Genomic DNA, 113,736 nt, shown 5'->3' with positions numbered 1-113,736 from the left:
GGGCCGCCCGGCAGCGGCAGCGTCCAGTGCTCGCCCTCGTAGGAGAGCCGTTCCCGGCTCATCGCGCGGCGCACGATGTCGACGTACTCGCGGGTGCGGGCGAGCGGCTTGTCGAACTTCACGCCGTACCAGCCCTCGGAGACCTGCGGGCCGGAGACGCCGAGGCCGAGGCGGAAGCGGCCGCCGGACAGGGAGTCGAGGGTCGCGGCCGTCATCGCCGTCATCGCGGGCTGGCGGGCCGGGATCTGCATGATCGCGGAGCCGATGTCGATGCGCTCGGTCTGCGCGGCGACGTAGGCGAGCACGGTCGGCGCGTCGGAGCCGTAGGCCTCGGCGGCCCAGCAGACGGCGTAGCCGAGCTTGTCCGCCTCCTTGGCCACGGCCAGATTGTCCGCGTCCATTCCGGCGCCCCAGTAACCGAGGTTGATGCCGAGCTGCATGGCCGATCCCCTTACCCATCGGTAACGTCTTTGTCGGGGCACCCTAGCGCGCCCCTGGCGCGGCCGATTCCGGGCCGGTGGAGGCCGGTTGTCCACAGGCCCCCGACGAACCGGCGTCCGGCCAGTAATCTCAGCGCCCATGGAGCAGAGGCATCTCGGCCGCACCGGCCTGCGAGTGTCCCGGATCGGGCTCGGCACCCTCACCTGGGGCCGCGACACCGACGAGCACGACGCCGCGGACCTGCTGAAGACGTTCTGGGAAGCGGGCGGCACGCTCGTCGACACGGCCGACGTCTACGGGGGCGGGGAGGCCGAGTACGTCCTCGGGCAGCTCATCGAGGGCCTCGTACCGCGCCGCGACCTGGTCATCGCGACGAAGGCGGGGAGCGTGCCCGACCCGGACCGCCGCTTCGACGGCTCGCGCGGCCACCTTCTCTCCTCGCTCGACGCGTCCCTCGCCCGCCTCGGCACCGACTACGTCGACCTCTGGCAGATCCACGCCTTCGACCCGGCCACCCCGCTCGACGAGACGCTCCAGGCCCTCGACATCGCGGTGAGCAGCGGCCGCGCCCGGTACGCGGGCGTCGCCGGCTTCTGCGGCTGGCAGCTCGCCAAGGCCGCGACGTGGCAGCTGGCGGCACCCGGTATACGGACCCGGCTCGCAGGTACGCAGATGGAGTACTCGCTGCTCCAGCGCGGAGTCGAACGGGAGGTGCTGCCCGCGGCGCTCGACCTGGGCATCGGCCTGCTCCCCTCGTCCCCCCTGGGACGCGGAGTCCTCACCGGCAAGTACCGGCACGCGACCCCGTCCGACTCCCGGGGCGCGTCCGACCACATGGCGCCCTTCGTGGCGCCGTACCTCGACGACGCCGCGACCCGCATCGTCGACGCGGTCACCACGGCGGCGGACGGTCTCGCGGTGACCCCGCTCCAGATCGCCCTCGCATGGGTCCGCGACCGGCCCGGGGTGGCCGCCCCCGTCATCGGCGCGCGCAACGCGCAGCAGCTCACGGCGGCGTTGTCAGTGGAGGCGCTTAGTCTTCCTGACGAGATCTGCCAGGCGCTCGACGACGTGTCGGCGCCCGTGCACCGCTATCCCGATCAGGACTGGAGCACGCTGTGAGTACGGAGCCCGCCGCCACGGAGGGCCTCGCGGCCCCGGACGCGACCCCCACGGCCGCGACCGGCACCGAGCATGAGCCCGACACCACGGACACCGCCGCGGAAGCCGTTCCGGAGGGCGCCGGTGCCCGCGCCGAGGCCGGCGCGACCGACACCGGCGACGGGTCCGGGGCTGCCGAGGACGGGGGCGGCGCCGCCGTGGCCGGGAGCGGCAGCGGCGCCCCGGCACAGAGCGGCGACGTCGCCGGTGGCGGAGGCGCATCCGAGACCGCCGCCGGACGTGAGGCCGAGGATGACGTCGACGCGCCCGGCGGAGCCGAAGGCGAGGCCGCAGTCGCGGGCGTGACAGAAACCGCTACTGGCGACGAAGCCACCGCCGAACGGGAGGCCGACGGTGACGTCGACGCCCCCAGCGGAGCCGAAGGCGAGGCCGGGGGCGAGGCCGAGGGCGTGACCGAAGGCGGGGGCGAGGCCGCCGCCGTCACCGCCGGCGAGATCGACTCGGAAGCCACCGCCGACGGCGCGAGCTCATCCGAAGCCGCCGCCGACGGCACGTCCAGGGCCGCCGATGGCGAGGCCGACGCCGCAGCCCAGGCCTCCGACGCCCGACACGAAGGCCAAAGCGATGCCCAGGGCGAAGGCGCCGCCGAAGGCGAAGGGAAGGCCGAAGCCGACGGCGCCGGAGGCGAAGCGCCCTCCGAGGCCGCCGCTGAGATTGCCGCGCAGCGGGCGTTGCAGGAGCGGATCGCTCAGCGGAAGGCGGCCAAGGAAGGGCCCATCGCGGCCGGTGGGAAACTGAGCGGGACCGCCGCTGATCTGCTCGCCGCCGTTCGGGCCGTCGAGAGTGGTGCGCGGCCCGTCGCCGCGTTCAGTGAGCCGGCGCCCGCGCCCCGCAAGGTCGCGACCGAGCCCGTCCGCCGCGCGCCAGCCACCGCCCCCGCGGGTCCGGCCGAGCCGGGCGTGGAGGCCGTCGAGGCCGTGCACGCCGTCCTGTCCGAGGGAGGCGCCCCCGCCGCGCTCGCCGCGCCGGCCGCGGCGGCGCTCGGCGAGGGGGCCGACGGCGCGCTCCGCGAGGACCCGTGGCAGCTGCTCCGGGTCGCGGGCGTGCGCCCCGAGCAGGCCGACGGTTTCGCCCGTGCACTGCTCGGCGCCGAGTGCCGCCCCGAGGACGAACGCAGGGGCCGCGCCGTCACCGTATGGCTGCTGGAGCAGGCAGCCGTCGCGGGGCACACGGCCCTGGACGCGCCGCTGCTCGCGGACGCGCTCGGCAAGCGTGCCGTGCCCGATCCGGACGAAGCGGTGCAGAGCGCCATCGCGGAGGGCGACGCGCTGGTCTTCCAGGACGCGCTGGAGGAGCCGGGTGCCCCCGCCCCGGAACAGGAGGACGGTGAGGAGGCCGAGCGGCCGGTCCGGGTGCTCGTCGGCCTCGAGCGGTACGCGCTCGCCGAGGAGAGCCTGGCCGACGGCCTCGCCCGGCTGGTCAACTCCCTGTCCAAGGAGGACGGTTCGCAGGCCCGCGCGGACTGGGAGCCCGCCGCCGCGGCGGCCGGCGGTTCGACCGCCGAACTGATCAGGACGGTCGCCGGACACGGCCTCGTCCTGCACACCGGCGCCGAGGCGGCCCTCGCGGAGCCCGCCGCCCTCGTCCAGGCCGCTGCCCGTCTGGGCCTGCGCGTGTGCGCGGCGGCACACAGCGTCGACGGGCGCCGCCGCCTCGCCGAGCACTTCGGCCCCGGCGCGCCGGAGGGCACCGCGGTCACCGTGGCGGGCCTGCTGTCCGGCGCCGAGGGCCCGGGCCGGGACCGGGACGGGGCCCTCGCCGTGGATCTGCTGGTGGTCCTGGACGCGCCGCAGCTGGACGTGGAGACGGCGGCGATGCTCGCCGAGTCGCTGCCCGACGGCGCCCGGCTCGTCCTCAGCGGCGACCCGGCGGTCCTGTGGTCCGCGGGCCCCGGCCGGGTCTTCGCGGACCTCCTGGCCGCCCGCGTCTGCCCGCAGATCGCCTCCCGCACCCCTGACCCCGGCCCGGTCGGCGAGCTGGTCTCCGGGATCGGCGTGGGCGAGCTGACCCAGGTCGAGGCACCCGGCAAGGAGGTCGTGATCGTGCCGGTGCGGGACGCCGCCGAGGCGATCCACCGGGCCGTACAGCTGGTCGCCGACTCGGTGCCCCGGGCGATCGGCATTCCTGCGGAGCAGACCCAGGTGATCACTCCGGGGCACGGCGGCGCGGCGGGCACACGCGCGCTGAACGCGGCCCTCAAGGAGCGCCTCAACCCGGGCCCGGGCCGCTTCGGCGGCTTCGACCCCGGCGACCGGATCGCGTACGTGCCGGCCCCTGGCCGCACCGTGCCAGGCCGGGTGGTGCGGGCCGACGCGGAGGGCCTGCACCTGGACTGCGCGGGCGAGCCGGTCGTCGTACCGCAGGACGCCGTGGAGAGGACCGTGCGGCACGGGTGGGCGCTGACCGCGCACCAGGCGGTGGGGCTGCGCTGGCCCGCCGCGGTGGTCGTGCTGCCGGGCGACGCGACGCAGGCGCTGAGCCGCCCGTGGGTGTACACGGCGTTCGGGCGCGCGGAGCGGCATCTGTCCGTGGTGCACGGCGCGGACGCGGCGCTGCCGCGCGCCGTGGCCGAGGTGGCGGCCAAGCCGCGCACGACGCGCCTGGGCACCCTGCTGCGCGCGCAGGTCCCGCCGGTGCAGTAGACGGCGAGCGGCAGGGGCGGCGGGCCGATCACGGTCGGCCCGCCGCCCCTGCCCCTCACACTCTGCCCCTCACACCTTGCCGCTCACATCACTGCCGGCCGCCTCAGCGGTCCGCGTCGAGCCGCTCCCGACCGTCGTCCGCCGCGTCCTCCGTCCCCGTGGGCCCCTCGTCCTCGAGGTCGCCGTCGAGCTCGTCGTCGAAGACCGCGCTCACGTCGAAGCGGCACACGACCCGTTCCGGATCGGCCTGGTCGAAGGGGGCGTCCAGCCACTCCCCCGGCTCCGCAGGTTCGTCCGAGGCCGTCACCCACAGCGTGGAGTCGCCCTCCTCCAGGCCGAACTCCTTGTGCCGGGAGGCGATTTCGTCGGGTTCGAACTCTCCGAAGAGAACACCGAGGGCGGCGTGCACGCTGCTCCCGACGGCGTCGGCGGCCGCCTCGGCCCCGTCGCCGAGGTCCGTGTCGCCCTCCACGTCGGCGACGCGCTGGGCCTGCGCCAGGAGCCGCTTCGGCTCCACCACGGCGTAGTCGCGGCGGATCAGCACGCTCAGGGCGTTCGGTTCCTCGGGACCGGTGTACGGCGGAAGCGAGTCCTCCGTGCCGGGGATCTCGAAGGGGGTTACCTCGTCGTAGCGGTCGTAGAGGAGTTCGTCGTACTCCTCGGCCGCCGCGGCCAGTTCGTTGAACGCTTCGTAGACGGCCGGATCGTCCTCACCCGACCTGCGCTCGACAGCCGCCAGGTGGCGGTCGAGCGCAGCCTTGACCGCCTCGGCGGCGGCGCGTACCTCGGCAGTGGTGGGCTGCGCAGCATCAGACATAGTGCAGACGCTATCCGTACACGGCCCCTGGCCGCACAATAGATGCGATGCCGGAATACGAATTTGTCGACGTGTACGTCCCTCGCGGGGTCTCCCGCAAGGACGCCACCCGTCTGCTCACCGACCATGCCGAGTACGGACACTGGGAGTTGGACCGACTGAGCCTGCTGCGTGACGGCAGCCGCAGGGTGCGGTTGCGCCGGCGGATCATCCGTCAGCTGCGCGCCACGTGGTGAGTGAACGGAGCGGGCCCCGTCGTCGTGGGACCCGCTCCGTTCCGCACCTGTTCAGTCACGCCGCGTCACGCGGCGCTCACACGCGTGCCCGCGCCCGCCGGTAGAGCACCGCGCCGGCGAGCAGTGCGCCCGCTCCGGCCGGCAGGACGGTTCCGAGGGGCAGCGAACTGCCCGTCTCGGCCAGCTGGTCCGAACCCCTGGGCTGGGTGACGGTCTGCGTCCCCGGGTGGTTCGGGGTGCCGGGGTGCTGCGGCGTCGTCGGCGTACCCGGGTGGTGGGGCGTGCCGGGGGTGTGCGTCGGCGGCGTCACCGGCGGCTTGGCCGGCGGCTTCGGCTTGCCGCCCGACTCGTTGGCGCAGTCGTTGTCCGACGCCCCGTTGAGAAGCCCGATGACGGAGACGCTGTTGCCGCAGACGTTGACCGGTACGTCGATCGGGGCCTGCACATGGTTGCCGGAGCCGATACCGGGCGAACCGCTCGTGCCCCCCTCGGCGGTGGCGCCGCCACCGTGGTGGCCGCCGGTGTGACTCCCACCATGGTGACTGCCGCCGTGCTTCGACGTGTTGGCACAGTCGTTGCCCGCCGCGGGATTGAGGAGCCCGACGACGTTCACGGTGTTGCCGCACGCGTTGACCGGGACGTCCACGGGAAGCTGGACGGTGTTGCCGGAGAGAATTCCGGGCGATCCCGACGAGCTCCCGGCTGCTCCGGAGTCTGCGTGCGCGTAGCCCCCGGACACGGCGAGTACGCCGGTCGCGGCCGCCACGGTGATCAGGCCTTTACGCGTGACCTGTCGCATAGCTTTAACCTGCCTTATGCCTTGCGGAATGCGCACGGGCATCCATACGCGTGCGCGGAATGCCCAATCGGCCCCGGAGCGCATGGCGCGCACTCCGGGGCCGACGGACTCAGACCCTCAAGGGGTGATGCACAGCAGCGTCACTTGTTGACGCAGGAGTTGCCGAAGGTGGGGTTCAGCAGCCCGATCACGGACACCGTGTTGCCACAGGCGTTCACCGGGATGTGGACCGGAACCTGGATGACGTTGCCCGAGATCACACCGGGGGAGTTCACGGCGGCACCCTGGGCACCGGCGTCGGCAGCGGCGATGCCCGCGGCAGCGAGCACGAGACCACCAGTGGCAGCCGCAGCAGCGACGACCTTCTTGATCATTGTTCCTCCTTGTTGGCAATGCAGTCCCAGCCGCGGACTGCACCCCCTGTAACGAGGAGGGACTGATGAGGCTACGAGCCCATGTTTCCTTTCACTCTTTCCAGTTCCGTACGCACACACTGCCGAATGTCACGCACCGCCGCGTATCGGGATCCCGGTCAGGACGCGTCGATGAACCGGTCGAGTACGCGCACGCCGAACTTGAGCCCGTCGACCGGGACCCGCTCGTCGACGCCGTGGAACATGCCCGCGAAGTCCAGCTCCGGCGGCAGCTTCAGCGGCGCGAAGCCGAAGCCGCGGATGCCGAGGTCGTCGAAGGACTTGGCGTCGGTGCCGGCGGAGAGCATGTACGGCACCGCGCGCGCGATCGGGTCCTCGGCCTGGAGCGCCGTCTGCATGGCGTCGACGAGCGCGCCGTCGAACGTCGTCTCCAGCGCCTTGTCCGCGTGCACGTCCTCGCGCTTCACGTTCGGGCCGAGGATCCGGTCCAGGTCGGCGAGGAACTCCTCCTCGTAGCCGGGCAGATACCGGCCGTCGACGTGCGCGGTGGCCTGGCCGGGGATCACGTTCACCTTGTAGCCGGCGCCGAGCTGCGTCGGGTTGGCGGTGTTCTGCAGCGAGGCGCCGATCAGCTTGGCGATGCCGCCGAGCTTGGCGAGCGTCTCGTCCATGTTCTCCGGGTCGAGCTCGGTGCCGAGGGCGTCGCCGAGCTCGTCGAGGAAGTGCCGCAGCGTCTTGGTGACCCGCACCGGGAACTTGTGCCGGCCCAGGCGTCCGACGGCCTCCGACAACTCGGTGATCGCATTGTCCTTGTGGATCATCGAACCGTGGCCTGCGGTGCCGTCCACGGTCAGCTTCATCCAGTGCATGCCCTTCTGGGCCGTCTCGACGAGGTAGAGCCGCAGCTTCTCGTTCACGGTGAACGAGAAGCCGCCGACCTCGCTGATCGCCTCCGTGCACCCCTCGAAGAGGTCCGGGTGCTTGTCGACGAGGTGCCGCGCGCCGTACGTGCCGCCCGCCTCCTCGTCGGCGAGGAAGGCCAGGACGATGTCGCGCGGGGGCTTGCGGCCGCTGCGCAGCCGGTCGCGGACGACCGCGAGGGTCATCGCGTCCATGTCCTTCATGTCGACCGCGCCGCGGCCCCACACGCATCCGTCGGCGATCTCGCCGGAGAACGGGTGGTGGGTCCAGTCCGCCGCGTTGGCCGGGACGACGTCGGTGTGTCCGTGGATCAGGAGCGCGGGCCGCGAGGGGTCCTCCCCCTGGATCCTGGCGACCGTGGAGGCCCGGCCCGGGTGCGACTCGAAGATCTTCGGTTCGAGCCCCACCTCGGCGAGCTTCTCCGCCACGTACTCGGCGGCCTTGCGCTCACCGGGGCCCGAGTGGTCGCCGTAGTTGCTGGTGTCGATCTGGATCAGCTCACGACAGAGGTCGACTACCTCGTCCTCGCCCGAGACCGCCTTGCCCGTGCTCGACTCGCTCACGCCTGTTCCTCCCGCTGTCGCTGCTGGTGGTCCCCCTCATCCTCTCTCTCCCGGGGCCGCGGCCCAAGGGCGGGCGGGTGTCGTCATCAGCCGTTCACAGCACAGGGGTGGCGGGATCTGGCACCCCTCGGGGCCTGGTAATGTTCTCTCTGTCGCCGCGAGGGAAACCCCGCGAAGACAGACACCTTGTCCGGGTGGCGGAATGGCAGACGCGCTAGCTTGAGGTGCTAGTGCCCTTTATCGGGCGTGGGGGTTCAAGTCCCCCCTCGGACACCAGCAGGAACCCCAGTCGATCTGGGGTTCTTCTGTTTTTACGGCTCACGCACCACGAAGCCCCACGGTCCTTGCGGGCCGTGGGGCTTTCGCGCGGTCGCGCGGGTCAGTCGTGCGCCGGGCGCACGTTCCACTCCGCGATCACGGGCCGGCCGTGCTCCGTGGAGAGCCGGCTCACCGTCCCGGTCGCGAGCTGGAACAGGCGGCCGTCCGCCGGGGCGAGGCCCAGGCGGCGGGCCGTGAGGACGCGCAGGATGTGGGCGTGGGCCACGAGGACCACGTCGCCTTCCGTGAGCGCCGGGGCCACGCGGGCCAGGACGCGGTCGGCGCGCTCACCGACGGCGCGCGGGGACTCGCCGGGGCCGCCCTCGGGGCCCTGCGGGACGCCCTGGGTCCACAGGTCCCAGTCGGGGCGGGTGCGGTGGATCTCGCGGGTGGTGACGCCCTCGTAGGCGCCGTAGTGCCACTCGTGGAGATCCGGTTCGGTCCTGGTCCCGGACAGGCCCGCCAGGTCGGCGGTACGGACCGCGCGGCCGAGGGGGCTGGTGAGGACCAGGGCGTACGGGTGTCCGGCGAGGAGCGGGGCGAGGGACTTGGCCTGTTCCTCGCCGTGCTGGGTGAGGGGCTTGTCCGTCCAGCTGGTGTGCTGTCCGGACAGGCTCCACTCCGTCTCGCCGTGGCGGACCAGAAGGAGGTCGCCCATGGCGCTACTTCTTCTCGACCGCGTGGCCGCCGAACTGGTTGCGCAGGGCGGCGATCATCTTCATCTGCGGCGAGTCCTCCTGGCGCGAAGCGAAGCGCGCGAAGAGCGAGGCGGTGATCGCGGGCAGCGGCACGGAGTTGTCGATGGCCGCCTCGACGGTCCAGCGGCCCTCTCCGGAGTCGGCGGCGAAGCCGCGCAGCTTGTCCAGGTGCTCGTCGTCCTCCAGGGCGTTGACCGCGAGGTCGAGGAGCCAGGAGCGGATGACGGTGCCTTCCTGCCAGGAGCGGAAGACCTCGCGCACGTCGGTGACGGAGTCGACCTTCTCCAGGAGCTCCCAGCCCTCGGCGTAGGCCTGCATCATGGCGTACTCGATGCCGTTGTGGACCATCTTGGAGAAGTGGCCGGCGCCGACCTTGCCGGCGTGGACGTAGCCGTAGTCGCCTTCGGGCTTGAGGGCGTCGAAGACCGGCTGGACGCGGGCGATGTGCTCCTTGTCGCCGCCGACCATGAGGGCGTAGCCGTTCTCCAGGCCCCAGACGCCGCCGGAGACGCCGGCGTCGACGAAGCCGATGCCCTTGGCGGCGAGCTCGGCGGCGTGCTTCTCGTCGTCGGTCCAGCGGGAGTTGCCGCCGTCCACCACGATGTCGCCGGGCGAGAGCAGGTCGCCAAGCTCGTCGATGGTGGACTGGGTGGCGGCGCCCGCGGGGACCATCACCCAGACCACGCGCGGGCCTTCGAGCTTGTCGACCAGTTCGGCGAGGCTGCCGACGTCGGCGAGGTCGGGGTTGCGGTCGTAGCCGATGACGGTGTGGCCCGCGCGGCGGATGCGCTCGCGCATGTTGCCGCCCATCTTGCCGAGGCCGATCAGTCCGAGCTGTATCGCGGTCATGTCTTTCTTCACTTCTTCCGGAGCGTGCGGTAGGTGGCGACGAGCGCCTGGGTGGAGGCGTCGAGGCCGGGGACGTCGGCGCCTTCGGTGAGGGCGGGTTCGACGCGCTTGGCGAGGACCTTGCCGAGCTCGACGCCCCATTGGTCGAAGGAGTCGATGTGCCAGATCGCGCCCTGGACGAACACCTTGTGCTCGTAGAGGGCGATGAGCTGGCCGAGGACGGACGGGGTGAGCTCGCTCGCCAGGATGGTGGTCGTGGGGTGGTTGCCCTGGAAGGTGCGGTGGGGCACCTGCGCCTCGGGGACGCCCTCGGCGCGGACCTCGTCGGCGGTCTTGCCGAAGGCGAGGGCCTGGCCCTGCGCGAACAGGTTGGCCATCAACAGGTCGTGCTGGTCTGCGAGTTCGGCGGAGAGCTCCCCGACCGGGCTCGCGAAGCCGATCAGGTCGGCGGGGATCAGCTTCGTGCCCTGGTGGATGAGCTGGTAGTAGGCGTGCTGGCCGTTGGTGCCGGGGGTGCCCCAGACCACCGGGCCGGTCTGCCAGTCGACGGGGCGGCCCTCGCGGTCCACGGACTTGCCGTTGGACTCCATGTCGAGCTGCTGGAGGTACGCGGTGAACTTCGACAGGTAGTGCGAGTACGGGAGGACCGCGTGCGACTGGGCGCCGTGGAAGTTGCCGTACCAGACGCCCAACAGGCCGAGCAGCAACGGGACGTTGGACTCGGCGGGGGCGGTGCGGAAGTGCTCGTCGACGAGGTGGAAGCCGTCGAGCATCTCGCGGAAGGCGTCCGGGCCGATCGCGATCATCAGCGAGAGGCCGATGGCGGAGTCGTACGAGTAGCGGCCGCCGACCCAGTCCCAGAACTCGAACATGTTGGCCGTGTCGATGCCGAACTCGGCGACCTTCTCCGCGTTCGTCGACAGGGCGACGAAGTGCTTGGCCACGGCGGACTCGTCGCCGAGCGACTTGAGCAGCCAGCTCCGCGCGGAGGTCGCGTTGGTGATCGTCTCGATCGTCGTGAACGTCTTCGAGGCGATGACGAACAGCGTCTCGGCGGGGTCGAGATCGCGTACCGCCTCGTGGAGGTCGGCGCCGTCCACGTTCGACACGAAACGGACCGTCAGGGAGCGGTCGGTGAAGGGCCGCAGGACTTCGTACGCCATCGCCGGGCCGAGGTCCGAACCGCCGATGCCGACGTTCACGACGTTCTTGATGCGCTTGCCGGTGTGGCCGGTCCACGCACCCGAGCGGACCTTGTCCGCGAACACTGCCATCTTGTCCAGGACGGCGTGCACCTGCGGGACGACGTCGACGCCGTCGACCTCGATCACGGCGCCACGCGGGGCCCGCAGCGCCGTGTGCAGCACCGCCCGGTCCTCGGTCGTGTTGATCTTCTCGCCGCGGAACATCGCGTCGCGCTGCCCGAACACGTCAGTGGCGGTGGCGAGTTCCTGGAGCAGGGCGAGGGTCTCGTCCGTGATCAGGTGCTTGGAGTAGTCGATGTGCAGGTCGCCGACCCGGGCGGTGTAGCGCCGGGCGCGGCCCGGGTCGGTGGCGAACAGGTCCCGCAGGTGGACCTGACGCTGCGCGGCCCGGTGGTCCTCAAGGGCCGTCCACTGGGGGCGGTTCGTGAGGCGCGGGGTGGTGTCAGGCATGGTGAACGCGCTCCTTGGTGCCGTCGCCGCCCAGGGCGACGGCGTACATCTCGTCCGCGTCGAGGCGGCGGAGTTCTTCGGCGATCAGCTCGGAGGTGCTGCGGACCTTCAGGGCGAGGGTGCGCTGCGGCTGGCCGGGCAGGGTGAGCTGGGCGAGGGGGCCCTCGGGGCGGTCGATGCGGATCTCGCCGTTGGCGGTGCCGAGGCGGACCGCGGTGACGACCGGCCCCGGGGTGGTGACGCGCTCGACGGGCACGCCGAGGCGTACGCCCAGCCAGCGCGCGAGGAGTTCGGCGCTGGGGTTCTCGGCCTCGCTCTCGACGGCCGCGGAGACGACCTCCTCGCGGGCCTGGTCGAGGGCGGCGGCGAGCATGGAACGCCACGGGGTGAGGCGCGTCCAGGCGAGGTCGGTGTCGCCGGGGGCGTACGAGGCGGCGCGGGCGGCGAGCGCGGCCAGCGGGTCCTCGACGGCGTACGTGTCGGTGATGCGGCGCTGGGCGAGCGCTCCCAGGGGGTCCTTGACGGGGATCTCGGGGGCGTCGACGGGCCACCAGACGACGACGGGCGCGTCCGGGAGGAGCAGCGGCAGGACGACCGAGTCGGCGTGCGCGCTGACCTCGCCGTACATACGCAGGATCACGGTCTCGCCGGTGCCGGCGTCCGCGCCGACCCTGACCTCGGCGTCGAGGCGGTTGCCCTGACGGTCGCGGGGCGAGCGGGCCTGCCGCTTGATCACGACGAGGGTGCGCGAGGGGTGCTCGCGGGATGCCTCCTCGGCGGCCTTGACGGAGTCGTAGGCGTTCTCCTCGTCGGTCACGATGACCATCGTGAGGACCATGCCCACGGCCGGGGTGCCGATCTCCCTGCGGCCCTGCACCAATGCCTTGTTGACCTTGCTTGCCGTCGTGTCGGTCAGGTCGATCTTCATGGCCTGCGCCAGCTCCGTCCGTCTCGTGCGAGCATCTCGTCCGCTTCCTTCGGGCCCCAGCTTCCCGAGGCGTACCGCGCCGGCCGGCCGTGGGTGTCCCAGTGCTCCTCGATGGGATCGAGGATCTTCCAGGACTCCTCCACCTCCTCCGTGCGGGGGAAGAGGTTGGCGTCGCCGAGCAGGACGTCCAGGATGAGCCGTTCGTACGCCTCCGGGCTGGACTCGGTGAAGGACTCGCCGTAGGCGAAGTCCATCGACACGTCCCGGATCTCCATCGACGTACCCGGGACCTTCGAGCCGAAGCGTACGGTCATGCCCTCGTCGGGCTGGACGCGGATGACGATCGCGTTCTGGCCGAGCTCCTCCGTGGCCGTGGAGTCGAACGGGGAGTGGGGGGCGCGCTGGAAGACGACGGCGATCTCGGTGACGCGGCGGCCGAGGCGCTTGCCGGTGCGCAGGTAGAACGGCACGCCGGCCCAGCGGCGGTTGTCGACCTCCAGCTTGACGGCGGCGTAGGTGTCGGTCTTCGACGACCGGTCGATGCCGTCTTCCTGGAGGTAGCCGGGGACCTTCTCGCCGCCCTGCCAGCCGGCCGCGTACTGGCCGCGGACCGTGTGCGCGCCGAGGTCGCCGGGCAGCCGCACGGACTTGAGGACCTTGAGCTTCTCGGTGAGGAGCGACTCGGCGTCGAACGCGGCCGGTTCCTCCATGGCGGTCAGGGCCATGAGCTGGAGGAGGTGGTTCTGGATGACGTCGCGGGCGGCGCCGATGCCGTCGTAGTAGCCGGCGCGGCCGCCGATGCCGATGTCCTCGGCCATGGTGATCTGCACGTGGTCGACGTAACTCCGGTTCCAGATGGGTTCGTACATCTGGTTGGCGAAGCGGAGGGCCAGGATGTTCTGGACGGTCTCCTTGCCGAGGTAGTGGTCGATGCGGAAGACCTGGTCGGGGGCGAAGACGTCGTGCACGATCGCGTTGAGTTCGCGGGCGCTGGCGAGGTCGTGGCCGAACGGCTTCTCGATGACCGCGCGGCGCCACGACCCCTCGGGCGCGTCCGCGAGACCGTGCTTCTTGAGCTGCTGCACGACCCGGGGGAAGAACTTGGGCGGCACGGACAGGTAGAAGGCGTAGTTGCCGCTGGTGCCGCGCTTCTCGTCGAGCTCGTCGACGGCCTCGCGCAGCTGCTTGAACGCGGTGTCGTCGTCGAAGTCGCCGGGGATGAAGCGCATCCCCTCGGCGAGCTGCTGCCAGACCTCCTCTCGGAACTCGGTGCGGGAGTGCTCGCGCACCGAGTCGTGGACGACCTGGGCGAAGTCCTGGTTCTCCCACTCGCGGCGGGCGAAGCCGACGAGCGAGAAGCCCGGCGGGAGCAGTCCGCGGTTGGCGAGGTCGTAGACCGCCGGCATGAGCTTCTTGCGGGAGAGGTCGCCGGTGACGCCGAAGATGACGAGCCCGGAGGGGCCCGCGACACGCGGGAGGCGGCGGTCGCGGGGGTCCCTCAGGGGGTTCTGCCAAGCGGTGGTGCTCACTTGGCCTGCGCCTCCTTTACGGCGAGGCGGTTCGCGACGGCGCCGAGCAGGTCGTTCCAGGCCACCTCGAACTTGTCGACGGCCTCGTCCTCGAGCTGCTGGACGACCTCGTCGTAGGAGATGCCGAGCTTCTCGACGGCGGCGATCTCGGCGCGCGAGGCGTCGTAGGTGCCGGAGACGGCGTCGCCGTGGATGTCGCCGTGGTCGGCGGTGGCGAGGAGGGTGCCTTCCGGCATGGTGTTCACGGTGCCGGGGGCGACGAGCTCGTCGACGTACAGGGTGTCCTTGTACGAGGGGTCCTTGACGCCGGTGGAAGCCCACAGCGGGCGCTGCTTGTTGGCTCCCGCGGCCTCCAGGCGCGTGGCGCGCTCGGTGGCGAAGACCTGCTCGTACGCCTCGTAGGCGAGGCGGGCGTTGGCGAGGGCGGCCTTGCCCTTGAGCGACGTGGCCTCGTCGGTGCCCACCTTGGACAGGCGCTTGTCGATCTCGGCGTCGACGCGCGAGACGAAGAACGACGCGACGGAGTGGATGACCGACAGGTCGAGGCCCGCGGCCTTCGCCTTCTCCAGGCCGGCGAGGTAGGCGTCCATGACCTCGCGGTAGCGCTCCAGGGAGAAGATCAGGGTGACGTTGACGCTGATGCCGAGGCCGATGACCTCGGTGATGGCGGGGAGGCCCGCCTTCGTCGCCGGGATCTTGATCATGACGTTGGGGCGGTCGACCAGCCAGGCCAGCTGCTTGGCCTCGGCGATCGTGGCCGCGGTGTCGTGGGCCAGGCGCGGGTCGACCTCGATGGAGACGCGGCCGTCACGGCCGTCCGTCGTGTCGTACACGGGGCGCAGGATGTCGGCGGCGGCGCGGACGTCGGCGGTCGTCATCATGCGGACGGCCTCGTCGACGGTGACCTTGCGGGTGGCGAGGTCGGCGAGCTGCTCCTCGTAGCCCTCGCCGGAGCCGATGGCCGCCTGGAAGATCGAGGGGTTCGTGGTGACGCCCACGACGTGGCTCTTCTCGATGAGTTCGGCGAGGTTGCCGGACTCGATGCGCTTGCGGGACAGGTCGTCCAGCCAGATGGAGACGCCTTCGGCGGAGAGGGACTTGAGGATCGGCGAGGCGGGGGTGGCGTTGCTCATGTTCTTCTTCATCTTCTTTCGAAATGCTTGACGCGTACGGATCAACGGCGGGCGGCGGCGAGCGATTCCCGGGCCTTCGCGGCGATGTTGTCGGCGGTGAAGCCGAACTCGGCGAAGAGCGTGGCCGCGTCGGCGGAGGCGCCGAAGTGCTCAAGGGAGACGATGCGGCCGGCGTCGCCGACGTAGCGGTACCAGGTCAGGCCGATGCCGGCCTCGACGGCGACGCGCGCCTTCACGGACGGCGGCAGGACGCTGTCCTTGTAGTCCTGCGGCTGCTCCTCGAACCACTCGACGGACGGCATCGACACGACGCGCGTGCCGATCCCCTCGGCCTCCAGCTGCTCGCGGGCCTCGACGGCGAGGTGCACCTCGGAGCCGGTCGCGATCAGGACGACCTCGGGCTTCCCGGTGGAGGCCTCGCGCAGGACGTAACCGCCCTTCACCGTCTCCTCGTTGGCCTCGTACGTGGGCACGCCCTGGCGGGTCAGCGCGAGGCCGTGCGGGGCGGGCTTGTCGGAGCCGCGGCGCAGGATCTCGCGCCAGGCGATGGCGGTCTCGTTGGCGTCGGCCGGGCGGACGATGTTCAGGCCCGGGATGGCGCGCAGGGAGGCCAGGTGCTCGACGGGCTGGTGCGTGGGGCCATCCTCGCCCAGGCCGATGGAGTCGTGGGTCCACACGTATGTGACGGGGAGCTGCATGAGCGCGGAGAGGCGGACGGCGTTGCGCATGTAGTCCGAGAAGACGAGGAACGTGCCGCCGTAGACACGGGTGTTGCCGTGCAGCGCGATGCCGTTCATCTCGGCGGCCATGGCGTGCTCGCGGATGCCGAAGTGGATGGTGCGGCCGTACGGGTCGGCCTCCGGCAGCGGGTTGCCCTTCGGCAGGAACGAACTGGTCTTGTCGATGGTCGTGTTGTTCGAGCCCGCGAGGTCGGCGGAGCCGCCCCACAGCTCGGGGATGACCGGGCCGAGCGCCTGGAGGACCTTGCCGGAGGCGGCGCGGGTGGCGACGCTCTTGCCGGTCTCGAAGGCGGGCAGGTGCGACTCCCAGCCCTCGGGGAGGCGGCCGGCGACGATGCGGTCGAGGAGGGCGGAGCGCTCGGGCTCGGCGGTGCGCCACTCGCCGAGGCGCTTGTCCCACTCGGCGTGCGCGTCGGCGCCGCGGTCGAGGGCGCCGCGAGTGTGGGCGATGACGTCGTCGGCGACCTCGAAGGTCTTCTCCGGGTCGAAGCCGAGGACGCGCTTGGTGGCGGCGATCTCGTCGGCGCCGAGCGCGGAGCCGTGGGAGGCCTCGGTGTTCTGCGCGTTGGGGGCGGGCCAGGCGATGATCGTGCGCATCGCGATGATGGACGGGCGGCCGGTCTCGGCCTTCGCGGCGGCCAGGGCCTCGTACAGGGCGTGCACGTCGGTGTCGCCGTCGGCCTTGGGCTCGATGCGCTGGACGTGCCAGCCGTAGGCCTCGTAGCGCTTCAGGACGTCCTCGGAGAAGGCGGTGGCGGTGTCGCCCTCGATGGAGATGTGGTTGTCGTCGTAGACGAAGACGAGGTTGCCGAGCTTCTGGTGGCCGGCGAGGGAGGACGCCTCGGCGGAGATGCCCTCCTCCAGGTCGCCGTCGGAGACGATCGCCCAGACGGTGTGGTCGAAGGGGCTCTCGCCCTCGGGGGCCTCGGGGTCGAACAGGCCGCGCTCGTAGCGGGCGGCCATGGCCATGCCGACGGCGTTGGCGACGCCCTGGCCGAGGGGCCCGGTCGTGGTCTCGACGCCGGCGGTGTGGCCGTACTCGGGGTGGCCGGGGGTCTTCGAGCCGTGGGTGCGGAACGCCTTCAGGTCGTCGAGCTCCAGCTCGTAGCCGGAGAGGAAGAGCTGGGTGTACAGGGTCAGGCTGGTGTGGCCCGGGGACAGGACGAAACGGTCGCGGCCGGTCCACTCCGGGTCGGCGGGGTCGTGCCGCATCACCTTCTGGAAGAGGGTGTACGCGGCGGGGGCCAGGCTCATCGCGGTGCCCGGGTGGCCGTTCCCGACCTGCTGCACGGCGTCGGCCGCGAGCAGACGCGCCGTGTCGACGGCGCGCCGGTCGAGGTCGGTCCACTCGAAGGTTCCGTGGGGATGCGTGCTCATGTCGATCAGCCCTTCGCGTTCCTTGTGTCCCTGTAGGCGTTCGGCCGCCACCCTTCGACGGTCGTAAGTCCTGAAGACTTCCGGCCCAGAACGAGCAGCCGAACGTTCACTAAATTAAAGGTCATACTTAATGGCGGCCAGGTGCGCCTGTGCCAGCATTCGGTGAAAGTGGGACACGCACGCGCAGGACGGAGGGACATGGCGGACGACCAGGGCACGACGGGGGCGATCCGGACGTACCCGTTCGATCCGGGCGCGAGCGTCTGTGGTGTCGGCATGCAGGTCGGCCCGATGGGCGCTGAGGGGCCCTGGCACGGCATCGGCACGACCCGGCGCGTCCACCGCATCGAGTTCCACGTGCTGCTGTTCTTCCGCGAGGGCCCGGTCCGGCACATGGTCGACTTCACCGAGTACGAGATGCAGGCCGGCGAGATCCTCTGGATCAGGCCCGGCCAGGTGCACCGGTTCTCCCGTACCGACCCCTACGTGGGCACGGCCCTGTCCATGCAGCCCGGGTTCCTGCCCCGGGCCACGGTGGAGGCGACCGGCCTCTACCGCTACGACCGGCCGCCCCGGCTGCGGCCCGACGCCGCGCAGCTGGCCGCGCTCGAGGACTCCCTGGCCCAGCTCCAGCGCGAGTACCTGGACACGACGACGCTGCCGCTGAGCCTGCACACGACCGTGCTGCGGCACTCGCTCACCGCGCTCCTCCTGCGTGTCGCGCACCTCGCGGCGACGTCGCCGGAGAGCGGGGACACGGCGCCGCAGCAGGGGACGACGTTCACCCGGTTCCGGGACGCGGTCGAGCGGGGCTTCCCCACGAACCACAGCGTGAGCGCGTACGCGGACGACCTCGGTTACTCGCGGCGCACCCTGGTCCGGGCCGTGCGGGCGGCCACCGGCCAGACCCCGAAGGGGTTCATCGACCGGCGCGTGATCCTGGAGGCCAAGCGCCTGCTCGCGCACACCGAGCTGCCCGTCGGCCGGATCGGCGTGGCGGTGGGCTTCCCCGACGCGGCGAACTTCTCGAAGTTCTTCACCCAGCACACGGGGACGACACCGGCGGCGTTCCGGGCGGACCAGAACTGAGGCCCGCGCCGCGGTACTGGTTGAATCGTCGGCATGTCACGCCCCGCCCCCACCTGCCCCTGCGGGCTCCCCGCCCCGTACGACGCCTGCTGCGGCCGCTACCACTCCGGGTCGGCGAACGCGCCCACCGCCGAGGCCCTGATGCGCTCCCGCTACTGCGCCTTCGCCGTCAAGGACGCGGCGTACCTGCTGCGGACCTGGCACCCGGCGACCCGCCCGCCGTCGATCACCTTCGAGCCGGGGATGAAGTGGACCGGCCTGGAGATCCTGGGGACGACCGAGGGGTCCGCGTTCCACACCACGGGCACCGTGACCTTCCGGGCCCGCTACACGGAGGGCGGGCGGCCCGGATCGCTGCACGAGCGCAGCCGGTTCAGCCGCGTCGACGGTGCGTGGGTCTACCTGGACGGCGACTTCATCGAGTAAGTCCCTTGCCGGATCCCCCACTTCAGGGCGCGCGGATGTCCGGTACCTCAGGGCGCGAGGATGTCCAGCTCCTGGAGCGCGCCCACCGCGATCTCGCGTGTGAGCGCCTCCGCGCGGACCGCGTCCCCCTCACGGACGGCCTCGGCGACATGCACGTGCAGGGACACGGCCGCCGGGTCCGGGTCCTCGAACATCACCTGGTGGTGGGTGCGGCCCGCGAGGACCTCGGCGACCACGTCGCCGAGCCGGGCGAACATCTCGTTGCCCGAGGCGTTCAGGACGACCCGGTGGAACTCGATGTCGTGGACGAGGTACGCCTCCAGCTGGTGGCCGCGTGACGTGGCGACCATGCCGAGCGCGCACTCGGTGAGCGCCGCGCACTGTTCGGCCGTGGCGTGGGACGCGGCGAGTCCGGCCGCGACTGGCTCGACGGCGGAGCGCAGCACGGTGAGGGAGCGCAGCTGGCGGGGCCGGTCGGCACCGGCCAGGCGCCAGCGGATGACCTGCGGGTCGTAGACGTTCCACTCCTCGGTGGGGCGTACGGTCACTCCGACCCGGCGGCGGGACTCCACGAGGTGCATCGATTCCAGGACCCGGACGGCCTCGCGCATCACGGAGCGCGACACCTCGTAGCGCTGGGCCAGCTCGTCCGTGCGCAGCACGCTGCCCGGTGGGTACTCCCCCGCGGTGATGGCGGGGCCGAGGTTCTCCAGTACGTGGGCGTGCAGCCCCCGGCCCTGTGTGGTCATGCCGTCAGAGTACGAGGCGGACCAGCGGAATAAAAAGTCGGACTTTTATGTCACAGACTCTTGAATTTGTCAGACCATTTGGGTTTCAGTGGCGTGTCACAGCGATGTCGAAGAAGACAGCGAGGCAGGTAGCGATGCAGGAACGGCGAACCCCCCACGTCGTCGTAGTCATGGGCGTGGCAGGGACCGGCAAGACCACGATCGGCCCCCTGCTCGCGGACCGGCTCGGCGTCCCGTACGCCGAGGGCGACGACTTCCACCCACCGGCGAACATCGCCAAGATGTCGGCCGGCACCCCCCTGACCGACGACGACCGTTGGCCGTGGCTGGACGCCATCGGCGAATGGGCGCACGGGCGGGCGGGACTCGGCGGCGTCGTCAGCAGCTCCGCCCTCAAGCGGAGCTATCGCGACCGGCTGAGGTCCGAGGCCCCCGGAGTCGTGTTCGTCCACCTCACGGGCGACCGCAAGCTCATCGAGGACCGGATGTCGCACCGCCAGGGGCACTTCATGCCCACGGCCCTCCTGGATTCACAGTTCGCCACGCTCCAGCCGCTCGCGGCGGACGAGGCGGGCGTCGACGTCGATGTGTCGGGCAGCCCCGAGGAGATCACGGAGCGGGCCGTCCAGGCCCTCGCCGAACTCGAAGGGCATTCCGGGTCCCCTCAGTCCCCGTCCCCCAGCGCCCCGTCGCTGAAGTAGTCCCAGTAGTCCCCACCCACCCCAAGGAAAAACCGTGACCAGTCTCAGCGTCGAGATGTTGGCAGCGGACCCCGTCGCACCGATCACCTCGGCGGGCCACGCCCAGCTGGGGATCGCCGTCCTCGCGGGCATCGCTGTCATCGTTCTGCTCATCACGAAGTTCCGGGTCCACGCCTTCCTGGCGCTGACCATCGGTTCCCTGGCCCTGGGCGCCATCGCGGGCGCCCCGCTGGACAAGGCCATCACCAGCTTCACCACGGGCCTGGGCACCACGGTGGCCGGCGTGGGTGTGCTGATCGCACTCGGCGCGATCCTGGGCAAGCTGCTCGCCGACTCCGGGGGCGCCGACCAGATCGTCGACACGATCCTCGCCAAGGCGGGCGGGCGCGCCATGCCGTGGGCGATGGTCCTGATCGCCGCGGTGATCGGTCTGCCGCTGTTCTTCGAGGTCGGCATCGTGCTGCTGATCCCGGTCGTCCTGATGGTCGCCAAGCGCGGCAATTACTCGCTGATGCGGATCGGTATCCCGGCCCTCGCCGGACTGTCGGTCATGCACGGTCTGATCCCGCCGCACCCCGGTCCGCTCGTCGCGATCGACGCCGTCGGCGCCAACCTCGGCGTCACGCTCGCCCTGGGCATCGTCATCGCCATCCCGACGGTGATCATCGCGGGTCCGCTGTTCTCCAAGGTCGCCGCCCGCTGGGTGGACGTCCAGCCTCCGGAGAAGATGATCCCGGGCCGGGCCTCCGACGACCTGGAGAAGCGTCCGAGCTTCGGCGCCTCCGTCGCCACGATCCTGCTCCCCGTCGTCCTGATGCTGGCCAAGGCGCTCGTCGACATCGTCGTGGACAAGCCCGAGCACGGCGTCCAGCGCGTCTTCGACGTCATCGGTTCGCCGCTGATCGCCCTGCTCGCCGCCGTCATCGTCGGCATGTTCACCCTGGGCCGCGCGGCCGGGTTCACCAAGGAACGGCTCTCCACCACCGTCGAGAAGTCCCTCATCCCGATCGCGGGCGTCATGCTCATCGTCGGCGCGGGCGGCGGCTTCAAGCAGACCCTCATCGACTCCGGTGTGGGCCAGATGGTCCTGGACATCTCCAAGCACTGGGCGATCCCGGCCCTGCTCCTCGCCTGGCTGATCGCGGTCGTGATCCGTCTCGCCACGGGCTCCGCGACGGTCGCGACCGTCTCGGCGGCCGGTCTGGTGGCGCCGCTCGCGGCCGACATGTCGACCGCGCACACGGCCCTGCTGGTCCTCGCGATCGGCGCCGGCTCGCTCTTCTTCAGCCACGTGAACGACGCCGGCTTCTGGCTGGTGAAGGAGTACTTCGGGCTGAACGTCGGGCAGACGATCAAGACCTGGTCCGTCATGGAGACGATCATCTCGGTGGTCGCCGGTGGCCTGGTCCTGCTGTTGTCCCTCGTGATCTAGCGCGCTTCACGACCTGACATCCAGCGCGTCACGACCTGACGGGAGTACGTCGATGACGACCCACCCCCTCTTCGACATCAGCGGCCGCAGGGCCCTGGTGACCGGTTCCAGCCGTGGGATCGGGTTCGCCCTGGCCCGCGGCCTTCTGGAGGCCGGCGCGACCGTCGTCCTCAACGGCCGCGACGAGGCCGCCCTCGATGCGGCGGCCTCGGAGCTCGGCGGCCTGGGCCCGGTCCACACCGCGGCGTTCGACGTCACGGACGGGCCCTCGGTGGCCGCCGGCATAGCCGGCGTCGAGGAGCGGGTGGGTCCGCTCGACATCCTCGTCAACAACGCGGGCATGCAACTGCGCGCCCCGCTCCTGGAGTTCACCGACACCGACTGGCACCGGGTCCTGGACACCAATCTGACGAGCGCGTTCCTGGTGGGCCGCGAGGCGGCCCGCGGCATGGTCGCCCGCGGCCACGGAAAGATCATCAACATCTGCTCGCTGCAGAGCGAGGTCGTGCGGCCCGGCATCGCGCCCTACGCCGCCACCAAGGGCGCCCTGAAGATGCTCACCAAGGGCATGTGCGCCGACTGGGGCCCCTCCGGGGTCCAGGTCAACGGGCTCGGCCCCGGCTACATCGAGACCGAGCTCACCGCGCCCCTCGTCCGGGACGAGGAGTTCAGCGCCTGGGTCCGCCGCAGGACCCCGGCCGGGCGCTGGGGCAGCACCGACGACCTCGTCGGCGGCACGCTGTTCCTCGCCTCGCCCGCCTCGGACTTCGTCAGCGGGCAGATCCTCTACGTCGACGGCGGCATGACGAGCGTTCTCTAGACGACCTCATGGTCCTCTACACGACCACGACCTCATGGTTCCTCCGCACGACCTCATGACTGAGGGAGACCTGATGCTGGGCTGTGTGATCCATGGCGCGGGAGACCTGCGCGTCGACGAACTCCCCACCCCCGAGCCCGGCCGCGGCCAGGCCCTCGTCGCCGTCCGTTACGGCGGGGTGTGCGGCTCCGACCTGCACTACTGGCGCCACGGCGGCGTCGGCGACTTCCGCCTCCAGGAGCCGATGCTGCTCGGCCACGAGGTCGTGGGCACGGTCGTCGCGTACGGGGACGGCGCCACCGGACCCGCGCCCGGGACGCCCGTCGCCGTGCACCCCGCCACCCCCTGCGGGACCTGCCCCGAGTGCGTGGACGGGCGGCGCAACGTGTGCCGTGACACCCGCTACCTCGGCAGCGCGGCCCGCACCCCCCACGTCCAGGGCGGCTTCGCGGCCCGGATCGCCGTCCCCGCCGGGCAGTTGAGGGCCCTGCCGGACGGACTTCCGCTCGACCAGGCCGCCCTCGCCGAGCCTCTCGCGGTGGCACTGCACGCGGTGCGCCGGGCCGGTGACGTCCGCGGGCGGCACGTCCTGGTGACCGGCGCGGGCCCCATCGGCTGCCTCGTCGTGGCGGCGGCCCGGGCGGCGGGCGCGGCGCACGTCACCGCGACCGACCTGCTCCCCGAAGCGCTCCGGTACGCGGAACTCGCCGGCGCCGACACCCTCGTACGGGCCGACGACCCAGAGGATAAGGGGTGGCCGGACCAGGTGGACGCGGCCGTCGAGGCGTCCGGGGTGGCCGCCGGGCTCGACAGCTGTCTGCGTCATGTGCGGCGCGGCGGTGTGGTCGTCCAGCTCGGGATGCTGCCGCCGGGTCAGAGCCCGTTCGCGGGCAATCTCGTGGTCAGCCGGGAGATCGAGCTGCGCGGGGCGTTCCGCTTCGACACGGAGTTCGACGACGCGCTGCGCCTGCTCGCCCGGGAGCCGGGGCTCGCGGATCTGATCAGCGCGGTGGTGCCGGTGGCGGACGCGGAGTCGGCGTTCGCGCTGGCGGCGGACCGCACGCGGGCCTGCAAGGTCCTCCTGGACTTCGGCGCGAGCGCGTAACACGCACAGGACAGAAACACGCGCAGAACAGACCGACGCCCCCGGTGGCTACCGGGGGCGTCGGCGTTCCGTCACTGCTCCGCGGGCGTGGCCGCCGCCTTCTCCAGCTGGAACGCCTCGTTGCCGAGTCCGATCCTGGCGTGTGCCTCGGGGTTCCGGCTGCGCAGGAACGCACCGTGGGCGACGCCGATGACGGCGGCGAGCACGATGACGCCGGGCAGCACCCAGTTCAGGGACGAGCCGGGGCCCGAGCCGACGAGGACGTCGAAGTCCTTGACCGTGTAGAACGCGATGACGAGCAGCGCGATCCCGGCGATGCCCGACGCGACCAGACGCGGGGCCTGCACACCCGCGGCGCCCCGCCGGACGAAGAAGACGATGACGGCCAGCGACGACGCCGCCATCAGCAGGATGATGCCGAGCGCGCCCACGTTGCCGCCCCAGGTGAACAGCTGGAGTACGGGCGCCGTGGGGTCGCCCGTCTTCCCGCCGTCGGTCACCGCGAACGCCACGACGACGATCAGGGACACCGCCGTCTGCAGCAGGGAGCCGGTGCCGGGCGCGCCGCTGGAGCTGTTGGTGCGGCCGAACGCGGCGGGCAGCAGACCCTCGCGGCCCATGGCGAAGGCGTACCGGGAGACCACGTTGTGGAAGCTGAGGAGCGCCGCGAACATGCCGGTGACGAACAGGACGTGGACGACGTCCGTGAACGTGGTGCCGAGCCTGCTCTCCGTGAGGAAGAACATCAGGCCCGCGCTCTGCTTCTGCGCTGTCGGGATGATCGCGGAGGGTCCCGCGGCGACCGTGAGCGCCCAGGAGCTGATCGCGAAGAAGACGGCGACGAAGCCGACCGCCAGGAACATCACGCGCGGCACGAGGATGTGCGGGCGGCTGGTCTCCTCCGCGTACACGGGGGCCTGCTCGAAGCCGGTGAAGGCGGCGATGCAGAAGCACAGGGCGGTGCCGACGCCCGCGCCGGTGAGGGTGTCCGGGTTGAAGGCGTGCAGGGACAGGCCCTCCTTCGCCGGGTCGCCGATGGCCGCGATGTCGAAGACGACGACGAGCGCGACCTCGACGAGGAGCAGGACGCCGAGCACGCGCGCGTTCACGTCGATCTTCAGCAGGGCGAGCGCGCCGACGGCGAGCACGGCCACCAGGGCCGGGACCCACCAGGCGATCTGGAGGTCGAGGTACGTGGCGCAGAGGCCCGACACCTCGAAGCCGAACATGCCGTAGATGCCGAACTGGAGGGCGCTGTAGGCGACGAGCGCGACCAGCGCGGCGCCCGCGCCGGCGGTCGGGCCGAGGCCGCGGGATATGTAGGCGTAGAAGGCGCCGGCGTTGTGGACGTGGCGGCTCATCTCGGCGTAGCCGACGCTGAAGAGGGCGAGGACGACGCCGAGGATGAGGAAGAGCAGCGGCTGCCCGACGACGCCCATCACGGCGAACGTGGTGGGCATGACGCCGGCGACCACCATGAGGGGCCCGGTCGCGGCGAGTACGGAGAGCAGCAGGCCCGCCGTGCCGAGGCGGCCGGCGCGCAGGGCGCTCTCCTGTCCCAGATACGTGCTGATCCCCGCGTCGGACGCGGGGGGTCGTGCCGTGTCGCTCGTGCTCGAACTGCCCGTCGTCATGGCGGGGTTGTCCCTTCCCTGTGGAGGAGTGCCGCTGGTGAGCGCTGCTGGTGCGGACGTGAGGTGGCGTCCTGGGCTTCCTAGGCCGTGCCGAGCGCGGATCTGCGCGCGGCACGGAACGCTTCGTGCGGATCGCGGTCCGGGTACGACCACGGGGCCGGGGTGGCGTGCGGGCCGATGCGGTGGAACAGGGCGGCGGCCTCCGCGGGCCTGCCCTCGCAGGACTTGGCGTGGGCGAGGAAGTTCAGGTCGACGCGGCCGCGCGGGTGGGCGGGCCGCTCGGGGGTGCCCCATTCGAGCCACCAGTCGAAGGCGGCCTTCATGGCGAGGCGGGCGCGGCGGCCCGTCCAGTGCCCGGACGCCACGGGGTCGGGCGGTTCGCTGCCGGCGGTGGCGAGGACGCGGTAGCGCTCCGCGTGGGCGACGACGGGCAGGACGGCGAGGGGTGATCCGGGGCCCGCCTGCTCGGCGGCCCAGGACGCGAAGTCGTACACCTCGTGCAGGGGGTCCTGGCCCGCGTCGGCCCGGCGTTCGGCGAGCCGGGCCACCATCAGGTGGTGGGCGTGGTGGTGCTCGGGGTGGCGGTGGCGGATCTCGTCGAAGAGGCGGACGACGTCCTCCTCGCGGCCCATGTCCCGTTCCAGGAGGAGGAGCCCGAGCCAGGGCGTGGGGTCGGCGGGCGCGAGTGCGGCGGCCTCCCGGCAGGCGTCGCGGGCCTTGTCGGGGCGCTTCTTGCCGATGCGGGCGCGCTGGACGGCGGCGAGGGCGAGGAGGACGGCCGCGTCGGACGACTCGGGTTCGGCCAGGCGCCAGTCGTCGACCCAGGCGGTGGTCGTGGACTCGCGGGCGAGGACGGCGATGCGGTGGCCCCGGCGGTCCCAGTCGTCGCCGGTGGCCGAGAGCAGCTCCCTGACCTCGGTCCAGCGGCCCTGCGCGAGGGCCGCACGGGCAGCCACGAGGTCTGCGTCGTCGAGCGCGGGGTCGAAGATGTGAGCGGCCCGTCTGCGGGCACGCCCGAGGGGTGGCGGAGGTGGGGGCACCGCGGGAAGTCCTCTACGACGCGGCTTGCTTGAGGTGATCACGGACAGCAAAGCGGTACCGGGTGCCCCGAGTCAAGGGCAGACCAAGAGTTGGTCTTCACCAACTCGTTTCACAATCCCCCGAGTTCGCGTTCGCCGTCCGCCAACTACCGTCTCCACCTGCACTGTTGGATTGGTGACACGAGACAGCGCATTGGCTCCTTTCGATACGGACCGGCACGCTGTCAAGTCGAGATTCAGCCGGTCGCGTCGGCCGCCGCACGGCCCGCCGTCCGGCCGGAGAAGAGGCAGCCGCCGAGGAAGGTCCCTTCGAGGGACCGGTAGCCGTGCACGCCGCCGCCGCCGAACCCGGCGGCCTCCCCCGCCGCGTACACGCCCGGCAGCGGCTCGCCGCCCGCGGTCAGGACGCGCGAGGACAGGTCGGTCTCCAGGCCGCCGAGGGACTTGCGGGTCAGGATGTTGAGGCGCACGGCGACGAGCGGGCCGGCCTTCGGGTCGAGGATGCGGTGCGGCGCGACGGTACGGATAAGCCGGTCCCCGAGGAACTTGCGGGTGCCGCGGATCGCGGTCACCTGGAGGTCCTTGGTGAAGGGGTTGGCGATCTCGCGGTCACGGGCGACGAGGGTGTGGCGCAGGGCGGCCTCGTCGATGAGCGGCTCCTTGGTGAGCGCGTTCATGCCGCGGACCAGGGCGGGCAGGTCCTTCTCGATGACGAAGTCGGCGCCGTGGTCCATGAACGCCTTGACGGGCGCGGGCACGTCGGCGCGGGCCCGGTCGATGACGCCGCGCACGGACTTCCCGGTCAGGTCGGGGTTCTGCTCGGAGCCGCTGAGGGTGAACTCCTTGCCGATGATGCGCTGGTTCAGGACGAACCAGGTGTAGCCGTACCCGGTCTTCATGATGTGGTCGAGCGTGCCGAGGGTGTCGAAGCCGGGGAAGAGCGGCACGGGCAGGCGGTCGCCGCGCGCGTCGAGCCAGAGCGAGGACGGGCCCGGCAGGATGCGGATGCCGTGCCTGGCCCAGATGGGGTTCCAGTTCTCGATGCCCTCGGTGTAGTGCCACATGCGGTCGCGGTTGATGAGGTGCGCGCCCGCGTCCTCGGTGATCCCGAGCATCAGGCCGTCGACGTGCGCGGGCACGCCGGAGAGCATCTTCTCGGGCGGGGTGCCGAGGCGCTCGGGCCAGTTGGCGCGGACGAGGTCGTGGTTGCCGCCGATGCCGCCGGAGGTGACGATCACCGCCTGGGCCTTCAGCTCGAAGGAGCCGGTGACGGTGCGGCTGCTGCCCTGGCCGCGCTCGATGGACGACGGTTCGAGGATCTCGCCGCTGACAGTGTCGACGGCGCCGGCGCTGCGGGACAGGCCGGTCACGCGGTGCCGGAAGCGCAGGTCGACGAGTCCGCGCGCGGCGCCCTCGCGGACCCGGCGCTCGAAGGGTGCGACGAGCCCCGGTCCGGTCCCCCAGGTGATGTGAAAGCGGGGCACCGAGTTCCCGTGCCCGTTCGCGTCGTAGCCGCCGCGCTCCGCCCAGCCGACGACGGGGAAGAACCGCACGCCCTGCCCGTGCAGCCAGGACCGCTTCTCGCCCGCCGCGAAGTCGACGTACGCCTCGGCCCACCGGCGCGGCCAGTGGTCCTCCTCGCGGTCGAAGCCGGCGGTGCCCATCCAGTCCTGGAGCGCGAGGGCGTGGCTGTCCTTGATCCGCAGGCGGCGCTGCTCGGGCGAGTCGACGAAGAAGAGGCCGCCGAACGACCAGTGCGCCTGGCCGCCGATCGACTGCTCGGGCTCCTGGTCGAGCAGGATCACCTTGCGGCCCGCGTCCACGAGTTCCGCCACCGCCGCGAGCCCGGCGAGGCCGGCCCCGATCACGATCACGTCCGCGTCGTACGTCGTCATGGGGGTCCGTCCCTCTCGAAAGTTACCGGTGGGTCAGATCTTGGGTACGGGGGTGTGCCGCGTCAACCTCGGCGGCCGGGGTACTCGCGGGGCAGCGCCTGTGGCGGGGCGCTATCGTCGGCTTCACACCCGTGCAACGATCCGCCCACGGCCGGTCTTGATACCTGCATTTCTCGAGGTGCGCAGCGTGTCGGTACTCGTACTCGTCCTCGCCGTCTCCGCCGCCTTCTGCCTGGGCATCGGATTCGTGCTCCAGCAGAACGCGGCGCAGCACGCCCCGCTGGGCGACTTCCTTTCGCCGCGCCTGCTCCTGGACCTCATGCGGGTGCCGCGCTGGCTGTTCGGCATCGGTTTCATGGTGTGCGGCATGGTGCTGGGCGCCATAGCGCTGAGCAACGGGGAGATCTCCCTGGTCGAGCCGCTGCTCGCGACCAACCTCCTGTTCGCGCTCGCCCTCTCGCGCCATCAGACGCGCCAGCCGCTCGGCCGGCAGGGCTGGTCGGGCCTCGCCCTCCTCGCGGGCGGGGTGACGGCCTTCATCGTGGCGGGGCAGCCACAGAGCGGCGCCGCGATCAGCGATCCGCTGCGGCGCTGGCTGATCATCGGCCTGATGGTGGGCGGCGCGCTGCTGCTCACCGCGTACGCGAAGAAGTCCCGGCTCGGCTCCGCACCGGTCCTCCTCGCGGTGGCGGCCGGGCTCCTGTACGGGGTGCAGGACTCGCTGACACGGATGAGCGGGCAGCGGTTCTCGGCGGGGGGCTGGTCGGAGCTCTTCACCGGCTGGCAGCCGTACGGGGTCGTCGTCCTCGGTGTCGCCGGCCTGATCCTCGTACAGAGCGCCTTCGAGATGGCGCCCCTGCGGATGTCGCTGCCCGCGCTGACCGCCGCGCAGCCGCTGGCGGGCATCGCGTGCGGGGTCGGGTTCATGGGGGACCAGCTGCACACGGATGCCGGGGCGCTCGCCTGGCAGGTCACGGGGCTCGCGGCGATCGTGGCGGGGATCGTGCTGCTGGGGATGCACCCCGCGATGCCGACGACGGGCCCCCGGGAAGGGGACCGGGCAGGTGCCGAGGTCTGATCTCATGGGCGCATGACCGATCCCATGGACGCCGCCGCCCCGGACCCCGCCGCGGAGGTACTCGACATCGTCGACGAGCTCGACCGGGTGGTCGGGCAGGCCCCGCGCGGTGAGGCCTACGCCCGCGGCCTGCGGCACCGCTGCGTGTTCATCCAGGCCAGGGACGCCGAGGGCAGGGTCTTCGTGCACCGCCGCACCCCGCAGAAACTGGTGTTCCCGTCGCTTTACGACATGTTCGTCGGCGGCGTCGTGGGCGCCGGCGAGTCCTACGACGACGCGGCGCTGCGCGAGGCGGAGGAGGAACTCGGCGTCTCCGGACTCCCCCGCCCGACCCCGCTGTTCAAGTTCCTGTACGACGACGGGGCGGGCCGCACCTGGTGGTCGTCCCTGTACGAGGTGCGCTGCGAGCTGCCGGTGGACCCGCAGGCGGAGGAGGTGGCCTGGCACGCCTTCCTCACCGACGAGGAGCTGGAGCGGCGGATTCCCGAGTGGTCCTGGGTGCCGGACGGGTTCGACGCGTACGAGCGGCTGCGGGCGTTCCGTGCGCAGGGCACGGACCCGGGGAGAGCGCCCGGGCAGGCCGGATAAGGTCGCCCCGTGATCGAATTTGTGCGCAGCGTCCGCCTGTGGTTCGCGCCCGAGCGGGTGCGGGACGAGGGCGAGACGCCCGATTACCGCTTCTCGCTGGCCAACGAGCGCACGTTCCTGGCCTGGCTGCGCACGGCGCTCGCGCTGATCGGCGGCGGCTTCGCCGTGGACCAGTTCCTGCCGGACCTGCGCTGGGCCTGGCGGGCCGGCCTCGCGCTCGCGCTGCTCGCGGCGGGTGCGCTGTGCGCGCTGCGGGCCGTCAGCCACTGGGTGCGCTGCGAGCGGGCGATGCGACGCGGCGAGGACCTGCCCGCCTCCCGCTTCCCGGCCCTGCTGAGCGTGATCGTGGCGCTGGTGGCCGTGGCGATGGTGGTGGTCGTACTGGCCGGATGGGCGGGGTGAACGGGCCGCCCGGGGGCGGGGGCGAGGAGTCGGGGGGCGGGGGCACGGACGCGGTCCCCGGCGAGGAACCGGCGGGCTCGGGCGCGGTCCCGGAGGAGGAGCCGGTAGGCGCGGACGCGGTCCCTGGCGAGGAGCCGGCGGGCTCGGGCGCGGTCCCGGAGGAGGAGCCGGTAGGCGCGGACGCGGTCCCTGGCGAGGAGCCGGCGGGCTCGGGCGCGGTCCCGGAGGAGGAGCCGACGGGCTCGGGCGCGGTCCCGGAGGAGGAGCCGGTAGGCACGGACGCGGTCCCTGGCGAGGAGCCGGCGGGCTCGGGCGCGGTCCCGGAGGAGGAGCCGACGGGCGCCGTCGGCGAGGAGCCGGCAGGCTCGGGCGCCGTCCCCGGTGAGGAGTCGGCGGCTGGGCGTGATCCTGGGCTTCAGCCCGAGCGGACGCGGCTCGCGTGGCGGCGGACGACCCTGTCGTGCACCGTGGCGGCGGTTCTCGCGGTCAAGACGACGCTCCACGGTGGCGTGGGCACGCTGCATCTGGTGGCCGCGGCCCTGTGTCTTCTGGTGTGGCTGGGGTTCCTGGTGGTGGCGCACTGCCGGATCCGCGATCTGGCGCTGCACGAGACGTCGCCGCCGGCGATGACCCGGCGCGCGGCCGTCGTGGCGGTGGCGTGCTCGGTGGCGCTGGCCGTGTTCGCCGTGGCGATGGTCGTGTGAACTGGTGCGAACTGGAGTGAACTCCGTGTCGCCGGCACAGTCCTTGACGGAATGATCCGGACATTTCCGACTAGCCTGGAGCCATGACCACTCTCCACCACGAACACCCGGTGCACGAGCACACCCACGGTGAGGGCTGCGGCCACCCCGCGGTCCCGCACGGCGACCACGTCGACTACGCGCACGACGGGCATCTGCACGCCGAGCACAACGGTCACTGGGACGAGTGCGAGCCCGGCGCCCACACCACGCACCAGGGCCACGAGCACCGCCACGGCCCGGACTGCGGACACGAGTCCGTCACCCACGGCGACCACGTCGACTACGTCCACGACGGCCACCGGCACGCGGCGCACGACGGCCACTGGGACGACCACTGACGGTCCCCGATGTCCATGTGTAAGGGGCGGTCGCCATGGCGACCGCCCCTTACACATGCCCGTGCCCTTGCCCGTGCCCTTGCCCGTGGCTACGGCCGCAGCGCGCGCAGCAGCAGGTCCGCCAGGTGGTCGGCGACCTCCTGCGGGGTGAGTGGCCCGCCCGGGCGGTACCAGGTGGAGAGGTGGTGCACGGATCCGAAGTGGTAGTCGACGACCAGGTCGGCGGGCGTGGCCGTGGAGAACACGCCGGTCTTCTGGCCCTCCTCGATCAGGGCCCTGAACCGCTCGTGGTAGCGCCGCCGCTCGGCCCGTACCTGCTTGTTCTTCTCCGGGCTGAGGTGATGCATGGAGCGGAAGAAGATCGACGCGTCGTCGAGGTTCTCGATGGTCGTGACCACCACGTCGGCCGCGGCGTCGCGCAGCCGCCGCTCCACGGGCGCGTCGGCGTCCGCGAACGCGTCGAGGCGTTCCTGCTGCAGGCGGAGCACCCGCCCGTAGATCTCGTGCAGCAGGTCGTCCTTGGAGCCGAAGTAGTGGTAGAGCGCGCCCTTGGTGACGCCGGCCGCCTCGACGATCTCCTGGACCGAGGTGCGGTCGTACCCGCGCTCGGCGAAGAGCCGGGTGGCGGCGGCGAGCAGCCTCTGCGGGACGGGCGTACCGTCCGAGTCCGTCGTCCTGGGCACTGCCGCCACCTGCTTTCTCCTGCGATCAGTCGGTCCGTTCACGGGAACGCAGTTCCCGTCGGAGGATCTTCCCACTTGTGGTCTTCGGCAGCTCCGGCAGGATCTCCACCTCGCGCGGGTACTTGTACGCGGCGAGCCGTTCCTTGCAGTGGGCGGCGAGCTCGTCGGGGCCCACCGAAGCGCCCGGACGCAGACTCACGTACGCCCTGACCGTCTCACCGCGGTAGGGGTCCGGGACGCCCACGACGGCGGCCTCGCGGACGGCCTCGTGGGTGTAGAGGACGTCCTCCACCTCGCGGGGCCAGACCTTGAAGCCGGAGGCGTTGATCATGTCCTTCTTGCGGTCGACGACGTAGAGCCAGCCATCGGCGTCCATGAAGCCGATGTCACCGGTGCGCAGTTCGCCGTCGGGGAAGGTCTCGGCGGTGGCGTCGGGGCGCTTCCAGTAGCCGGGCACGACCTGGGGGCCGCGCACGGCGATCTCTCCCTGCTCGCCGAACGGCACCTCCTGGCCGAGGTCGTCCACGATCCGGACGACGCTGTCGGGTCCCGGGACGCCGACGGCGAGGGTGCCGGAGGCGGGGTCGACGGGGGCTTCCTTGCCGGGCGGCACGGTGGCGCAGGGCGCGGTGCACTCGGTGAGGCCGTAGCCGTTGTGGATGTAGGGGCCGAAGGCCGTCCGGAACTTCTCCACGAGGGCGGGCGGCACCGGCGCCCCGCCCGACGAGATCGAGTCGAACGAGGCGAAGTGCGCGCGGGTCGCGGCCGGGTGGGCGGCGAGCGCCATGAAGGCGGTGGAGGGGCCCACGGTGTAGGCCGGCCGGTGCTCCGCGAAGGCGTCCAGGACGACGCCGGCCTCGAAGCGGTAGGCGAGGGCGAGGGTGCCCGCGTTCGCGAAGGAGGACACCAACTGGCAGACCATGCCGGTGATGTGGAACAGCGGCGCGAGCCCGAAGTACGTGGCGCCCTCGGGGATGCCGAGTCCGGTGCGCTGGCGTTCGGCGTTGTACGCGATGTTGCGGTGCAGGTTCGTGGCGCCCTTGGGGGTGCCGCTGGTGCCGGAGGTGTAGCTGATGAGCGCGATGTCGTCCGGTCCCGGGTCGCGGCCTTCGGGGGCCGCGTTGCCCTGCCGGGCGACGGTCAGGAGGTCGTCCGCGTCCTCGGCCTGCGGCTCCACGCGTTCGAACTTCAGGACCCGTTCGTCGCCGCGCGTCTGGAGGTCGAGCTCACAGGCGGTGAGCACGATCCGTACGGGAGAGTCCGCGGCGGTCTCGCGCAGGTACGTCTCCCAGGCCCGGTCGGAGCAGATGAGGGCGGTGACGTCGGCGTCGTGCAGGACGTGGGTGACCTCGCCCGACTTGTACATCGGGTTGACGGGGACGACGGTCGCGCCCGCCTTGTAGGCGGCGAGCAGGCCGATCACGAAGTGCGGGGAGTTCTGCAGCATGAGGGCGGCCCGGTCGCCGCGCTCCAGGCCGCGCGCGGCGAGGTGCCCGGCCACCGAGTCGCTGAGCGCGTCGAGTTCCCGGTAGCTGAGGCGGCCGTCGAAGTAGGCGACGGCGGTGCGGTCGGGGGCCGTGCGGACCGCCGCGCGGAAGGCGTGGAGGACGGAGTCCGCCGGGGTGACGGGGGCGCGCTGGGCCTCGGAGAGCTGTCCGAGCCAGGGCCTGGCCGCGTAGATCGAGGTGGTCACTGCTGCGCGGCCTCCATCTTCTGCTGGATGTGGTTCATGTTCGACAGCCAGCGGTCGGGGGCGGCGGCGCGGGCCGCGTAGTACCCGGCGACCTCGGGGTGCGGCAGGATCAGGAAGCGGTCCTCCTCGATGCCCGCGAAGAGCGCGTCGGCGACGTCCTCGGGCTCGATCGCGGTCGGCGCGAGGACGAGCTCCCCGGCCGATCCGGCGGCGGTCAGCATGTCCGTGCGCACGCCCTGCGGGCAGATCGCGTGGACCTTGATCCCGCGGTGCCGGTAGGTGAGGGACAGCCACTCGGCGAACGCGTACGCGCCGTGCTTGGTGACGCTGTAGGGCGCGGCACCGACCATCGTGAGCAGGCCCGCCGCGGAGACGGTGGAGACGAAGCGGCCGCTGCCGCGCTCCAGCCAGCCGGGCAGCAGGGCCTTCGCCGCGCGGACGTGGGCCATGACGTTGACGTCCCAGGCGTCGGCCCAGATCTGTTCGTCGGCGTCCTCGGTGCCGCCGGAGGCGAGCCCCGCGTTGGCGCAGTAGACGTCGATGCTGCCGTCGAGGGCGTCCAGGGCCTCGGCGACGATCCCGGACGCGTCTCCCGGTACCGCTCTGGCGCCGATCTCGTCCGCGACCGCCTTCGCCTTCCCGGCGTCCAGGTCGTTGACGACGACGCGCGCTCCCGACGCGGCGAAGCGGCGGGCGAGGGCGGCTCCGATGCCGCCTCCCGCTCCGGTGACGACGACCCCTGTGCCCCGCAGGCTGTCCACCATCGGTCTCCCTTGACTCGGCTTGGGTCACAGACTAAGCAGTCGGTCAGCCGAGCGGAAGGGGTGCCGGTGTGCGGCTTCGTTCCGCGGACGCGTGCCGCACGTTAGCGTGCGTGCACATGCCAGCTTGCGCGATCACGGAGGTCACCCCATGAACGTGTCCAGACGGAGCCTGCTCGCCGCCACCACCGCCTCCGCGGTGGCCGCCACCGCGGGTGCGGCGTCCCCCGCGCTCGCCGCGGAGCAGGACGGCGGCCGGCTCCGCACCGGCTTCGAGCGGCTCGCGGCCGACGGATACCGGATCCTCGCCGGCCAGAAGGTCGGCTTCGTGACCAACCCGACCGGTGTCACCCGCGACGTCCGGCACATCGTGGACGTGATGCACGCCGACGAACGCGTGCGCCTCACCGCCGTGTTCGGGCCCGAGCACGGCTTCCGCGGCACCGCGCAGGCGGGCGGCTCGGAGGGCCGCTACGACGACCCGGCGACCGGACTGCCCGTCTATGACACCTATCTGAAGAGCGGTCAGCCACTGGCGGACATCTTCACCGCGTCCGGTGTCGACACGGTCGTCTTCGACATCCAGGACGTGGGCGCCCGCTTCTACACGTACATCTGGACGCTCTACGACTGCATGGAGGCCGCGCAGCTCGCCGGGAAGCGGTTCGTGGTGCTCGACCGGCCGAATCCGGTGACGGGCCGGGGTGCCTACGGGCCCGTGCTGCACAAGGAGTTCGCCACGTTCGTCGGCCGCCGTGAGATCGCGCAGGCCCACGGGATGACGGTCACGGAGCTGGCACGCCTGTTCAACGGCGAGTACCTGGCGAAGCCGGTCGACCTGGAGACGGTCGGGATGAGCGGCTGGAAGCGGCGCGACTTCTACGACGCCTCGGGGCTGCCCTGGGTGCCGCCGAGCCCGAACATGCCGACGGCCGACACCGCGCTCGTCTACTCGGGCACCTGTCTGTTCGAGGGCACGAACCTCTCCGAGGGCCGGGGCACGACCCGCCCCTTCGAGCTGCTCGGCGCCGACGGCGTCGACGGGCGCTGGGCGGCCGCCGCCAATGAACTCGCCCTGCCCGGCGTGGACTTCCGCGAGGCGTACTTCGCGCCGACGTTCTCCAAGTTCCAGGGCAGGACGATCGGCGGGGTGCAGATCCATGTCAGGGACCGGGCCGCGTACGACCCGGTGCGCACCGGCGTCGGGCTCCTGGTGACGGCGAAGAAGGTCTGGAAGGACTTCGCCTGGCGCTCCGACAACTGGATCGACAAGCTCACCGGGTCCACGCGGGTGCGGACGATGATCGACGCGGGGGCGTCCACGGACGAGGTGGTCGGGGGCTGGCAGGACGAGCTGGCCGCGTTCCGCGAGGTGCGGGCCCGGTACCTCACGTACAAGTAGGGCGGACAGCGGCGGGCCGGGCATGTGAGGTCACACGCCCGGCCCGGTGGGTCGACTACGGCCGGTGTGACGGGAATTCGACGACCTGCTGGTACGTCGGACGGTTCTGCCACTGGATCGCGCGGTGCGTGATGCCGCCGAGTGCCCGGTGGATGATCGTGTCCGAGCACCACTGGTCGCCGGCCTTGCACGCGTCGTCGCCGGGGTAGACCTCGGTCGCGGGCTTCGCGACGGCCTGCGCGAGCGTGGCGAGCAGGACGTCACGGCAGGCGGCGAGCTTGCCGCCGCCGCAGTAGGCGGCGCCCAGCTTCCCCTTCACCGGCTGACCGAGGACCGTACGCAGATCCTTGTCGGCGTAGCCCCACCAGCCGTACTGGAAGGCCGATCCCGCGTGGGAGCCGGTCGGGCCGTGCCCGGCGGACGGGGACTCGTCGATCGCCAGCTCGCCGGTGAGCGCGCGGTACAGGCCGGCGCCGAGCCCCGGCTCGAACTCGGCCTTCACCAGGAGCGGCCACCAGGCGTCCATGACGCGTACGGCGTCGGGGTGCGCGTAGGTGTGCGAGCCGGCCGAGGTCTGGTTGCGCTGGGCGCCCGCCTTGCGCCAGGCCTCCAGCTGCTGCACGGCCTTGTTCAGGGCCGGGTCGTCGATCGGCTTGCTGCGCACGACCTTGAGGATCTCGGGGAGTACCTGCTCGCCGCGCAGATCGGTGACGGCGGCCTCCTCCATGGCCTGGGTGAGGGAGGCCCGGGTGACGCCGCCGTCGGCGACGAGCCTCTTCACGCGGCCGTCGAGCAGGTCGGCGCGGTGCACGGCGCCGAGGCTGAAGTTGGCGGCGCCGAACCCCTTGGCCTGCTTGTTGTTCCAGGAGACGTAGTAGTCCTGGTTCAGCGAGTTCGGGTGCTGGGACGGCGGGGTGTACGCGGCCGTGTTGTCGGCCGGGTCGAAGTCCCGCCACTCGTAGGCCTTCCGGGCCTTGACCGGGAAGGAGGCGTCGACGCCGTCGGCGCGCACCGGGTTGGCGCCGCTGTTGTAGTACGCGATGTCGCGCGAGTCGGCGTAGAACCAGTTGAAGGCGTAGCTGATGTGCTGCGCCGCCTTCTCGAACGTCGCGGCGTTCTTGACGTACGACGGGTCGTTCAGCATCTGGAAGCCGATGATGGAGTCGGCCTCGTGCCGGTAGGTCGAGCGCAGTGAGGTGTAGGCGACGGGCTTGCCGCCGACGGTGGCGCGGTGCGTGACGATGCCGTACTTGGTGCGGAAGACCTGCATCCGGTAGGAGCCGGCGGCCGTGGAGTCGGCGAGGGTCGGCTTCCAGGCGTTCTTGCGCTCCAGCTTCTCCATGGGCGTGCAGGTGCCGTGGAAGAGGTAGGACGTGGACTGCTTGGTGGGCTTGGCGCCGCCCGGCTCACAGAGGTCGACCGCGTACGTGTCCGTGATGTCCTGGCCTGCCGAGGTCGCCGACCAGGCGTAGTCCTGGCCGCGGCCGAGCTGGATGTACATGCCGACGCCCGCGAAGGAGACGCCGCGCGCGCTGATGCCGGGGCCCTGGAGTTCCTGCATCATCAGCAGCTGCGGGGCGAAGTACCCGGTCTGCGGGCCGAACACGGCGACGGGGTGTCCGGACGCGGTGTGCTTTCCGGAGACGAGGAGGGCGTTGGACATGCCCTTCTTGGACTCGGAGTTCCTGAACATGTCCGCGGGCAGGACGCCCTTGTCGTACATGCCCTGCAGGGGCTTGAGCCGCGCCGGTGCCTCGACGGGGGTCTTCTTCGTCGCCTGGGCCGGCTTGGCGGAGCCCTCACGGTCGAAGACGAGGGGTTCGGTCTCGACGGTGCCCTTGTCGGGCAGTGCCTCGCCGCGCGGGTTCTCCGGCTTCGCCCCGTAGGGGAAGCGGGTGCCGTCGTGGATGGTCGTCACGGCCTCGGGGTCGTCGCGGCCGCGGAAGGACTCCCAGATCTCGGTGCCGCGGCGGACGCCGTACTTCTGCTGGGACTTGAGGAGCGAGAGGGCCTGGTCGACCTCTCCCCCGCCGCCGCCCCCGAAGAGGCCGCCGACGACCGAGGCGAGCGCGATCATGTCGGTCACCTTGAACGGCTGGATCTCGCCCGCGTTCGTGATGGGGTCGATCTTGCCGGTCAGGTCGTACTCGCCGGGGAAGTAGCGCCCGTCCTTCGCCTTCACCCGGTAGGCGTTGAGGCCGTCGATATAGGCCTGCGCGTCGTCCATCGCCTGCTTGCCGCGGGCGCCCTGGCTGGTGCGGATGTACGCGACCTGCTTCTCCAGGTCCTGCTCGGTGTACGGGGCCTGCGGCCAGAACTCCTGCTCGAGTCCCTGGTTGGCGAGGGCGCCGCCCGCGAAGGAGGTGAGCTCGCCCCGGCCGATGTGCCGGAACAGGTCGATCAGCCAGAGCCGGTCCTGACCTGCGGCGTAGCCGGCGCCGAACTCCGTTCCGTAGCGCGTGGAACCTTTGACGTGGGGTACGCCGTTCTTCTTGTCACGGGTGATGGTCACATCGTCGCGGGGGCGCGTGACGGAACCGACCTGACCATCGGGGACCCCGAAGGAGGAGTCGTTGAAGAACTGGGTGAGGGTGTCGTCCGTCAGGGACGGGTACCCGGCGGCGAGCGCGTCGTAGGGGCCGAGTTGATCGTCTGCGTGGGCGGGCTGCGTGCCGAAGAGGCGATGGCCGAGGATCTCCGTCAGCGTGGCGCTGCCGTTGGCGCCGGGCGGCAGGATGTCCGCGCACTGATGACCGCAGTAATCGGTGGCCGGCTCCGCGGCGGTCGCCTGGCCGGCCGGGGACAGCAGCCCCGCCGTGAGGACGAACACCGCGGCGGCCGCCGTGCCGGTGAGTGTTCCGCGGAGACTTCGGTGCTGGGTGGTTCGTGGGCTGCGCCAGAGCATGGTGGTCCTCCCGACGATGGTGGCCCGGAGGTTACCGGCGGTAGGGGGGCGACAGAAGATGAACAAGCGTCACCTTTTCGGAATCACCACACGCGTCCCCCGGGACGCGGCGGCCCCGCAGGACACACCCTGGGGGCCGTTGATGGAATCCATCGGAAATCGGATGGACGGAGAGGGATCCGAATCGAGTGTCGATACGTCTATTCGGGGACGTCCGTACGACGACGACGCCGAAGTACATGTACGTGTGACGGAGGTGCAGGGCGATGGCCGGATTCCGGAGTCTGGCGAGACAGGCGCGCGACCCGCGCAATGATCTGGCACTGCGGCGGTACTCGCTGCGCAAGTGCCTTGAGCGGTTTGCCCCTTACGGGCACCGGGCGACCTGGGACCACCTGTGCTCGCGGGCCGGGTTCGATCCCGAGGACCGGTCCCCCGAGCCGGCGCGGCTGACAGCCGCGGTCGACGAACTCGAGGAGGCGCGGGCCGTCTGGCTCGCGTACGAGGCCCAGTTCGCCGAGCGCCGCCGCAAGGAGAAGCACGACGGGCTGCGCAGACCGGGCACGTTCGACGACTGGCACCGGCTCACCTGGGGCGGCTGCGGCGTCGCCTGGTGCGACGACCCGAGAGTGCACCCCTCGGAACCCCTCGCGGAGGTCCTGCGCCGGCTGATCGCGGCCCTGGAGCGCGAACCCGGCACGGGCTGCCCCGTGTGCGCCGGATCCGCCCTCCTGTGGACGCACGACCTGGCGCACGAGCCGTCGTCGGGACCGGTCTGCACCCACTGCGGCATCGTGGTGCCCCGCCCCGTCCTCACCCCCGCCTCCCTGGCCGACGCCCGGCGCGCCAGGGTCCTCGTCTCGGCGTGAGCGCGTCGCCGCGCCGCGACCCACCGCCCCTCAGCCGCCCGGTGTCATCACGTCCGTCTGGATGGCCAGTTTGAACTCGGCGAGGACGAGCGGCGTGCGGACCAGCGCGTCGCCCGCGCCCCGCGCCGAGATCTTCAGGCCGACCGGGGTTCCCGGGTGCACGAACATCTGCCAGGTGTACGACCGGTACTGACCGCCGCCGGTCGGCGCCGAGTCCGTGGTGGCGGTCGAGTCGTAGCCCGTCGAGCCGGACAGCGGGTCGCGCACGAAGCGCGCCCGGAACTCGCGGGGTCCCGTGTCCGGCTCCCAGAAGACCAGCGCGGACAGGGTGCCCCAGCCGTCGTGACTGGGGTGGATCAGGCCCGCGTGGGCGTCGGGGTACTTCGACCCGGCGCCCCCGCCGTTCGCCGGGTCGTGCATCTTCCAGGGGTCGTACGACTCGTCACCCGCCCCGTAGGGGAAGCGGACGAGGTGGTAGCCGTCGTGGTCGTAGGTGATCTTCTGCGGGCCCGAGCGTGCGGCCTCGTACTTCAGTGAGCAGATGGCGAGTCCCATCGGCGCCTCCCCGTCACGGTGATCCGGCCTCAGGTCATGTTCATTCCCAAGTACCGTGCGGGGCAAGACACTTCCGCGGCCGCGCATGGGCCCGGGGGATGAAGCCCGTGGGCTCATGACCTCGCGAGGCCGCGCGCCTACGATCCACGGTGTGGAAGCCATCGCCGTACCCCCGCCCCCGAAGCGCACACCAGGCACGTCCAGGACCGCCCTGGTCTGGTTCTCGGCCGCGGTGTTCCCTTTCCTTGTCGTGCTGCCGGAGGTCGGTGGCTCGCCGTACACCGAGCCCGGCCTCAGGTCGGGCGGTTCGACGCTCGCCATGGTGCTGCTCGTCCCGGCGCTGCGGCGGCGGCCGCTGGTCGCGCTCGTCATGATGCTGCTCGGCGCGGCGGTCGTGCCCCCGCTGGCCGGCAATCCCGGGGCGATCGCCCTCCTGCCGTTCCTCGCGGTGGACATCGCGGTGGGCTACCTCGTCGCCACGCGGACCCGGACCGTCTGCGCCGTCGCGGTGACCCTGGCGTTCCTCACCCAGTTGCTGATGGTCCCCGCCTTCGGCGGCATCGGGAACAACCTCGTCGCCCTCGGCACGGTCGCCCTCCTCGCCCTCGCCACCTGCTGCATGGTCGGGCTCCTGTCCCGTGAGCGCCGTACGCACCAGGCGGCGCTGCGGTCACGGGAGCTGGCCGACGCGATCACCGCCGAGCGCCTGCGGATCGCCCGCGAACTGCACGACCAGGTCGCGCACAGCATCGGCATCATCGCGATCCAGGCCGGCGTCGGCAGCCGCGTCATCGAGACCCAGCCGCTGGAGGCCCGGGAGGCCCTGCGCGCCATCGAGGCCACCAGCAGGGAGACCCTGTCGGGGCTGCGGCGCACCCTCGTCGCGCTGCGCAGGTCCGCGCCGGCCGCGACCGCGGAGGGTGTGCCGCACTCCCCCGCGCCGGGCCTCGCCGACCTGGAGCGCCTGGCGGAGCGGACCTCCGACGCGGGCGTGCGGGTCGACCTGCGGTGGAGCGGGCGGCGGCGTCAACTGCCGCCCGACATCGACCTGTCGGCGTACCGGATCGTGCAGGAGGCGCTGACCAACGTGGTCCGGCACGCGGGCGTCGACCGGTGCCGGGTGGAGATCGGTTTCGAGGAGGAAGAGCTGTCCGTGGAAATAGTCGACGAGGGGCGCGGGATGCGGGAAGCGGAGCCGGGAGCGGGATTCGGGATCACCGGCATGCGGGAGCGGGTCGCCCTGCTGTACGGGGCGTTCAGCGCGGGGCCGCGCGCGGAGGGCGGCTTCCGGGTCGCGGCGCGGCTGCCCCTGCCGGATCCGGTAGCGGTCGCCGCCGCGCCCGGCACGGACACGGACACGAATACGGAGGCCGGCGCCCGATGAGCATTCGCGTCGTCCTCGCCGACGACCAGCCCCTCGTGCGCTCCGGCCTGCGGGTCCTCATCGCCGACACCCCCGGCCTCGAGGTCGTCGGGGAGGCCGCGAACGGCGAGGAGGCGGTGCGCCTCGCGAAGGAGACCGCACCGGACGTCGTCGTGATGGACATCCGGATGCCGGGCATGAACGGCATCGAGGCCACGAGCCTGGTCACCGCCGGCCCGGGGGCGCCCCGCGTGCTCGTACTGACCACCTTCGACGAGGACGACTACGTGTACGGCGCGCTGCGCGCCGGAGCGAGCGGTTTCGCGGTCAAGGACATGGCGCTCGACGACATCCTCGCCGCGATCCGGGTCGTCGCCGCCGGGGACGCGCTGATCGCGCCGGGGGTCACGCGCCGCCTGATCGCGGACTTCGTGGGCCGCCCCGAGCAGGCGCCGGGGCGCCCCGCGCGCCCGGTCGAGGGGATCACCGAGCGGGAGCGCGAGGTGCTGACGCTTGTGGGGCTCGGCAGGTCGAACAGCGAGATCGCGGAGGAGCTCTACATCACGGTGGCCACGACCAAGTCGCACGTGGCCCGCCTGTTCACCAAACTCGGGGCCCGCGACCGGGTCCAACTGGTCATCACCGCCTACGAGTCGGGGCTCGTCTCGGCGCCCCGCTGAGCGGCCGCCCGTCAGGCGCCGTCCCGGCCCTCCTTCATCAGCCGGGAGCCGGTGCGGCGTTCGCCGAACACGTCGTCCGGGTTCGAGAGCACGCAGTTCTCCAGGGACAGGCAGCCGCAGCCGATGCAGTCGGTCAGGTGGTCCCGCAGGCGGCCGAGCTGGGTGATGCGCTGGTCCAGTTCGGCGCGCCAGGCCTCGGACAGGTGCGCCCAGTCCTCGCGGGTCGGGGTGCGCTCCTCGGGCAGCTCGGAGAGCGCGTCACGGATGGTGGCGAGCGGGATGCCGACGCGCTGGGCGGCGCGGATGAAGGCGACCCTGCGCAGGGTGTCGCGCTGGTAGCGGCGCTGGTTCCCCGTCGTGCGACGGCTGCTGATCAGGCCCTTGGCCTCGTAGAAGTGCAGGGCCGAGACGGCGGCTCCGCTGCGCGCCGACAGCTGACCGACGGTGAGTTCGTGGATCTTGACTGGAATCTGGGGCACCGGGCCGAGCCTACTGGCCGGGACCTGCCGTCGTTGACACAGGTGGCCCCGCCGCAGCATGCTGAGCAAGCGCTTAGACAACCACGCGTGACGCATACATTTGGGAGGCCGGGGACATGGCAGAGCCGAGGGTTTTCGCGACGGTGGACGAGCTGCGCGCGGCGGTGGGCGAGCAGCTGGGGTACAGCGACTGGACCGAGATCGAGCAGAAGCGGATCGACCAGTTCGCGGACGCCACGGGTGACCACCAGTGGATCCACGTCGACCCGGAGCGCGCCAAGGACGGGCCGTTCGGCACGACGATCGCGCACGGCTATCTGACCCTGTCCCTGCTGCCCCTCTTCGGACCGCAGCTGATCAAGGTCGACGGCATGAAGATGGGCGTGAACTACGGGACGAACAAGGTCCGTTTCCCCGCCCCGGTGCCGGTCGGCTCCCGCCTGCGGGCCACCGCGAAGATCACCGGGGTCGACGACGTGCCGGGTGGGGTGCAGGTCTCGGTGGCGTTCACGGTGGAGCGCGAGGGCGGCGAGAAGCCGGTGTGCGTCGCGGAGTCGGTGTCCCGCTACTACCTCTGAGTCCCCTGGGTCCTTAAGCCCCTGGGCCCCTGAGTCACACAGACGAGACCGTGAGGGTCGAACACCCTCACGGTCTCGTCGGCTTCCCCGAATTCGCCTGTGTGGCAGCCGGTTACGGCAGGGTGATGAAGGTCTCGGCAGTCGCAGGAAGCGTCCCGCCGGGGGTGGTGCACACGTGGCCCGTCGCCGGGACCGTCGTGCCGTCGAGCATCTTGGTCAGGTCCACCGCGACCATCTGGGTCGCTCCGGCATTGACCATGAGGGCGATGGCGTGTCCACCGTTCGGCGACTGGTACGCGACCAAGGTGTGCGGATCCAGTCCCATGGAGAAGGTTCCGCCGGTCGCACAGGTGACCCAGTCGCTGATGGCCGGGGTGGCTCCGGCACCGGATGTCGTCGGCAGCGCGACTGCGGTCAGGCTCTGCCCACCGAACTCTCCGGTGATGACACCTGTGTGGGTGCCCTGCGCCACTGACGCCGCGGACGCTCCTGCGCTCAGGACCGAGCCGGTCAGCGTCTGGACCTGCTCGGGTGCCGTCCATGACCCGGGCGAGCCAGGGGTGAACACGGCGTGAGGCGCGGTGCCCGGGTTGTTGATGTCCGCGATCTCGACCTGCGACGGGCTACTGAACTCCGCGGGCGCCATGATGATCCCGGTGGAGCAGTCCTCCGCGGCGGAGTCGAGTTCCCCGCCTGTTGTCACCGGGTGTTCGAAGAACTGGGGCGAGGTGCTGTTCGCCACGTTCACGATCTCGTAGTTGTTGTCCTCCGAGGGGGACAGGACGAGGTTGCGGATGGGATCGACGAGGGGGTCCTCGGAGATCTGCCCGCCCGGGTTCTGCGTGGTGAACGGGGGCTCGAACGTGTTGGTGGCGAGGTCGAGGAACTGGAACCCCGCCTTGCCCCCGATGCTCAGCCCGATCAGGGCCTTGTTGTGCACGGCGTCCATCGCGACGCCGGTGGTCGTCGCGGACCCGCCGGAGAAGCTGATCTGGCCCGTGCCCGAATCGGTCAGCGGGTTGGGCGAGACGCTGGGGTCGAGCCCGGTGCCCTTCAGGATGTAGACGTGGTTGTTGTTCGCCGTGGCCACGGACTGTCCGGTCACCGAGTTCGTCGCGATGGAGTTGATGACGTCGGTACCCGTGGGGATCTGCGTGTTGGTGATGCTGTTGCCCTCGACGTTCACCACGTCGATGCCGGTGGCCGTGCTGCTCCAGGCGCCCTTGGGGATGTACGAGGTGACGTCGGACCCGTGGACGTACGCGGAGAGTGACCCCGACGCCTCACACGATCCCGGAGGGACCACCGGCGCCGGCTGCCCGCAGACCAGATAGTGGTGGATCTTCTCCGGCTTCCCGTCCCGAGCCGACGGCGCGTGCAGACCCGTGTCCGACGGATAGTTCGGATGACCGGGCGTACCCGTGTAGGCGTAGGTGTCGTAGGCCTTGCTGCCCCCGCCGGCGCGGTGGTCCCCGTGGCGCCGCCCCTCGATGTAGACCGTGAAACTGGGCGAGTTGGTCGTGAAGCTGAGGTACTTGCCCTTTGCGTCGACCGTGGCCTTGAAGGAGGTGGAGCCCTTCGAGTAACTCTCGCTCCGGTCGCCCCACTTCAGGTGCGACGTATTGATGAACGTCGTCGTTCCCGACGGACATCTCTTGATGTCCCCTGGTCTGTACGACGGCTTGACGTGGTGCGTGGTCGTCGGCGGGCCGGCATGATCGCCCCCCGCCGTCGCTCCGGCCGGGATGGCGACGGAGCACAGCGCCGTCGCGGCGCCCAGAGCGCAGAATGCCTTGAATGGCCGCGCTCGGCCAGTTCTGCTCTTCAACTCAGCCCCTCTTGTGCTGGGGGGTCCCCGCATCGCCGGGAACCTCTGACCCCCGGCCTGCGCAGACGCCGAGCCTGCAGCTGAGTGCGTGCGGACCTGCGCCCGCCTCGATGGCCGAGGTGCACTGATTTTTGAAGAACTCTGACGCCTTGTCATCGACCGAATGCATGGAAATGACGCATTCCGACCATTTGGCGGGGCCGAGTGTGCCGTGTGCTGCGTGCCGTATGCCCTGAGCCCTACGGGACGCGGGCTCCCACCATCCGCAGGACGAGGTCGGCGTACAGGGCGCCGACCTCGTCGGGCGTCCGGCGGCCCTCCGTGTTGAACCAGCGCGCCACGTCGATGCACAGGGACAGCACGGCCAGGGCTGTGCCGGGAACGTCGGGGACGTCGAACTCCCCCGCCTTCACACCGTCGTTGATCATCTCGCGCACGGTGGCGTCGCTCCGGCGGCGCAGCGCGATGATCTCGGGCCGGTGCTCCTCGCCCAGCGAGTCCAGCTCGTACTGCACGACGCGCGCCGTCAGATGACGGGAGGCGTGCCAGCGGACGAAGGACCGTACGGCGTCGGCGAGCCGTTCGGTGGCGGTGCCCTCGCGGGCCGCCGCCTCCACGAGGATCTCCAGCGCCTTCTCATGGCCGATGCGGCTGATGCGGAGGAGCAGGTCCTCCTTGGTCCGGTAGTGGATGTAGAGCGCCGCCGGGCTCATGCCCGCGCGGCTCGCGATGTCCCGGGTGGTGGTGGCGTGGTAGCCGCGCTCGGCGAAGGCCTCGACGGCCGCGATCAGCAGCCGCCTGGCCGCGTCCGGGGTGACCTCGGCCCAGGACATGTCGTCGGTGACACGCTCGACACCCTCGTTGTCGGCTTGCCGCTCCGCGCTCATCGCTCGCTCACATCCTCCCGTGGACAGGACGCACACCATACCCCTAGAGGTGAGCGGGCGCTTAGTTCCGTGCGTCAGGCAGCCGGTTTGAAGGGGTCGTGCTCGGCGAGGATCTTGTCGATGCGGGCCTGGTCGATCCGGCTGACGACCTGATCGACCTCCTGGCGGTCCCGGATGACCTTGGCGAGCGTGAACGCGGAGGTCGTCAGATAGAGGACGGCGATGGCGAGGAAGCCGCGGACCCAGCCGCTGGCGTCGAGCCGGTAGACCCCGACGGCGGTCGCCGCGAGCGCGAGCGCGAAGGAGGCGACGGCCTGTCCGTAGAAGGCGTTGGTGGTCTGGCGCTTGACCGGTGTGTCACTCATGACCGACAGCATGGAGCGGATGGGGGCGCACCCCCATCCGCTCCGGTACTCATCGACGTACTCACCCGCAAGGCGGCGGTGCTCAGAAGGCCGAGACGCCCGTGAGCGCGCGGCCGATGATGAGCTTCTGGATCTGGCTGGTGCCCTCATAGAGGGTCATGACGCGGGCGTCGCGCAGGAGCTTGCCGACCGGGTACTCGTCGATGTAGCCGTAACCGCCGAAGACCTGGAGGGCGTTGTTCGCGCAGCGCACCGCGGACTCGGAGGCGAAGAGCTTGGCCTTCGAGGCGGCGGTCGCGAAGTCCTCGCCCCGGTCGATGAGATCGGCGACGCGCCAGGTCAGCAGGCGCGCGGCGTCCACGTCGACGGCGATGTCACTGATCAGCTCCTGCACCAGCTGGTACGAGGCGATGGACTTGCCGAACTGCTCGCGCTCGGCCGCGTATCCGACCGCCGCGTCGAGCGCCGCCTGGGCGATGCCGACGCAGCCGGCGGCGACCGACATGCGCCCCTTCGCCAGGGCCGCCATCGCGACGGAGAAGCCCTTGCCCTCACTGCCGAGCATCGCGGAGGCGGGGACGCGGACGTCCTCGAGGACCAGTTCGGCGGTGGCCTGGCCGCGCAGGCCGAGCTTGCCGTGGATGGTGCGACGGGTGAGGCCTGCGGTGTCCGTGGGGACCAGGAAGGCGGTGACGCCCTTGTGGCCGGGGGCGTCGGTGGAGCGGGCGAAGAGGAGGACGACGTCGGCCCAGGTGCCGTTCGTGATGAACATCTTGGAGCCGTTGATCACGTAGTCGTCGCCGTCGCGGACGGCCTTCGTCGTCAGGTTGCCGGCGTCGGAGCCGGTGCCGGGCTCGGTGAGGCCGAAGCAGCCGAGCGCCTCGCCGGAGGTGAGCCTCGGGAGCCAGTGCCGCTTCTGCTCCTCGGTCCCGTAGGACTGGATCGTCTTGGTGACCAGGCCGAGCGAGACGGAGACGATGCCGCGCACGGACGAGTCGCCGCGCCCCAGCTCCTCGGTGACCAGGCAGTACGCGAGGTGGTCGCCGCCCGAGCCGCCGTACTCCTCGTCGATGGTCAGGCCCAGGAAGCCGACGTCGCCGAGCTTCTTCACGATGCCGCGGTCGACCTCCTCGGCGCGGTCCCAGCCGACGACGTTCGGGGTGATCTCGCGCGCGACGAAGTCCTTGGCGAGCTGACGTGCGGCTGTCTGCTCCTCGCTGAGCTCCAGATTCATGGACCACACCCCAGGCGTGAGTGAGCGAGCACTAAATTAGCACTGCTAGTTTTCGTGGACAGCCCTACTATGTGCCGCATGGCCCGACCGCGCAAGCCCCTCCTGAGCAGAGACCGCATCGTCACGGCGGCGCGCACGCTCGTCGACAGCGAGGGCCTCGCGGCCGTATCGACGCGGCGGCTCGCCGCCGAGCTGGGCGTGAGCGGCCCCTCGCTCTACAACCACTTCCGCACCAAGGACCAGATCCTGGAGGCGGTCGCCGACTCGGTCAGCGCCCAGGTCGACCTGTCGATGTTCGACCCGCAGGACGCCCGCGACTGGCGTACCGCCCTGCACGACTGGGCCGTGTCCTACCGGGCCGCGCTGCGCGAGCACCCGAACGTCGTGCCGGTGCTCGCCCAGGGACCGGGCCGCAGGCCCGCCGGGCTCCGCCTCGCCGACGCCGTCTTCGGCTCGATGGTGGACGCCGGCTGGCCCCCGGCCCAGGCCACGTCGATCGGCGCGCTCATGCGGTACTTCGTGACGGGCTCCGCGCTCGGCTCCTTCGCCGGGGGCTTCGTCGGCGACGAGACGGCGTACGACCCCGCGGACTATCCGCACCTCGGCCAGGCCCATCTGCTCGCCGGGCGCCAGGAGGAGATCGACGAGCGGGCCTTCGAGACGGGCCTCACGGCGCTGCTCGACGGGCTCACGCAGCAGTACGAGCAGGTCGCGGCCCCGCACTGACACTTCGGCCGCGGCCGAACGGTGCCGGGCGCATCCTTGACCCATGAAGTCCCAGGAACCGGGCGCGCCGCGCCTCGCCGCGCTCGCCGCACTGATGGCCGACGAGACCCGAGCGGCCTGTCTGCTCGCCCTGCTCGACGGACGGGCGTGGACCGCCGGCGAGCTGGCGCGGCACGCGGGGGTGGCCGCGTCGACGGCGAGCGAGCACCTGGGCAAGCTCGTGGCGGGCGGCCTCCTCGCCGAGGAACGGCAGGGACGCCACCGTTACGTGCGCCTCGCCGACGCGCGCGTGGCCCAGCTCGTGGAGGAACTCGCGGTGTTCGCGGCGCCGGGCGGCGGGGAACGGCCGCGGACGCTTCGGGCGGTGAGCGCGCGGGACGCGATGGCGCGCGGGCGCACCTGTTACGACCATCTCGCGGGGCGCCTCGGGATCGCCCTCACGGACGCGCTGGTCCGGGGCGGGCAGCTGGGGACGGAGACGGGGTTCGCGCTGACCCGGCAAGGGGTGGACCTGTTCGGCGCGTTGGGGATCGACCTGGCGCGGGGCGGGCGCCGGCCGGCGGCGCGGGCGTGCCTGGACTGGACGGAGCGCCGGCCCCATCTCGCGGGCGCGGCGGGCGCGGCGCTGTGCAGCCGCGCGTTCGACGCGGGCTGGGTCGTACGGATCGGGTCCGAGCGGGCCGTGAAGGTGACGCCGGACGGGGAGCGGGCGTTCGGCGACGCGTTGGGAATCGAGGCGGAGGCGCTGCGCTGAGCGGAGGCGCTGCGCTCAGGGGAGGCGCTGCGCTCAGGGGAGGCGCTGCGCTCAGCGGAGGCGCTGCGCTCAGCGGAGGCGCTGCGCTAAGGGGTGTCCCGAAAGGAGCGTCGTCCACCCGGGTGCCCCCCTGCTTCCCGCCCCCCGCTTCCCCCTGCTTCCTGACCCCTTCTTCCTGACTTCCCGAGATAGCTGTAAAGTGCATCCGTTCTGGTCGGCGAAACATGCACGTAACACGGGAGCCCGGTATGCGGCAGGCTGAAAACAGCCCAACTCCTGGCGGAACACTCCATACTTGGCGCTCGGGTTGCAGACAGTTCGCCGTCCAGGTCCTGCGCGGGCAGGCCCAGGTCGTCTTCCTGCCCAGCGTGTGGGCCGGCCTGGTCCTCGCCGTCGCGATGTTCGCCGCCGGGTGGCGGTACGGGCTCTACGCGCTCGCCGGCACGGCGGTCGGCACGGCCACCTCGCGGCTGCTCGGCGCGGACCGCGAGCGCGTCACCGTCGGGCTCGAAGGGTTCAACGCCTGCCTGACAGCACTGTGTTTCGCGGTCTTCCTGGGCGCCGGCCATCTGTCGACGGCGCTGCTCGCGGCGGTCGGCTGCGTGGTCGTCACCGTGGTCACCGCGGCCGTCGTCAACCTGCTCGGCACGTGGAACCTGCCCTCGCTGACGCTCCCCTACTGCCTCCTCGCCAGCGCGATGACCACGGCCGCCCCGGGGTTCCAGCGGATCTGGCACCACGGCGAAGGGCTCGCCGCACTCACCCACCCGGCGACCGGGTCGACCTCGCTCGGCTTCACCGACCTGTGGCACGGGTTCTTCACCGGCTTCGCCGAGGTCTTCTTCATGCCGCAGTGGTACGTCGGTGCCCTGGTGCTCGCCGCGCTCCTCGTGGCGAGCCGCACGGCCGCCGCCGTGGCCTGCGTGGGAAGCGTCGTCGGCATCCTCTCGGGGTGGGCGCTCGGCGCGCCCGCCGCACAGGTCGCCGACGGGACGATGGGCTACAACGCGATCCTCGTGGCGCTCGCCCTGTGCGGGGTGTTCCTGGAGGCGGGAACGCGCACGCTCGCGTACGCCGTGGCGGGCGCCTTCACCGCGACCGTGGCGACCTCGGCCATGGCCGCGGTGTTCGCGCCGTCCGGAGGGCACACGTTCACCTGGCCCTTCGTGCTGACCACGTTCGCCTTCCTGGCGGCGGCCCGGTCCTTCCCCGGGCTGCGCACACCGGCCCCGGAGCCCTCGGCCCCGGAGCCGGTGCGGGAGGGTGCGCTCAGCGCGCGGCCGCCCGCCGCGCAAGCACCTTGATGGAGACGAGGGCGATCACGCCGAGGCCGATGATGTAGCCGGAGACGGACATCGACGTGCCGGTCGCCTCCAGGAGCAGCACCATCACGAACGGCGCGAGCCCGCCGCCGAACACCGCCGCGATCTGGTAGCCGAGCGAGGCCCCGGTGTAGCGCATCTCGGCGGTGAACAGCTCGGCGAAGAGCGCGGCCTGCGGCCCGTACATGATGCTCAGGAAGCAGCTGGTGACGAAGGTGCCGACGGCCAGCCAGAGCAGCGAGCCCGTGTCGATGAGCAGGAACATCGGCACGGCCCACACGACGAGTCCGACCGCCCCCAGCGCGTAGATCCGCAGTCGTCCGATGCGGTCGGACAGGGCCGCGGACGCGGGGATCAGGGCGAGTTGGGTGAGGCTGATGCAGAGCGAGACCATCAGGACGGCCTCGCGCTTCATGCCGAGTTCGCGGGTCGTGTAGTCGAGGACGCCCGTGATGATGATGTAGAACGTCGCGGTGTTCACGGCGAAGGAGCCGCCCGCGAGGAAGACCGTGCCGAGGTGGTCCCGCAGGATCGTGCGCAGCGGGGAGCGGGAGCGGTCCGCCTCCGCCTTGGCCAGTTCCTGCTCGGCGGCCTTGAACTCGGGGGTCTCCTCGACCTTCGCGTGGATGTACCAGGCGAGGGCGAGGACGAGCAGACCGACCAGGAAGGGCAGTCGCCAGCCCCACGCGGCGAAGGCGCTGTCGCTGGTGAAGGCGCCGGCGAGCAGGAAGACGGTGTTGGCCGTCACCACGCCGATGGGGACGCCGAGTTGGACGAGGCTGCCGTAGAGACCGCGCTTGCCCTCGGGGGCGTACTCGGTGGCCATGAGCATCGCGCCGCCCCACTGGGCGCCGACGGCGAGCCCCTGCACGACGCGCAGGGCGACCAGCAGGATCGGCGCGGCCACGCCGATCGTGTCGTACGTGGGGAGCAGGCCGATGCCCGTGGTGGCGAGGCCCATCAGGGTCAGGGCGAGGACCAGCATGGGCTTGCGGCCGCGCTTGTCGCCGAGGTGTCCGGCGATGATGCCGCCGAGCGGACGGGCGAGGAAGCCGACGGCGAAGGTCGCGAAGGCGGCGAGCACGCCCGCCGACGAGCTGCCCGAGGGGAAGTAGAGGTGGCCGAGGACCAGGGCGGCCGCGATGCCGAAGACGAAGTAGTCGTACCACTCGACGGCCGAGGCGAGCGCGGCTGCGGTGGCGACCTTTCTCCTCGCGCGGGTCTCCGCTTCGGAGGAGGGGGTTGTCGCGGGGCGAGCGGATGGGGCCGTGTCCATGCGTTGCACACTCCGGTGGGTGCGGGATGGGGACGGGGACGAGGGGGGCGGCGCCGTGTCCCGGGAACGTACTGACCGGACGGTATGCAGGTCAACAGGTGGTGCACGTGCGGTTTTTTCTTCCCCCCGGGCCCCGATCCTCAAGGGTCCCCAAACGCCGGGCGGGCTGAATTTCAGCCCGTCCGGCGTTTGAGGACGTCTTGGACGGCGGTTAGAACACCACCAGCGCCCGGCCGCCCTTCCCGGCGACCATGTTGTCGAAGGCAGCGGGGATGCCGTCGAGCCCGATGTGCTCCGTCACCAGGGCGCTCAGGTCCAGGCGGCCCGCACGGACGTGCCCCGCCAGGACCGGCAGGTCCTTCGCCGGGTCGGAGTTGCCGTAGACGCAGCCGGAGAGCGTGCGGCCGAAGTGGAAGAGCTCCAGGGCGTTGAAGGTGACCTGCTGGTCCTTGCCGCCGATGCCGACGACCGTCGTGCGGCCGCCGCGCCGCGTGGACTCCCACGCGCTGCGGATGGTCACGGCGCGGCCCACGCACTCGACCGCGACGTCCACGCCCTGCTTGCCGGTGAGGGCGCGGATCTCACGTGCGGTGGTCTCGGAGGCGACGACGTAGTCCGTGGCCCCGGCCGTGCGGGCCAGTTCCTCCTTCGCCGGGGAGACATCCACGGCGATGATCTTCGAGGCGCCGGCGATGCGGGCCGCCTGGATCGTGGCGAGGCCGACCCCGCCGACGCCGTACACGGCGACCGTCTCGCCCTCGCGGACCCGCGCGGAGTGGTGCACGGCGCCGTACCCGGTGAGGACGGCGCAACCGAGGAGGGCCGCGTCGGTGAGGGGGACGCCGTCGGGGACGGGCAGGACGCAGTTCTCGGCGACGACCGTCTCCTCGGCGAACGCGGCGACGTTCAGACCGGGGTGGAGGTCGCTGCCGTCGTCGGCGCGGCGGGCGTACACCGCGCCGGCGCCGGTGAGCGCGTCGGCGCACAGCCAGACCTCGCCGAGCGTGCAGGCGTGGCACTTCCCGCACGCGGGCGCCCAGTTGAGAACGACGCCGTCGCCGGGCGCGACATGGGTGACGCCCTCGCCGACGGAGACGACCGTCCCGGCGCCCTCGTGGCCGAGCACGGCGGGCACCGGTACCCGCATCGTGCCGTTGGTCAGGGACAGGTCGGAGTGGCAGACCCCGGCGGCGGCGAGCCTGACACGGACCTGGCCGGGTCCTGGTTCGGGCAGGTCGATCTCGGTGATCTCCAGGGGAGAGCCGACGGCGGGCAGTACAGCGGCACGGACCATGATGCGCGGAACTCCTAGCACAGGGGGCTGGTCAGAACTGGAGGGCTGGCTAGAACTGGAGAGACTTGGTCTGGAGGTACTCGGACAGGCCGTGCGCGCCCAGTTCGCGGCCGACGCCCGACTGCTTGTAGCCGCCGAACGGGGCGAGCGGGTTGAAGCGGCCGCCGTTGATGTCGACCTGGCCGGTGTCCATGCGGCGCGCGAACGCCACCGCCTCGGCCTCGTCGCCCGCCCAGACCGCGCCCGCGAGGCCGTACACGGTGCCGTTGGCGATGCGCAGGGCGTCCGCCTCGTCCTCGTAGCGGATGATCGACACGACCGGCCCGAAGATCTCCTCCTGGGCGATGGTCATCTCGGGGGTGACGTCGGCGAAGACGGTCGGGCTGACGAAGTAGCCCTTGTCGCGCGGGGCTTCGGGGCCGCCGGCGACGATCCTGGCGCCCTCGGCGACGCCCTTCTCGATGTAGCCGCGCACGCGTGCGTGCTGCTTGGCGTTGACGAGCGGGCCGATCCGGTCGCCGTACTTGGCGGCGGCCTCGGCGGCGAGCGCGACGGCCTCGTCGTACTGGGAGGTGTGGACGAGCATGCGGGTCCAGGCGCTGCACGTCTGGCCGGAGTTGCCCATGACGTTGGCGATGCCCACGGCGACGGCCTTGGCGAGGTCGGCGCTCGGCAGGATGACGTTGGCGGACTTGCCGCCGAGTTCGAGGGCGACGCGCTTGACGGCGGCGCCCGCCGTGGCACCGATCTGCTTGCCGACGGCGGTGGATCCGGTGAAGGAGACCAGGTCGACGCCCGGGTGCTCGGCGAGCGCCTGGCCCGCGACCGTGCCGAGCCCGGTGACGAGGTTGAACACGCCTGCGGGGATGCCGGCTTCGTGGACGGCCTCGGCGAAGAGCTGGGCGGTGAGCGGGGTGTCCTCGGCGGGCTTGAGGACCACGGTGCAGCCCGCCGCGAGCGCGGGGGCGACCTTGGCGACGATCTGGTGGAGCGGGTAGTTCCAGGGCGTGATCGCGCCGACGACGCCGACCGGCTCCGCGTAGACGGTGGAGTTACCGACCTTCTCCTCGAAGGCGTACGAGGCGGCGAGTTCGGCGTAGGAGCCGGCCACCAGGACGGGTACGCCCGCGTGCACCGTCTGCGAGAACTGCAGGGGCGCGCCGAGTTCGGCGGTGACGGTCTCGGCGATCTCGTCCTTGCGGGCGACGAGGACGTCCCGCAGGGCGGCGATCCTCGCGGCGCGCTCGGCGGGCGGGGTCGCGGCCCAGGCGGGGAACGCCTCGTGTGCGGCGAACACGGCCGCGTCCACGTCCTCGGCGACGCCCGCCGGGACATGGGCGATGACCTGCTCGTCGGCCGGGTCGACCACCGCGATCGTGTCCGTGCCCGCGGCGGCCCGCCACGCGCCGCCGATGTACATCCCGTCGTGGGCCTTCATCGCTTTTCCTCCCGGGGTGCCGCTTCCGCGGCACGGTCGTCCGCTACGGCGTAGTCGTCCGCGGCCCAAACTAGCGCTGTTAGTTTTGGGGCGCCAGAGGCCGGTTTCATGGCTCCGGTCACGGTGTCATGCCGGGCGCGCGATGTCGCCGGGGGCCAGGCCGGTAATGCGCCAGTAACGGCTCCCTCCTAGCGTCCGGGGCCGGCCCGCCCCGCTCCCGCGCCTTCCCCCGTAGGTACGGCGGCGGACGGGCTCCCCCGTACCAGTCCTGGAGGAGCGCTCGTATGCACCTGCCCCGATCCCCCCGGCGCAGATCCGCCGCGTGGGCCGCGGCCGCGATCACGGCGGCGGCCGTGCTGACCGGCCCGGCCCCCGCCTTCGCACAGTCCGGCGCCACCACGCAAGGCGCCACCGCGAAGAGCACCACCGCGCAAGGCAGCACCGCGCAACGCACCACCGCGAAGAGCCCCGCCGAGGTCGACCCGTCCGTGCTCGACGCTGTCGCGAAGGGCAAGGAGTCGACCTTCTTCGTCGTCCTCAAGAAGCAGGCGGACCTGACGGCCGCCAGGAGCGAGAAGTCCCACGCGGCCAAGGCGAGGTCGGCGTTCGCCGCGCTGCGCGCCGAGGCGGCGGACAGCCAGCGGCCCCTGCGGTCCTTCCTCGACCGGGCGAAGGTCGGCTACCGGTCCTTCTGGATCGCCGACGCAGTCCAGGTGACCGGCGGCGAGCGGCTCGTCGAGGACCTGGCGAAGCGCCCCGACGTGGCGAGCATCGTCGAGGAACACCACTACGCGCTGGACGCCACCGAGAGCCGGGTGTCCGGCGCCGCCGCCACGTCCGACACCGCCGAGTGGGGGGTCAAGGACATCAAGGCCGACCAGGTCTGGGACCAGTACGACGACCGCGGCGAGGGCGTCGTCATCGCCAACGTCGACTCGGGCGTCCAGTACGACCACCCGGCCCTCAAGGCCAACTACCGCGGCAACAACGGCGACGGGTCCTTCACCCACGACTACAACTGGTACGACCCGACCGGCCAGTGCCCCACCTCTGCGCCCTGCGACAACAACGGTCACGGCACCCACACCATGGGCACCATGGTCGGCGCGGGCGGCGTGGGCGTCGCGCCCGGCGCGAAGTGGATCGCCGCGAAGGGCTGTGAGTCCAGCTCCTGCTCGGACTCCTCGCTGCTCGCCGCCGGCCAGTGGATCCTCGCGCCGACCGACCACAACGGGCAGAACCCGCGCCCCGACCTCGCCCCCGACATCGTGAACAACTCCTGGGGCGGCGGCGACACGACGTTCTACCAGGACATCGTCGAGGCCTGGAACGCGGCAGGGATCTTCGAGGCGTTCGCGTCCGGCAACGACGGTGACGGCGTGACCTGTTCGACCGGCCACGCGCCGGGCTCGCAGGCTCCCGCGTACGGCGTCGGCGCGTACGACGTGGACGGGAAGATCGCGGACTTCTCCGGCTTCGGGCCCTCCCGGCTCGACGGCTCCATGAAGCCGAACATCTCGGCCCCGGGCGTCAACGTCCGCTCCACCTGGCCGGGCAACACGTACAGGTCGATCTCCGGTACGTCGATGGCGACCCCGCACGTCGCGGGCTCCGTGGCCCTGCTCTGGTCGTCGGCTCCCTCGCTGATCGGCAACATCGACGCGACCCGCAAGCTCCTGAACGAGGGCGCGACCGACGTCGACGACACGCACTGCGGCGGCACCGCCGGCGCCAACAACGTGTGGGGCGAGGGCAAGCTCGACATCCTCGCCTCCGTCGACAAGGCGCCGCACACCGCCGCGACCGTCACCGGAAAGGTCACCGACAAGGCGACCGGTGCCGCCCTCGCCGGGATCGCGGTGAAGGCCTCCGGCGCCACGTCCACCCGTACGGTGACGACCGCCGCCGACGGCTCCTACCGGCTCACCCTCCCCGCGGGCACCTACGACTTCACCCTCGGCGGATACGGCTACGCGGACGGGGCCAGGTCCGCCGTCACCGTCACCACCGGCGAGCAGGCCACCGAGGACTTCGCCCTGAACCCGGTCGCCTCGCACGCCGTGTCCGGCACCGTCCTCGACGTCACCGGCGCGCCTCTGCCCAAGGCCACCGTCCGGGTCGCGGGCACTCCCGTCGCCCCCGTCACCACCGACGCGGCCGGACACTTCACCCTGCCGAAGGTCGCCGAGGGCGCCTACACACTGACCGCGACACCCGCCGCGCCCGTCCTGTGCAACGGCACGTACAGCGGTGAACTGGCCGTGAACGGCGACGAGACGGTCACCGCCCGGGTGCCCGCCCGCTCCGACAGCGCCGGCAACAGCTGCACCCCCGCCGCCTACTCCTGGATCCCGGGCAGCACCAAGGTCGCACTCAGCGGCGAGGAGGACGCGAAGACGCTCGCGCTGCCCTTCCCCGTGAAGCTGTACGGCGTCCCGTACACCAGCGCCTCCGTCACCACCAACGGCCTGATCAACTTCCTTGAGCCGCGCGTCGGCGACTACGCCAACGAAGCGCTGCCGTCCGCCCTCAAGCCCAACGGAATCGTCGCGGCCTTCTGGGACGACCTCGTCCTGGACAGGAAGTCGAGCGTGCAGACGGCGACCACGGGCAGTGCGGGCAGCCGCAAGTTCGCCGTCGTCTGGAACAACGCCGCCTTCGCGGACGGGAGTGCGGCCCGCGCCACCTTCGAGGCCGTCTTCGACGAGGCCACCGGCGGCATCACGCTGCAGTACCTGTCCGTGCCGGGCAAGGGTGCGAGCGCGACCGTCGGCATCGAGAACCAGGCCGGCACGGACGCCCTCCAGTACTCCTTCGACGAGCCGGTCCTGACCGCCGGTTCGGCCATCCGTATCGCCCAGGGAGCCAAGTGATGAGACCCACCACCTCACGGCGGGCGCTACGGCTCGCCTCCGCGCTGGTCGCGGCCGGCCTGGCGCTGAGCGCCGCGCCGCCCGCCCTCGCCGCCGACGACGGCTCCCTGCTGACGCTGACGGACAGCCAGGCGGAGAAGCTCGCGGAGCACGCCCTGCTGAACCCGTACGCGGACGCCGACCGCGAGACCGTCGACCCGCAGGGGGCGAACGACCGCGAGGCCTCCGCACCGCAGGCGACGGAAGGCAATGCGGACGCCACCGGCAGCGTCACCATCGGCCCGAAGTCGACGCTGGAAGGCGTGCGCGGCCTCGGCGCCACCCTGCCCGCCGGGGGCAGGGACGGCGACTACTTCACCCTGCACAGCCTCGGCAGTGTGCAGCGCAGCAAGGCCGACGGGACCGCGCTGTGGCGCCGCGACAGCGCGTCGCTGCACGCCGACTGGCAGGACAAGCCGACCAAGCCCTGGCAGAAGGAGCCGGGCCCGGCCCGCATCATGATGGGCTACAACGCGGTGAGCCCCTTCACTCCCGCCTCCGGCCAGGGGTACGACACCGGCGACCTCACCGGTGACGGCGTGCCCGACGTCGTCTTCTCGGCGAGCGTCGGCATCAGTCCGTACCGCCCGTTCACCTCGCCCGGATCGGCCCTGCCCAACGGCACGTTCGTGACCGTCCTCGACGGCCGGACCGGCGACACCCTGTGGACGAAGCTGTACGCGTACGTCAGGCACGTGAAGATCGTGGGCGGCACCCTGCTCGTCGCCGACTCGCCGTACTACAACCTCAACCGGCCGGCCGGCGCCACGGCCACGCTCACCGGTATCCGCTTCTCGTACGCCGACGGGGCGCTGACTCCGGCGCACACCTGGACGTACGACACGAAGGAGACCGGCAACACCGGCTGGGGCGCCGTGGAGGACCTCGGGGGCGGGCGGGCCGCCGTCTCCTGGGACACCCGTAAGACCGCCACCACGGCGGGCCAGGGGCACACGCTCGTACTCGACACCGCCGACGGCGACGTCAAGTGGCGTACGGAGAGCCCCCTGTTCAGCCGTCAGCTGCACTGGGACGCCTCGCGCGGGCGGCTCGTCGCGCTCGAGCAGTCCGACCCCACGGCCGGGGTGAAGTACGAGATCGACGCGTACGACCCGGCCGACGGCAAGCGCACGACGCTCGACACCCGCATCAACGCGCTGCCCGTCACCATGACCGTCGGCGACTTCTCGGGCGACAAGAAGAACGAGTACGCGGTCAGCGAGTCGACGCTCGACCCGTATCTGTGGATCAACGCCAACACCGTGCGGGTGATGGACGGCGACGACGCCGGCACCGCCCTGTGGTCACACACCGTGAAGCGGGACGCGGACAACTCCCATGACGGGCCCAGCGTCTGGGGCCTCGACGTGGTGGACCGCAGGCTGGTCGCGTCCGCACAGGACGACACCGCCATCAACGACGCCGACAACCCGGGCGGCGGGCGCTTCGCCTCGCTCACCGTCTTCGGCGCGGACGGCGCCGTGCGCTGGCAGGAGAAGGGGCTCGGCGCCTCGCCCATGTTCCAGCAGCCGTTCCGGGACGGCGACGGCTGGCACGTGCGCGCCGTCGACCAGGAGCAGAACGTCCGGACGTACGGCCTCGGCAGTGGCCGGCAGGAGGAACTGGTGCCGCTCCAGGGCGACCTGTCCTCGGCGCAGGCCACCGATCTCGACGGCGACAAGAAGCCGGACGTGGTGGCGGGCGGTACCTCGCACGGCGTGTGGGCCTGGTCCGGTCCCTCGCTGACCGGCGGCAGGCCGAAGCTGCTGTGGAAGGCGACCGTGCCCGGGCAGGTGCACGGCATCGAGAAGGGCGATGTCGACGGTGACGGAGTCGACGAGATCGTGGTGGCCGCCGACACGGCCGTCGTGGTCCTCGACGGAAGGACGGGCAGGACGCGTGCCCGCATCGACGGCGACGGGCAGTTCGTGCGCTCCGTCACCGTCGCCGACCTGAACGGCGACCGGCGCGCCGACATCCTCGTGCCGACCGACAAGCTGCGCGCCTACCGGGGCGACGGCTCCAGGCTGTGGACGTACGCGGCGCCCGCGAGCGCGGGCAGCGTGCTGTTCGCCGATCCGGCCGTGGCCGAGGGGCGGGTGTACGCGCAGTACACGAGCGTCGACGCGCTCGACCTCGAATCTCCCGCCGTCGACGGGGTGGCGCTGGAGGCCCGCAGCGGTACGCCGAAGTGGACGGCCGGCCCGAAGGCACCCGAGCAGTCGGACGGCAAGCTGCACGGGGCCGTGCTGAGTCACGCGGTGTACGCGTCGCCGAAGATCCCCTACGCGGACGGGCACGCGGTCGTCTACACCTGGGTCACCATGGCGTCCAGCGACGTGAACGCCACCCCGGACGTGACGACCCTGCGTAACGTCGTCGAGATCCGCGACGGCCGCACCGGGGAGGTGCTGCACCAGGACATCGCCGGCGGCGCCTGGACCCTCGGGAACTACTTCACCGGTGACGAGGGCCTCGTCCTCGCGGGGACGGCGAGCTTCCGCACCTACACGCCCGGCGGCCAGGACTACTCGATCTACACAATGGCCACTGCGGAGACCGGCGGCTTCATCACCGGGCCCGGCGGGCGGCGGCTGCTCATCGCGGGTACAGATGCGGGCGCCGAACTCTACGATCCGGCCGTGCTCACCGCGGGGCGCAACTACCCCGCCGCCGTCGGCAGGATCACGTTCTCGGGTGCCCGGAACTATCTCGCCGCCGACCTCGACGGCGACGGGGTGGACGACGTCGTCAACCTCAACTTCGACGCCACGGGCTACGACCGCATGACCCAGACACAGGGCGGCCGCTATCTGATGCAGGACGACGCCATCCACCAGATGACGGTGTCCACGCTCTCCTGACGCCGGTCCTCGCACCGCAGGCCCCGGTCCTCGGCCGGGGCCTGTGGTCTGCCCGGAGAAGGCGGTTAAAGTGCGCCCTTATGGGCGCGGACGACACGGACCACGGCACAGAATCCGCTCCTCCACTGCTGCGCCTGCACCTTTTCGGCGGGTTCCGGGCGACTCGCGACAGCGGGCCCGAACTCGCCGAGCGGTGGCCGCGCCCCAGCGCCCGCGCCCTCGTCAAACTCCTCGCCGTCTCCCCCGGCCACAGCCTGCACCGCGAACAGGCCATGGACATCTGCTGGCCGGACGCCGACGCGTCCGCCGCGCTCGGCAGTCTGCGCGTCGCCCTGCACGCCGCGCGCCGTGCCCTCGAACCGGAACTCGCGCCGCGCGCCACATCCTCGTATCTCACCGCCGACGGGGCGCTGTTGCGACTCGATCCGCGCACGGTGTGGATCGACGCGGACCACGCGGAACGCCTGGCGCACCAGGCACTCGACTCGGGTTCGTCGCACCGGCTGGCCGCCGCGCTCGACGCCTTCACCGGCGAACTGCTCCCCGAGGACCGGTACGCGCCCTGGGCCGAGGCACGGCGCGAGCAACTGGCCGTGGTGTCCGAGCGGCTGCGCATCGCGCTCGCGGAGGCGCTGCTCGACGAGGGGGCGCCCGAGGAGGCGGCGGCGGTCGCCCGGCGGGCCCTGGACGAGAACCCGGCCGACGAGCGCGCCCATCAGCTCCTGATCGGCGCGTATCTGCGGCAGGGGCTGCGGCGGCAGGCGGTGCGCCAGTTCCACGCCTGCCGGGAGTCCCTGGACGCCGAACTCGGGGTGCGTCCGGGCCCGGAGACCGAGCGTCTGCATCTGCTCGCCCTCGACGGCGGAGCCACCACCGCCCCGGTCGCACGGCCCGCCGGGGGCTTCGCTCCGCCCGCCGTGCTGCGCGGCCCGGCCCCCGCGCCTCTTCGCGGGCGCGAGGCGGCGCTCGCCCTGCTGCTCGCACCCGACGCGCCGCCCGTGCAACTCGTGGGCGGCGAGGCGGGACTCGGCAAGACACGGCTCGTGACGGAGGCGGCGCTGCGGGCGGCGGGCGAGGGGGCGGCCGTGCTGTGGGGAGCGGGGCACGACGCCGAGGGGCACACGCCGTTCGGGGCGTTCGTGGAGGCGCTGGACGGCTGGCTCGCGGACCGGCCGCCCGCCGAGCGCGCCGGGGCCGGCGCCGAATATCCCGAACTTGCCTCGCTCCTCCCCTCGTTGGGCCTGGCGGGCGGCGGTGCGCGGCGCAGCCCGGAGGAGGAGCGGGAACGGCTCTTCCGGGCGGCGGCGGGCCTGCTCGGCGACCTCGCCCGGACCGCGCCCGTCCTCGTCGTCCTCGACGATCTGCACGCGGCCGACGCGGGCTCGTTCCAGCTGCTCGGGCATCTGGCGCGGCGGGCCAGGACGGCCCGCGGCCCCCTGCGCTTCGTGGTGACGTACCGGGCGGAGGAACTCACCGAGACGGATCCCCGCCGCCCGGGCCTCGACTCGCTCGTGCGGCAGGGGCTCGCCCGCCCGGTGGACCTGGAACGGCTCGGGCGCGCCGACTGCCTGACCCTCGCCGCCGACGCGCTCGGCCTGCCGGCCGGGGCGAGCGTCCCGGAACGGGTGTGGGACCTGTCCCTCGGCAACCCGCTGTTCGCGCTCGAACTGGCCCGCGCGTACGGAGACGGCCGCGACGGTCCCGGCGCGGACGGCGGCGACCCGGAGCGGCGGACGCCGTCCGGCGTACGGCAGTTGGTGGCCGCGCGGCTCGCGGGGCTCGGGCCCGCCGCGCGCCGGGTCGTGGAGGCCGTGGCCGTGGCCGGCGGGGACGCGGCGCTCGCCGAGGTCCTCGACGTGGCGAGCGCCGGCCTCCACCCGTCCCTCTCCGTCGCCGAGGCGACGGCCGGCGCCGACGCGGCCGTCGCGGCGTCGGTCCTCGCCGAACGGGACGTCGTCGCCGACGGACGCGGCGTCCCCGGCCTCACCTTCCGCCACCCGCTGGTCCGCCTGACCTGCTACGAACGCCTCTCGGCCGCCCGCCGCCGACTCCTGCACTCCGCCTACGCGGAAGCCGTGCTGCGACGCAGGCCCGACGCCGTGGACACCCTCGCCGCGCATCTGACACGCGCCGGCGACCCGCGCGCCACCGGCTATCTCCGGCAGGCAGCCGAGCGCGCCGCCGCCCTGTGCGCGAACGACACGGCCGACCACTACTACGCCCAGCTCACCGACCGGCTCGACGCGTTCGCCGCCGAGTCGGCGAAGGCAAGGATCGACCGGGCGGCCGTGCTGCGCCGCATGGCCCGCTACGACGACGCGGCACGCATACTGCGCGAGGCCCTCGACGACCTGGCGCGCCACGGTGACGAGGACGGCCGGGTCCTTGCCGCCGCCCGGCTCGCCGAGGTCCTCGCGAAGACCCGGTCCACGGAGGAGGGGTTCGCGCTCCTCGACGGGGCGCGGCCCTCCCCGGACACCTCCCCCGAGGCGGCCAACGCGCACCATCTCGCCCGCTCCGTCCTGTGCTTCGTCACCGGGCGCTACCCGGAGGCCGTCACGGCGGGAGAAGCCGCGCACGAGGCGGCGCTCCTGGTGACCGGGCCCGAACAGCGCGGGCTGCTCGCGCGCTCCCTCGCCACGCAGGCCACGTCGCTGGCCCTCGCCGGACGGTTCGCGCGGGCCAGGACCGTGGCCGACCGGGCGCTGCCGCACGCGGAGGCGTACGGGGATCCGCAGCTGCTCGGCTCGGTCCTCTCCGTCCTGCGCGAGCACGCGCGCAGGTCGGGCCGCCTGCGGGAGGCCGTCGCGACGGGCGAGCGCGCCCTCGCCCTCGCCGAGCGGTCCGGCGACCCGACGGCGGCGGCCTTCGAGCGGGCCAACCTCGCCGAGATCCATCTGCTCCTGGAGGAGTTCGACGCGGCGCACGACCTCGCGCGGGACGCCGTACGCGAGTCGGAGCCGCACACCGGGTGGTGCGCGCCGTACGCCCTCGCCGCGCTCGCGCGGGTACGGATGCGGTCGGGTGACGCCGGGTCCTGCGCGAACCTCCTTGACCACGCGGGGCGTACCGCCGACGCGCAGGGCGACCGGCAGGCACAGCAGGAAGTGCGGCTCGCGCGGGCCGAGTTGTGCGTGCGCCGGGGCGAGCCCGAAGCCGCGCTCACGCTGCTGGCCGGGGCGTCCGACGCGGGGCATCTCCCGGCCTGGGCCCATCTGGAGGCGGGCCGCCCCGCGGAGGCGGGTTCGCTGGCCCTCGCGGAGGCGACGCGGGCGCGGGAGGCGGGGGAACTGCTGGCGGAGGGGGAGGCGCTCGCCGTGTGGGAACGGGCTGCCCGGGGCTAGGGTTTGGTTCTTTCTCCCCCAGCCCGCCCCTTCCCGAAATACCTGGGGCTCCGCCCCAGACCCCGCTCCTCAAACGCCGGAGGGGCTGAATTCCTCCGTACCCCCACCCCCGCCGCCCCCACAAGCAACGCGCCCAGCATCAGGAACGGCGCCGCGACCCCCGCGACCCCCGCCACGAGCCCCGCCGCCGCCGGCGCGGCCACCTGCCCCAGGCGGTTGCCCGTGAGGCGCAGGGCGAGGGCCGTGGACCGCGCGTCGTCCGGCGCCGCCTGCACCACCGTCGTCATCGACAACGGCTGCCCCACCCCCAGACAGAACCCGAGCACGGCGAGCATCAGGCCGAGCCCCCACACCGGCACGGGCAGCGCGATCCCCGCACACACCACCCCCGCCACCAGACACGTGGTCGCAAGAAGTGCCGCCCGCCCGAGCCACCGCAGCATCGGCGTCATGACGAGCCGGCAGGCGATCGTGGCGGCCGCCCGCAGGCTCAGCAGCAGGCCGACGACGGACGGCGCGATCCCCCGGTGCTCGCCGACGACGGCCAGGTACGCCGTGAGGATGTCCGTCGCGGACAGCACGGCGAGGGAGATGAAGATGCCGCCGGGCACACCCCGCGTACGCAGAATGCGGCCGACGGGGACGCGCGGCCCGCCGGGTGCGGCAGCCCCCGTCCCCGTACGCGCGTGCTCGATGCGCCACAGCGACGTGAAGGAGACCGCGGCGACGACGGCCGCGACGACCAGCGCGAACGCGCTCGTGGATGCCAGCCGCGGCCCCCCGATGAGCGCGCCGGCCGCGATCGGCCCGATGAGCTGCCCCAGGGACGCGCCGATCGTGAAGTGCCCGAAGTTACGGTCCTGTTCGGCCGGGGCGGACTGCCGGGCGACGATCGACTGCGCGCCGATCACGAACGACAGATGGCCGAGCCCCATCACCCCGCTCCAGGCGGCGAGCGCGCCGAGGGAGTGCGCCGTGCCGCTGAGCGCGCAGCCACCGGCGATGAGGACGACACCGACGGGCAGCAGGGGCGCGCACCGGCCGTGGTCGGTGCGGCGGCCGAGCGGTACGGCCGCGAACAGCGGAAGGAGCGCGTACACGCCCGCGATCACACCGATCGCGCGCTCGTCCGCGCCCAGCGAGAGAGCCCGGTAGGAGACGGCGGGCCGCGCCATCGACACCGCCCCCTGCGCGAAGCTGAAGGCGATGACGAGGCGGAGCAGCCAGCTTCTCCTGCCGGGCTCTGTCGTGAGGCTCATCGGGGTCAGATGATCCCGAAGAGGAGTCCTGCGCCGAGGATCACCAGAGCGGTGAGAGCGGCCCATTTGACGGTGAACTTCGTGTGGTCGCCGAACTCGACCTTGGCCATGCCCACGAGGACGAAGACGGCGGGGACGAGCGGGCTCGACATGTGCAGCGGCTGGCCGATGAGGGAGGCGCGGGCGATCTCCAGGGTGGAGACACCGTGCGCCTGACCGGCCTCGGCGAGGACGGGCAGGATGCCGAAGTAGAAGCCGTCGTTCGACATGAAGTACGTGAACGGGATGGACAGGACGCCGGTGACCAGGGCCATGTGCGGGCCCATCCAGTCGGGGATGCCGCCGACGACCCACTTGGCCATGTGGTCGACCATGCCGGTGCCCTGGAGGACGCCGGTGAAGACGGCGGCGGCGAAGACCATGCCGGAGACGTTCAGGACGTTCTCGGCGTGGGCGGCGATGCGGGCCTTCTGGTCGGGCATGTGCGGGAAGTTCACCGTGAGGGCGAGCGCGGCGCCGAGGATGAACAGGACCGGGATCGGCAGCCACTCCATGATCATGGCGGTCAGCAGGGTGACCGTCATGAGCGCGTTGAACCAGTAGAGCTTGGGGCGCAGGGTGGCGCGCTTCGGGTCGAGCGCCGAGAAGGTCTCGCCCTCCTCGTTCTGGTACGAGGGCGCGTCCGCGCCGGAGCCGGAACCCGAGCCGCCGGAAGCCTTGTTACCGGCACCGGCACCAGAACCCGCACCCGCACCCGCACCGACGAGGACCTTCGCGTCGGACGACTCCGTGACCGTCTCCGTGACCGCGTCCAGCGAGAGGTAACCGAGGCGCTTGCGCTCACGGCGGCCCAGGACGTAGGCGAGGGCGAAGACGAAGACCAGACCGACGGCGAGCGCCGGGATCATCGGCACGAAGATGTCGCTGGCGTCGAGCTTCAGCGCGGTCGCGGCGCGGGCCGTGGGGCCGCCCCAGGGCAGCGTGTTCATGACGCCGTTGGCGGTCGCGGCGACACCGGTCATCACGATCAGGCTCATCTTGAGGCGCTTGTACAGCGGGTACATCGCCGAGACCGTGATCATGAAGGTGGTCGAGCCGTCGCCGTCGAGGGAGACGATCGCCGCGAGGACGGCCGTGCCGACGACGATGCGGACCGGGTCGGCCTTGGCGAAGCGCAGGATGGCCCGCACGATCGGGTCGAAGAGGCCGACGTCGATCATCACGCCGAAGTAGACGATGGCGAACATCAGCATCGCGGCCGTCGGCGCGAGATCGCCGATGCCCGTGACGACGTAGTCGCCGAGCTTGGCTCCCTTGCCCACGAAGACGCAGAAGAGAGCCGGAATGAGCACGAGCGCCGCGATCGGCGACACCTTCTTCATCATGATCAGCACCAGGAAGGTGGCGATCATGACGAATCCGAGGATCGTCAGCATGGGGTGGGTTCCTATCGTTCGCCGTCGAACTTTTGAACTTCGCCTGGGGAGGCGGTCAGCGAGACGTTAGGGCGCGCGCTCAAGCGTTAACAAGATGTTGACATGCGAGCAATAAGCGCAGAACTCCAGGTCACAGGCTTGGGTGTACGTCGACGGGGATTCCGTTGAGCACGGCGTTGCCGGAGAGCGGGTCGAGGAGGGTGCCGTCGAGGAGCTGGTTGACGTTGACTCCGGGGTCCTGGGCGGCGACGGTCAGGCGCGTGCCGGGCCGGTCGTGGCCCCAGCCGTGGGGCAGGCTGACGACTCCCCGGCGTACGGCGTCGGTGACCTCGACCGGGGCGGCGACCTGCCCCCCGGCCGACCGCACGAGCGCGGGCAGCCCGTCCGTGAGGCCGAGGCGGGCCGCGTCGTCGGGGTGGACGTGCAGGGTGCAGCGGTTGGATCCGCCGGTGAGGGCGGGGATGTTGTGCATCCAGCTGTTGTTGGAGCGCAGATGGCGGCGGCCGACGAGGACGAGGCCGTCCTGTCGGGTGTCCAGGGCGGCGCGCAGGCGCGGCAGGTCGTCGGCGATGGGCGCGGGCAGGAGTTCGATCCGGCCGGAACGGGTCTTCAGGTTGGCGGGGATACGGGGCTTCAGCGGACCCAGGTCGATGCCATGCGGGTGGTCGAGGAGCCGGGCGAGGGTGAGCCCGTCGGGCTGTGCGCCGAAGCCGTCGCCGTAGGGGCCGAGGCGGAGCATCAGGTCGAGGCGGCGCTCGGGTCCGCTCTCGCCGGTGAGCCGCACGGCGAGGTCGGCGGGGTCGCGGCCGTGGACGGCGGAGTGCGGGTCGGCGACGGCCTTGGCGAGGTTCCGGTCGATCACCATGGCGTCGACGGCGGCGGGGTCGGCGCCGTGCATGCCGGTCGCGGCGAGGACGAGGCGGGCCAGGATCTCGGTCTCCGCCATGCGGCCCTCGTCGAGGGGGACGGCGGGGCGCGTGTAGCGGACCTGGTTGCGCACGGCGAGCGTGTTGAAGGCGAAGTCGTGGTGGGCGCTGCGGGACGGCGGGGGCGGCGGCAGGACGACGTGTGCGTGGCGCGAGGTCTCGTTCAGGTAGGGGTCGACGCTGACCATGAAGTCGAGGGAGTCGAGCGCGCGGTCGAGACGGTCGCCGTCGGGTGCGGACAGGACGGGGTTGGCGGCGATGGCGATCACGGCGCGGACGGCGCCGTCGCCCGGGGTGTCGATCTCCTCGGCGAGCGCGGCGAGGGGCAGCTCCCCCTTGGCCTCGGGGTGGCCGCTGACCCTGCTCCGCCAGCGGCCGAGCGTGAACCCCTTGCCGGGGGTGGCGGGCCGCGGTGCGCGGTCGGTGGCGGCGAGCGGGAAGAGGGCGCCGCCGGGCCGGTCGAGGTTGCCGGTGAGGATGTTCAGTACGTCGACGAGCCAGCTGGTGAGCGTGCCGAAGGTGACGGTGCTGCTGCCGATGCGGCCGTATACGGCGGCGGTGGGCGCGGCGGCGAGGTCGCGGGCGAGCTGCCGGATGACGCCGGCGTCGATGTCGCAGTGCGCGGACACGGCTTCGGGGGTGAAGTCCCGTACGGCGTCGGCGAGTTCGTCGAGTCCTTCGAGGTGTCCCGTCAGGTGGGGGCCGGGGTCGGCGAGCTTCTCGTCGAACAGGACGTGCGTCATGGCGGCGAGGAGGAGCGCGTCGGTGCCGGGCCTGATCGCGAGGTGCCGGTCGGCGAGCCGGGCCGTGCGGGTGGTGCGCGGGTCGATGACGGTCAGGGTGCCGCCACGGGCGCGCAGGGCCTTGAGCTTGCCGGGGAAGTCGGGGGCGGTGCACAGGCTGCCGTTGGACTCCAGGGGATTGGCGCCGATGAGGAGCAGATGGCCGGTCCGGTCGAGGTCGGGCACAGGAATGGCATTGGCGTCGCCGAAGAGGAGTCCGCTGGAGACGTGTTTGGGCATCTGGTCGACGGTGCTGGCGGTGAACAGGCTGCGGGTGCCGAGGGCGCCGAGGAGGACGGGCGGGTAGAGGGCACCGGCCATGGTGTGCACGTTCGGGTTGCCGAGGACGACGCCGACGGCGTGCGGCCCGTACGTCTCGATGAGGGGCCGCAGGCCTTCGGCGACGGCGTCGAACGCCTCGTCCCAGCTCGCCTCCTGGAGGCGGCCGTTCCGCCGCACCAGGGGTCCGGTGAGCCGGTCGGGGTCGGCGTCGGCGGCACCGAAGGAGGCGCCCTTCGGGCAGATGAAGCCCCGGCTGAACACGTCGTCGCGGTCGCCTCGCGCGCCGGTCACCCGCGTCCCCTCGATGGTGAGGGTGAGCCCGCAGGTGGCTTCGCAGAGCGGGCAGATGCGGAGGGCGGTACGGGACATGGGTACTCCCCTGGCGGGCGGCGGTACGCACGGACACCGCGAGGATACCGACCGGTAGGCATGTTGGGCAGTCCTTGCCCATGAACCTGTCCCTCAGTCCAACACCCTTGCCAGATAGGCGTGGAGCAGTTCCCGCGTCTCCGCGATGACGCCCTCGTCGCCCGCCGGGTCGAGCCGGAAGGCGAGTCTGACCAGGGCGTCCGCCGACTCGACGGCGACCAGGAACGAACGGCGCAGGGTGGCGTCGGGGGTGCGGCCGAGGTGACCGGCGAGCAGTCCGGTCAGGCGCTCGACGAGGACATGGTTGGGGTCGGCGTCGGGTGCGCCGACGGGGATCTGGTTGCCGAAGTCGATGAGGGAGAAGCCGGGGGCCGTGCGCTTCATGGCGAGGTACTCGTCGAGGACGGCGTCCATCGCGGCCCGCCAGTCGCCCTCGGGGATCAACGTCATCCGCTCGGTGATCCGCTCGGCGTAGCGCGCCAGGTTGCGCTCGGCGAGGGCGGCGACGAGGGCGCGCTTGTTGCCGAAGAAGCGGTACACGGAGCCGATGGGCACGCCTGCGCGGCCCGCCACGTCCCGGGTGCTGAGCGCCTCGTAGCCGCCCTCGTCGAGCAGTTGGGCGCAGGAGTCGAGTATCCGGCTGAGGCGTTCGGCGCTGCGCTGCTGGACGGGCGCGCGGCGCAGGGATGCCGGGTGGGGTACGGGGTCCATCGGTATCGGGTCCATCGGTACGGGGTCAATCGGTACGGGGTCCATGGCCGTCACTTGCTCCCCGTGCCGGTGGCGTCGGGCGTGGTGTCCGCGCCCGACGCCGTGAGGTCCGCGGTCGCCTCGACGGGCCGGCCCTCGACGGCCCACACCGTGCGGTCGTCGGCGTAGAGGCGGGCGGTCACGTGGTGGGTGCCCCGGGTGACGCGGGTCAGGGGCAGGCGGTACCCGTCGGCGCGCAGCCGGGCGACCGGCCTGCCGTCGAGGTACAGCTGGGCGTAGCCGTGCCCGGCGACGGCGGACCCGGGGGCCGTGCGGGCGGGGCTGAAGCTGAAGCGGCGCAGGGCGAGCCGGACGTCCCAGCCCTTTCCGGTGTCGGTCGTCACCTCGACCCCGACTTCCGGTGCGTCCTGTTGGTCGATCTGTCGATAGCGGTGCCCCTCCTCGTCGGCCGTCTCCAGGAGCCGGCCGACCTGTCGCGGCGCGTGGCCGCCTCCTCCGCCGCAGGCCACGACGCCCACGAGCACGGCGCAGAGCGCGAGGGCGGCGAAGAGTGCCACCCGCATCCACGACAGGCCCGGCGTCGTCCACGGCATTCCCCGGAGAGTAGAGGACTGTTCAGCTCCGCGGGCCCCCTTGCGCGAGGAAAACAGGAATCCTACGGTTAAGCATAGGAATCAGGGACGAGGGAGCGACATGCGTGACGTGAGGAAGACCGCCGAGGGGCTCGCCCACCTCTCGGGCTTCGGCAACGAGCACAGCTCGGAGGCGGTGCCCGGCGCCCTGCCCGACGGCCGCAACTCGCCGCAGCGCGCCCCGCTCGGCCTCTACGCGGAGCAGTTGAGCGGCACCGCGTTCACCGAGCCGCGGGCGCAGAACCGGCGTTCGTGGCTGTACCGGATCCGCCCCTCGGCCGCGCACCCGGCGTTCGTGCGCACGGACAACGGCGCGCTCCGCACCGGCCCCTTCACCGAGTCGGTCCCCGACCCCAACCGGCTGCGCTGGAACCCGCTGCCCGAGCCGGCACCCGGCACGGACTTCCTGGCGGGCCTGTGGACGGTCGGCGGGAACGGTGACGCGAGCCGGCGCGAGGGCATGGCCGTGCACCTCTACCACGCCAACTCCTCCATGACGGACCGGGTGTTCAGCGACGCGGACGGCGAGCTGCTGATCGTCCCCGAGCGCGGCGGCCTGCTGCTGCGCACCGAGTTCGGCCTGCTGGCCGTCGAGCCGGGCCACATCGCGCTCGTCCCGCGCGGCGTCCGCTTCGGCGTCGACCTTCTCGACACTGTGCCGGACGGCGGGCAGAGCCCGACCGCCCGCGGCTACGTGTGCGAGAACTACGGCGCCCCCTTCCGCCTCCCCGACCTCGGCCCGATCGGCGCCAACGGCCTGGCGAACGCCCGGGACTTCAGGGCCCCCGTCGCCGCGTACGAGGACACCGAGGGACCGGTGGAGGTGGTGAACAAGTTCTGCGGAAACCTCTGGACCGCCACCTACGACCACTCGCCGCTCGACGTCGTCGCCTGGCACGGCAACCATGTTCCGTACGCGTACGACCTGCGTCGCTTCAACGCCGTCGGGTCGATCAGCTACGACCACCCGGACCCGTCGATCTTCACGGTCCTGACGTCGCCCAGCGACACCCCGGGGCTCGCGGGCGTGGACTTCGTGGTGTTCGCGCCGCGCTGGCTGGTCGGCGAGGACACGTTCCGGCCGCCGTACTTCCACCGGAACGTCATGAGCGAGTACATGGGCCTGATCGAGGGGGCGTACGACGCGAAGGCCGAAGGGTTTGTGCCGGGCGGTGGTTCGCTGCACAACATGATGTCCGCGCACGGGCCCGACCGGGAGACGTTCGACAAGGCCAGCGCGGCGGAGCTGCGTCCGCAGAAGATCGATGACGGCCTTGCGTTCATGTTCGAGACGCGCTGGCCGGTGTCGCTGGCGCGACAGGCCGCGGAGGCGGGGCACCTGCAGCGCGGCTACGACGACGTGTGGCGGGGGCTTGAGCGGCATTTCGGGCGCGGGTGAGCGGGGGCTGGTCGCGCCCCGCGGCGGAGCCGCTAATAGACACAGCCCCGCGCCCCTGAGATGCGCACTGCGTGCGGCATCTCATCGGGGAAGGCTGCGCGCAGCGCATGCCTTTAGGGGCGCGGGGAACTGCGCAACAAGCCCCCACCGGAGCCGCAGACGATTCCCGCCCCCCGGGACCGGCATTGCATCGCGCGCCCGCGACAGATACGGATAACCCCGTGACCTCCTTCGCTCCGGATTCGATCGTCCTGAACCGCAAGCTGCCCCTCTGGTATCAGGTGTCGCAGTCCCTGCGCGCCTCGATACTCGGGCGCTCCCCCGACGACCCGCTGCGCCTGCCCACCGAGGAGCAGCTAGCGGGGCACTACGGGGTGAGCGTCCTGACCATGCGGCAGGCGCTGAAGGAGCTGGAGGACGAGGGGCTCATCACCCGGCACCGCAGGCGCGGCACGTTCATCGAGCCGGACGCGCGCCGTGGCGCGCCCGTGCGGCTGCTCGGGTCGGTCGACGCCATCGTGGCCCAGCAGTCCGGCATGACCACCGAACTGCTCGACCACGGCACGGTGCCGGTGCCTTCGGCGCTCGCCGAGCACTTCCCGGACGCCCGGACCGTGGCGACGTATCACCGGCTGCGCTGCGACGAGAAGACCGGCGAGCCGACGAACCACGCCCGTAACTACATCCGGGCCGACCTCGCCGACCGCGTCGATCTGGACGACCTGGTGCGCTGGCCGATGACGAAGGTGCTGCGCGACGTCGTCGGGGTGCGGATCAGCCGGATCACGGACACCGTCGAGGCCCGGCTCGCGGACCCGGAGACGGCCCGCCTTCTCCAGGTGCCGCTGCTCAGCCCGATCCTGCACTACACGGGCATCACCTACGACGAGGACGGGCAGGCGCTCGACGTCGCCGTCATCCACTACCGCGGCGACCGGTTCTCCTTCACGGTCACCCTCGACGCGCACTGACCGCGTCGTACGATGCCCGGCGTGACGCCCGACAGCCACGCAAGCCTTGTTGACGCGCCGCTGCTCGCGGACCTCGTGCCGTGGTCCGTCCAGCCGCTGCGCCTCGGCCGCACCTGGCCGATGGCGCCGGACCCGGCGTCCCTGAAGGCCCGTTGGGCCGCGTTCGTCCGGGCCACGGGGCCGGACCGCGAGAGGCTGCTCGAACCGAGCCGGGCCCGCACCCTGCGCACGGCCGTCGCGCAACTGCCCGGCCGGCACACGTCGACGGACGATCTGACGCACGCCGAGGGCCCCTGCCCCGACCCCGTCCGTGTGCTGCACGCCCCCTTCGACGAGCAGTGGCTGATACCGGACCACCGGCTGATCGACGCGGCGCGGCCCGAGCTGTGGCGGGTGGCCGACGACAGCCAGCTGTTCCTCGTCGAGCAGGGGTTCGTGCCCGGGGCGGGCGGTCCCGCGGTGCTCGCCTGCGCGATCCTGCCCGAGGGCCGCTCCCCGGCGGGACGCCCCGGCCGCATCCGCCCGCTCTACCGGCGCCCCGGAGGCCGGGAACCCAATGTGACGCCCGGTCTTCTCACGGAGCTCGCGGGACGGTTCGGGCACCCGGTCGAGGCGCGGGACCTGCTCGCCTGGATCCTCGCCGCGGCGCGCCCATCGCCCCAGGGCCCCCGCGTGCCGCTCCCGGACGACGCCGATGTCTGGGCCTCGGGCACGGCGCTCGGCGAGCGGATCCTGTGGCTGCTGCGCCGGGGTGGTGAGGGCGACCGTCCCAAACTCCCCGGCGGCCGCCGCCCGTACGTGCGCGCCCCGCTCCCCGCCTCCCCCGCCGACCTGCTCTACGACCGCGAGGAGGAGGCCCTGCTCGTCGGCGACGGCCGCATCTCCCCCGTCCCGGCCGCGGCCTGGGACTTCCATGTGAGCGGGGTGCGGGTGATCGAGCAGTGGTTCGCCCGCAGAACCGCGGCCCCCGAGCCGGGCACGCTCGCGGCGATCCGCCCCGGCGGCTGGCCGCAGTCCTGGACCTCGGAGCTCCTGGAGATCGTCACGGGCCTGGCGCTGCTCGCCGAACTGCGCCCGCTCCAGGATGAGTTGATCACCGGCTCGACTGCGCTCGTCACGGCGGCCGACCTGCGGCGGGCCCGTGTCCTGCCGCCCGCGCAGACCACGCGACGGCCCGCGTCCGTCCTCGACCACCACGAAGAGGGCCCGGGCGGCCAGTTCGCGCTGATCTGAGGTCAGTCGGTCACGAAACCGTCGAGCGCGCGCCCGAGTGCCCGCTCGAAGGCGGCCTCCAGGTCGACGGGTCCGGTGCTCTCGGCGAACGCGGCGGCCAGGTGCGGGTATTCACCGGTCGAGATCCGGCTCACCAGGTACGCGATCCGCATGCCCTGCTCCTGCTCCTCGGACCACGGCAGCGAACGGGTCCGCTCGGCGGAGGCGATCTCGTTGGCGACGTAGAAGGTCACGACGCCGGTCAGGGACGCGATGAGCTCCATCTTCGTCCCGGCCGGCAGGTCGACCGGTTCGAGGCAGGCCATGCAGTGCTCCAGGTAGCGCAGGGCGTTGGGGCTGAAGCCGTACACGGGTGACATGAGGCGGGGCATCCACGGGTGCCGGTGCATCAGGGCGCGGGCCTGGCGGGCGACGTCGAGCAGGTCGGCGCGCCAGTCACCGGAGGGCGCCGACAGGTCGTACTCGGCGCTCACCGCGTCGACCATGAGCTCGTACAGGTCCTCCTTGCGCGGCACGTAGTTGTAGAGCGACATGGTGCCGCAGCCGAGTTCGCCGGCGACGCGGCGCATCGAGACCGCGTCGATGCCGTCCGCGTCGGCGATCCTGACGGCCGCCGCCGCGATGTCGTTCCTGCTGTACGCGGGTTTCGGGCCACGTCCCGCGCGCTCGGGGCGCGCCCAGATCACTTCGGGTTCGGCCGCTCGGCCCGTCATCGATCATCACCTCGCCCACCATCGTAGTTACGTACAGCGTACGCAGTGCGGTACGGTGACCCCATGACGACTACGTACGCTGTACTTAGTGAAGGTCTGGAGAAGCGCTACGGCTCCGGCGGCCGGGCGGTCCACGCCCTGCGGGGCCTCGACCTGGCCGTCCCCGAGGGCACCGTCTGCGGGCTGCTCGGGCCGAACGGCGCGGGCAAGACGACGGCCGTCCGGGCGCTCACCACCCTCGTACGCCCCGACGCGGGATCCGCGCGCGTCGCGGGCCACGACGTCCTCGCCGACCCCCAGGCCGTGCGCCGCCGGATCGGCGTCACCGGCCAGTACGCGTCGGTCGACGGCGACCTCACCGGGCGCGAGAACCTGCGCCTGTTCGCCCGGCTCCTGCGCGCGCCCCGCACCCGCGCCGACGACCTCCTGGAGCGCTTCGGCCTCACCGGGGCGGCCGACCGCACGGCCCGCACGTACTCGGGCGGGATGCGCCGCCGCCTCGACCTCGCGGCGAGCCTCCTCACCCGCCCCGCCGTCCTGTTCCTGGACGAGCCGACGACCGGCCTCGACCCGCACAGCAGGAACGGCATCTGGGACGCCGTGCGCGAGCTGACCGGCGAGGGCACGACAGTGCTGCTCACCACGCAGTACCTGGAGGAGGCCGACCGGCTGGCCGACTCGGTCGTCCTGATCGACGGCGGCCGCGCCGCCCACCGCGGCACCCCCGCCGAACTCAAGGCCCGGACCGGCAGCTACGCCGAGGTCGTGGTCGCCGAGGACGCGGCCCTGTACGCCGCCGCGGCCGTCCTCGACCAGCTCACCGGCGCCGAACCCACGCTCGATCCGGAGCGCGGGGCGGTCGGCGTGGTGACCCTCGACCCGTCGCTCACGCTCCCCCGCATCGTCCGCGAACTGGACGCGGCGGGCGTACCGGTCGTCGACGCGACACTGCGCCCGCCGACCCTGGACGAGGCGTTCCTGCGGCTCACCGCGGGCCGCGAGCCACACCACTTCACGGGCCCCAACTCCCTTACGGAGGCGACCTGATGACCACCGCGCTCCTCCACGACGGCACGGCGATGCTCGGCCGGCACCTCCAGCGGATCCGGCACGCGCCCGCGATCCTCGTGATGACCCAGACGATGCCGATCGTCTTCCTGCTCTTCTTCGGGTATGTCTTCGGCAGCGCGCTCGCGATGCCCGGCGCGGACTACCGCGCCTTCCTCGTCCCCGGCATGCTCGTCGCGACCGCCGCGAACGGGGTCATGACCGGGATGTTCACGGCGGCCCAGGACTCGCACCGCGGCGTCATGGACCGCTTCCGCACGCTGCCGGTGAGCCGCGCGGCCGTCCCGCTCGGGCAGGCCGTGGCCGACCTCGTGACGACCGCGGCGGGCCTGGTCCCGCTGCTGCTCGTGGGGCTCGCGATGGGCTGGCGGGCGGAGGGCGGCGCGCCCGAAGCCGTGGGCGCCTTCGGCCTGTTGCTGCTGTTCCGGTTCGCCGCGACCTGGGTCGGCATCCTGCTCGGACTCGCGTCCCGGAGCGAGGAGGCGGCGGGCCAGCTCGCCAGTGCCACGTTCATGCTGCCGCTCCTGTCGAACGCGTACATCCCGACGTCCGGATTCCCCTCCTGGGTGCGGGTGATCGCCGAGTGGAACCCGATCAGCGCCGTCGCGACGGCCGTGCGCGAGCTGTTCGGCAACGCCCCCGTGCCGGACGGCGCCTCGTGGCCGGTGGCACACCCGGTGGCCGGATCGCTGGCGTGGTGCGCGGTGCTGCTCGCGCTGTGCGTGCCGCTCACCGTCCGCCGGTACGCGACCGGCGGACGCTGAGCGGACCACGGGCGGCCTGCTTCCGCCTTCCGCAGGCCTACTTCTGAGGCCTACTTCTGCGGGGCCAGGTCGGGTCCGAGGGACGAGAACTTCTCCTGAGAGACGACCTTCCGCGGCGGCCAGGTGATGTTCCTCGGGGGCCACTTCTGCCCCGTCTTCTCCAGGAACCACTGCGGCGGCTCGTACATGGGCGGCTCGTAGCCGTCCGGCAGGGCCGTCTTCCAGCTCACGCCCTTGGTGCGCTCCGCGAACTCGTCCTTGACGGCCTTCAGCCTGGCCGGCTGGGTGAGCAGGTCGACGGCCGTCGCGGCCAGGTACTTCGCGGCGGCGACGACGGCGGCCTGGCCCGGTGCCGCGGCGGCGCAGGCCGCGGTGGACCAGGTGTGCAGCTTGGTGCCGATGGGGGCGAGCGCGGCGCCCATCGAGACGGTCGGCACGTTCCAGCTGATGTCGGCGACATCGGTCGAACCGCCGCCCAGGAACACGGGGTTGGGCGCGGTCAGGTCGCCGATCGCGTCGTGCATGCCCTTCTGGGGCAGGCCGAGCGATTCCTGGAGCTCCTTCGCGAGCCGGTGCGCGTCCTCGCCGAACTCGGGCGGGCCGATCTGCCGCATGTTCTCGTGCAGGAGCTCCGCGAACGACTTGGACGGGAGCTGGTTCCAGCACGCCGAGGTGATCCGGTGCCGCACCGTGGTCTGCGAAGCCTTGGCGGCGGCCTCGGAGACGGCGATCACCTTGTCGAGGAGGACCTGCACACGGGCGGGGCTGCCCTCGCGGACGTAGTACGAGATCTCGGCTATCTCGGGGGTCACGTTCGGGATGTCGCCGCCGTTGTTGATGACCCAGTGCAGACGGCCGGACGGGGCGAGGTTCTCCTCCCGGAGGAACTCCGACATCGTCGCCATCATCACGGCGGCGTCCAGGGCCGACTTGTTGCCGAGCGGGGTGCCTCCGTGGCCCGCGACGCCGAGGAAGGTGAAGGTGACGGCGGTCATCGCGGTCGTGCTGCCCCAGCCGGTCGCGTTGGCCGTCGAGGGGTGCCAGTCGAGGAACGCGTCGAGCCCGGCGTAGACACCCTTGCTCACCGCGTACGTCTTGCCGATCAAGGTCTCTTCGGCGGTGGACCCGAAGAACTTCACCGTGACGGGGAGCTTGTGCTTCTTGGCGGCCTGCGCGACGGCCGCGGCAGCGGCGGCGGCCGCCGTGCCGAGCGCGCTGTGCCCGCAGCCGTGACCGGGCCCGTAGCTGGGCGCGAACGGGTCGTGGACGTACTCGCGCGGGTCGTGGTGGCCGACGCCCTTGTTCTGCGAGAGGCCGGGCAGCGCGTCGTACTCGCCGCTGAAGCCGAGCGCGGGGCCGCCCGTGCCGTACGTGTACGTGGCGGTGAACGCGGTCGGGAACCCGGCGGTGCCGAACGTGACGTCGAAGCCGGCCTTCTCCAGGAACTCGGCCTCGGCCAGGGAGGACTTCCACTCACGCAGGGAGAGTTCGGCGTTCTCCCAGATCTCGGCGTTCAGGCCCGTGATGCGGTCCGCGTTGGACGCGATCCAGCCCAGGGCCGCGTCCTTGGCGGGGCTGTCCTGGGCGAGCCCTTCGGGGGCGGTGTAGCCGGCCGGGGTGACGTCGGCGGACGCCGCCATCGCCGGGTCGGCCTCCGCGGTCATGACGGCGCCGGTGACACCGGCCGCGCCGAGCAGCTGCATGATCCGGCGCCGGCTCAGGGCGGGGCCAGGCAGCGTCAGGGCGTCGTGCTCATGCTGGTCGTGCAGGTCACACACGCGCGTACCTCCGGGGGTGAGGTGGGGGGTGTTTCCGTGTACGGGCCAAACGATCAGGATCAGGCGCAACACTGGCCCCGGAAGATTGCCCCGTCAACAGCCGTGCATGACAAAGGTGTTACGCACCGGAGACGGCCGACTCCATGGGGCGACGTCCGCGGGGCACTGAACAGGCCCTGAACAGGCCCTGAAATGGCGGAAAATCGACGACCCGACGGCGCGAAGGGCGTGCGTGACGTACGTGAGACGTACGGATACGGAAGGGAACGGCGGCGCACACACCGGGGAGGGGAGCGGGGAGGGCGCGGCTCAACGCCGTGTCAGTGCAGGGCTCAGCCAGTGCGGGGCCGTGTCGATGCAGGGCCGTAGCCAGTGCCGGTCGGCCCGATGGGGAGGTCGGTGCCGGGCTGTACGGGGTTCCTGATCCCGCGTCAGGCGAACATGCCGGGGCGACGCCGCGTGCCGTGGGGATGACGGTCGCGGAGATCGCGGCGCCGTGCCGGTACGGCATGGCCGCCTGAGCGCGGGACCGGGCTGTGCCGGTGGTGACCGCCTGTCAGCGGCGGCCGCCGAACAGCGAGCGGCGCAGTCGCCGCAGTGGTGCGAAGAGCGAGACCCGGCTCACCCGCGCGCCCCTGCCGCTGCGCTCGTGCGCGACGTCACGCGAGGTGAGCTCACGCATCAGCAACGTCGCCTCGGCCGCCTCGCGCTGCGGGACGGCGGGACCGCCCAGCACCGAAAGATGGCGGTCGAGGCGCGAACTGGTCGCGCTGCTCCCGCAGGTGATCGCAGGCACTCGCGGCCTGCTGCGCACTGTTATCTGTTCCATGTCACTCCCCACCCGTACGAGGGCACCCGGCCCGGGCAGGTTAACCCTATCGCCCCGCCGGGACACCCGTGTATCCCGGTCGCGGGATTCACCTCCCCCGTAAGGAGGTTGACGACTACTCACCGAATCCGACTGATTACAGGGCGAGTTGGACATGCGGGGCAAGAACGGACGTGACCGGAGCATGGTCGATCTCACGGGCGCTGAGCTACTTTTGTGGAGAATCGCACCGCTACGGATGGGGGGCGCCGGTGAGCGAGGATCCGGGCAGTGGAGAGGCCGGCGCGGCGCGGGTGATCGCGGGGCGGTACCGGCTCCTCGGCCCCCTGGGCGAGGGCGGCATGGGCACCGTCTGGCGCGCCCGCGACGACACTCTGGGCCGCGAGGTCGCCGTCAAGGAGGTGCGCGCCCCGGCCGGGCTCCCGACGAGCGAGGTCGAGCGGATGTACGCGCGGCTGGAGCGGGAGGCCTGGGCCGCGGCCCGCGTCTCGCACCGGAACGTGGTGACCGTCTACGACGTGGCGACGCAGGACGGCCGGCCCTGGGTCGCCATGGAGCTGGTCCGCGGACTCTCCCTCTCCGACCTCCTGGACGCCGAGGGCCCGCTGCCGCCGCGCCGTGCCGCGCACATCGGGGCCGAGGTGGTCTCCGCGCTGCGCGCCGCGCACGAGGCGGGGGTCCTGCACCGGGACGTGAAGCCGGGCAACGTACTGATCGCGAACGACGGACGCATCGTCCTGACCGACTTCGGCATCGCCACGGTCGAGGGCAGTTCGGCGCTCACGATGACGGGCGAGGTGGTGGGCTCGCCCGAATTCCTCGCTCCGGAACGGGCGTTGGGCCGCACCCCCGGCCCCGAGTCCGACCTGTGGTCCCTTGGCGTCCTCCTGTACACGGCCGTCGAGGGCCGGTCGCCGTTCCGGCAGGACACTCCGCTGAGCACGCTGCGGGCGGTGGTGGACGAGGCGTTTCCGGCTCCGCGCCGCGCGGGGGCGCTGGCCCCCGTCATCGAGGGGCTGCTGCGCAAGGACCCGGCCGAGCGGCTGCCCGCGGACGCCGCCGAGCGCGAGCTGCGCCTGGTGGGGGCGGGCGGCACCCCGCGCGCGGACCCGGCTTCGGCGTCCCCGGCTCCGGCACCGGCGCCGGCGCGGACCTCGTGGCAGCGGACGCCGCCCGCTCCGGTGCCCGTCAGCCCTCCCCCGGAGCCCGGGACGACGTATTCGCCCGCCGCGGACACCACACGGACGGAGCGCCCTCGCCGGTCGCTCGCGGTCCTGCTGGCCGGGGTCGTGGTCCTGCTGCTGGCGCTCGGCGCGCTCACGTACGCCCTGCTGAACCGCGACGACGGGAGTGCGGGTTCCAAGGGCGGCGGGCATGCCGCCGGGAGTGCCTCCGGTGGGGCGAGCGCTTCGCCAAGCCGGTCCTCCGGGAGCGGCTCGCCGAGCGGTGGCGGCGGCAAGGCCGGCGCAGGGGGCGGGCACTCGGCCACGCCGCGGCAGTCGGTGCGGGTCGGCGTGGCGGCGGTGCGCGGGAGTTACAGCGGGACCTGTCCGCCGCCGGGGAGCGCGGCTCCGGCCTTCAGGGCGACGTTCACGGTGGGCCGCGTGCCCGTCGACGTCGAGTACCGCTGGGTGACGGCGAGCGGAGAGTCGAGTGATCCGGGCTGGAAGACGCTCAGCTTCGCGTCCGGCGGCTCGCGGACGAAGTCGGCCGACCATGCCGAGACGGGCTACACGGACGGGGCCACGCTCCACAACGAGGTCCATGTGGAGGTGCGCGGCCCCGTCCGCGTCACGTCGAACTCGGTCTCCTACGCGGTGACCTGCGCGACGGCGTCGCCCACGAGCACGACGTCGCCCTCGCCCTCGCCGTCACCGTCGTCCTAGGCCGGGGTCAGGCGGCCGCGCCGAACACGGGGAGGTAGCCGCCCGACTGGCCGGCGGCGGTGGGGTGGTAGGACTCGCTGGGGTTGGCCCAGTTGACGCTGTGCAGCCAGGAGTCGCCCGAGCAGATCTCGTGACCGGTGAAGGTCGTGGTCACGTCGCCGAACGCGAAGCCGTGGTCGGCGGCCCGTTTGGCGGTGGTGGAGTTGAGCAGGTCGGCGGCGCTGTTGATGGCGGCGCGCTCGTTCTCGGTCAGGCCCGCGACGCAGGAGCCGCTGAGCTTGTAGAAGCGCGGGTAGCCGAGGACGACGACGTGGGCGACCGGGGCCTTCGCGCTGATCGCGTCGTACACCTGGTTGAGGTTGCCGGGCAGGGTGTTCTGGATGTACGCCTTCGCCTCGTTGACGCGGGCGATGCACGTGGACTCGGACTGCAGGACGCAGGTGGTCATGACGTCGGCGAAGCCCGCGTCGTTGCCGCCGACCGTCAGCGACACGAGACCGGTTCCCGGGCCCAGGGGGCCCAGTTGACCGGAGATGACATCACCCGTACGAGCGCCCGAGCACGCCGTGAAGTTGAAGCTGGAGGGTGAATGGGAGGCCGCCCAGAGTGCGGGGTAGGCCTTGGTGCTGCGCTTGCAGCTGCCGCTGGAGCTGTCGTAGCTGCCGGCTCCCACGCCGGACGAGTACGAGTCGCCGAGGGCCACATAGCCCGTGGGGGCGGCCTGTTCGGACGCCTGGGCCGCCGTCGCTCCGGTGAGCGCGACGCCGGCCGCGAGGAGAACTGAGGTCACGTACGCCGTAATTCGGAAACGTCTCATGAAAACCTCCTTTAGCAGGATCTCTGCCACAACTGTGGTAGCACGCCTCACAGTTGACGGGAAGTGTTCATGTCAAGCTTTCCCCCTGCGCCCCACCCTTGTTCGCCGGGTGTTCGATTGCAGGTACATGTCAGGCTCGTGACATACCCTCAATTCCCTTGAGCTACGCCCGTAGACCGCCGAAGCTGCTGTGCGGGCCGGGAACGGGACACACCGCTTCCGGTCCGTGTGCGCGATCCCGCGCACGCCCCCCACAGTCGCGCCCCACCACAGGGCGCGCCGCCTCGGAGGAGGACTCCCTCGTCATGGCACTCGACACCGCACGATCCCCACAGCGGCACGGCAGGAACCGGCTCCGCGTCGCCGCGGCGGTCTCCGTCGCCGCGGCCGCCACGCTCGCGGGCACCCTGGCCGCCCTGCCCGCCCAGGCGGCACCCGCCGAAGGCAAGGTCGTCGCGGCCGGTTCGCCGGACGCGGTCAAGGGCAGCTATCTCGTCACCCTGAAGAAGACCGCGGGGTTCAAGTCCGCCTCCGCGGACGGCAAGGGTCTGATATCCGAGTACGGCGGAACGGTGAAGCGGACCTTCCGTTCCGCACTCAACGGGTACGCGGCCGCCCTCAGCGCCACCGAGGCCCGCAGACTCGCCGCCGACCCGGCCGTCGCCTCGGTGGAGCAGAACCAGCGCGTGCACGTGGACGCGACCCAGTCCAGCGCACCCTGGGGCCTCGACCGCATCGACCAGGCGGCGCTGCCGCTCTCAGGGACGTACACCTACCCGGACTCGGCGGGCAGCGGCGTCACCGCGTACGTCATCGACACCGGAGTGCGCATCACCCACGCGCAGATCAGCGGACGGGCCTCGTACGGGTACGACGCCGTCGACGGCGACACCACCGCCCAGGACGGCAACGGCCACGGCACCCATGTGGCCACCACCATCGCGGGCTCCACGTACGGCGTCGCCAAGAAGGCGAAGATCGTGGCGGTCCGGGTCCTCGACAACAACGGGTCCGGCACCACCGCGGGCGTCATCGCCGGCATCGACTGGGTGACCGCCCATCACAGCGGCCCCTCGGTCGCCAACCTGTCGCTCGGCGGCGGCGCGAGCACGACACTCGACAACGCCGTGAAGAAGTCCATCGCGAGCGGCGTCACCTACGCCGTCGCGGCGGGCAACAGCGGCGTCGACGCCTCCACTTCGTCCCCCGCGCGCGTCGCCGAGGCCATCACGGTCGGCGCCACCGACAGCTCGGACACCAAGGCGAGCTGGTCGAACTACGGCTCCGTCCTCGACGTCTTCGCGCCGGGCGTCTCGATCACCGCGGGCTGGAACACCAGCGACACCGCGACGAACACGATCTCGGGCACGTCCATGGCGACCCCGCACGTCGCGGGCGCCGCGGCCGTCTACCTGGCGGGCCACACCTCCGCCACCCCGGCCCAGGTCGCCTCGGCCCTGACGGGCGGCGCGACTTCGGGCGTGGTGAAGAGCCCGGGCAGCGGTTCACCGAACAAGCTGCTCAAGATCGTGCAGTGACCGGGAACATCCCTCCCGACGGCCACTGAACGCCCGCCCGTTCCCCGGAGACCCACCAGGTCTCCGGGGAACGTCCAGGTCTCCGGGGAACGGCGACGCCGCCGGGGCGGCCTGTGGACCGGCGTGTGACGCGCTGTGGAAATCCCGTGCGGGAGTGCCGTACGTGCCGGATCATGGCGGCATGTCTGGGAACCCACACGACGCGCTGCCGATCCGGCTCAACGTCGACGACAGCGACTCCCCCGCGGACGTCGTCGACGCGCTGTTCCTCGGCCGTTTCGCGACGGGCGAGCAGCCGCACTCGCACGCGGCGAACATCGACCGGGTGCGGTCGGGTGCCACGCTCCTGCCGCCCGACGCGGTGGTGCTGCGCTCCGCGCACGACGACGACCGCAGCGCGACGCTCGCCGAGGGCGACGGCTGGACCGTGCTCGTCTCCCGCTGGAACAGGGGCGCCGACGTCACGGTGACTGCCACCACCGCGGAGCTGGCCGAGAAGGTGCTCGGGCAGGCCACGGACGGCGCCGCCGACGAGCCCGAACCCCAGCCGGAGAACGTGACGATGGGGTTCTGGTACGTCTCGCCCCGGCGCGGTCCCCACCGCACGACGCGGCAGATCTCGGCCGGTACGTGGGACGAGGTGCGGGAGAACTACACGGCGCCGGTGGCCACCGCCATGGACCAGCTGATGAAGACGACCCCGGAGGACATCGCGGGGCGGCTGCTCCTGCTGCACGGCCCGCCCGGCACGGGCAAGACGTCCGCGCTGCGCACGCTGGCCAGGTCCTGGCGGGACTGGTGCCAGGTGGACTGCGTACTCGACCCGGAGCGGCTGTTCTCCGACGTCGGCTATCTCATGGACATCGCGATCGGCGAGGACGACGGCACGGCGAAGGGCCGCTGGCGCCTGCTCCTCCTGGAGGACTGCGACGAACTGATCCGGGGCGAGGCCAAGCACACGGCGGGGCAGGCGCTCTCCCGCCTGCTCAACCTGACGGACGGCCTGCTCGGACAGGGCCGGAACGTCCTGGTCGGCGTCACGACGAACGAGGACCTCGAACGCCTCCACCCCGCGGTCGTACGCCCCGGCCGCTGCCTGGCGCGGATCGAGGTGGGGCCTCTGACGCACCGTGAGTCGGTGGACTGGCTCGGCGGGGAGGAGGGCGTGGGCCGGGACGGCGCGACGCTCGCCGAGCTGTACGCGCTGCGCCGCGGCACGAGCCCGGCATCCGTCCCTGACCCCCGGGAGTCCGCCGACGCGGGGCTGTACCTGTAGGCCGGGTCACCCCGGCTGCATCTGTAAGCCGGTCACCCCGGCTGTACCTGAAGGGGCCTCAGGCCAGTCAGGTACCCGGGGCGCCCGGAGCCGGCGGGTTCACCCCTTGTCCCCGTACGCCGCCCGCAGCGCGTCACGTACCGCGGCGAGCGCCTCCTTCTCGGAGAGGCCGAGGCGGTGGACGCGCTCCGCGAACACGGCGGCCGCCACGGAGGCCTCGCGGGCGGAGGCGTCCCCCGCGGCGGCGACGAACGTGCCGTTGCGGCCGCGCGTCTCGATCACTCCGTCCGCCTCAAGGGCCCGGTACGCCTTGGCCACCGTGTTCGCGGCGAGGCCGAGCGTCTCGGCGAGCCCGCGCACGGTCGGCAGTTTGTAGCCGACGGGCAGGGCCCCGGAGAGGGCCTGCCCGGCGATCTGGGCGCGCACCTGTTCGTAGGGCGCCGTCGCCGCGCCCGCATCGATGTCGATCTTCAAGGTCACGCGCCGATTGTCCCGCACCCGGCAAAAATGGGAGGCACCCCGGCGCGATCCGCGCGTAGCGTGCGGCCGTATGACTGTGATCGTCCGGGCCATGCGCCCCGAGGACGCCGGGGCGTTCGCCCGGGTCCGGCGTGCCGCGTTGCCCGCCCTGCTCGCCACCGCGGAGTCCGTCGCCTTCGACCTGGCGCACGCTCATCCGGACGCCCGCTACCGGCCGCTGGTCGCCGAGGCCGACGGCGAGGTCGTCGGCACCGCTCAGGTCGGACTCGCGTACGACAGCCCGGAACCGGGGCAGGGGTACGTGAACACCTTTGTGCACCCGGAGCGGCGCGGGCTCGGCGCCGGGGCCCTGATCGTGCGGGCGGCGGAGGAGTATCTCGCCGCGGAGGGCGCCGTCGCCGTCTACTCCTGGGTCCTCGACACCCCGCGGGACCGGGCGTTCGCCGAGTGCCGGGGCTATCGCGCGAGCCGCCCCGCCCACTTCCTCCGGCTCGACCTGGCGCACGGCACCCTGCCGCCGCTCGCCGAGCCGCCGGCCGGGGTGACGCTGCGCACGGGCGCCGACTTCGCGGACGACCCGCGCCCCCTGTTCGACCTGGACGCGGAGACGGTCAGCGACGAACCGAGCGACGTGGCCACGGAGTTCACGGACTACGAGCACTGGCTCGACGAGACCTGGCACCACCCGCTGACCGACCACGAGCTGACGTCGGTGGCCGTGGTGGACGGCCGCCCCGTCGCGTTCAGCCTGGCCCGCACCGACGACGGGAACCGCTATCTGTCCGGCATGACCGGCACCGCGCGGGCGTTCCGGGGCCGGGGGCTCGCCAAGCTCGCGAAGAACCACTCCCTGCACCGCGCCCGCGAGGCCGGCGTCACGGAGGCGTTCACCGGCAACGACGCGGGCAACGGCCCGATGCTCGCGATCAACAAGTGGTTCGGCTACGAGATCTGCGCGACGGAGGTACGTCATGTCCGCACCCTCTCCTGAGACGTCCCGGTCCCTTGAGGTGGTCCTCCACAAGGCGGGCCGCACGAAGATCCGCTATCCCGCGGACGTCGTCCGTGACGACGGCACGCGCGTGACCGTGACCGCCGCCTGGGCGTCGCCCGGGGTCAGGGACTTCGGCTTCGTCCAGTTCGGACCGGGCGACGTCTTCACCGAGCACTACTGGCGCGACCGCTGGTACGCGGTCAAGGAGGTGCGCGCCGCCGACGGCACCCTCAAGGGCTGGTACTGCGACGTGACCCGGCCGGCGGTCCGCGAGGGCGGCGAACTCGTCGTTGAGGACCTGGACCTCGACCTGTGGCTCTCGGCGGACGGCAGGGACGTACGGCGCCTGGACGAGGACGAGTTCGCCGAGAGCGGGCTCGCGGAGCGCGACCCGCACGCCGCCCGGGCCGCGCTCCGCGCCCTCGACGAGCTCGAACTCCTGGCACGCGACGAGGGGTTCGGCCGCCTGCTCGGTTAGTGCCTGCTCGGTCAGTGCCTGGTCGCGATCACCGCGTACCGGTCGTCCTCGACCCGTCTTCCCCACAGCAGCGCGTCCCCGGAGAGGGGTTCGTGGCGGACGTGGGCGGTGAGCGGGGCGAGGGCGCCGGTGAGCCGGGCCGCCGGTGTCCCGACGGGGCTGAGCGTCCCCCAGACCCCCTCCACCAGGACGAGCCGCCCGCCGGGGCGCAGCAGCGAGAGCCAGTGCGCGAGGGCGCCGTCGAGGTCGGGCAGCGTCCACGCGACGTGCCGCACGAGGACCGCGTCGAAGGTGCGGCCTCCGACGGGCGGCGCCGAGGCGTCCCCGACGAGCACCTCCGCGGCGCGCCCCGCCAGCTTGGCGCGCGCGAGGTCCACCATGGCGGGCGACAGGTCCACGGCGGTCACGCGGTGCCCCTGGTCCGTCGCGACAAGCGACAGACTGCCCGTCCCGCACCCCAGATCGAGAATGTCGGACGGCCGCTCCGGCAGCCAGTCCCGCAGCCGCGCCGCCCACGCCCCGCGCACCGCCGGGTCACGAAGCCCGTGGTCAGGCTCGTCGTCGAAGCGCGCGGCCTCGGCGTCCCAGTCGACCGGTTCGGGAATCGCCGCGTCCCGGATCATGTCCTTGTCCGTCGTCATGTCCAGATCGTGACACTCGCCACTGACAATCACGCTTCGATGCGTCACCCTCCGGGGAACACGTCTACAGCGGTACCGCAGTGGGACCGGGGTAGGCACAGGAGGCAGTCATGCGCCGTGTGACCGTGAACAAGCCCGTCGCGAAGACCAGCACCAGCCGCAGCCGGCAGCAGTACGACGAAGACACCGCCGCCGAACGCCGCCACGACCGCCCGGAAGTGCGCAAGGACATCCGGCGGACGTGGTGGCCGGACGAGTGAGAGGGCCGGGCAGCCGCCGCCCCGGCCAAGGGCGACTTCACCCCCCGCGTCAGTCCTTGCCGCGGAAGTCGAGCATGTAGAAGACCTTGTCGTAGCGGAGTTCACCGACGGCGACGAAATCAGGCAGTCGGCCGTACTCGGTGAAGCCCAACGACCGGTAGAGGCTCAGGGCAGCGCTGTTGTCGCCCCGCGCGTCCAGAGTCAGTACCTCGATTCCGGCGCGCCGGGCGTCCGCGACCAGGGCGGCCGTCAGGGCGCGGCCGACGCCGCGGCCCTGGGCCGCGGCGCCCACCGCCACCTTCTCCAGGTCGGCGTGCGGGCGATGCGTGGGCCTCGCATAGCGCTGCCAGTAGCCGAGGCCGACCAGTTGACGGTCGATGTACGCACCGCGCAGGACGGCGTCGCCGGCGCACGCCCCGGCGGCGACGCCGTCGAGGAGTCCGGCGACCTCGTCCCGCGACGGAGGGTCGACCCACCCGAGCGCGGCACCTCCACGGACCAGGTCCGCCAGGATCCGATGCGCCGACTCCGCGAACCGGGCGCCGAGTTCCGGATCGGACATCACTTCCGTGACGTCGAGGACGACGGGCTCTCGGGTCCCGCTCTCGGTCCCGTTCTCGGTCCCGTTCTCGGTCCCGTTCTCGGTCCCGTTCTCGGTGATGGGCGTATTCATGAAGAGCAGCCTAACCAGCCGCCCGGTATGCGCTCAGCTGACCGCCGAGGCGCAGGTGGTGGGGGTGGCGTGGGACGGGTCGAGGGCGTTGGCGACCTCGTGGAAGGCGACGCGGTCGACGGTGCCGATGGTGACGTGTTCGGAGAGGTCGACGGCGCACAGGTCCTGGAGCATGACGTTGTGCACGTCGGGGCCGGTGAGGAACTGGGTGCGGTAGGGGGTGACGACCTCGTCGTACTTGGTCGCGATGACCGTGTAGTGGACGCCGGGGACGGTGTCGCCGCCCTCGTTGAGTCTGGTGATGAACGGGGAGCCCGCGACCTGGTCGGCGAGACTGGGGGTGGCGAGGGTCAACAGGTCGGCGGCGCCGGGGAAGTACGGCAGGAGGCCCGCCAGGCCGCTGAGTGTGGTGCCGTGGTTGTCGGGGGCGATGCCGACGAGGGCGTTCACCTTGGCCGCGCCGCCGAGGAACTTGAGGTAGTAGCGGGGCATCATGCCGCCCTGCGAGTGGCCGACGAGGTCGGCCTTGGGGGCGCCGGTGGCGGCGAGCACCTTGTCGACGAAGGTGTCGAGCTGCTGCGCGGACTCGTCGATGGGGCCGAGGCCGTTGAAGAGCGGCACGCCGGGGCGTTGTCCGTAGTCGAGGGAGAAGACGCAGTAGCCGCGGCTGACCAGGTAGGGGGCGAGGACCAGCCAGTTGTCGACGGAGTTCCCGAAGGTGCCGTGGACGAGGACGACGGGGCGCGGGTGGGCGGCGGAGGGTTTGCAGGAGTAGTCGTTCCAGCCACTGCTCGGCGCGGAGTCCGCGTGGGCGGTGGCGGGGACGGCGGTGGCCGCGGCGGTGAGCAGCAGGGCCGCGGTCAGGGATCTGACCGCATGTTTCCAGTTCCGGGGCAGCATCGTGTGATCTCCTTGCGGCTCAAGGGAGTTGCGATGTGGGGTGCGTGCCCTGTGATCCGGATCACGAGGATGCTGTGCTGCCGCTAAATTACGCGCCAGTAGTAAATGAGTGAAGTTACGCGTCGGTAAAAACTTGTAGTGACGGTCTATCACGCACGGGACCGGGGTGCCGTCATCTGGTGGGCCCGACGGGGTACGGGCTCACCGGCTCAGGCCGCGAGCCGCCCCGGCACGATCGTCCCGGGGCCGAACTTCGCGCGGGCCCGGTCGGCCACCGCCTCCAGCGCCCGCGCCTTCTCGTCCGCGGGGTCGAAGGTCAGCTGGTGGGCGGCCCCCTCGACCGGCCGGAGCCCCTCCGCGCGCAGGGCGAGGGAGCGCACCCTGGCCCGTTGCAGCCCGAGCGCCTCGTACATCCGGTACGCGGCCGACGACAGCGCGGCCGTGTGCGCGGTGGGTTCGGGGAGCGTGCGGGCGCGGGTGGTCGTGGACCGGTCGGCGTAGCGGACGGTGAGGGTCAGCGAGCGGCACACCTGTTTCCCGTCGCGGAGCCGGGCGCCCAGTTCGTCGGCGAGGGAGAGCAGGGCGCGGCGGTGCCGGTAGGGGTCGAGTTCGTCGCGCGGGAAGGGGCGTTCGGCGGCGGTGGAGCGCGTGGCGGCGTTGGGGGTGACCCGGGTGCGGTCGACGCCGCGCGCCTTCTCGTGCAGTTCGCGGCCGATGCGGGCGGTGGTGAGCCGTTGCAGGGTGCCCTGAGGGGCGGCGGCCACCCGGCCGAGCGTGTCGAGCCCGTACTCGCACAGGGTGCGGGCGGTGGCGGTGCCGACGCCGGGCAGCGCGGCGACCGGCTGCCCGGCGAGGAACTCCGCCACGGCGCCGGGGTCGTCGGGCACGACCCTGGTCACCCCGGGCGAGGCGGTCCGCGCGGCCATCCGGGCCAGCATCGGGCCGGGTCCCGCGCCGATCACGCACTCCACCCCGTACAGGGCGAGCGCCCGTACCCGGATCACCGCGGCGAGTTCGACGGCGTCCCGGCCGAAGTAGCGCACGGCGCCGCCCAGGTCGACGAGGGCGGCGTCGGGCGGCAGTGCCTCGACCGTGGGACTGAACTCGCCGAGCAGGGCGACGAGTTGGGGCAGCGCCGCCTCGTGCGGGGGCGGTGGCAGGAATCGTACGTACAGAGTGGTCATCCCGCGCTCCCGGGGCTCTGGTGCCACAGTTTGCGGGGCGGGCCGGACGACGGGCTGTCGCCCGCGGGGCGCAGGTCGGCCCAGGGGTGCATCTCGTAGCCGGTGGCCATGCGGATGCGGCGTCCTCGGCGATCGCGGACCGGGTCGTCGCCGTCGGACGGCGGCTGCTCGGGCGGCTCCGCCAGGCGCAGTGCCACCGCGTCGAGGCCGCCCTCCCTGCGGACCTCGGCCAGGTCGGCGAGGTTCCACGCGGCCGCGCCGACCACGCTGAGGCTGCGCGGGCCGCGCCGCTGGACCGTGCCGCGTACGAGGAGCAGCCAGGAGTGGAAGACGGTGTGCGCGCAGGCGGCGTGGGCGTCGTCGAAGAAGGCCAGGTCGACGAGGCCCGTGCCGTCGTCGAGAGTGGTGAAGATGACGCGCTTGCCGGAGCGGATCGGCGGGGTCTGGGTGGCGACCTTGGCGCCCGCGACGAGGACCACCCTGCCGTGTTCGGCCTCGCGCAGGTGGCGGGCGGTCAGGACCCCGAGTTCTTCGAGGAACTTCTCGTGGTCGCCCATGAGATGGCGGGAGGCGTCCATGCCGAGGACGCCGAGTTCGGCGCTGAGCCGTTCGGCGTCGCCGAGGTCGGGCAGGCCGGCGGACGCGGTGCCGCGGCCGCCGGACAGGGGCAGTTGGGCGCCGCGGGCTCCCCGGGACCCGCGCGTTCCCCGGTGCAGTTCGGTCAGGTGGAGTTGCAGGTCACGCCGGTTGGCGCCGAACGCGTCGAGTCCGCCGACCTGGGCGAGGCGCTGCGCGAGCGGCCGGCTGGGCCTGGCGCGCTCCCAGAAGTCGAGCAGCGAGGAGTACGGCCGGCCCTCCTCGATGCGGGACGCCTCGGCCTCGCTGATGCCGTGCACGTCGGACAGCGCGAGCCGCACGCCCCACTTCTCCCCTCCACTCCCTTTATCAGACACCAGTTCGATATGGTGGGCGACCGCGGACTTGTTCACGTCCAGCGGAAGAATCGGCACCCCGCGCCGCCGCGCGTCCGCGAGGATCAGCCGCTTCGGGTACATCCCGGGGTCGTGCGTGAGCAACCCGGCGTAGAACGCGGCCGGGTGATGGGCCTTCAGCCACGCCGACTGGTACGTCGGCACGGCGAAGGCGACGGCGTGCGCCTTGCAGAACCCGTACGAACCGAAGGCCTCGACGATCTCCCAGGTGCGGGCGATCGTGTCGGCGTCGTAGCCGTGCGCCGCCGCCTGCTGCGCGAACCAGAACCGGATGCGGCCCTGCGACTCGGGGTCGGAGAGCCCTCGCCTGACCCGGTCCGCCTCGTCGCGCCCGCAGCCCGTCATGACGTTCACGATCTCGATGATCTGCTCGTGGAAGACGACGACCCCGTACGTCTCCTTCAGCGGTCCCTCCAGGTCGCGGTGCGGATAGCGGACCGGCGCGCGTCCGTGCCGCGCCTCGATGAACGGCCGCACCATGTCGGCGGCGACGGGACCCGGCCGGAACAGCGAGATGTCGACCACGAGGTCGTGGAACGTGGCCGGCTGAAGCCGCCCCACCAGGTCGCGCTGGCCCGGCGACTCGATCTGGAAGCAGCCGAGCGTCTCGGTGGACTTGATGAGCCGGTACGTCTCCGGGTCGCCCGGCGGCACCGCGTCCAGGTCGAGGGCGGTGCCGGTCGCCCGCTCCGTCTCCGCGACCGCGTGCGCCATCGCCGACTGCATCCGCACGCCGAGGACGTCGAGCTTGAGCAGGCCGAGGTCCTCGACGTCCTCCTTGTCGAACTGCGACATGGGCAGGCTCTCACCGCTGGTCGGCACGACGGGCGTACGGGCGAGCAGCGAGGCGTCCGAGAGCAGCACCCCGCACGGGTGCATGGCGATACCCCGCGGCAGCGCGTCGAGCGCCTCGACCAGCTCCCACAGACGGTCGCGGTCCCCCAACTCCCGTTCCAGATCCCGTAGTTCGGGCAGCTCCTTGAGTGCCGCGCGGGCGTCGCGGGCGCGGATGTGCGGGAAGGACTTGGCGATCCGGTCGATGTCGGCCGGATCTATGGACAGGGCCGCGCCCACATCGCGTACGGCGTGACGGACGCGGTACGTCTCCGGCATCGAGACGGTCGCGACGCGCTCGGCGCCGAACCGGCCGATGATCGCCCGGTAGACCTCCAGTCGCCGGGCCGACTCCACGTCGATGTCGATGTCGGGCAGGACGGAGCGGCGCTTGGACAGGAAGCGCTCCATGAGGAGGCCGTGTTCGACGGGGTCGGCGTGCGCGATGCCGAGCAGATGATTGACCAGGGACCCGGCGCCGGAGCCGCGCGCGGCGACCCGGATGCCCATGTGCCGTACGTCGTCGACGACTTGGGACACCGTGAGGAAGTAGCTGGCGAAGTCGTGGTACGCGATGATGTCCAGCTCGTGGTGCATCCGCTCCCAGTACTCCCGCTTGCGGGCGTATCCGAGACGCAGCATGCCCGCCGTCGCCCGCGACGCGAGGACCCGCTGCGCGGTGCGGCGCCCGGCGCCGACGAGCCGCGGTTCGGGGAAGTGCACGGAGCCGATGCCGAGGTCGCCCTCGGGGTCGACGACGCACGCGTCCGCCACGGCCCGGGTCTGTTCGAGCAGCCGGTACGCGGCGTCGCGGCGGAAGCCCGCGGCCTCCACCACCCGTTCGGCCGTCACCAGCATGGCGTCGGCGCCCTTCAGCCAGCGCTCGCCGCTGTCGAGTTCCTTGCGGGGGTCGACCGGGACGAGGCGGCGCGCGGCGTCGAGGACGTCGGCGACCGGGCCCATGCCGGGGTCGGCGTACCGGACGTCGTTGCTGAGGACGGGACGCACCCCCTGTTCGGCGGCGAAGCCGACGGTGCGGGCGGCCAGGCGCAGCGAGCCGGGGCCGGTGCCCTCGCGGCCGTGGTGGACGGCTTCGAGGCGCAGGGCGTCGCCGTAGATCTCCCGCCAGGGGGCGAGCAGCCGCGCGGCCCGGTCGGGGCGTCCCGCGGCGAGCGCGCGGCCGACGTCGGACGCGGGTCCGAGCAGTACGGCCAGGCCGTCGCCGTGGTTGTCCTCCCAGGTCAGCCGGGTCTCGCCGATGGCGTGGGCGGCGGTGACCAGGCGGCACAGGGAGGCCCAGCCCCGCGCGCCGTCACGGGCGAGGAAGGTCGCGCGGGGGGTCGACTCGTCGATGAAGGCACCGCCGCGCACGGGCTGCCGGCGCCGCTTGTCCGGGGCCCCGTCGAGTGCCCCGGGGCCGGTGACCGCGAGGTCCGTGCCGAACAGTGGCCGCACTCCCGCCCGGCCGCAGGCCTTGGCGAACCGGACCGCGCCCGAGAGGGTGTCCCGGTCGGTGAGGGCGAGCGCGTCCATGCCCCGCTCGGCGGCGCGCTCGGCCAGCCGTTCCGGGTGCGAGGCCCCGTACCGAAGGGAGAACCCGGACACGGTGTGCAGATGCGTGAACCCTGGCACACGCACCTCCTGCACACCTCGAACCGACTGCTTTCGCCTCCCCACCACCACCATAGACCAGTATCGAACGCATGTGCGACACCTCTTTATGGCATCCGCCGCAGGTCACCCGTTCAGGCCCACCCCACCTGCGCGAACACCGGGCGCCCCGGACCGTGGGGGCATGACCCAGACAGCCGACACCCCGCCCGGAACCCCGCACGGGTCCTTCCTCGACGAGGTGAAGAGCGCCGTCACACCGCGGGCCGCGCTGCTCGTCGTCGGCGTGCTCGCCCTCCAGCTGCTCTTCATCGCCTCCTACGTCGGGGCCCTGCACGACCCGAAGCCGAAGGACGTGCCGTTCGGTGTCGCCGCGCCGCTCCCGGCCGTCGCCCAGCAGGCGGTCACCCAGCTGGACAAGCTCCCCGGCAGCCCGCTCGACCCGCGCACGGTCACCGACCTGGCCGCGGCCCGCGAGAAGATCCTGAACAGGGACCTCGACGGGGCCCTGGTCATCGACCCCCGGGGCACCACCGACACCCTCCTCGTCGCGTCCGGCGGCGGCACCGTCCTGTCCGCCACCCTCAACGGGCTCGTCACCACGCTCGAAGCGGCCCAGCACCGCACCGTCAGGACCGTCGACCTGGCCCCGGCCTCCTCCCAGGACTTCGACGGCCTGTCGTCCTTCTACCTGGTCGTCGGCTGGTGCGTCGGCGGTTATCTGACCGCCTCGATCCTGGCGATCAGCACCGGCGCCCGGCCCGCCAACCCAGAGCGCGCGGCCATCCGGCTCGGCACCATGGCGCTCGTGTCGATCGCCGCCGGAATCGGCGGCGCCGTCATCGTCGGGCCGATCCTCGGCGCGCTGCCCGGCAGCGTCGTGGCGCTGTGGGGCCTGGGCGCCCTGATCATCTTCGCGGTCGGCGCCGCGACGCTCGCCCTGCAGGGGCTCTTCGGCATCGTGGGCATCGGTCTGGCGATCCTGCTCATCGTGGTCGCGGGCAACCCGAGCGCGGGCGGCGCGTTCCCGCTGCCGATGCTGCCGCCCTTCTGGAAGGCGATCGGCCCGGCCCTGCCGCCGGGCGCGGGCACCTGGGTGGCGCGCTCCATCGCCTACTTCAAGGGCAACGCCGTCACCGGGCCGCTCCTGGTGCTGTCCGCGTGGGCGGTGGCCGGCGTGGTGATCACAATGGCCGCCGCCGTGTTCCGCGGCAGACGGGAGCGGGCCCGCGCCGAAGCGTGAGGACGCGAGGACGTGAGGACGTGAGGACGTGAGGACGTGAGGACGTGAGGACGTGAAAGGGGCCGGTCCGACGGACCGGCCCCTTCTGCACGACTACGGCGTGCCCCGTACGACGACGGCGCGTCAGCCGATCTGGGCGCCGAACGTGGACAGCGCCTCCGTGACCGGCTGGAAGAACGTCTCCCCGCCGGAGGTGCAGTCGCCGCTGCCGCCCGAGGTGAGGCCGATCGCGGTGTCGCCCGAGAAGAGCGAGCCGCCGCTGTCACCGGGTTCGGCGCAGACGTCGGTCTGGATGAGGCCGTTGACGACGTCGCCGTTGCCGTAGTTCACGGTGGCGTCCAGGCCGGTGACGGTGCCGTCGTGGACCTGGGTCGTGGAGCCGCTGCGGCTCACCTTCATGCCGACGGTCGCGTCGCCCGCCTTGGTGATCGGCTGCGTGGAGCCGTTGTAGAGGTCGACCTCGCTCGGGTGCGGGACGTCCGCGGTGTACTTGACGAGCCCGAAGTCGTTGTCAGGGAAGCTCGACTGTTCGTTGGTGCCGATCTCCTGGCCGCTGGAGTCCGACCAGGTCGAGATCGCCTCGGTGCAGTGTCCGGCCGTGATGAAGTACGGCTGGCCGTCCTTTACCACGTTGAAGCCGAGCGAGCACCGGCCGCCGTTGCCGGTGATGGCGTCTCCGCCCGCGATGAGGGGCTTGAACTCCCCCTTGGTGCGCCGGAGTTCGGCCTTGGAGCCGAGGCCGTCGACGACCTTGCTCAGCTTGCTCCACCCGGCGCCGTCGACCGTGCGGTCGGCGGTGACGACGACCTTGTTGGTAGCCGGGTCGACCGCCCAGGAGGTGCCGGGGATCGTCGCGTCCTGCTTGAGGGTGGTGCGGGCGCCCTTGAGTTCGGCCAGCGAGTTCTGGACGACTCTGGCCTTCGCGCCGGCCGCTTCCACGACCGAGGCCGCGTCCTTGTTCAGGACGTTCACCACGAGGGCCTTGGCCCCCGCGTCGTAGTACGTGCCCGCCGAGTCCGCGCCGAGGTCCTTGGTCAGGGACGAGGCGAGATTTCCGGCCTTCGCGATCGACAGGGTCCGCGGGGCCGCGTCGGGGGTTTCCGTGCTCGCGTTCGCAGTCTGGAAGGTGACTCCCGCGGCGACCAGGGCGGCGATGCCCGCTCCTGCCGCGGCGGCACGCCGCTTGGGTATGCGTCGGTGCTTCAACTCTCGTCCTCCTGTGGGGGGTCGGAACCGGCGGCTGTGGGGTGCGCCGGTCCCGTAGGTTGACGCCGCCCACTATCCCGACGGCCACAGGGGACACACAAGGCCGACTTCAGGACGCGCGTGCGACCGAGACTATGCGCTCCCCCGGTGGTGTGCGCCCCCGTCATACTCCTTTCGCACCACGTCGGTTCCCACTGCAAACACTCCGCGCAGAGCGGCGGTCTGCGCGGGGTGAGGTCTAGGCCTGTCCGGATTCCGACCCCGCCGGGCCGGGAACCGGCGGCGCCGGGCGCGGACAGGAGAGAGCCCCCGCACGGCGGTTGCCGTACGGGGGCTCGCTGCTGTCGGCCGCGGATCGCGCCCGCGTGCGCCGGTCAGTGACCGCGTACGCCCATCAGTAGACGCTCACCCCGTACGCGCTGAGCGCCTCGGTGACCGGCTGGAAGAAGGTCGTTCCGCCGGACGTGCAGTTGCCGCTGCCGCCGGAGGTCAGACCGTACGCGGTGGTGCCGCCGTAGAGCGGGCCGCCGGAGTCGCCGGGCTCGGCGCAGACCGTGGTCTGGATGAGGCCGTAGACGATGTCGCCGTTGCCGTAGTTCACGGTGGCGTTGAGCGCGGTGACCTTGCCGCTGTGGATGCCGGTCGTGGAGCCGCGCCGGGTGACCGTGGTCCCCACGGAGGGCGTGGCCGCGCTGGTGATGTCCTGGCTGCCGACGGTGCCGGGGTGGGTCACCGACGTGTTGGTGTACTTGACGATGCCGTAGTCGTTGCCCGGGAAGCTGGATCCCGCGGTCGAGCCGAGCGTCGTCGTGTGCGACGAGCTCGACCACCAGGTGCCCGCGCCGTCGGTGCAGTGACCGGCGGTCAGGAAGTAGTAGGTGGTGCCCGAGCGGACGTTGAAGCCGAGGGAGCAGCGCCAGCTACTCGCATAGATGGCGTCGCCGCCGGAGATCAGCTTCTTGAGCGTGCCGGGGGTGCGCTCGATCTTCAGGGCGCCGGCGTTGCTGCCCGCGGCCTTCTGGATCCGGGCGATCTCGGCCCGGGAGACGGTGCTGTCGGCGGTGACGACGACCTGCTTGGTCTTGTGGTCGACGGCCCAGGCGGTGCCGGGTACGTCGGCCTTCAGGACGGACTTGTTCGCCTGCGAGAGCTGGTCCGCGCTGTAGGTGTGCGCGACGGGTGCGGGCGACGCGCTGGCCGCGGGTACGGCGAGTGCGCCGATGGCGACGAGCCCGGAGGCCACGGCGATCAGCCGGGTCCGTCTCGCGATGCCACTGCGGGGGGTGGTGCGCTTGATCCTCACTGGTCGTTCCTCCCGAGGGAAGTCGGGGGCCCGCGTGGGGTCGGGGGCCCGTGAGGCGCAGCCAGCGGCCCGGCGGGCGGCCCGGATTCCGGACCGCCCACGAACATGCGGTGCCCCTGACAAGCGCTGGTGGGGAGTATTCGGCCGCACGGCCGAGCCGCGCAAGAGCGCCTTTCGGCCGTGCAGCGTTCAACATGCGGGTTTCTAGTAGATGTTGACGCCGTAGGCGCTGAGCGCCTCGGGCACCGGCTGATAGAAGGTCGTGCCGCCGGTCTTGCAGTCACCGCTGCCGCCCGAGGTGATACCGAGCGCCTTGGAGCCGTCGTACATCGGGCCGCCGGAGTCTCCCGGTTCGGCGCAGACGGTGGTCTGGATCATGCCGCTCACCGTACCGCCGCCCTGGTAGCGGACGGTGACATTGAGCGCGGTGACGCTGCCGCTGTGGGTGCCACTGGTCGAGCCGGTGCGCTTGACGGACTCGCCGACGAAGGCGTTGGCCGCGGTGTAGCCGCCGCTGTGGCTGAGTCCGGTGTTGTCGTAGCGCACGAGCGCGTAGTCGTTGCCCGGGAAGCTGTAGCCGGTGGTCGGGCCGATCAGGGTGTTGTGCGCCTGGTCGGTGTACCACTGCTTGGCCACCTTGCCGCAGTGGCCCGCGGTGAGGAAGTAGTACGTGCTGCCGCTCTGCACGTTGAAGCCGAGCGAACACCGGTACTGGCCGCCGTAGATGGCGTCGCCCGCGGAGAGCAGGGGGGTGAACGTGCCGGAGGTCCGCTCGACCTTCAGCGCGCCGGCGTCGGCTCCGGCCGCCTTCGTGACCTTGGCGAGCTCGGCCTTCGAGACCGTGCTGTCGGCGGTCACGACGACGCGCCCGGAGGCCCGGTCGACGTACCAGGCCGTGCCGTCCACCTTGCTGTCCCGCACGGATCGGGCGACCGCGGAGAGCCGCCCTGCGCTGTACGTGTGATTCCCGGCCGCGCTCGCGCCGGGCAGGGAGACCACGGTGGTGGCCAGCAGACCCGCTGCCACGGCTAGCAGTCTGATGCGCTTGATCCTCACTGAACTCCTCCTCGGTGAAGGAAGGGGCCCGTGTCGGTGGCGGGCCCGTGAGGCACTGTCAGGTGGCGTGTCCCTGACATGCGCCGCAGTGATAGTGACCGCGGGAGCGCGCCCGCGCAAGGTCGGAAACGGAACATCTCCGAAGAACGCGACGCGCGCCCATGGAACGGTCCATGGGCGCGCGAAGGCACCGCGGCGCCGGCCGGTCAGGCGGTACGCAGGTTCCGCTCCCCCGCCGTGATCTCGGCCGTCAGCGTGTTGCCGGGCGGCGGGAAGGGGCAGATGAAGTGGTCGGCGAAGGCGCAGGGCGGCAGCACCGCGTAGTTGAAGTCCACGCGGGTACGGCCTTCGGCGTCGGGGGCGGCCGGCCGCAGGAAGCGGAACCGGTAGCTTCCGTCGCCGCTGGTGGCGTCGGCGAACACGGCCCACAGCGAGCCGTCCGCCTGCACGCCGACCTGGAGGGTGTGGTCCTGCCCGTCGAGTGTGAAGGCCAGTTCACCCCCGAGGCCGAGCCCGCGCTTCTTGCCGTCGGCGTTCTCGACGCGGACGGTGCGGCTCTCCTCGTACGGCGTGAAGCGGCCTTCGACGGCCCGGCCCGGGTCGTACGGGCCGGCCTCGATGCCGCGGAAGGCGCGCCGCGGCGCCGATCCCGGGTCGAAGTCGCGTACGGCCCACAGGCCCTCGCGGACGATGGCGACGAGGCGGCGCTCGCCGAGGCCGACCTGCGCGTCGGCCGTGAGCCGTATCTCGCCGGTGAGCTGCTGTCCCTCGCGGGTGAGCCCGTCCTCGGGGGCGGCGGTCAGGACGACGGAGTCGCCGTCGGCCCGCCACTGCCCGGGAATGGCCGGAAGTTTGCCTTCCGGATAGTCGTCGAGCCAGTGGGTGCCGGTGAGGGCGAGCGGCCCGTAGGGCTCGGACACGGACGCGGTCCGCTGTTCGTGCCACTGCCGCCAGGCGTCGGCTGCGTCGGCCGTTTCGGCTGCGTCGGTCATACGGTCAGGCCCTTCTCGGGTACGGGGTGTGCGGGTTCCTTCAGCCCCAGGTGGGAGCGCAGGGTCGTGCCGGTGTATTCCGTGCGGTACACGCCGCGCTCCTGGAGCACGGGCACCACCCGGTCGACGAACTCGTCGAGGCCGCCCGGCGTGAGGTGCGGTACGAGGATGAACCCGTCGGCCGCGCCGGTCCGCACGAACTCGTCGAGCTCGGCGGCGACCGCCTGCGGAGTGCCGATGAACGACTGACGTGTGGTGGTCTCGATGACGGTCTGCCGGATCGACAGGCCCTTGGCGCGCGACAGGGCCCGCCATTCCTCGGCGACCGCGAGCGGGTCGCCGCGCCGGGTGCGGCCCTGGGAGAGCCCGGAGTCGACGACGGGGTCGATGTCCGGCAGCGGCCCGTCGGGGTCGTACGCGGAGAGGTCGACGCCCCAGACCTGTTCCAGGGCGAGGAGCGCGTTCTGCGGTGACACCTGCTGACGCCGGATCTCCGCGGCCCGCTCCTGGGCCTCGGCGGCGGTGTCGCCGAGGACGACGGTGACGCCCGGCATGATCTTCAGGTCCTCGGGGGCGCGTCCGTACTTCGCGAGCCGGCCCTTCACGTCGGCGTAGAACGCGCGGCCCGCCGCCAGGGTGCCGTGCCGCGTGAAGATGACGTCGGCCGTCGACGCGGCGAACTCGCGGCCCTCCGGGGAGTCCCCGGCCTGGATGACGACGGGGTGCCCCTGCGGCGAGCGTGGCAGGGTGAACTCGCCCTGGATGTCGAAGTGTTGACCCGTGTGCGCGAAGGGCCGCGGCTGCCCGTCCGGCGTCCAGGAGTCCCACAGCTCCCGTGCCGTCGCGACGAACTCGGCGGCGCGCGTGTAGCGGTCGGCCCGGTCGAGGAAGCCGCCTCGGCGGAAGTTCTCGCCGGTGAACGCGTCCGACGAGGTGACGACGTTCCACGCGGCCCGGCCCCCGCTGAGGTGGTCGAGCGAGGCGAACCTGCGGGCGATCTCGTACGGCTCGTTGAACGTCGCGTTGACGGTCGCGGCGAGGCCGAGGCGCTCGGTGACGGCCGCGAGGGCGTTCAGGATGGTGAGGGACTCGGGCCGCCCGACGACGTCGAGGTCGTGGATGCGCCCCTTGTGCTCGCGCAGCCGCAGCCCCTCCGCGAGGAAGAAGAAGTCGAACAGGCCGCGTTCGGCGGTGCGGGCGAGGTGCTCGAACGACGCGAAGTCGATCTGGGAGCGGGACCGCGGATCGGCCCAGACGGTGGTGTTGTTGACGCCCGGGAAGTGGGCGGCGAGATGAACGTGTTTACGTGCCCTGGCAGTTGAGGTCATGACGGGTCCCCCGCGAGCGCGGCGTACTGGTTGGCGGGCCGGGCGAGCCCCAGGTGCTCCCTGAAGGTGCTGCCCGGATAGAACGTGCGGAACAGACCGCGGTGCTGGAGCAGCGGCACCGTGCCGTTGACGAGCCGCTCCAGGTCACGGCGCGGCTCGACGGGTGTGAGGTGGAAGCCGTCCACGGCGTGGGCGCGGTGCCACGCCGTGATGAGGTCGGCGAAGTCGACCGGGCCGCCCCGGTAGAGCGGCCCGAGGTCGCTCGGCAACGGCCCTCCGCCGCCGTGGCCGGGCTCGGCGGCGTGCTCCCCGCCGCCGAGGTCGACGCGCAGCGCGGCCAGGACGCGCAGGGTGTCCGGGTCGCGGCCGTACTCGGCGGCGCGCCGGCGCAGGCCCGCGCGGGCGGCGGCGGCCTGGGCCGGGCCCGCCGCGCCGACCAGGGCGACGTCGGCGTGGCGGGCGGCGACGTCGTACGCGTGGGGCTCGGTGGTGTCGACGACGGTCACGGGGTGGCCCTGGGGCGGGCGCGGCACGATGGAGGGGCCGCGCACGGAGAACGTGCTGCCCCGGAAATCGACGTGATGCAGCTTGTCGCGGTCGACGAAACGGCCGGTCGCCACGTCGCGGATCTCCGCGTCGTCCTCCCAGCTGTCCCACAACCGGGCGGCGACGTCGGCCACTTCACCGGCCTCGCGCCACAGATCCGCGGCGGGGGCGGCGTCCCTGCGGCCCAAGAGGCGGGCCTCCTCCTCGGTGGCGGACACCTCGGGCCGCCAGCCGGCGCGGCCCCGGCTCACCCAGTCGAGGGTGGCGACGGCGGCCTGCACATGGAAGGGCTCGGTGTGGGTGGTGGTGACGGTGGGCACGAGGCCGATGCGGCCGGTGGCGGGGGCGACCCGGGACAGCACGGCGAGCGCGTCGGGCCCCGGCCGGCCGAAGGAGTCGCCGAGGGTGACGAAGTCCAGGGCGCCGCGTTCCGCGAGGCGGGTGAGGGCGATGTACGGGTCGGCCTCGTAAGTGTCGGGTTGGTCGACGGCCGCCGCGAGATGCAGCAGGCCGCGGCCGGTTGGTGTGGTCATGGGCGGTCCTTGCGCGAAGAAGAGAGGCTGCGAAGAAGAGAGGGGGGAGGGAGAGAGGCAGGGAGCGGGCTACGGCTTGGGCAGGCCGGGCGGGTTGATCTCCGACTTGTCGACCGCCTCGGTCGACAGACCCCAGCGCTTCAGGACCCGCGCGTACGACCCGTCCTTGATCACGTGGTCGAGTGCGGCCGCGTACGCGTCGACGAGTCCGCTGCCCTTCTTCGTGGTGGCGGCGATCTTCCCCTGGATCTTGTCGCCCGCTCCGGAGAGCGTGCCGATGATCTGCGACTGGCCGGCGGTCGCCACGTGGTAGGCGGCGGACGGGCTCGGGCCGAGGTAGGCGTCGATGCGGCCGGACTGGAGGGCCAGGTAGTAGTCGGTGTCCTTCTGGAAGTACTTGATGGTGACCGGCTTCAGGCCCGCCTTCTCGTCCTGCTTGCTCCAGTCGACGAGGATCTTCTCCTGGTTGGTCCCGGAGGAGACGGCGATGGTTTTGCCCGCCACGTCCTTGGGCTCCTTGACCCGCCAGCTCGTTCCCTTCTTCGCCTCGAACGCGATGTTGTCGAGCCGGTAGGTCGCGAAGTCGTACTTCTCCTTGCGTTCCTCCGTGACCGTGACGTTCGAGAACACGGCATCGAACTTGCCGCTGTCGAGGCCGACGAACAGGTTCTCCCAGGACACCGGGGAGAAGTCGATCTTCAGGCCGAGTGTGTCGGCGACGAGGGTCGCGAGGTCGATCTCGGAGCCGATGCGGGTCTTGTCGTCGTTGGCGTAGAAGCCGAGTGGCGGCGAGGCGTCGGCGCTGCCGCCGAGCCGGAGCGTGCCGCGCTCACGGACCGCGGCAGGCAGCTTCGCCGCGATCGAGTCGACCTTCTTGCCGCGGATACGGTGCTGGTCGGGCCCGATGTTGATGCCGCCCACCTTCTCGGAACTCCCCTTGCCGGTGCCGGTCGTGGCATCGCTGTCACCCCCGCAGGCGCTGAGCATCGGGGCGGCGACGAGCGCGGCGACGGAGAGGGCGAGGGTGCGACGGGACAACATGGGTGAACTCCTTGGTGAGAAAGGTGAGTTGGTGGGTTGCGCAGAGGAAGTACGGCTCAGAGGACCTTGGAGAGGAACGCCTTGGTGCGCTCGTGCCGCGGGGCGTCGAGTACGTCGCCGGGGGCGCCCTGTTCGACGATGCGGCCCTCGTCCATGAAGACGACGGTGTCGGCGACCTCACGGGCGAAGCCGATCTCGTGCGTGACGACGATCATCGTGGTGCCCTGGAGCGCCAGGTCCTTGATGACGTCGAGGACCTCACCGACCAGCTCCGGGTCGAGCGCCGAGGTCGGCTCGTCGAAGAGCAGCAGCTTCGGCTCCAGGGCCAGGGCGCGGGCGATGGCGACGCGCTGCTGCTGTCCGCCGGAGAGCTGCTTCGGATAGGCGTCGGCCTTGTCGGCGAGCCCGACGCGGTCGAGCAGCCTGCGGGCGTTGTCGAGGGTCTCCTTGCGGGGGCGCCCGAGGGCGGAGAGCGGAGCCTCGGCGATGTTCTCCAGGACCGTGAGGTGCGGGAACAGGTTGAAGTTCTGGAAGACGAAGCCGATCTGGGTGCGCTGCTTGAGCACCTCGCGCTCGCGCAGCTCGTACAGCTTGTCTCCGGAGCTGCGGTAGCCGACGAGCGCGCCGTCCACGCTGATCCAGCCGCTGTCGACCTTCTCCAGGTGGTTGATGGTGCGCAGGAGCGTCGACTTGCCGGAACCCGAGGGGCCGAGGACGACGGTGACCTCGCCGGCCCGTACCTCCAGGTCGATGCCGCGCAGCACTTCCAGCGTGCCGAAGCTCTTGTGGACGGCTTTCACGTCCACCATGGGCGTGCTCATCGGGTGGTTCCCTTCGCGTAGTGACGTTCGACGTAGTGCTGGAGGACCGAGAGGGCGCTGGTCAGGAGCACGTACCAGACGGTGGCGACCATGAGGAGCGGGACGACGCGTCCGTTGCGGCCGTAGATGACCTGGACCTGGTAGAAGAGCTCGCCGATCGCCATGACGGAGACGATGGAGGTGCCCTTGAAGAGGGAGATCACCTCGTTGGCCGCGTTGGGCAGGATCGAGCGCATGGCCTGCGGCAGGACGATCCGGCGGATCTGCCGAAGGCGGGGAATGCCGAGCGCGGCCGCCGCCTCCAACTGGCCGCTGTCGACGGCCAGTACACCGCCGCGCACGATCTCCGCGGCGTACGCGGCCTGGTGCAGGGCGAGGCCCAGGACGGCCGCGCTCATCGCGCCGACGAGGCCCATCGTGTCGAAGGAGAAGAAGCCGGGTCCGAAGGGGATGCCGAACTGGAGCTTCTTGTAGAGGTAGGCCAGGTTGAACCAGAACAACAGCTGCACGATCAGCGGGATCGACCGGAACGCCCAGATGTAGCCGAAGGAGACGGCCCGCAGGAAGCGGCTGGCGGACAGGCGCATGAAGGCGAGGACGATGCCGAGCGCGAACCCGAGGGCCGTTCCGTAGAACGTCAGCTGGAGGGTGACCCACACCGCCTTGATGATCACGTCGGCGGTGAAGTAGTCGGCGAACACCCCCCATTCCCAGCCGGTGTTGGTGATGAAGCCGTGCGCGAACTGGGTGAGCAGGACGGCGGTCGCGGCGATGGCGGCCCACCGCCAGGGGTGGCGGACGGGCACCACCTTGAGCGCGCCGTAGTCCACGGCGGGCCGCGCGGGGGCGCCGGATGTCGTTTTGTCGATGGGTGGATCGCTGGTCAGGGACATAGGGGTTCCTCGAAGGAAGGGGAGAGGGAGGGAGAGAAGGGGTGCGCTCAGGCGGCCGTGGCGCGACAGGAGAGGTCGCGCAGGAGGGTGAGGACAGCGCGGGCGGTGGCGTCGTTCTGCCGGAACGAGGGGCTGTTGGTGCGCGGCCTCGTGAACGCCCCGGCGCCGCGGCCGTTGGTGTGCGGGCCGAGCGCGAAGCGGCGCGGGTGCGCGGTGCCGTCGCGGTGCAGGACGCGCCCGTCCTCGGGGTCGACCGCCAGGAGTCCGGCGGGGGTCGCCGCCGCCCCCTCCTCGTACAGCTCGCGCAGGAGCTGGTCGCGGGTGCGGGCGAGGGTGGGGTCCGGCAGGCGCGCCTCGACGAGGGCGCGGGCCTCGACGACGGCGCCGGGCAGGGTGGCGCTCGTGGCGCGGAAGACGCCGTCCTCCGCCGTGACCCGCAGGTCCGCGCCGGCGAACTTCACGACGCCGGCGCGGGAGAGCGCGAGCAGTTGCCGCAGCCGCGGTCCCGGCGGCCCGGAGGCGAGGTAGCTGAAGAAGCCGTGCCACCAGGACCCGATGTCGCCGAGCCGCACGACTTGCCCGTACACGGAGAGCAGGCCGAGGAAGACGGCCAGGTCGGGGCTGTGCGCGGGGTCGTGGCGGCGTTCGAGGTCGGCGGTGATGTAGGCGCGCAGCCCGTCCTGGAGTTCCGCGTGCGAGGTGTGGCGTACGCCGTCCAGCGGGTGGTCGAGGGCCGTGAGGTCGAGGCGGTCGGCCGGGTCGGGCACGGCGGAGGCCACCAGGGCCTGGAGTTCGGCGCTCAGCGGTGCGGCGGCCGCGTACTTCTCCTCGAAGTCGGTCCAGGCGACGGAGGTGCGCTCGGGGTGGGCGGTGAACAGGCGGTGGTAGTGGGCGAAGCCCAGCTCCTTGTCGATGAGGGGCCACACGTCGCGCCGGAAGTCGAAACCCCCTGGGCGGGCGAGGAGTTCGTCGACCTCGGCGGGGCCGAGGAAGCGAGGCAGGGGCGGGCGTTCGCCGGTCCAGTCATAGCCGATCTTGGAGTGGTAGGGGATGCCGCGCCGGGAGCCGACGTGCAGCACGGGCTCACGCCCCGACGGGATGTACGTGTCCCCCTCGTACCGTCCGCCGCGCCCCTCGGTGAGCAGCACCATCAGGTCGACGAAGGCGAGGCCGAAGCCGCGGACCAGGACGTCCTCGCCGGGCGCGAGTGCGGACAGGTCGCTGTCGGCGGTGAAGTCGGGCGGCAGGTGGACGAGCCCGTGCTCACGCGCGTAGGCGCTCAACTCCGCCTGTTCTTCGTCGAGTTCGGCGTCCAGGTGCCCCTGGGCGAGGATCACCGTGTCGGCGAGGAGGGGGCGGGGCCGGCCGTCGAGCCACACCTGCTGGCGGCCCTCGCGGGGTCCGCCGACGCGCAGGGCGCGGTGCGGGTGGTGGTGGACGGTGACGCCCGGCGGCAGAGCGGCGACCGCCCGTTCGTGGACCCAGCGCAGATAGGTGCCCTGGAGCCGCCGGTCGGCGAAGTGCCGCCCGTCGAGGTCCGCCCACTCGTGCAGGGCGGGCCCGGGGAGCACCGGCCCGTCGAGTTCGACCGTGTCGTCGGTGAACATCGTGACGTCCTGGGACTGCGAGTTCATCCACAGGAGCGGTGACTGGTCCTCGCGCCAGATGCGTCCGCCGCCGGGCGGGAACGGGTCGACGAGGTGGATGTCGAGTTCGAGGTCCGGGTACAGGCCGGGCGCGTTCGCGGCGATGCGCTCCAGGACGCCGGTCCCCCGCGGCCCGGCTCCCACGATCACCAGTGAGGGCCTCATCGCGTGCGCTCCGAACCGCGGGCGTAGTGCCGCTCGACGTAGAACTGGCCGACGCTCAGGAGAGAGGTGACGACGACGTACCAGACGGTGGCCACCAGGAGCAGCGGGATGACCTGGTAGGTGCGGTGGTACACGAGTTGGGCCGAGTACAGGAGGTCCTGGACGGCGATGACGCTGACGATGGAGGTGCCCTTGAGGGTGCCGATCAGCATGTTCCCGGCCGGCGGCAGGATGGAGCGCATGGCCTGCGGCAGGATGATCCGCCGCCAGCGCCTGATCCTGCCGAGTCCGAGGGCCTGCGCGGCCTCGATCTGCCCGCGGTCGACGGAGAGGATGCCGCCGCGCACGACCTCGGCGGCGTACGCGGCCTCGTGCAGGGTGAGTCCGATGACGGCGACGGTGACCGGCCCGAACAGGTCGACGGTCCGGACACCGAGGATGTGCGGGTACAGCGCCCCGATGTTGAACCAGAACAGCAGCTGCACCAGGATCGGCATCGACCTGAACAGCCAGACGTAGCCCCAACTGACCGTGCGCAGCACGGGGTTGGCGGACAGTCGCATGACGGCGAGCAGGGTGCCGAGGGCGAAGCCGAGCGCCATGACGAGGGCGGTCAGCCAGAGGGTGAGACCGAGTCCGCGCAGGATGGACGCCGACGTGAAGTAGTCGGCGACGACGTCCCATTGGAAGGCCTTGTTGCGGATCACCGAGTTGGCGGCGATCGCGAGGAGTGCGAGAACGACGGCTGCGGCGAGCCACTGGCCGGTGCGGGGCCGGCGGACGATGCGGGGCTGTGTCTCACCGGTGGTGGTGGCGGGTGGGCCGGCCGCGGAAGGCGCGGCCTTTGCGAGTGTGTTCGAAGACATGCGAAGGCTCCGTGGGCACTGGAATCCAGCACGGTCTTGCCTTCACACGGAACTTGCGGGCCGAGCCCCTCAGCAGCGGTCCCCGCACCGAGAGTAAGGGGCTCGACGCGCCCGCTGTCAAGGATGTCCACACTGTGAGCTGTACGTCTCAAGTGAGTTGACGCGGAAACGGATGCCTGTTCCACTTACCCCATGCATCCGCAGCAGTGGCTGGTCACGCGCTCCCACATCGACTTCGGTCGAGTGTGGTCCTCGTCCTGTTGATGCCCTTCTGACGCCCTTCCGCGCGCGTCTCCTCTCTTCTTTCTTCTCGCCTTCCTCGCGCTTTCGCGCGTTCCCGGTGCGCCCAAGTGCGCACCCTCGACCGCGCCTTCACACACGCGCCCTCGCGCACCCCTCCCCTCTCATCTCATCTTTTCGCTCCCTTTTTCATCACCCCTGCGTGCTCGTTGTCCTCGAAGGGGTGCTTGTCGTCTTCGAAGGGCAGACCTCCACGCCATGCGTACGACCCTGACCAACCACCGGCGCATCCCCGCCGCGTTCGCACTGATCACGGCGGCCACCCTGGCGCTGACCGGCTGCGGCTCCGGCGACCCCGGGGCCTCCGCGGGCGGCGCTCAGCCCGCGGGCAAGAGCGACAAGATCCCCACGACGGACGTCGTGAAGCAGGTCCACAAGGACGAGGCCGCCGCGAAGCTGCTGCCCGCCGGCGTACGGGCGAGCGGCAAGCTCACCGTCGGCAGCGCGATCGGCGGCACCCCGCCCGGCGCCTTCTATCTGGAGGACGGCAGAACCGCGGTCGGCCAGGACATCGACTTCGCCGACGCCGTCGCCAAGGTCCTCGGAGTGAAGCTGAAGCGGGAGGCCGCGAGCTTCGAGGCGATCCTGCCGGCGCTGGGCAGCGGCAAGTACGACCTGGGCACCGGCAACTTCGGCGTGACGGACGAGCGGCGCAAAACCATCGACTTCGTCACGTACATCAATGACGGCCAGGGCTTCGCGGTCCGCAAGGACAGCGACCTCAAGAAGGTCACGGACCTCAGGCAGCTGTGCGGCCTGAACGTGGCGACCGGCGCGGGCACCACCTTCGAGGCGACCCTGGAGGAGAACAAGCACCTGTGCACGGACGCCGGGAAGGCGGCCTACAGCGTGAAGACGTACGCCGACCAGAGCGCGATCTGGTCGTCCCTCCAGCAGGGCCGGTCCGACGTCGTGATGAGCACCATCAACGGACTGCGGTACGCCGTCGACCATCAGGAGGGACTGAAGTTCCTCAACGAGTTCCACCGGCTCGACGTGGGCTTCGCGTTCAAGAAGGGCACGAAGCTGGCGCCCGCGTTCCAGGCGGCGGTGAACAAGCTGATCGCCGACGGGACGTACGACCGGATCCTCAAGAAGTGGGGCACGAGCGAGTCCGCGATCGACAAGTCCCAGATCTCACCGCCCGAGATCAAGGACTGACGCCGCTCATCGACGCAGCGACGCAGCGACGCAGCGGCTCAACGGGTCAGCAGTCGCAGCAGGAGCAGCACTCGCAGCATTCACAAATGGAACACGCCTCGCAGCAGCTGCAGTCGGTCGAGCAGCACTCGCTGCACCAGCCCTCGCGCTTCTTACGGGACCAGGGGCCCTCGAACTCGTCGGCGCAGCAGACCTTGCAGGTGCAGCAGAGCCCGATGGCCGCCGCGCATCCCGCGAAGAAGCCGCGCTTGCCGGGCTTCGGCGGCTGGGGAGACGGCCCGCCGCCGAAGCCGCCGGGACCACCGGGACCGGCCGGTCCACCGGGACCGCCGGGGCCGGCCTGGCCACCGCCGTAAGGGTTCTGCGACCCGTACGGGCCCGCGGATCCATGCGGCGGGTAGGGGCCCGGTCCGGTGGGCACCCAGGGGCCGGACGCGCCGGGGCCCTGCTGGGGCGTGGAGGCCGACGGGGCGTGCGGGCCGTGCGAGCCCTCACCGTTGTGCGAGCAGGACGCCGTACCGAAGGCGCGGTCGACGGACCGGCGCAGTTCGTGGGCTAGCAGCAGATGCGCGAGCGTGCCGTCGGCGAAGTCGACCTCGCGCAGGGCGAGGCGGATCCCGCGCAGGGCGTCGTCGGCGAGGCGGCGCGCCTCGGTGAGGTCCGTGCCGGTCGCCGTGAGCGGGTTCCAGGCACCCGACGCGGCGTCAGCTTCCTTGTCCTCCACGGCGTCCAGGAGATGCGCGAGCCGTCCGAAGAGCCGTCCGGCCTCGGCGAGCGGCGCCGCGTTGCCGGGGCGCCCGGCGAGGACGGCGGTGTGCGCGAAGGCGGCGGCGGTCGCCGTCTCGGTGGGTTCGGTGACCGTGAGCACCGGGGTGCCGGGCCCTGCGAGCGCCTCGATCCCCGTCTGACGCTCGACGGCGTCGACGAGTACGGCCGTGTCGAACCCCACGTCAGATCCGGTGCGGGACCCGGCCTTTCCCCACTTCGCGGCCACCCGGCGGGCCGCGGCGGCCACCGGCCTGCGGGCCAGGATGCCGTCGCCGTCGGCGACGTGGTCGCGCACCTTCGCCGAGGCGAGGACCAGCGAGACGGCCGCGGCGAGCCGGGCGCCCTCGCCCTGCGCGACGGACGCGGTGCGCATCCCGCGCAGTGGGCAGGGCCCCGCCGTGCGCCGTCCCCCGGCGACGTGTTCGGTCTGAGCCTCCGTCAGAACCGAGATCAGCAAACCGTCATAGTTCGTGACAACCCGGGCGAACTGCCCGTGATCCCCGCGAAGTGCCAGGCAGAGCCCGCACAGATGCGCCATCCACTGGGCCTTGAGCCCGTCGCCGAGACGATGGCTGCAGGGCCGGACGATTCCGAACAAGACGACTCCCCCGAGGGTCCCGAAGACGTAAACTGCGGCATCGTATCCGGGTGTCCGTTCACCCGTACGCCCCGGTCGTCACCCATACGCCGCGAAGAATCATATTTCACTCACTGTCAGCAGCCGTACGGGGTACGACCCTTGGGGTGCACGGGACAGCGCCGTATTGACTCTGCACCAGTCGCGTCACGAAAACCCCGCGCGGCGACTATCCACTTGGCGCACCATCCGCATCATGGACGACCATAGGGACACGAAACGCGGAGGAACCGCTGCGAGAGGAGGCGTCCATGGGATCGGTGCGCAAGGCGAGTGCCTGGCTTGGCCTCGTCGACGACAACGATGACGAGCGTTACTACGACGGCTACGACGACGACAGGGTCGAGGGGTCCGAGCCCCAGACCGGCGCCGCCTGGGTCACGGACCCGCGCGTGAAGGTGGCGACCGAGGCAGCCGAGGAGGCGGGCCGCCGGATCGGCACGGTCACCCCGGACGGTTTCCGGGACGCCCGTGGCATCGGCGAGATGTTCCGGGAGGGCGTCCCCGTCATCATCAACCTCACGGCCATGGAGCCCGGCGACGCCAAGCGCGTCGTCGACTTCGCGGCCGGGCTCACGTTCGGGCTGCGGGGTTCCATCGAGCGCGTGGCGAACCGGGTGTTCCTGCTGAGCCCCGCCGACACCCAGGTGGTCAACGGCGAGGCGGCGAGCCGTCCGGTGGACGGGTTCTTCAACCAGAGCTGAGCGTCACGGGTGGGCAGGGCCCGGCCCCCGGCCGGGTCACCGCCCGCCGATTCGGGTCACCGCCCGCAGGTCGGGTCACCGCCCGCGGCGCCCGTCACGCGACGGTGGACTCCACCTCGACGACCCGGTCGGGACCGCGCTGGGGTCCGATCTTCGCCGTGTCGGCCGCGCCCACGGCGTCCGCCTCCGTGTCGGCGACGTCGCACTCCATGCGCCGGGGCAGCCGCAGTGCGGCGAGCGCGCCGAGCAGCAGGAGCCCGGCGCTGACGAACAGCGTCACGTGCAGTCCGTGGACGAAGGCGACCCGGGCGGCCCTGCGCAGCGCCTCCCCGGCGGTGCCGCCGAGCCGCGCCGCGACCTGGTACGCCTCACCGAGCGAGTTGCCCGCCTGGGCGCTCGCGGATCCGGGCACGCCCGCGACCTTGGCGATGCCGGGCGCGTAGGCGGCGTTCATGACCGAGCCGAGCAGGGCGATGCCCATGCCGGCGCCGAGCTGGTAGGAGGTCTCGCCGATGGCCGCGGCCCCGCCCGCGTCCTGCGCCGAGGCCTCGCTGAGCATCGACTCGTACGCGCCGAAGAGGGTGGTCTGCAGGCCGAAGCCGAGCAGGACGAAGCCGGAGATGAGCAGCGTCGGCCGGTCGTGCTGGCCCATCCGCGTGAGCATCAGCACCGCGGCCGCGGTGAGGACGAAGCCGGCCGACACCATGCGGCGCGGGCCGAGGCGGCGCAGCTGGGCCGAGCCGAGGATGCCGGCCGCCATGGCCGCGAAGGTGAGCGGCAGGAGCCGTACGCCCGTCTCCAGCGGGGTCAGGCCGAGGACGAGCTGGAGGTACTGGACGGCGATGAGTTCGAGGCCGACCAGGGCGAGCATGGCGAGGACGATGCAGCCGACCGCGGTGGAGAAGGCGGGCCTGGCGAACATCTTCATGTCGACGAGCGGGTGCTCACGGCGCCGCTGCCGTCGTACGAACACCATCAGCAGGGCGATGCCGACCAGCAGGGGCCCGACGGTGACCGGGTCGAGCAGGTCGCGGTGCACGCCGAAGCGCTTCACGCCGTAGACGACGCCGAGCATGCCGACGGCCGCCATGAGGGCGCCGACCACGTCCCACGGGCCGTCGGTGCGGCCCTTGGACTCGGGAAGTATGAGGCGGCCCAGGGGCAGCATGATCGCCATCAGCGGGATGTTGATCAGGAAGACCGAGCCCCACCAGAAGTGCTCGACCATGAAGCCGCCGAGCACCGGCCCTGTGGCGGCGCCGATCGCGGCGACCGCGGACCACACGCCGATCGCCACGGCCCGCTCCCGCCGGTCGGGGAAGACCGCCCGCAGGATCGACAGGGTCGCGGGCATGATCATCGCGCCGCCGACGCCGAGCAGCGCGCGGGCCAGTATCAGGACGTGCGGTGTCGAGGCGAACACGGCGAGCGCGGAGGCCGCGCCGAAGAGCCCGTAGCCGAGCAGCAGGACCCGTCTGCGCCCGACGCGGTCGCCGAGCGTGCCGAAGAGGATGAGAAGCGCCGCGCAGATCAGCGGGTAGGCGTCGACGATCCACAGCAGCTGGACCGCCGAGGGGCGCAGGTCCTGGGTGACGGCGGGGACGGCGACGTGCAGCACGGTCGCGTCGAGGGCGACGAGCAGCAGGCTGGTGCACAGGACGACGAGAACGACCCAGCGATTGGCCCCGGCCGTGCGAAGGCGGAAGGGCGCGGTGGCCGTGGTCGTTCCGGTCATGTGCGTACCTCCCAGTGGTCCTCGCGCTCGGCGGATCCGCGGGGTGGGGACTTCCCCGCGGTTGCGGCCGCAAGGAGCGGACTCCCGGGCCCACGCAACGAAAGGCGAGTGAGCCGCCAGAGTACGCGAGTCCTTCCCGGTCACACGTGGCGGACCTCTCATGCGAGCGGGCCCCGGGGTGTGGTGTACGCCACGCTCCCGTCCTTCGGCCACGCACCGGGGGTGAGGCCCGGTTGCGCGCACCGCTGATAATCGTCGCCGTGACCCAAGTCGACCTGCAAGACCCGCGGCCCGCCCGGTCCGGTGCGGCCGGTGCGCTGCGCCGCGCGGCTCCCGCACTCCTCGCGTACGGGGGGGTGCGGGCCCTGGGCCTGCTCGTCCTCGCCGGGTGGAGCGCGGCGCGGGGAAAGAGTCCGCACACGCTGCTGACCGCCCGCTGGGACTCGCTCTGGTACACCCGCGTCGCCGATTTCGGCTACGGCTGGGAGGTGCGCCTGCCGGACGGCACCGTCCACTCGAACCTCGCGTTCTTCCCGCTCCTCCCGTGGCTCGAGCGCCTGGTCTCGGCGGTGAGCCCGCTCTCGTACGCGGACGCGGGCCTGATGGTGAGCTGGCTCGCCTCGCTCTGCGCGGCCTGGGGGATCTTCCGGATCGCCGAGCTGCTGTACGGGCGGCGGGCCGGGGTCTGCGCGGTGGTGCTGTGGGCGGCGCTCCCGGTCGGGATCGTGCAGTCGATGGCGTACAGCGAGTCGTTGTTCACGGCCCTGGCGGCCTGGTCCCTGTACGCGGTCCTGACGGGACGGTGGGTGAGCGCGGGCCTTCTCGCCTCGCTCGCGGGCCTCACCCGGCCGGTGGGGGCGGCGGTGGTCGCCGCGCTCTGGGCGACGGCCGCGGTCCAGGTGGTCCGCGAGCGCCGGATCTCGTGGCGCATGGCTATCGGCGTGCTGCTCGCCCCGGTCGGCGCCGCCGCGTACGTGCTGTGGGTGGGGCACCGCACCGGTGACGGGCTCCTCGGCTATCTCGACGTGCAGGGCCAGTGGGGCAACGGCTTCGACGGCGGTCTCGCCTTCGCCCGCTTCGTCGGCGCCAAGCTCACCTCGTTCCCCTCGGCCCTGGCCGGCCTCGGCCTGATCGCCGGGGTCGCCCTGGTGATCTGGCTCTACGTGCTGTGCGTGCGGCGGGGCCAGCCGCTCGCGCTGCTCGTCTACTGCGGGATCGTCGTGGCGCTCGCCCTGTGCGCGTCGGGGTACTTCGGTTCGAAGCCGCGGCTGCTGCTGCCGGCCTTCCCGCTGCTGCTGCCGGTCGCGGTGGCGCTCGCCCGGCTGCGGACGGGCAGAGCGGCGGCGGTGCTCGGGGGCGTGGCGGCCGCCTCCGCGGTGTACGGGGCGTTCTGGCTGAACGGGTCGGGGCCTCCTTGATCGACTCGGCGGGGTCCGCGAAGGCCGTCCGATCGCCCGCGGCGACCGGACGGGGAATTCCACGGGAGCCGTCCGTGCACGAATTCGAGCAGGCCTAAAAACAATTACAAGAAACGATCAATAAAATTGAAGGCGGCACCCCGGTCAGATTGTTATATCCGCAGGGATAAACCCCTCGCTGAGATCAATCCCACATCACAT

97 protein-coding genes and 1 tRNA gene (1 of these 98 running past the window's edge) are annotated in these 113,736 nt (G+C 72.0%); 41 read left to right on the top strand and 57 right to left on the bottom strand.

Annotated elements, in window-relative coordinates; all coding sequences use genetic code 11:
• On the bottom strand, positions 1–440 hold the beginning of the coding sequence (locus EOT10_RS13225) for an LLM class F420-dependent oxidoreductase (RefSeq protein WP_127828359.1). The gene continues 616 nt to the left of window position 1, outside the view; the window shows 440 of its 1,056 coding nt (coding positions 1–440); it begins with the start codon at positions 438–440; the stop codon falls past the left edge of the window.
• Between the two features lie 139 nt (positions 441–579).
• Between EOT10_RS13225 and EOT10_RS13220 the strand changes: the two genes are divergently transcribed.
• Positions 580–1,563 (top strand): aldo/keto reductase, encoded by a 984-nt coding sequence (locus EOT10_RS13220; RefSeq protein WP_127828358.1) that lies wholly within the window; start codon positions 580–582, stop codon positions 1,561–1,563.
• Positions 1,564–1,904: 341 nt separating this feature from the next.
• Complete coding sequence (locus tag EOT10_RS13215; protein WP_431313288.1) at positions 1,905–4,265, top strand: helix-hairpin-helix domain-containing protein; 2,361 nt, start codon at positions 1,905–1,907, stop codon at positions 4,263–4,265.
• A gap of 103 nt (positions 4,266–4,368) precedes the next feature.
• Here the strand turns inward: EOT10_RS13215 and EOT10_RS13210 are convergent, their stop codons facing one another.
• Positions 4,369–5,082 carry a hypothetical protein gene (locus EOT10_RS13210; RefSeq protein WP_127828356.1) on the bottom strand — a complete coding sequence of 238 codons (714 nt, stop codon included), beginning with the start codon at positions 5,080–5,082 and terminating at the stop codon, positions 4,369–4,371.
• Positions 5,083–5,129: 47 nt separating this feature from the next.
• Here EOT10_RS13210 and EOT10_RS13205 point away from each other — a divergent pair, with 47 nt between their 5' ends.
• Positions 5,130–5,318: a DUF5703 family protein gene (locus EOT10_RS13205; RefSeq protein ID WP_067429589.1), complete on the top strand. Its 189-nt coding sequence runs from the start codon at positions 5,130–5,132 to the stop codon at positions 5,316–5,318.
• A 76-nt stretch (positions 5,319–5,394) separates the two neighbouring features.
• Here the strand turns inward: EOT10_RS13205 and EOT10_RS13200 are convergent, their stop codons facing one another.
• From EOT10_RS13200 to EOT10_RS13190, 3 genes are all read right to left on the bottom strand, one after another.
• Positions 5,395–6,117 carry a chaplin gene (locus EOT10_RS13200; RefSeq protein ID WP_127828355.1) on the bottom strand — a complete coding sequence of 241 codons (723 nt, stop codon included), beginning with the start codon at positions 6,115–6,117 and terminating at the stop codon, positions 5,395–5,397.
• A gap of 140 nt (positions 6,118–6,257) precedes the next feature.
• A complete protein-coding gene (locus tag EOT10_RS13195; RefSeq protein ID WP_127828354.1) occupies positions 6,258–6,491 on the bottom strand; it encodes a chaplin in 234 nt (77 codons plus the stop codon).
• A gap of 158 nt (positions 6,492–6,649) precedes the next feature.
• A complete protein-coding gene (locus EOT10_RS13190) occupies positions 6,650–7,975 on the bottom strand; it encodes a M20/M25/M40 family metallo-hydrolase (RefSeq protein ID WP_127828353.1) in 1,326 nt (441 codons plus the stop codon).
• A gap of 188 nt (positions 7,976–8,163) precedes the next feature.
• On the opposite strand from EOT10_RS13190, the gene EOT10_RS13185 reads away from it, so the two are divergent.
• Positions 8,164–8,251: transfer RNA gene (locus EOT10_RS13185), tRNA-Leu, on the top strand.
• A gap of 103 nt (positions 8,252–8,354) precedes the next feature.
• Here the strand turns inward: EOT10_RS13185 and EOT10_RS13180 are convergent.
• The 7 genes from EOT10_RS13180 to tkt are packed head-to-tail and all read right to left on the bottom strand — an operon-like array spanning position 8,355 to position 17,202.
• Entirely contained in the window at positions 8,355–8,951 is a 597-nt protein-coding gene (locus EOT10_RS13180) for a histidine phosphatase family protein (RefSeq protein ID WP_127828352.1), read from the bottom strand.
• Positions 8,952–8,955: 4 nt separating this feature from the next.
• Positions 8,956–9,831 carry a phosphogluconate dehydrogenase (NAD(+)-dependent, decarboxylating) gene (gene gnd / locus EOT10_RS13175; RefSeq protein WP_127828603.1) on the bottom strand — a complete coding sequence of 292 codons (876 nt, stop codon included), beginning with the start codon at positions 9,829–9,831 and terminating at the stop codon, positions 8,956–8,958.
• Between the two features lie 17 nt (positions 9,832–9,848).
• Positions 9,849–11,495, bottom strand: coding sequence for a glucose-6-phosphate isomerase (pgi, locus tag EOT10_RS13170; protein ID WP_127828351.1), 1,647 nt, complete (start codon positions 11,493–11,495; stop codon positions 9,849–9,851).
• Positions 11,488–12,423 carry a glucose-6-phosphate dehydrogenase assembly protein OpcA gene (gene opcA / locus EOT10_RS13165; RefSeq protein ID WP_127828350.1) on the bottom strand — a complete coding sequence of 312 codons (936 nt, stop codon included), beginning with the start codon at positions 12,421–12,423 and terminating at the stop codon, positions 11,488–11,490. The genes pgi and opcA overlap by 8 nt, the downstream gene beginning before the upstream one ends.
• Complete coding sequence (gene zwf / locus EOT10_RS13160) at positions 12,420–13,952, bottom strand: glucose-6-phosphate dehydrogenase (protein WP_127828349.1); 1,533 nt, start codon at positions 13,950–13,952, stop codon at positions 12,420–12,422. The genes opcA and zwf overlap by 4 nt, the downstream gene beginning before the upstream one ends.
• The gene (gene tal / locus EOT10_RS13155; protein WP_223280959.1) at positions 13,949–15,085 is read right to left on the bottom strand and encodes a transaldolase; all 1,137 of its coding nucleotides are present in this window, start codon (positions 15,083–15,085) and stop codon (positions 13,949–13,951) included. Before tal ends, zwf begins: the two co-directional genes overlap by 4 nt.
• Before the next feature lie 41 nt (positions 15,086–15,126).
• Complete coding sequence (tkt, locus tag EOT10_RS13150) at positions 15,127–17,202, bottom strand: transketolase (RefSeq protein WP_127828347.1); 2,076 nt, start codon at positions 17,200–17,202, stop codon at positions 15,127–15,129.
• A 198-nt stretch (positions 17,203–17,400) separates the two neighbouring features.
• Here tkt and EOT10_RS13145 point away from each other — a divergent pair, with 198 nt between their 5' ends.
• On the top strand, positions 17,401–18,291 hold the full coding sequence (locus EOT10_RS13145; protein WP_127828346.1) for a helix-turn-helix domain-containing protein: 891 nt from the start codon (positions 17,401–17,403) through the stop codon (positions 18,289–18,291).
• A 33-nt stretch (positions 18,292–18,324) separates the two neighbouring features.
• A complete protein-coding gene (locus EOT10_RS13140) occupies positions 18,325–18,717 on the top strand; it encodes a YchJ family protein (RefSeq protein ID WP_127828345.1) in 393 nt (130 codons plus the stop codon).
• Positions 18,718–18,764: 47 nt separating this feature from the next.
• On the opposite strand, the gene EOT10_RS13135 is transcribed toward EOT10_RS13140, so the two are convergent.
• Positions 18,765–19,466: a FadR/GntR family transcriptional regulator gene (locus EOT10_RS13135; RefSeq protein ID WP_127828344.1), complete on the bottom strand. Its 702-nt coding sequence runs from the start codon at positions 19,464–19,466 to the stop codon at positions 18,765–18,767.
• 134 nt (positions 19,467–19,600) lie between these two features.
• Between EOT10_RS13135 and EOT10_RS13130 the strand changes: the two genes are divergently transcribed.
• The 4 genes from EOT10_RS13130 to EOT10_RS13115 all read left to right on the top strand — a co-directional run bounded on the left by EOT10_RS13130 (position 19,601) and on the right by EOT10_RS13115 (position 23,524).
• Positions 19,601–20,167, top strand: coding sequence for a gluconokinase (locus EOT10_RS13130; RefSeq protein WP_127828343.1), 567 nt, complete (start codon positions 19,601–19,603; stop codon positions 20,165–20,167).
• A 34-nt stretch (positions 20,168–20,201) separates the two neighbouring features.
• Positions 20,202–21,599, top strand: a complete 1,398-nt coding sequence (locus EOT10_RS13125) for a GntT/GntP/DsdX family permease (RefSeq protein WP_127828342.1) — start codon at positions 20,202–20,204, stop codon at positions 21,597–21,599.
• Positions 21,600–21,651: 52 nt separating this feature from the next.
• The gene (locus EOT10_RS13120; protein ID WP_127828341.1) at positions 21,652–22,419 is read left to right on the top strand and encodes an SDR family oxidoreductase; all 768 of its coding nucleotides are present in this window, start codon (positions 21,652–21,654) and stop codon (positions 22,417–22,419) included.
• A 73-nt stretch (positions 22,420–22,492) separates the two neighbouring features.
• On the top strand, positions 22,493–23,524 hold the full coding sequence (locus tag EOT10_RS13115) for an L-idonate 5-dehydrogenase (RefSeq protein ID WP_127828602.1): 1,032 nt from the start codon (positions 22,493–22,495) through the stop codon (positions 23,522–23,524).
• 71 nt (positions 23,525–23,595) lie between these two features.
• Here EOT10_RS13115 and EOT10_RS13110 read toward each other — a convergent pair whose 3' ends face one another.
• The 3 genes from EOT10_RS13110 to EOT10_RS13100 form a co-directional block, all read right to left on the bottom strand.
• Positions 23,596–25,158, bottom strand: coding sequence for an APC family permease (locus EOT10_RS13110; protein ID WP_127828340.1), 1,563 nt, complete (start codon positions 25,156–25,158; stop codon positions 23,596–23,598).
• Between the two features lie 80 nt (positions 25,159–25,238).
• Positions 25,239–26,198, bottom strand: a complete 960-nt coding sequence (locus EOT10_RS13105; RefSeq protein ID WP_189491519.1) for a hypothetical protein — start codon at positions 26,196–26,198, stop codon at positions 25,239–25,241.
• Positions 26,199–26,434: 236 nt separating this feature from the next.
• Positions 26,435–28,093 carry an FAD-binding dehydrogenase gene (locus tag EOT10_RS13100; protein WP_127828338.1) on the bottom strand — a complete coding sequence of 553 codons (1,659 nt, stop codon included), beginning with the start codon at positions 28,091–28,093 and terminating at the stop codon, positions 26,435–26,437.
• A gap of 187 nt (positions 28,094–28,280) precedes the next feature.
• On the opposite strand from EOT10_RS13100, the gene EOT10_RS13095 reads away from it, so the two are divergent.
• The 5 genes from EOT10_RS13095 (at position 28,281) to EOT10_RS13070 (ending at position 31,245) form a co-directional block, all read left to right on the top strand.
• A complete protein-coding gene (locus EOT10_RS13095) occupies positions 28,281–29,171 on the top strand; it encodes a DMT family transporter (protein ID WP_127828337.1) in 891 nt (296 codons plus the stop codon).
• 12 nt (positions 29,172–29,183) lie between these two features.
• A complete protein-coding gene (locus EOT10_RS13090; RefSeq protein WP_223280958.1) occupies positions 29,184–29,759 on the top strand; it encodes an NUDIX hydrolase in 576 nt (191 codons plus the stop codon).
• A 9-nt stretch (positions 29,760–29,768) separates the two neighbouring features.
• Positions 29,769–30,161, top strand: coding sequence for a YidH family protein (locus tag EOT10_RS13085; protein ID WP_127828336.1), 393 nt, complete (start codon positions 29,769–29,771; stop codon positions 30,159–30,161).
• Positions 30,158–30,865 carry a DUF202 domain-containing protein gene (locus EOT10_RS43110; RefSeq protein WP_431313284.1) on the top strand — a complete coding sequence of 236 codons (708 nt, stop codon included), beginning with the start codon at positions 30,158–30,160 and terminating at the stop codon, positions 30,863–30,865. Before EOT10_RS13085 ends, EOT10_RS43110 begins: the two co-directional genes overlap by 4 nt.
• Positions 30,866–30,948: 83 nt before the next feature.
• Complete coding sequence (locus EOT10_RS13070) at positions 30,949–31,245, top strand: hypothetical protein (RefSeq protein ID WP_127828335.1); 297 nt, start codon at positions 30,949–30,951, stop codon at positions 31,243–31,245.
• A gap of 89 nt (positions 31,246–31,334) precedes the next feature.
• On the opposite strand, the gene EOT10_RS13065 is transcribed toward EOT10_RS13070, so the two are convergent.
• From EOT10_RS13065 to EOT10_RS13055, 3 genes are read right to left on the bottom strand one after another with little or no spacing between them, the layout of a single operon-like run.
• Positions 31,335–31,928, bottom strand: coding sequence for a TetR/AcrR family transcriptional regulator (locus EOT10_RS13065; protein ID WP_127828600.1), 594 nt, complete (start codon positions 31,926–31,928; stop codon positions 31,335–31,337).
• A 25-nt stretch (positions 31,929–31,953) separates the two neighbouring features.
• On the bottom strand, positions 31,954–33,621 hold the full coding sequence (locus tag EOT10_RS13060; RefSeq protein ID WP_127828334.1) for a class I adenylate-forming enzyme family protein: 1,668 nt from the start codon (positions 33,619–33,621) through the stop codon (positions 31,954–31,956).
• On the bottom strand, positions 33,618–34,385 hold the full coding sequence (locus EOT10_RS13055) for an SDR family oxidoreductase (protein ID WP_127828333.1): 768 nt from the start codon (positions 34,383–34,385) through the stop codon (positions 33,618–33,620). Before EOT10_RS13055 ends, EOT10_RS13060 begins: the two co-directional genes overlap by 4 nt.
• A 148-nt stretch (positions 34,386–34,533) precedes the next feature.
• Here EOT10_RS13055 and EOT10_RS13050 point away from each other — a divergent pair, with 148 nt between their 5' ends.
• Positions 34,534–35,784 carry an exo-beta-N-acetylmuramidase NamZ family protein gene (locus EOT10_RS13050; RefSeq protein ID WP_127828332.1) on the top strand — a complete coding sequence of 417 codons (1,251 nt, stop codon included), beginning with the start codon at positions 34,534–34,536 and terminating at the stop codon, positions 35,782–35,784.
• Positions 35,785–35,839: 55 nt separating this feature from the next.
• Here EOT10_RS13050 and EOT10_RS13045 read toward each other — a convergent pair whose 3' ends face one another.
• Positions 35,840–38,689, bottom strand: a complete 2,850-nt coding sequence (locus tag EOT10_RS13045) for a penicillin acylase family protein (RefSeq protein WP_127828331.1) — start codon at positions 38,687–38,689, stop codon at positions 35,840–35,842.
• A gap of 266 nt (positions 38,690–38,955) precedes the next feature.
• Between EOT10_RS13045 and EOT10_RS13040 the strand changes: the two genes are divergently transcribed.
• Positions 38,956–39,558 carry a hypothetical protein gene (locus tag EOT10_RS13040; protein WP_127828330.1) on the top strand — a complete coding sequence of 201 codons (603 nt, stop codon included), beginning with the start codon at positions 38,956–38,958 and terminating at the stop codon, positions 39,556–39,558.
• Between the two features lie 30 nt (positions 39,559–39,588).
• On the opposite strand, the gene EOT10_RS13035 is transcribed toward EOT10_RS13040, so the two are convergent.
• Positions 39,589–40,113: a hypothetical protein gene (locus EOT10_RS13035; RefSeq protein WP_127828329.1), complete on the bottom strand. Its 525-nt coding sequence runs from the start codon at positions 40,111–40,113 to the stop codon at positions 39,589–39,591.
• Positions 40,114–40,264: 151 nt separating this feature from the next.
• Here EOT10_RS13035 and EOT10_RS13030 point away from each other — a divergent pair, with 151 nt between their 5' ends.
• Both EOT10_RS13030 and EOT10_RS13025 read left to right on the top strand, forming a co-directional pair.
• Entirely contained in the window at positions 40,265–41,497 is a 1,233-nt protein-coding gene (locus EOT10_RS13030; RefSeq protein WP_223280957.1) for a sensor histidine kinase, read from the top strand.
• Complete coding sequence (locus EOT10_RS13025; RefSeq protein WP_127828327.1) at positions 41,494–42,156, top strand: response regulator; 663 nt, start codon at positions 41,494–41,496, stop codon at positions 42,154–42,156. The genes EOT10_RS13030 and EOT10_RS13025 overlap by 4 nt, the downstream gene beginning before the upstream one ends.
• An 11-nt stretch (positions 42,157–42,167) precedes the next feature.
• Here EOT10_RS13025 and soxR read toward each other — a convergent pair whose 3' ends face one another.
• Positions 42,168–42,635: a redox-sensitive transcriptional activator SoxR gene (soxR, locus tag EOT10_RS13020; protein ID WP_127828326.1), complete on the bottom strand. Its 468-nt coding sequence runs from the start codon at positions 42,633–42,635 to the stop codon at positions 42,168–42,170.
• Positions 42,636–42,751: 116 nt separating this feature from the next.
• Between soxR and EOT10_RS13015 the strand changes: the two genes are divergently transcribed.
• On the top strand, positions 42,752–43,213 hold the full coding sequence (locus tag EOT10_RS13015; protein WP_127828325.1) for a MaoC family dehydratase: 462 nt from the start codon (positions 42,752–42,754) through the stop codon (positions 43,211–43,213).
• Positions 43,214–43,325: 112 nt separating this feature from the next.
• Here the strand turns inward: EOT10_RS13015 and EOT10_RS13010 are convergent, their stop codons facing one another.
• The 4 genes from EOT10_RS13010 to EOT10_RS12995 form a co-directional block, all read right to left on the bottom strand.
• Positions 43,326–45,041, bottom strand: a complete 1,716-nt coding sequence (locus EOT10_RS13010; protein ID WP_127828324.1) for a hypothetical protein — start codon at positions 45,039–45,041, stop codon at positions 43,326–43,328.
• A gap of 239 nt (positions 45,042–45,280) precedes the next feature.
• On the bottom strand, positions 45,281–45,928 hold the full coding sequence (locus tag EOT10_RS13005) for a TetR/AcrR family transcriptional regulator (protein WP_127828323.1): 648 nt from the start codon (positions 45,926–45,928) through the stop codon (positions 45,281–45,283).
• Positions 45,929–46,002: 74 nt separating this feature from the next.
• Positions 46,003–46,293 (bottom strand): YiaA/YiaB family inner membrane protein, encoded by a 291-nt coding sequence (locus EOT10_RS13000; protein ID WP_127828322.1) that lies wholly within the window; start codon positions 46,291–46,293, stop codon positions 46,003–46,005.
• Positions 46,294–46,375: 82 nt separating this feature from the next.
• A complete protein-coding gene (locus EOT10_RS12995) occupies positions 46,376–47,527 on the bottom strand; it encodes an acyl-CoA dehydrogenase family protein (protein ID WP_127828321.1) in 1,152 nt (383 codons plus the stop codon).
• A gap of 78 nt (positions 47,528–47,605) precedes the next feature.
• On the opposite strand from EOT10_RS12995, the gene EOT10_RS12990 reads away from it, so the two are divergent.
• The 3 genes from EOT10_RS12990 (at position 47,606) to EOT10_RS12980 (ending at position 50,311) form a co-directional block, all read left to right on the top strand.
• Positions 47,606–48,253: a TetR/AcrR family transcriptional regulator gene (locus EOT10_RS12990; RefSeq protein WP_127828320.1), complete on the top strand. Its 648-nt coding sequence runs from the start codon at positions 47,606–47,608 to the stop codon at positions 48,251–48,253.
• Positions 48,254–48,296: 43 nt separating this feature from the next.
• Positions 48,297–49,007, top strand: coding sequence for an ArsR/SmtB family transcription factor (locus tag EOT10_RS12985; RefSeq protein WP_127828319.1), 711 nt, complete (start codon positions 48,297–48,299; stop codon positions 49,005–49,007).
• 248 nt (positions 49,008–49,255) lie between these two features.
• Positions 49,256–50,311: an urea transporter gene (locus EOT10_RS12980; RefSeq protein WP_223280956.1), complete on the top strand. Its 1,056-nt coding sequence runs from the start codon at positions 49,256–49,258 to the stop codon at positions 50,309–50,311.
• Here EOT10_RS12980 and EOT10_RS12975 read toward each other — a convergent pair.
• From EOT10_RS12975 to EOT10_RS12965, 3 genes are all read right to left on the bottom strand, one after another.
• Positions 50,277–51,605 carry an MFS transporter gene (locus EOT10_RS12975; RefSeq protein ID WP_127828317.1) on the bottom strand — a complete coding sequence of 443 codons (1,329 nt, stop codon included), beginning with the start codon at positions 51,603–51,605 and terminating at the stop codon, positions 50,277–50,279. The genes EOT10_RS12980 and EOT10_RS12975 overlap by 35 nt on opposite strands.
• A gap of 211 nt (positions 51,606–51,816) precedes the next feature.
• Positions 51,817–52,899 (bottom strand): Zn-dependent alcohol dehydrogenase, encoded by a 1,083-nt coding sequence (locus tag EOT10_RS12970; protein WP_127828316.1) that lies wholly within the window; start codon positions 52,897–52,899, stop codon positions 51,817–51,819.
• 49 nt (positions 52,900–52,948) lie between these two features.
• Complete coding sequence (locus EOT10_RS12965; protein ID WP_127828315.1) at positions 52,949–54,337, bottom strand: aldehyde dehydrogenase family protein; 1,389 nt, start codon at positions 54,335–54,337, stop codon at positions 52,949–52,951.
• 284 nt (positions 54,338–54,621) lie between these two features.
• On the opposite strand from EOT10_RS12965, the gene EOT10_RS12960 reads away from it, so the two are divergent.
• The 3 genes from EOT10_RS12960 to EOT10_RS12950 all read left to right on the top strand — a co-directional run bounded on the left by EOT10_RS12960 (position 54,622) and on the right by EOT10_RS12950 (position 63,457).
• The gene (locus EOT10_RS12960) at positions 54,622–57,210 is read left to right on the top strand and encodes a S8 family serine peptidase (RefSeq protein ID WP_127828314.1); all 2,589 of its coding nucleotides are present in this window, start codon (positions 54,622–54,624) and stop codon (positions 57,208–57,210) included.
• A complete protein-coding gene (locus tag EOT10_RS12955) occupies positions 57,210–60,113 on the top strand; it encodes an FG-GAP repeat domain-containing protein (protein WP_127828313.1) in 2,904 nt (967 codons plus the stop codon). Before EOT10_RS12960 ends, EOT10_RS12955 begins: the two co-directional genes overlap by 1 nt.
• A gap of 80 nt (positions 60,114–60,193) precedes the next feature.
• Positions 60,194–63,457 carry an ATP-binding protein gene (locus EOT10_RS12950; protein ID WP_127828312.1) on the top strand — a complete coding sequence of 1,088 codons (3,264 nt, stop codon included), beginning with the start codon at positions 60,194–60,196 and terminating at the stop codon, positions 63,455–63,457.
• Here the strand turns inward: EOT10_RS12950 and EOT10_RS12945 are convergent.
• The 5 genes from EOT10_RS12945 to EOT10_RS12925 form a co-directional block, all read right to left on the bottom strand.
• Positions 63,454–64,716, bottom strand: a complete 1,263-nt coding sequence (locus EOT10_RS12945) for an MFS transporter (RefSeq protein ID WP_127828311.1) — start codon at positions 64,714–64,716, stop codon at positions 63,454–63,456. The two genes, EOT10_RS12950 and EOT10_RS12945, sit on opposite strands and share 4 nt — an antisense overlap.
• Positions 64,717–64,721: 5 nt before the next feature.
• Positions 64,722–66,167, bottom strand: a complete 1,446-nt coding sequence (locus EOT10_RS12940) for a CitMHS family transporter (RefSeq protein WP_488803549.1) — start codon at positions 66,165–66,167, stop codon at positions 64,722–64,724.
• Between the two features lie 115 nt (positions 66,168–66,282).
• Positions 66,283–68,511 carry a molybdopterin oxidoreductase family protein gene (locus tag EOT10_RS12935; RefSeq protein WP_127828309.1) on the bottom strand — a complete coding sequence of 743 codons (2,229 nt, stop codon included), beginning with the start codon at positions 68,509–68,511 and terminating at the stop codon, positions 66,283–66,285.
• Between the two features lie 93 nt (positions 68,512–68,604).
• Positions 68,605–69,222: a TetR/AcrR family transcriptional regulator gene (locus tag EOT10_RS12930; RefSeq protein ID WP_127828308.1), complete on the bottom strand. Its 618-nt coding sequence runs from the start codon at positions 69,220–69,222 to the stop codon at positions 68,605–68,607.
• 50 nt (positions 69,223–69,272) lie between these two features.
• Positions 69,273–69,815, bottom strand: a complete 543-nt coding sequence (locus tag EOT10_RS12925) for a hypothetical protein (protein WP_127828307.1) — start codon at positions 69,813–69,815, stop codon at positions 69,273–69,275.
• A gap of 100 nt (positions 69,816–69,915) precedes the next feature.
• Here EOT10_RS12925 and hmgA point away from each other — a divergent pair, with 100 nt between their 5' ends.
• The 3 genes from hmgA (at position 69,916) to EOT10_RS12910 (ending at position 73,457) form a co-directional block, all read left to right on the top strand.
• A complete protein-coding gene (hmgA, locus tag EOT10_RS12920) occupies positions 69,916–71,253 on the top strand; it encodes a homogentisate 1,2-dioxygenase (RefSeq protein ID WP_127828306.1) in 1,338 nt (445 codons plus the stop codon).
• A gap of 221 nt (positions 71,254–71,474) precedes the next feature.
• On the top strand, positions 71,475–72,224 hold the full coding sequence (locus tag EOT10_RS12915; protein ID WP_127828305.1) for a GntR family transcriptional regulator: 750 nt from the start codon (positions 71,475–71,477) through the stop codon (positions 72,222–72,224).
• A gap of 12 nt (positions 72,225–72,236) precedes the next feature.
• Positions 72,237–73,457, top strand: a complete 1,221-nt coding sequence (locus EOT10_RS12910) for a type ISP restriction/modification enzyme (protein ID WP_127828304.1) — start codon at positions 72,237–72,239, stop codon at positions 73,455–73,457.
• Between the two features lie 2 nt (positions 73,458–73,459).
• On the opposite strand, the gene EOT10_RS12905 is transcribed toward EOT10_RS12910, so the two are convergent.
• Positions 73,460–74,170: a TetR/AcrR family transcriptional regulator C-terminal domain-containing protein gene (locus EOT10_RS12905; RefSeq protein WP_127828303.1), complete on the bottom strand. Its 711-nt coding sequence runs from the start codon at positions 74,168–74,170 to the stop codon at positions 73,460–73,462.
• A 63-nt stretch (positions 74,171–74,233) separates the two neighbouring features.
• On the opposite strand from EOT10_RS12905, the gene EOT10_RS12900 reads away from it, so the two are divergent.
• Both EOT10_RS12900 and EOT10_RS12895 read left to right on the top strand, forming a co-directional pair.
• A complete protein-coding gene (locus tag EOT10_RS12900; RefSeq protein ID WP_127828302.1) occupies positions 74,234–75,217 on the top strand; it encodes an ATP-binding cassette domain-containing protein in 984 nt (327 codons plus the stop codon).
• Positions 75,217–76,002 (top strand): ABC transporter permease, encoded by a 786-nt coding sequence (locus EOT10_RS12895; protein WP_127828301.1) that lies wholly within the window; start codon positions 75,217–75,219, stop codon positions 76,000–76,002. Before EOT10_RS12900 ends, EOT10_RS12895 begins: the two co-directional genes overlap by 1 nt.
• 50 nt (positions 76,003–76,052) lie before the next feature.
• On the opposite strand, the gene EOT10_RS12890 is transcribed toward EOT10_RS12895, so the two are convergent.
• Both EOT10_RS12890 and EOT10_RS12885 read right to left on the bottom strand, forming a co-directional pair.
• On the bottom strand, positions 76,053–77,780 hold the full coding sequence (locus EOT10_RS12890; protein ID WP_223280955.1) for an amidohydrolase: 1,728 nt from the start codon (positions 77,778–77,780) through the stop codon (positions 76,053–76,055).
• A 556-nt stretch (positions 77,781–78,336) separates the two neighbouring features.
• Entirely contained in the window at positions 78,337–78,609 is a 273-nt protein-coding gene (locus EOT10_RS12885; protein WP_127828300.1) for a hypothetical protein, read from the bottom strand.
• A 251-nt stretch (positions 78,610–78,860) separates the two neighbouring features.
• Here EOT10_RS12885 and EOT10_RS12880 point away from each other — a divergent pair, with 251 nt between their 5' ends.
• Entirely contained in the window at positions 78,861–80,495 is a 1,635-nt protein-coding gene (locus EOT10_RS12880) for a serine/threonine-protein kinase (protein ID WP_127828299.1), read from the top strand.
• A 7-nt stretch (positions 80,496–80,502) separates the two neighbouring features.
• Here EOT10_RS12880 and EOT10_RS12875 read toward each other — a convergent pair whose 3' ends face one another.
• Positions 80,503–81,312, bottom strand: coding sequence for an SGNH/GDSL hydrolase family protein (locus tag EOT10_RS12875; protein ID WP_189491516.1), 810 nt, complete (start codon positions 81,310–81,312; stop codon positions 80,503–80,505).
• Between the two features lie 305 nt (positions 81,313–81,617).
• On the opposite strand from EOT10_RS12875, the gene EOT10_RS12870 reads away from it, so the two are divergent.
• Both EOT10_RS12870 and EOT10_RS12865 read left to right on the top strand, forming a co-directional pair.
• On the top strand, positions 81,618–82,850 hold the full coding sequence (locus EOT10_RS12870) for a S8 family peptidase (RefSeq protein ID WP_127828298.1): 1,233 nt from the start codon (positions 81,618–81,620) through the stop codon (positions 82,848–82,850).
• Between the two features lie 181 nt (positions 82,851–83,031).
• Positions 83,032–84,126: a DUF5925 domain-containing protein gene (locus tag EOT10_RS12865; RefSeq protein ID WP_127828297.1), complete on the top strand. Its 1,095-nt coding sequence runs from the start codon at positions 83,032–83,034 to the stop codon at positions 84,124–84,126.
• 99 nt (positions 84,127–84,225) lie between these two features.
• Here EOT10_RS12865 and EOT10_RS12860 read toward each other — a convergent pair whose 3' ends face one another.
• The gene (locus EOT10_RS12860) at positions 84,226–84,606 is read right to left on the bottom strand and encodes a GntR family transcriptional regulator (RefSeq protein WP_189491513.1); all 381 of its coding nucleotides are present in this window, start codon (positions 84,604–84,606) and stop codon (positions 84,226–84,228) included.
• Positions 84,607–84,676: 70 nt separating this feature from the next.
• On the opposite strand from EOT10_RS12860, the gene EOT10_RS12855 reads away from it, so the two are divergent.
• Both EOT10_RS12855 and EOT10_RS12850 read left to right on the top strand, forming a co-directional pair.
• On the top strand, positions 84,677–85,597 hold the full coding sequence (locus EOT10_RS12855) for a GNAT family N-acetyltransferase (protein ID WP_127828295.1): 921 nt from the start codon (positions 84,677–84,679) through the stop codon (positions 85,595–85,597).
• Positions 85,578–86,078, top strand: a complete 501-nt coding sequence (locus EOT10_RS12850; RefSeq protein ID WP_127828294.1) for a ribonuclease FAU-1 family protein — start codon at positions 85,578–85,580, stop codon at positions 86,076–86,078. Before EOT10_RS12855 ends, EOT10_RS12850 begins: the two co-directional genes overlap by 20 nt.
• 11 nt (positions 86,079–86,089) lie before the next feature.
• Here EOT10_RS12850 and EOT10_RS12845 read toward each other — a convergent pair whose 3' ends face one another.
• Complete coding sequence (locus tag EOT10_RS12845; protein WP_223280954.1) at positions 86,090–86,719, bottom strand: class I SAM-dependent methyltransferase; 630 nt, start codon at positions 86,717–86,719, stop codon at positions 86,090–86,092.
• Between the two features lie 110 nt (positions 86,720–86,829).
• Here EOT10_RS12845 and EOT10_RS41285 point away from each other — a divergent pair, with 110 nt between their 5' ends.
• The gene (locus EOT10_RS41285) at positions 86,830–86,979 is read left to right on the top strand and encodes a hypothetical protein (protein WP_189491510.1); all 150 of its coding nucleotides are present in this window, start codon (positions 86,830–86,832) and stop codon (positions 86,977–86,979) included.
• A 49-nt stretch (positions 86,980–87,028) separates the two neighbouring features.
• Here EOT10_RS41285 and EOT10_RS12840 read toward each other — a convergent pair whose 3' ends face one another.
• The 4 genes from EOT10_RS12840 to EOT10_RS12825 all read right to left on the bottom strand — a co-directional run bounded on the left by EOT10_RS12840 (position 87,029) and on the right by EOT10_RS12825 (position 93,194).
• Positions 87,029–87,541, bottom strand: a complete 513-nt coding sequence (locus tag EOT10_RS12840; RefSeq protein WP_223280970.1) for a GNAT family N-acetyltransferase — start codon at positions 87,539–87,541, stop codon at positions 87,029–87,031.
• Positions 87,542–87,685: 144 nt separating this feature from the next.
• On the bottom strand, positions 87,686–88,552 hold the full coding sequence (locus tag EOT10_RS12835; RefSeq protein ID WP_127828292.1) for an esterase/lipase family protein: 867 nt from the start codon (positions 88,550–88,552) through the stop codon (positions 87,686–87,688).
• Positions 88,553–88,761: 209 nt separating this feature from the next.
• Positions 88,762–89,736: a DNA polymerase Y family protein gene (locus EOT10_RS12830; protein WP_127828291.1), complete on the bottom strand. Its 975-nt coding sequence runs from the start codon at positions 89,734–89,736 to the stop codon at positions 88,762–88,764.
• A complete protein-coding gene (locus tag EOT10_RS12825; RefSeq protein ID WP_127828290.1) occupies positions 89,733–93,194 on the bottom strand; it encodes a DNA polymerase III subunit alpha in 3,462 nt (1,153 codons plus the stop codon). Before EOT10_RS12825 ends, EOT10_RS12830 begins: the two co-directional genes overlap by 4 nt.
• Before the next feature lie 163 nt (positions 93,195–93,357).
• Between EOT10_RS12825 and EOT10_RS12820 the strand changes: the two genes are divergently transcribed.
• Positions 93,358–94,416, top strand: a complete 1,059-nt coding sequence (locus EOT10_RS12820; RefSeq protein ID WP_127828289.1) for an ABC-2 transporter permease — start codon at positions 93,358–93,360, stop codon at positions 94,414–94,416.
• A 123-nt stretch (positions 94,417–94,539) separates the two neighbouring features.
• Here EOT10_RS12820 and EOT10_RS12815 read toward each other — a convergent pair whose 3' ends face one another.
• The 11 genes from EOT10_RS12815 to EOT10_RS12765 all read right to left on the bottom strand — a co-directional run bounded on the left by EOT10_RS12815 (position 94,540) and on the right by EOT10_RS12765 (position 106,812).
• Positions 94,540–95,622 (bottom strand): S1 family peptidase, encoded by a 1,083-nt coding sequence (locus EOT10_RS12815; protein WP_127828288.1) that lies wholly within the window; start codon positions 95,620–95,622, stop codon positions 94,540–94,542.
• Positions 95,623–96,016: 394 nt separating this feature from the next.
• Positions 96,017–96,925 carry a S1 family peptidase gene (locus tag EOT10_RS12810; protein ID WP_127828287.1) on the bottom strand — a complete coding sequence of 303 codons (909 nt, stop codon included), beginning with the start codon at positions 96,923–96,925 and terminating at the stop codon, positions 96,017–96,019.
• Between the two features lie 204 nt (positions 96,926–97,129).
• Positions 97,130–97,951, bottom strand: a complete 822-nt coding sequence (locus tag EOT10_RS12805) for a S1 family peptidase (RefSeq protein ID WP_431313283.1) — start codon at positions 97,949–97,951, stop codon at positions 97,130–97,132.
• Positions 97,952–98,187: 236 nt separating this feature from the next.
• Positions 98,188–98,973: a DUF1684 domain-containing protein gene (locus tag EOT10_RS12800; protein ID WP_127828285.1), complete on the bottom strand. Its 786-nt coding sequence runs from the start codon at positions 98,971–98,973 to the stop codon at positions 98,188–98,190.
• Entirely contained in the window at positions 98,970–100,301 is a 1,332-nt protein-coding gene (locus EOT10_RS12795) for an NtaA/DmoA family FMN-dependent monooxygenase (RefSeq protein ID WP_127828284.1), read from the bottom strand. Before EOT10_RS12795 ends, EOT10_RS12800 begins: the two co-directional genes overlap by 4 nt.
• Positions 100,298–101,380, bottom strand: a complete 1,083-nt coding sequence (locus tag EOT10_RS12790) for an LLM class flavin-dependent oxidoreductase (RefSeq protein ID WP_127828283.1) — start codon at positions 101,378–101,380, stop codon at positions 100,298–100,300. Before EOT10_RS12790 ends, EOT10_RS12795 begins: the two co-directional genes overlap by 4 nt.
• A gap of 69 nt (positions 101,381–101,449) precedes the next feature.
• Positions 101,450–102,421, bottom strand: coding sequence for an ABC transporter substrate-binding protein (locus EOT10_RS12785; protein ID WP_127828282.1), 972 nt, complete (start codon positions 102,419–102,421; stop codon positions 101,450–101,452).
• A 56-nt stretch (positions 102,422–102,477) separates the two neighbouring features.
• Positions 102,478–103,230, bottom strand: a complete 753-nt coding sequence (locus tag EOT10_RS12780; protein WP_127828596.1) for an amino acid ABC transporter ATP-binding protein — start codon at positions 103,228–103,230, stop codon at positions 102,478–102,480.
• 8 nt (positions 103,231–103,238) lie between these two features.
• Positions 103,239–104,135, bottom strand: a complete 897-nt coding sequence (locus EOT10_RS12775; protein WP_127828281.1) for an amino acid ABC transporter permease — start codon at positions 104,133–104,135, stop codon at positions 103,239–103,241.
• A 47-nt stretch (positions 104,136–104,182) separates the two neighbouring features.
• Positions 104,183–105,946: an FAD/NAD(P)-binding protein gene (locus EOT10_RS12770; protein WP_127828280.1), complete on the bottom strand. Its 1,764-nt coding sequence runs from the start codon at positions 105,944–105,946 to the stop codon at positions 104,183–104,185.
• Complete coding sequence (locus EOT10_RS12765) at positions 105,943–106,812, bottom strand: amino acid ABC transporter permease (RefSeq protein WP_127828279.1); 870 nt, start codon at positions 106,810–106,812, stop codon at positions 105,943–105,945. The genes EOT10_RS12770 and EOT10_RS12765 overlap by 4 nt, the downstream gene beginning before the upstream one ends.
• Positions 106,813–107,310: 498 nt before the next feature.
• Here EOT10_RS12765 and EOT10_RS12760 point away from each other — a divergent pair, with 498 nt between their 5' ends.
• Positions 107,311–108,273, top strand: a complete 963-nt coding sequence (locus EOT10_RS12760) for an ABC transporter substrate-binding protein (protein WP_127828278.1) — start codon at positions 107,311–107,313, stop codon at positions 108,271–108,273.
• Positions 108,274–108,319: 46 nt separating this feature from the next.
• Here the strand turns inward: EOT10_RS12760 and EOT10_RS12755 are convergent, their stop codons facing one another.
• A complete protein-coding gene (locus EOT10_RS12755; protein WP_127828277.1) occupies positions 108,320–109,639 on the bottom strand; it encodes a DUF5685 family protein in 1,320 nt (439 codons plus the stop codon).
• A gap of 290 nt (positions 109,640–109,929) precedes the next feature.
• On the opposite strand from EOT10_RS12755, the gene EOT10_RS12750 reads away from it, so the two are divergent.
• Positions 109,930–110,382 carry a cell division protein SepF gene (locus EOT10_RS12750; RefSeq protein ID WP_127828276.1) on the top strand — a complete coding sequence of 151 codons (453 nt, stop codon included), beginning with the start codon at positions 109,930–109,932 and terminating at the stop codon, positions 110,380–110,382.
• A 94-nt stretch (positions 110,383–110,476) separates the two neighbouring features.
• On the opposite strand, the gene EOT10_RS12745 is transcribed toward EOT10_RS12750, so the two are convergent.
• Positions 110,477–112,117: an MFS transporter gene (locus EOT10_RS12745; RefSeq protein WP_127828275.1), complete on the bottom strand. Its 1,641-nt coding sequence runs from the start codon at positions 112,115–112,117 to the stop codon at positions 110,477–110,479.
• 260 nt (positions 112,118–112,377) lie between these two features.
• Between EOT10_RS12745 and EOT10_RS12740 the strand changes: the two genes are divergently transcribed.
• Positions 112,378–113,535: a glycosyltransferase family 39 protein gene (locus EOT10_RS12740; RefSeq protein WP_223280953.1), complete on the top strand. Its 1,158-nt coding sequence runs from the start codon at positions 112,378–112,380 to the stop codon at positions 113,533–113,535.
• The last annotated feature ends 201 nt before the right edge of the window (positions 113,536–113,736 follow it).

The organism is Streptomyces antnestii (assembly GCF_004005495.1).
Taxonomy (GTDB): Bacteria; Actinomycetota; Actinomycetes; order Streptomycetales; family Streptomycetaceae; genus Streptomyces; species Streptomyces antnestii.
Note: the sequence above shows the minus strand (reverse complement) of the source record. Positions and strands in the feature narration are given on the sequence as shown.

What these genes read in the sequence shown, in the direction of transcription:
- EOT10_RS13220 (WP_127828358.1), top strand. Translation starts at nt 580, where the DNA reads ATGGAGCAGAGGCATCTCGGCCGCACCGGCCTGCGAGTGTCCCGGATC.
- EOT10_RS13210 (WP_127828356.1), bottom strand. Translation starts at nt 5,082, where the DNA reads ATGTCTGATGCTGCGCAGCCCACCACTGCCGAGGTACGCGCCGCCGCC.
- EOT10_RS13205 (WP_067429589.1), top strand. Translation starts at nt 5,130, where the DNA reads ATGCCGGAATACGAATTTGTCGACGTGTACGTCCCTCGCGGGGTCTCC.
- EOT10_RS13200 (WP_127828355.1), bottom strand. Translation starts at nt 6,117, where the DNA reads ATGCGACAGGTCACGCGTAAAGGCCTGATCACCGTGGCGGCCGCGACC.
- EOT10_RS13195 (WP_127828354.1), bottom strand. Translation starts at nt 6,491, where the DNA reads ATGATCAAGAAGGTCGTCGCTGCTGCGGCTGCCACTGGTGGTCTCGTG.
- EOT10_RS13180 (WP_127828352.1), bottom strand. Translation starts at nt 8,951, where the DNA reads ATGGGCGACCTCCTTCTGGTCCGCCACGGCGAGACGGAGTGGAGCCTG.
- pgi (WP_127828351.1), bottom strand. Translation starts at nt 11,495, where the DNA reads ATGCCTGACACCACCCCGCGCCTCACGAACCGCCCCCAGTGGACGGCC.
- opcA (WP_127828350.1), bottom strand. Translation starts at nt 12,423, where the DNA reads ATGAAGATCGACCTGACCGACACGACGGCAAGCAAGGTCAACAAGGCA.
- tal (WP_223280959.1), bottom strand. Translation starts at nt 15,085, where the DNA reads ATGAGCAACGCCACCCCCGCCTCGCCGATCCTCAAGTCCCTCTCCGCC.
- tkt (WP_127828347.1), bottom strand. Translation starts at nt 17,202, where the DNA reads ATGAGCACGCATCCCCACGGAACCTTCGAGTGGACCGACCTCGACCGG.
- EOT10_RS13145 (WP_127828346.1), top strand. Translation starts at nt 17,401, where the DNA reads ATGGCGGACGACCAGGGCACGACGGGGGCGATCCGGACGTACCCGTTC.
- EOT10_RS13140 (WP_127828345.1), top strand. Translation starts at nt 18,325, where the DNA reads ATGTCACGCCCCGCCCCCACCTGCCCCTGCGGGCTCCCCGCCCCGTAC.
- EOT10_RS13135 (WP_127828344.1), bottom strand. Translation starts at nt 19,466, where the DNA reads ATGACCACACAGGGCCGGGGGCTGCACGCCCACGTACTGGAGAACCTC.
- EOT10_RS13130 (WP_127828343.1), top strand. Translation starts at nt 19,601, where the DNA reads ATGCAGGAACGGCGAACCCCCCACGTCGTCGTAGTCATGGGCGTGGCA.
- EOT10_RS13120 (WP_127828341.1), top strand. Translation starts at nt 21,652, where the DNA reads ATGACGACCCACCCCCTCTTCGACATCAGCGGCCGCAGGGCCCTGGTG.
- EOT10_RS13115 (WP_127828602.1), top strand. Translation starts at nt 22,493, where the DNA reads ATGCTGGGCTGTGTGATCCATGGCGCGGGAGACCTGCGCGTCGACGAA.
- EOT10_RS13110 (WP_127828340.1), bottom strand. Translation starts at nt 25,158, where the DNA reads ATGACGACGGGCAGTTCGAGCACGAGCGACACGGCACGACCCCCCGCG.
- EOT10_RS13100 (WP_127828338.1), bottom strand. Translation starts at nt 28,093, where the DNA reads ATGACGACGTACGACGCGGACGTGATCGTGATCGGGGCCGGCCTCGCC.
- EOT10_RS13090 (WP_223280958.1), top strand. Translation starts at nt 29,184, where the DNA reads ATGACCGATCCCATGGACGCCGCCGCCCCGGACCCCGCCGCGGAGGTA.
- EOT10_RS13070 (WP_127828335.1), top strand. Translation starts at nt 30,949, where the DNA reads ATGACCACTCTCCACCACGAACACCCGGTGCACGAGCACACCCACGGT.
- EOT10_RS13055 (WP_127828333.1), bottom strand. Translation starts at nt 34,385, where the DNA reads ATGGTGGACAGCCTGCGGGGCACAGGGGTCGTCGTCACCGGAGCGGGA.
- EOT10_RS13050 (WP_127828332.1), top strand. Translation starts at nt 34,534, where the DNA reads ATGAACGTGTCCAGACGGAGCCTGCTCGCCGCCACCACCGCCTCCGCG.
- EOT10_RS13045 (WP_127828331.1), bottom strand. Translation starts at nt 38,689, where the DNA reads ATGCTCTGGCGCAGCCCACGAACCACCCAGCACCGAAGTCTCCGCGGA.
- EOT10_RS13040 (WP_127828330.1), top strand. Translation starts at nt 38,956, where the DNA reads ATGGCCGGATTCCGGAGTCTGGCGAGACAGGCGCGCGACCCGCGCAAT.
- EOT10_RS13035 (WP_127828329.1), bottom strand. Translation starts at nt 40,113, where the DNA reads ATGGGACTCGCCATCTGCTCACTGAAGTACGAGGCCGCACGCTCGGGC.
- EOT10_RS13025 (WP_127828327.1), top strand. Translation starts at nt 41,494, where the DNA reads ATGAGCATTCGCGTCGTCCTCGCCGACGACCAGCCCCTCGTGCGCTCC.
- EOT10_RS13015 (WP_127828325.1), top strand. Translation starts at nt 42,752, where the DNA reads ATGGCAGAGCCGAGGGTTTTCGCGACGGTGGACGAGCTGCGCGCGGCG.
- EOT10_RS13005 (WP_127828323.1), bottom strand. Translation starts at nt 45,928, where the DNA reads ATGAGCGCGGAGCGGCAAGCCGACAACGAGGGTGTCGAGCGTGTCACC.
- EOT10_RS13000 (WP_127828322.1), bottom strand. Translation starts at nt 46,293, where the DNA reads ATGAGTGACACACCGGTCAAGCGCCAGACCACCAACGCCTTCTACGGA.
- EOT10_RS12995 (WP_127828321.1), bottom strand. Translation starts at nt 47,527, where the DNA reads ATGAATCTGGAGCTCAGCGAGGAGCAGACAGCCGCACGTCAGCTCGCC.
- EOT10_RS12990 (WP_127828320.1), top strand. Translation starts at nt 47,606, where the DNA reads ATGGCCCGACCGCGCAAGCCCCTCCTGAGCAGAGACCGCATCGTCACG.
- EOT10_RS12985 (WP_127828319.1), top strand. Translation starts at nt 48,297, where the DNA reads ATGAAGTCCCAGGAACCGGGCGCGCCGCGCCTCGCCGCGCTCGCCGCA.
- EOT10_RS12980 (WP_223280956.1), top strand. Translation starts at nt 49,256, where the DNA reads ATGCGGCAGGCTGAAAACAGCCCAACTCCTGGCGGAACACTCCATACT.
- EOT10_RS12975 (WP_127828317.1), bottom strand. Translation starts at nt 51,605, where the DNA reads ATGGACACGGCCCCATCCGCTCGCCCCGCGACAACCCCCTCCTCCGAA.
- EOT10_RS12970 (WP_127828316.1), bottom strand. Translation starts at nt 52,899, where the DNA reads ATGGTCCGTGCCGCTGTACTGCCCGCCGTCGGCTCTCCCCTGGAGATC.
- EOT10_RS12965 (WP_127828315.1), bottom strand. Translation starts at nt 54,337, where the DNA reads ATGAAGGCCCACGACGGGATGTACATCGGCGGCGCGTGGCGGGCCGCC.
- EOT10_RS12960 (WP_127828314.1), top strand. Translation starts at nt 54,622, where the DNA reads ATGCACCTGCCCCGATCCCCCCGGCGCAGATCCGCCGCGTGGGCCGCG.
- EOT10_RS12955 (WP_127828313.1), top strand. Translation starts at nt 57,210, where the DNA reads ATGAGACCCACCACCTCACGGCGGGCGCTACGGCTCGCCTCCGCGCTG.
- EOT10_RS12950 (WP_127828312.1), top strand. Translation starts at nt 60,194, where the DNA reads ATGGGCGCGGACGACACGGACCACGGCACAGAATCCGCTCCTCCACTG.
- EOT10_RS12945 (WP_127828311.1), bottom strand. Translation starts at nt 64,716, where the DNA reads ATGAGCCTCACGACAGAGCCCGGCAGGAGAAGCTGGCTGCTCCGCCTC.
- EOT10_RS12935 (WP_127828309.1), bottom strand. Translation starts at nt 68,511, where the DNA reads ATGTCCCGTACCGCCCTCCGCATCTGCCCGCTCTGCGAAGCCACCTGC.
- EOT10_RS12930 (WP_127828308.1), bottom strand. Translation starts at nt 69,222, where the DNA reads ATGGACCCCGTACCCCACCCGGCATCCCTGCGCCGCGCGCCCGTCCAG.
- EOT10_RS12925 (WP_127828307.1), bottom strand. Translation starts at nt 69,815, where the DNA reads ATGCCGTGGACGACGCCGGGCCTGTCGTGGATGCGGGTGGCACTCTTC.
- hmgA (WP_127828306.1), top strand. Translation starts at nt 69,916, where the DNA reads ATGCGTGACGTGAGGAAGACCGCCGAGGGGCTCGCCCACCTCTCGGGC.
- EOT10_RS12910 (WP_127828304.1), top strand. Translation starts at nt 72,237, where the DNA reads ATGCCCGGCGTGACGCCCGACAGCCACGCAAGCCTTGTTGACGCGCCG.
- EOT10_RS12905 (WP_127828303.1), bottom strand. Translation starts at nt 74,170, where the DNA reads ATGACGGGCCGAGCGGCCGAACCCGAAGTGATCTGGGCGCGCCCCGAG.
- EOT10_RS12900 (WP_127828302.1), top strand. Translation starts at nt 74,234, where the DNA reads ATGACGACTACGTACGCTGTACTTAGTGAAGGTCTGGAGAAGCGCTAC.
- EOT10_RS12895 (WP_127828301.1), top strand. Translation starts at nt 75,217, where the DNA reads ATGACCACCGCGCTCCTCCACGACGGCACGGCGATGCTCGGCCGGCAC.
- EOT10_RS12885 (WP_127828300.1), bottom strand. Translation starts at nt 78,609, where the DNA reads ATGGAACAGATAACAGTGCGCAGCAGGCCGCGAGTGCCTGCGATCACC.
- EOT10_RS12875 (WP_189491516.1), bottom strand. Translation starts at nt 81,312, where the DNA reads ATGAGACGTTTCCGAATTACGGCGTACGTGACCTCAGTTCTCCTCGCG.
- EOT10_RS12870 (WP_127828298.1), top strand. Translation starts at nt 81,618, where the DNA reads ATGGCACTCGACACCGCACGATCCCCACAGCGGCACGGCAGGAACCGG.
- EOT10_RS12865 (WP_127828297.1), top strand. Translation starts at nt 83,032, where the DNA reads ATGTCTGGGAACCCACACGACGCGCTGCCGATCCGGCTCAACGTCGAC.
- EOT10_RS12855 (WP_127828295.1), top strand. Translation starts at nt 84,677, where the DNA reads ATGACTGTGATCGTCCGGGCCATGCGCCCCGAGGACGCCGGGGCGTTC.
- EOT10_RS12850 (WP_127828294.1), top strand. Translation starts at nt 85,578, where the DNA reads ATGTCCGCACCCTCTCCTGAGACGTCCCGGTCCCTTGAGGTGGTCCTC.
- EOT10_RS12845 (WP_223280954.1), bottom strand. Translation starts at nt 86,719, where the DNA reads ATGACGACGGACAAGGACATGATCCGGGACGCGGCGATTCCCGAACCG.
- EOT10_RS41285 (WP_189491510.1), top strand. Translation starts at nt 86,830, where the DNA reads ATGCGCCGTGTGACCGTGAACAAGCCCGTCGCGAAGACCAGCACCAGC.
- EOT10_RS12840 (WP_223280970.1), bottom strand. Translation starts at nt 87,541, where the DNA reads ATGTCCGATCCGGAACTCGGCGCCCGGTTCGCGGAGTCGGCGCATCGG.
- EOT10_RS12835 (WP_127828292.1), bottom strand. Translation starts at nt 88,552, where the DNA reads ATGCTGCCCCGGAACTGGAAACATGCGGTCAGATCCCTGACCGCGGCC.
- EOT10_RS12830 (WP_127828291.1), bottom strand. Translation starts at nt 89,736, where the DNA reads ATGACCACTCTGTACGTACGATTCCTGCCACCGCCCCCGCACGAGGCG.
- EOT10_RS12820 (WP_127828289.1), top strand. Translation starts at nt 93,358, where the DNA reads ATGACCCAGACAGCCGACACCCCGCCCGGAACCCCGCACGGGTCCTTC.
- EOT10_RS12800 (WP_127828285.1), bottom strand. Translation starts at nt 98,973, where the DNA reads ATGACCGACGCAGCCGAAACGGCCGACGCAGCCGACGCCTGGCGGCAG.
- EOT10_RS12795 (WP_127828284.1), bottom strand. Translation starts at nt 100,301, where the DNA reads ATGACCTCAACTGCCAGGGCACGTAAACACGTTCATCTCGCCGCCCAC.
- EOT10_RS12790 (WP_127828283.1), bottom strand. Translation starts at nt 101,380, where the DNA reads ATGACCACACCAACCGGCCGCGGCCTGCTGCATCTCGCGGCGGCCGTC.
- EOT10_RS12785 (WP_127828282.1), bottom strand. Translation starts at nt 102,421, where the DNA reads ATGTTGTCCCGTCGCACCCTCGCCCTCTCCGTCGCCGCGCTCGTCGCC.
- EOT10_RS12780 (WP_127828596.1), bottom strand. Translation starts at nt 103,230, where the DNA reads ATGGTGGACGTGAAAGCCGTCCACAAGAGCTTCGGCACGCTGGAAGTG.
- EOT10_RS12775 (WP_127828281.1), bottom strand. Translation starts at nt 104,135, where the DNA reads ATGTCCCTGACCAGCGATCCACCCATCGACAAAACGACATCCGGCGCC.
- EOT10_RS12770 (WP_127828280.1), bottom strand. Translation starts at nt 105,946, where the DNA reads ATGAGGCCCTCACTGGTGATCGTGGGAGCCGGGCCGCGGGGGACCGGC.
- EOT10_RS12765 (WP_127828279.1), bottom strand. Translation starts at nt 106,812, where the DNA reads ATGTCTTCGAACACACTCGCAAAGGCCGCGCCTTCCGCGGCCGGCCCA.
- EOT10_RS12760 (WP_127828278.1), top strand. Translation starts at nt 107,311, where the DNA reads ATGCGTACGACCCTGACCAACCACCGGCGCATCCCCGCCGCGTTCGCA.
- EOT10_RS12750 (WP_127828276.1), top strand. Translation starts at nt 109,930, where the DNA reads ATGGGATCGGTGCGCAAGGCGAGTGCCTGGCTTGGCCTCGTCGACGAC.
- EOT10_RS12745 (WP_127828275.1), bottom strand. Translation starts at nt 112,117, where the DNA reads ATGACCGGAACGACCACGGCCACCGCGCCCTTCCGCCTTCGCACGGCC.